At 42.6% G+C, this 115,343-nt stretch carries 110 protein-coding genes, 2 tRNA genes and 2 pseudogenes (1 of these 114 running past the window's edge); 103 read left to right on the top strand and 11 right to left on the bottom strand.

From position 1 onward, the window contains the following. The 24 genes and pseudogenes from rpoB to DXB54_RS10655 all read left to right on the top strand — a co-directional run. Window positions 1–3,025, top strand: the 3' portion of a protein-coding gene (rpoB, locus tag DXB54_RS10770; RefSeq protein ID WP_118695178.1) for a DNA-directed RNA polymerase subunit beta. It extends 821 nt beyond the left edge of the window; 3,025 of the gene's 3,846 nt are visible here — the last part of the coding sequence; its start codon lies off the left edge, out of view; it ends in the stop codon at window positions 3,023–3,025. An 18-nt stretch (window positions 3,026–3,043) separates the two neighbouring features. Next, a complete protein-coding gene (gene rpoC, locus DXB54_RS10765; protein WP_021937985.1) occupies window positions 3,044–6,811 on the top strand; it encodes a DNA-directed RNA polymerase subunit beta' in 3,768 nt (1,255 codons plus the stop codon). A gap of 202 nt (window positions 6,812–7,013) precedes the next feature. Next, on the top strand, window positions 7,014–7,436 hold the full coding sequence (gene rpsL, locus DXB54_RS10760) for a 30S ribosomal protein S12 (protein ID WP_118695177.1): 423 nt from the start codon (window positions 7,014–7,016) through the stop codon (window positions 7,434–7,436). 214 nt (window positions 7,437–7,650) lie between these two features. After that, window positions 7,651–8,121 (top strand): 30S ribosomal protein S7, encoded by a 471-nt coding sequence (gene rpsG / locus DXB54_RS10755; RefSeq protein ID WP_118695176.1) that lies wholly within the window; start codon window positions 7,651–7,653, stop codon window positions 8,119–8,121. A 39-nt stretch (window positions 8,122–8,160) separates the two neighbouring features. Continuing rightward, window positions 8,161–10,281 (top strand): elongation factor G, encoded by a 2,121-nt coding sequence (gene fusA / locus DXB54_RS10750; RefSeq protein WP_118695175.1) that lies wholly within the window; start codon window positions 8,161–8,163, stop codon window positions 10,279–10,281. A 238-nt stretch (window positions 10,282–10,519) separates the two neighbouring features. Beyond that, on the top strand, window positions 10,520–11,707 hold the full coding sequence (tuf, locus tag DXB54_RS10745) for an elongation factor Tu (protein WP_118695174.1): 1,188 nt from the start codon (window positions 10,520–10,522) through the stop codon (window positions 11,705–11,707). A gap of 204 nt (window positions 11,708–11,911) precedes the next feature. Continuing rightward, complete coding sequence (locus DXB54_RS10740; RefSeq protein WP_021938607.1) at window positions 11,912–12,532, top strand: NUDIX hydrolase N-terminal domain-containing protein; 621 nt, start codon at window positions 11,912–11,914, stop codon at window positions 12,530–12,532. A 106-nt stretch (window positions 12,533–12,638) separates the two neighbouring features. Then, a complete protein-coding gene (locus tag DXB54_RS10735; RefSeq protein ID WP_021938608.1) occupies window positions 12,639–13,463 on the top strand; it encodes a pyridoxamine kinase in 825 nt (274 codons plus the stop codon). Then, window positions 13,463–13,726, top strand: a complete 264-nt coding sequence (locus DXB54_RS10730; protein ID WP_118695173.1) for a TIGR04076 family protein — start codon at window positions 13,463–13,465, stop codon at window positions 13,724–13,726. The genes DXB54_RS10735 and DXB54_RS10730 overlap by 1 nt, the downstream gene beginning before the upstream one ends. 35 nt (window positions 13,727–13,761) lie before the next feature. Further along, window positions 13,762–14,736, top strand: a complete 975-nt coding sequence (bsh, locus tag DXB54_RS10725; protein WP_118695172.1) for a choloylglycine hydrolase — start codon at window positions 13,762–13,764, stop codon at window positions 14,734–14,736. A gap of 297 nt (window positions 14,737–15,033) precedes the next feature. Further along, window positions 15,034–15,384, top strand: a pseudogene (locus DXB54_RS10720) (CidA/LrgA family protein); the annotation flags it as partial. Window positions 15,385–15,540: 156 nt separating this feature from the next. Continuing rightward, complete coding sequence (locus DXB54_RS10715; protein ID WP_021938612.1) at window positions 15,541–16,233, top strand: LrgB family protein; 693 nt, start codon at window positions 15,541–15,543, stop codon at window positions 16,231–16,233. A gap of 221 nt (window positions 16,234–16,454) precedes the next feature. After that, window positions 16,455–17,150, top strand: coding sequence for a FadR/GntR family transcriptional regulator (locus tag DXB54_RS10710; protein WP_118695171.1), 696 nt, complete (start codon window positions 16,455–16,457; stop codon window positions 17,148–17,150). 102 nt (window positions 17,151–17,252) lie between these two features. Then, window positions 17,253–17,816, top strand: a complete 564-nt coding sequence (locus DXB54_RS10705; RefSeq protein ID WP_021938614.1) for a cytidylate kinase-like family protein — start codon at window positions 17,253–17,255, stop codon at window positions 17,814–17,816. Window positions 17,817–17,984: 168 nt separating this feature from the next. Next, window positions 17,985–18,650 (top strand): response regulator transcription factor, encoded by a 666-nt coding sequence (locus DXB54_RS10700; protein WP_021938615.1) that lies wholly within the window; start codon window positions 17,985–17,987, stop codon window positions 18,648–18,650. Between the two features lie 18 nt (window positions 18,651–18,668). Continuing rightward, window positions 18,669–20,018: a sensor histidine kinase gene (locus tag DXB54_RS10695; RefSeq protein ID WP_021938616.1), complete on the top strand. Its 1,350-nt coding sequence runs from the start codon at window positions 18,669–18,671 to the stop codon at window positions 20,016–20,018. A 244-nt stretch (window positions 20,019–20,262) separates the two neighbouring features. Further along, entirely contained in the window at window positions 20,263–21,891 is a 1,629-nt protein-coding gene (locus tag DXB54_RS10690; RefSeq protein WP_021938617.1) for a DUF6034 family protein, read from the top strand. Between the two features lie 63 nt (window positions 21,892–21,954). Further along, window positions 21,955–23,517, top strand: a complete 1,563-nt coding sequence (locus DXB54_RS10685) for a DUF6034 family protein (RefSeq protein WP_118695169.1) — start codon at window positions 21,955–21,957, stop codon at window positions 23,515–23,517. A 2-nt stretch (window positions 23,518–23,519) separates the two neighbouring features. Further along, complete coding sequence (locus DXB54_RS10680; protein ID WP_118695168.1) at window positions 23,520–25,208, top strand: DUF6034 family protein; 1,689 nt, start codon at window positions 23,520–23,522, stop codon at window positions 25,206–25,208. Between the two features lie 63 nt (window positions 25,209–25,271). After that, window positions 25,272–26,156 carry a hypothetical protein gene (locus DXB54_RS10675; protein ID WP_021938620.1) on the top strand — a complete coding sequence of 295 codons (885 nt, stop codon included), beginning with the start codon at window positions 25,272–25,274 and terminating at the stop codon, window positions 26,154–26,156. A 4-nt stretch (window positions 26,157–26,160) separates the two neighbouring features. Then, window positions 26,161–26,790 carry a hypothetical protein gene (locus tag DXB54_RS10670; RefSeq protein WP_118695167.1) on the top strand — a complete coding sequence of 210 codons (630 nt, stop codon included), beginning with the start codon at window positions 26,161–26,163 and terminating at the stop codon, window positions 26,788–26,790. Beyond that, entirely contained in the window at window positions 26,780–27,487 is a 708-nt protein-coding gene (locus tag DXB54_RS10665; protein WP_118695166.1) for an ATP-binding cassette domain-containing protein, read from the top strand. Before DXB54_RS10670 ends, DXB54_RS10665 begins: the two co-directional genes overlap by 11 nt. Before the next feature lie 15 nt (window positions 27,488–27,502). Continuing rightward, window positions 27,503–29,104, top strand: a complete 1,602-nt coding sequence (locus DXB54_RS10660; protein WP_118695165.1) for a hypothetical protein — start codon at window positions 27,503–27,505, stop codon at window positions 29,102–29,104. Further along, window positions 29,070–29,858, top strand: coding sequence for a hypothetical protein (locus tag DXB54_RS10655; RefSeq protein WP_118695164.1), 789 nt, complete (start codon window positions 29,070–29,072; stop codon window positions 29,856–29,858). The genes DXB54_RS10660 and DXB54_RS10655 overlap by 35 nt, the downstream gene beginning before the upstream one ends. Here DXB54_RS10655 and tsaA read toward each other — a convergent pair. Beyond that, a complete protein-coding gene (gene tsaA, locus DXB54_RS10650; protein WP_021938625.1) occupies window positions 29,808–30,539 on the bottom strand; it encodes a tRNA (N6-threonylcarbamoyladenosine(37)-N6)-methyltransferase TrmO in 732 nt (243 codons plus the stop codon). The two genes, DXB54_RS10655 and tsaA, sit on opposite strands and share 51 nt — an antisense overlap. A gap of 323 nt (window positions 30,540–30,862) precedes the next feature. Between tsaA and DXB54_RS10645 the strand changes: the two genes are divergently transcribed. From DXB54_RS10645 to DXB54_RS10635, 3 genes are all read left to right on the top strand, one after another. Next, window positions 30,863–32,581 carry an alanine/glycine:cation symporter family protein gene (locus DXB54_RS10645; RefSeq protein ID WP_118695163.1) on the top strand — a complete coding sequence of 573 codons (1,719 nt, stop codon included), beginning with the start codon at window positions 30,863–30,865 and terminating at the stop codon, window positions 32,579–32,581. A gap of 313 nt (window positions 32,582–32,894) precedes the next feature. Next, complete coding sequence (locus DXB54_RS10640) at window positions 32,895–33,452, top strand: Hsp20 family protein (RefSeq protein ID WP_021938627.1); 558 nt, start codon at window positions 32,895–32,897, stop codon at window positions 33,450–33,452. Window positions 33,453–33,734: 282 nt separating this feature from the next. Then, window positions 33,735–34,691: a DnaJ C-terminal domain-containing protein gene (locus DXB54_RS10635; RefSeq protein WP_021938628.1), complete on the top strand. Its 957-nt coding sequence runs from the start codon at window positions 33,735–33,737 to the stop codon at window positions 34,689–34,691. 71 nt (window positions 34,692–34,762) lie between these two features. On the opposite strand, the gene DXB54_RS10630 is transcribed toward DXB54_RS10635, so the two are convergent. From DXB54_RS10630 to DXB54_RS10620, 3 genes are all read right to left on the bottom strand, one after another. Next, the gene (locus DXB54_RS10630; protein ID WP_021938629.1) at window positions 34,763–35,557 is read right to left on the bottom strand and encodes a putative ABC transporter permease; all 795 of its coding nucleotides are present in this window, start codon (window positions 35,555–35,557) and stop codon (window positions 34,763–34,765) included. Between the two features lie 63 nt (window positions 35,558–35,620). Then, entirely contained in the window at window positions 35,621–37,135 is a 1,515-nt protein-coding gene (locus DXB54_RS10625; protein WP_021938630.1) for a hypothetical protein, read from the bottom strand. Between the two features lies 1 nt (window position 37,136). Next, window positions 37,137–38,252, bottom strand: a complete 1,116-nt coding sequence (locus DXB54_RS10620) for a hypothetical protein (protein ID WP_118695162.1) — start codon at window positions 38,250–38,252, stop codon at window positions 37,137–37,139. Between the two features lie 566 nt (window positions 38,253–38,818). On the opposite strand from DXB54_RS10620, the gene DXB54_RS10615 reads away from it, so the two are divergent. From DXB54_RS10615 to DXB54_RS10605, 3 genes are all read left to right on the top strand, one after another. Then, window positions 38,819–40,795, top strand: a complete 1,977-nt coding sequence (locus tag DXB54_RS10615) for a BMP family ABC transporter substrate-binding protein (protein ID WP_021938632.1) — start codon at window positions 38,819–38,821, stop codon at window positions 40,793–40,795. A gap of 49 nt (window positions 40,796–40,844) precedes the next feature. Beyond that, window positions 40,845–41,441, top strand: a complete 597-nt coding sequence (locus tag DXB54_RS10610; RefSeq protein WP_118695161.1) for a metallophosphoesterase family protein — start codon at window positions 40,845–40,847, stop codon at window positions 41,439–41,441. A gap of 179 nt (window positions 41,442–41,620) precedes the next feature. Next, window positions 41,621–42,979, top strand: a complete 1,359-nt coding sequence (locus DXB54_RS10605) for a citrate/2-methylcitrate synthase (protein ID WP_021938634.1) — start codon at window positions 41,621–41,623, stop codon at window positions 42,977–42,979. Window positions 42,980–43,092: 113 nt separating this feature from the next. Here the strand turns inward: DXB54_RS10605 and DXB54_RS10600 are convergent, their stop codons facing one another. Beyond that, on the bottom strand, window positions 43,093–43,956 hold the full coding sequence (locus tag DXB54_RS10600; protein WP_118695160.1) for a class I SAM-dependent methyltransferase: 864 nt from the start codon (window positions 43,954–43,956) through the stop codon (window positions 43,093–43,095). Between the two features lie 813 nt (window positions 43,957–44,769). On the opposite strand from DXB54_RS10600, the pseudogene DXB54_RS12255 reads away from it, so the two are divergent. The 38 genes and pseudogenes from DXB54_RS12255 (at window position 44,770) to rpsI (ending at window position 67,940) form a co-directional block, all read left to right on the top strand. Next, a pseudogene (locus DXB54_RS12255) lies at window positions 44,770–45,942 on the top strand (class I SAM-dependent methyltransferase). Then, entirely contained in the window at window positions 45,926–46,849 is a 924-nt protein-coding gene (locus DXB54_RS10590) for an OST-HTH/LOTUS domain-containing protein (RefSeq protein ID WP_118695159.1), read from the top strand. Before DXB54_RS12255 ends, DXB54_RS10590 begins: the two are co-directional and overlap by 17 nt. A gap of 306 nt (window positions 46,850–47,155) precedes the next feature. After that, on the top strand, window positions 47,156–47,467 hold the full coding sequence (gene rpsJ, locus DXB54_RS10585; protein WP_021937692.1) for a 30S ribosomal protein S10: 312 nt from the start codon (window positions 47,156–47,158) through the stop codon (window positions 47,465–47,467). Between the two features lie 169 nt (window positions 47,468–47,636). Next, on the top strand, window positions 47,637–48,320 hold the full coding sequence (gene rplC / locus DXB54_RS10580; RefSeq protein WP_118695158.1) for a 50S ribosomal protein L3: 684 nt from the start codon (window positions 47,637–47,639) through the stop codon (window positions 48,318–48,320). Window positions 48,321–48,343: 23 nt separating this feature from the next. Next, window positions 48,344–48,964 carry a 50S ribosomal protein L4 gene (gene rplD / locus DXB54_RS10575; protein WP_118695157.1) on the top strand — a complete coding sequence of 207 codons (621 nt, stop codon included), beginning with the start codon at window positions 48,344–48,346 and terminating at the stop codon, window positions 48,962–48,964. Beyond that, entirely contained in the window at window positions 48,964–49,263 is a 300-nt protein-coding gene (gene rplW, locus DXB54_RS10570; protein WP_021937689.1) for a 50S ribosomal protein L23, read from the top strand. The genes rplD and rplW overlap by 1 nt, the downstream gene beginning before the upstream one ends. A gap of 60 nt (window positions 49,264–49,323) precedes the next feature. Next, window positions 49,324–50,169 carry a 50S ribosomal protein L2 gene (gene rplB / locus DXB54_RS10565; RefSeq protein WP_118695156.1) on the top strand — a complete coding sequence of 282 codons (846 nt, stop codon included), beginning with the start codon at window positions 49,324–49,326 and terminating at the stop codon, window positions 50,167–50,169. Window positions 50,170–50,185: 16 nt separating this feature from the next. Then, window positions 50,186–50,464, top strand: coding sequence for a 30S ribosomal protein S19 (gene rpsS, locus DXB54_RS10560; protein WP_021937687.1), 279 nt, complete (start codon window positions 50,186–50,188; stop codon window positions 50,462–50,464). Between the two features lie 30 nt (window positions 50,465–50,494). Next, a complete protein-coding gene (gene rplV / locus DXB54_RS10555) occupies window positions 50,495–50,881 on the top strand; it encodes a 50S ribosomal protein L22 (protein WP_021937686.1) in 387 nt (128 codons plus the stop codon). Window positions 50,882–50,891: 10 nt separating this feature from the next. Further along, window positions 50,892–51,557, top strand: coding sequence for a 30S ribosomal protein S3 (gene rpsC, locus DXB54_RS10550; RefSeq protein WP_118695155.1), 666 nt, complete (start codon window positions 50,892–50,894; stop codon window positions 51,555–51,557). After that, the gene (rplP, locus tag DXB54_RS10545) at window positions 51,557–51,994 is read left to right on the top strand and encodes a 50S ribosomal protein L16 (RefSeq protein WP_021937683.1); all 438 of its coding nucleotides are present in this window, start codon (window positions 51,557–51,559) and stop codon (window positions 51,992–51,994) included. The genes rpsC and rplP overlap by 1 nt, the downstream gene beginning before the upstream one ends. Next, window positions 51,984–52,187 carry a 50S ribosomal protein L29 gene (rpmC, locus tag DXB54_RS10540; RefSeq protein WP_021937682.1) on the top strand — a complete coding sequence of 68 codons (204 nt, stop codon included), beginning with the start codon at window positions 51,984–51,986 and terminating at the stop codon, window positions 52,185–52,187. The genes rplP and rpmC overlap by 11 nt, the downstream gene beginning before the upstream one ends. Before the next feature lie 23 nt (window positions 52,188–52,210). After that, the gene (gene rpsQ / locus DXB54_RS10535; RefSeq protein ID WP_021937681.1) at window positions 52,211–52,465 is read left to right on the top strand and encodes a 30S ribosomal protein S17; all 255 of its coding nucleotides are present in this window, start codon (window positions 52,211–52,213) and stop codon (window positions 52,463–52,465) included. Between the two features lie 12 nt (window positions 52,466–52,477). After that, window positions 52,478–52,846 (top strand): 50S ribosomal protein L14, encoded by a 369-nt coding sequence (gene rplN, locus DXB54_RS10530; protein WP_021937680.1) that lies wholly within the window; start codon window positions 52,478–52,480, stop codon window positions 52,844–52,846. Window positions 52,847–52,861: 15 nt separating this feature from the next. Continuing rightward, on the top strand, window positions 52,862–53,179 hold the full coding sequence (rplX, locus tag DXB54_RS10525; RefSeq protein WP_021937679.1) for a 50S ribosomal protein L24: 318 nt from the start codon (window positions 52,862–52,864) through the stop codon (window positions 53,177–53,179). 20 nt (window positions 53,180–53,199) lie between these two features. Beyond that, on the top strand, window positions 53,200–53,739 hold the full coding sequence (gene rplE / locus DXB54_RS10520) for a 50S ribosomal protein L5 (protein WP_021937678.1): 540 nt from the start codon (window positions 53,200–53,202) through the stop codon (window positions 53,737–53,739). An 18-nt stretch (window positions 53,740–53,757) separates the two neighbouring features. Further along, a complete protein-coding gene (locus tag DXB54_RS10515) occupies window positions 53,758–53,943 on the top strand; it encodes a type Z 30S ribosomal protein S14 (RefSeq protein ID WP_021937677.1) in 186 nt (61 codons plus the stop codon). Window positions 53,944–53,965: 22 nt separating this feature from the next. Beyond that, on the top strand, window positions 53,966–54,367 hold the full coding sequence (rpsH, locus tag DXB54_RS10510; RefSeq protein WP_021937676.1) for a 30S ribosomal protein S8: 402 nt from the start codon (window positions 53,966–53,968) through the stop codon (window positions 54,365–54,367). Window positions 54,368–54,440: 73 nt separating this feature from the next. Then, on the top strand, window positions 54,441–54,980 hold the full coding sequence (gene rplF / locus DXB54_RS10505) for a 50S ribosomal protein L6 (RefSeq protein WP_021937675.1): 540 nt from the start codon (window positions 54,441–54,443) through the stop codon (window positions 54,978–54,980). 17 nt (window positions 54,981–54,997) lie between these two features. Beyond that, window positions 54,998–55,366, top strand: coding sequence for a 50S ribosomal protein L18 (gene rplR, locus DXB54_RS10500; RefSeq protein ID WP_021937674.1), 369 nt, complete (start codon window positions 54,998–55,000; stop codon window positions 55,364–55,366). 20 nt (window positions 55,367–55,386) lie between these two features. Beyond that, a complete protein-coding gene (rpsE, locus tag DXB54_RS10495) occupies window positions 55,387–55,896 on the top strand; it encodes a 30S ribosomal protein S5 (protein ID WP_021937673.1) in 510 nt (169 codons plus the stop codon). 14 nt (window positions 55,897–55,910) lie between these two features. Further along, entirely contained in the window at window positions 55,911–56,093 is a 183-nt protein-coding gene (rpmD, locus tag DXB54_RS10490; protein ID WP_021937672.1) for a 50S ribosomal protein L30, read from the top strand. Window positions 56,094–56,111: 18 nt separating this feature from the next. Next, window positions 56,112–56,552, top strand: a complete 441-nt coding sequence (gene rplO / locus DXB54_RS10485) for a 50S ribosomal protein L15 (protein ID WP_021937671.1) — start codon at window positions 56,112–56,114, stop codon at window positions 56,550–56,552. A gap of 2 nt (window positions 56,553–56,554) precedes the next feature. Next, on the top strand, window positions 56,555–57,883 hold the full coding sequence (secY, locus tag DXB54_RS10480; RefSeq protein WP_021937670.1) for a preprotein translocase subunit SecY: 1,329 nt from the start codon (window positions 56,555–56,557) through the stop codon (window positions 57,881–57,883). A 156-nt stretch (window positions 57,884–58,039) separates the two neighbouring features. Further along, window positions 58,040–58,684: an adenylate kinase gene (locus DXB54_RS10475; RefSeq protein ID WP_021937669.1), complete on the top strand. Its 645-nt coding sequence runs from the start codon at window positions 58,040–58,042 to the stop codon at window positions 58,682–58,684. Between the two features lie 3 nt (window positions 58,685–58,687). Then, window positions 58,688–59,455 (top strand): type I methionyl aminopeptidase, encoded by a 768-nt coding sequence (gene map, locus DXB54_RS10470; protein ID WP_118695154.1) that lies wholly within the window; start codon window positions 58,688–58,690, stop codon window positions 59,453–59,455. Window positions 59,456–59,506: 51 nt separating this feature from the next. Next, a complete protein-coding gene (gene infA / locus DXB54_RS10465) occupies window positions 59,507–59,725 on the top strand; it encodes a translation initiation factor IF-1 (protein WP_021937667.1) in 219 nt (72 codons plus the stop codon). Between the two features lie 125 nt (window positions 59,726–59,850). After that, entirely contained in the window at window positions 59,851–59,964 is a 114-nt protein-coding gene (rpmJ, locus tag DXB54_RS10460; RefSeq protein ID WP_015533797.1) for a 50S ribosomal protein L36, read from the top strand. 249 nt (window positions 59,965–60,213) lie between these two features. Next, window positions 60,214–60,582: a 30S ribosomal protein S13 gene (rpsM, locus tag DXB54_RS10455; protein ID WP_021937666.1), complete on the top strand. Its 369-nt coding sequence runs from the start codon at window positions 60,214–60,216 to the stop codon at window positions 60,580–60,582. A 44-nt stretch (window positions 60,583–60,626) separates the two neighbouring features. Next, window positions 60,627–61,022, top strand: a complete 396-nt coding sequence (rpsK, locus tag DXB54_RS10450; protein ID WP_021937665.1) for a 30S ribosomal protein S11 — start codon at window positions 60,627–60,629, stop codon at window positions 61,020–61,022. 18 nt (window positions 61,023–61,040) lie between these two features. After that, a complete protein-coding gene (gene rpsD, locus DXB54_RS10445) occupies window positions 61,041–61,634 on the top strand; it encodes a 30S ribosomal protein S4 (RefSeq protein ID WP_118695153.1) in 594 nt (197 codons plus the stop codon). Between the two features lie 54 nt (window positions 61,635–61,688). Further along, a complete protein-coding gene (locus tag DXB54_RS10440; RefSeq protein WP_021937663.1) occupies window positions 61,689–62,645 on the top strand; it encodes a DNA-directed RNA polymerase subunit alpha in 957 nt (318 codons plus the stop codon). Window positions 62,646–62,731: 86 nt separating this feature from the next. Next, window positions 62,732–63,268: a bL17 family ribosomal protein gene (locus DXB54_RS10435; protein WP_118695152.1), complete on the top strand. Its 537-nt coding sequence runs from the start codon at window positions 62,732–62,734 to the stop codon at window positions 63,266–63,268. 100 nt (window positions 63,269–63,368) lie between these two features. Continuing rightward, entirely contained in the window at window positions 63,369–65,204 is a 1,836-nt protein-coding gene (locus DXB54_RS10430; RefSeq protein WP_118695151.1) for an ABC transporter ATP-binding protein, read from the top strand. Window positions 65,205–65,264: 60 nt separating this feature from the next. Then, the gene (locus tag DXB54_RS10425) at window positions 65,265–66,068 is read left to right on the top strand and encodes an energy-coupling factor transporter transmembrane component T family protein (RefSeq protein ID WP_021937660.1); all 804 of its coding nucleotides are present in this window, start codon (window positions 65,265–65,267) and stop codon (window positions 66,066–66,068) included. Between the two features lie 41 nt (window positions 66,069–66,109). Continuing rightward, window positions 66,110–66,847, top strand: coding sequence for a tRNA pseudouridine(38-40) synthase TruA (gene truA / locus DXB54_RS10420; protein ID WP_021937659.1), 738 nt, complete (start codon window positions 66,110–66,112; stop codon window positions 66,845–66,847). Between the two features lie 242 nt (window positions 66,848–67,089). After that, entirely contained in the window at window positions 67,090–67,524 is a 435-nt protein-coding gene (rplM, locus tag DXB54_RS10415; protein ID WP_021937658.1) for a 50S ribosomal protein L13, read from the top strand. Between the two features lie 17 nt (window positions 67,525–67,541). Next, window positions 67,542–67,940 (top strand): 30S ribosomal protein S9, encoded by a 399-nt coding sequence (rpsI, locus tag DXB54_RS10410; RefSeq protein ID WP_021937657.1) that lies wholly within the window; start codon window positions 67,542–67,544, stop codon window positions 67,938–67,940. A gap of 154 nt (window positions 67,941–68,094) precedes the next feature. On the opposite strand, the gene mgtE is transcribed toward rpsI, so the two are convergent. Continuing rightward, window positions 68,095–69,492 (bottom strand): magnesium transporter, encoded by a 1,398-nt coding sequence (mgtE, locus tag DXB54_RS10405; protein WP_118695209.1) that lies wholly within the window; start codon window positions 69,490–69,492, stop codon window positions 68,095–68,097. A gap of 476 nt (window positions 69,493–69,968) precedes the next feature. Here mgtE and DXB54_RS10400 point away from each other — a divergent pair, with 476 nt between their 5' ends. Continuing rightward, window positions 69,969–71,858 carry an RNA polymerase sigma factor gene (locus DXB54_RS10400; RefSeq protein ID WP_118695150.1) on the top strand — a complete coding sequence of 630 codons (1,890 nt, stop codon included), beginning with the start codon at window positions 69,969–69,971 and terminating at the stop codon, window positions 71,856–71,858. 171 nt (window positions 71,859–72,029) lie between these two features. Here the strand turns inward: DXB54_RS10400 and pdxT are convergent, their stop codons facing one another. Both pdxT and pdxS read right to left on the bottom strand, forming a co-directional pair. After that, the gene (gene pdxT, locus DXB54_RS10395) at window positions 72,030–72,593 is read right to left on the bottom strand and encodes a pyridoxal 5'-phosphate synthase glutaminase subunit PdxT (RefSeq protein WP_118695149.1); all 564 of its coding nucleotides are present in this window, start codon (window positions 72,591–72,593) and stop codon (window positions 72,030–72,032) included. Between the two features lies 1 nt (window position 72,594). Further along, window positions 72,595–73,470, bottom strand: a complete 876-nt coding sequence (gene pdxS, locus DXB54_RS10390; RefSeq protein ID WP_021937653.1) for a pyridoxal 5'-phosphate synthase lyase subunit PdxS — start codon at window positions 73,468–73,470, stop codon at window positions 72,595–72,597. Between the two features lie 153 nt (window positions 73,471–73,623). On the opposite strand from pdxS, the gene pdxR reads away from it, so the two are divergent. The 12 genes from pdxR to DXB54_RS10330 all read left to right on the top strand — a co-directional run bounded on the left by pdxR (window position 73,624) and on the right by DXB54_RS10330 (window position 88,938). After that, window positions 73,624–75,027 carry a MocR-like pyridoxine biosynthesis transcription factor PdxR gene (pdxR, locus tag DXB54_RS10385; RefSeq protein ID WP_118695148.1) on the top strand — a complete coding sequence of 468 codons (1,404 nt, stop codon included), beginning with the start codon at window positions 73,624–73,626 and terminating at the stop codon, window positions 75,025–75,027. Between the two features lie 263 nt (window positions 75,028–75,290). Beyond that, window positions 75,291–76,904: a phosphoenolpyruvate carboxykinase (ATP) gene (gene pckA, locus DXB54_RS10380; RefSeq protein WP_118695147.1), complete on the top strand. Its 1,614-nt coding sequence runs from the start codon at window positions 75,291–75,293 to the stop codon at window positions 76,902–76,904. Window positions 76,905–77,366: 462 nt separating this feature from the next. Then, window positions 77,367–78,221, top strand: a complete 855-nt coding sequence (locus tag DXB54_RS10375; RefSeq protein WP_118695146.1) for a putative manganese transporter — start codon at window positions 77,367–77,369, stop codon at window positions 78,219–78,221. Window positions 78,222–78,275: 54 nt separating this feature from the next. Beyond that, a complete protein-coding gene (locus DXB54_RS10370; protein WP_021938668.1) occupies window positions 78,276–78,734 on the top strand; it encodes a Fur family transcriptional regulator in 459 nt (152 codons plus the stop codon). Window positions 78,735–78,785: 51 nt separating this feature from the next. Further along, entirely contained in the window at window positions 78,786–80,096 is a 1,311-nt protein-coding gene (gene thiC / locus DXB54_RS10365; RefSeq protein WP_021938666.1) for a phosphomethylpyrimidine synthase ThiC, read from the top strand. A 56-nt stretch (window positions 80,097–80,152) separates the two neighbouring features. Continuing rightward, the gene (locus tag DXB54_RS10360; protein ID WP_021938665.1) at window positions 80,153–80,998 is read left to right on the top strand and encodes a PHP-associated domain-containing protein; all 846 of its coding nucleotides are present in this window, start codon (window positions 80,153–80,155) and stop codon (window positions 80,996–80,998) included. A 241-nt stretch (window positions 80,999–81,239) separates the two neighbouring features. After that, entirely contained in the window at window positions 81,240–82,166 is a 927-nt protein-coding gene (locus DXB54_RS10355; RefSeq protein WP_021938664.1) for an AAA family ATPase, read from the top strand. 88 nt (window positions 82,167–82,254) lie between these two features. Then, window positions 82,255–83,316: a DUF58 domain-containing protein gene (locus tag DXB54_RS10350; RefSeq protein WP_021938663.1), complete on the top strand. Its 1,062-nt coding sequence runs from the start codon at window positions 82,255–82,257 to the stop codon at window positions 83,314–83,316. A 13-nt stretch (window positions 83,317–83,329) separates the two neighbouring features. Then, a complete protein-coding gene (locus tag DXB54_RS10345; RefSeq protein WP_021938662.1) occupies window positions 83,330–85,855 on the top strand; it encodes a transglutaminase-like domain-containing protein in 2,526 nt (841 codons plus the stop codon). Window positions 85,856–86,225: 370 nt separating this feature from the next. Continuing rightward, on the top strand, window positions 86,226–86,441 hold the full coding sequence (locus DXB54_RS10340) for a cation transporter (RefSeq protein ID WP_021938661.1): 216 nt from the start codon (window positions 86,226–86,228) through the stop codon (window positions 86,439–86,441). 109 nt (window positions 86,442–86,550) lie between these two features. Then, a complete protein-coding gene (locus DXB54_RS10335; protein ID WP_118695143.1) occupies window positions 86,551–88,434 on the top strand; it encodes a heavy metal translocating P-type ATPase in 1,884 nt (627 codons plus the stop codon). 144 nt (window positions 88,435–88,578) lie between these two features. Further along, complete coding sequence (locus DXB54_RS10330) at window positions 88,579–88,938, top strand: ArsR/SmtB family transcription factor (protein WP_021938659.1); 360 nt, start codon at window positions 88,579–88,581, stop codon at window positions 88,936–88,938. A 118-nt stretch (window positions 88,939–89,056) separates the two neighbouring features. Here DXB54_RS10330 and DXB54_RS10325 read toward each other — a convergent pair whose 3' ends face one another. Beyond that, window positions 89,057–89,953: an AIM24 family protein gene (locus tag DXB54_RS10325; protein WP_118695142.1), complete on the bottom strand. Its 897-nt coding sequence runs from the start codon at window positions 89,951–89,953 to the stop codon at window positions 89,057–89,059. Window positions 89,954–89,969: 16 nt separating this feature from the next. Beyond that, entirely contained in the window at window positions 89,970–90,722 is a 753-nt protein-coding gene (locus tag DXB54_RS10320; protein WP_118695141.1) for an AIM24 family protein, read from the bottom strand. Window positions 90,723–91,106: 384 nt separating this feature from the next. Here DXB54_RS10320 and DXB54_RS10315 point away from each other — a divergent pair, with 384 nt between their 5' ends. The 5 genes from DXB54_RS10315 (at window position 91,107) to DXB54_RS10295 (ending at window position 95,347) form a co-directional block, all read left to right on the top strand. Beyond that, window positions 91,107–91,673: an NUDIX hydrolase gene (locus DXB54_RS10315; protein WP_021938656.1), complete on the top strand. Its 567-nt coding sequence runs from the start codon at window positions 91,107–91,109 to the stop codon at window positions 91,671–91,673. 346 nt (window positions 91,674–92,019) lie between these two features. Beyond that, window positions 92,020–92,619 (top strand): bifunctional phosphoserine phosphatase/homoserine phosphotransferase ThrH, encoded by a 600-nt coding sequence (thrH, locus tag DXB54_RS10310; RefSeq protein WP_118695207.1) that lies wholly within the window; start codon window positions 92,020–92,022, stop codon window positions 92,617–92,619. A 34-nt stretch (window positions 92,620–92,653) separates the two neighbouring features. Further along, window positions 92,654–94,168, top strand: coding sequence for a UDP-N-acetylmuramoyl-L-alanyl-D-glutamate--2,6-diaminopimelate ligase (locus tag DXB54_RS10305; protein ID WP_118695140.1), 1,515 nt, complete (start codon window positions 92,654–92,656; stop codon window positions 94,166–94,168). A 41-nt stretch (window positions 94,169–94,209) separates the two neighbouring features. Continuing rightward, the gene (locus DXB54_RS10300) at window positions 94,210–94,797 is read left to right on the top strand and encodes a hypothetical protein (protein WP_118695139.1); all 588 of its coding nucleotides are present in this window, start codon (window positions 94,210–94,212) and stop codon (window positions 94,795–94,797) included. A 61-nt stretch (window positions 94,798–94,858) separates the two neighbouring features. Beyond that, complete coding sequence (locus tag DXB54_RS10295; RefSeq protein WP_118695138.1) at window positions 94,859–95,347, top strand: hypothetical protein; 489 nt, start codon at window positions 94,859–94,861, stop codon at window positions 95,345–95,347. Window positions 95,348–95,504: 157 nt separating this feature from the next. On the opposite strand, the gene DXB54_RS10290 is transcribed toward DXB54_RS10295, so the two are convergent. Continuing rightward, window positions 95,505–97,928, bottom strand: coding sequence for a GH25 family lysozyme (locus DXB54_RS10290; protein WP_118695137.1), 2,424 nt, complete (start codon window positions 97,926–97,928; stop codon window positions 95,505–95,507). A 375-nt stretch (window positions 97,929–98,303) separates the two neighbouring features. Between DXB54_RS10290 and DXB54_RS10285 the strand changes: the two genes are divergently transcribed. From DXB54_RS10285 to DXB54_RS10205, 17 genes are all read left to right on the top strand, one after another. Beyond that, window positions 98,304–99,170: a DUF1189 family protein gene (locus tag DXB54_RS10285; protein WP_118695136.1), complete on the top strand. Its 867-nt coding sequence runs from the start codon at window positions 98,304–98,306 to the stop codon at window positions 99,168–99,170. Between the two features lies 1 nt (window position 99,171). After that, window positions 99,172–100,911: a pyruvate kinase gene (pyk, locus tag DXB54_RS10280; RefSeq protein WP_021938649.1), complete on the top strand. Its 1,740-nt coding sequence runs from the start codon at window positions 99,172–99,174 to the stop codon at window positions 100,909–100,911. 451 nt (window positions 100,912–101,362) lie between these two features. Next, complete coding sequence (locus DXB54_RS10275; protein ID WP_158578235.1) at window positions 101,363–102,700, top strand: C40 family peptidase; 1,338 nt, start codon at window positions 101,363–101,365, stop codon at window positions 102,698–102,700. Between the two features lie 284 nt (window positions 102,701–102,984). Then, entirely contained in the window at window positions 102,985–103,512 is a 528-nt protein-coding gene (hpf, locus tag DXB54_RS10270) for a ribosome hibernation-promoting factor, HPF/YfiA family (RefSeq protein ID WP_021938647.1), read from the top strand. Between the two features lie 538 nt (window positions 103,513–104,050). Beyond that, on the top strand, window positions 104,051–106,621 hold the full coding sequence (gene secA, locus DXB54_RS10265; protein ID WP_118695134.1) for a preprotein translocase subunit SecA: 2,571 nt from the start codon (window positions 104,051–104,053) through the stop codon (window positions 106,619–106,621). Window positions 106,622–106,689: 68 nt separating this feature from the next. Next, a protein-coding gene (gene prfB, locus DXB54_RS10260; protein WP_118695133.1) for a peptide chain release factor 2 occupies window positions 106,690–107,800 on the top strand; the annotation gives its coding sequence in 2 pieces (ribosomal slippage) (window positions 106,690–106,764 and window positions 106,766–107,800; 1,110 coding nt in all). 45 nt (window positions 107,801–107,845) lie between these two features. Next, window positions 107,846–109,051, top strand: coding sequence for a homoserine dehydrogenase (locus DXB54_RS10255; RefSeq protein WP_118695132.1), 1,206 nt, complete (start codon window positions 107,846–107,848; stop codon window positions 109,049–109,051). A 213-nt stretch (window positions 109,052–109,264) separates the two neighbouring features. Then, window positions 109,265–109,744: a deoxycytidylate deaminase gene (locus DXB54_RS10250; RefSeq protein ID WP_021938643.1), complete on the top strand. Its 480-nt coding sequence runs from the start codon at window positions 109,265–109,267 to the stop codon at window positions 109,742–109,744. A gap of 144 nt (window positions 109,745–109,888) precedes the next feature. Then, a complete protein-coding gene (gene tsaE / locus DXB54_RS10245; protein ID WP_021938642.1) occupies window positions 109,889–110,323 on the top strand; it encodes a tRNA (adenosine(37)-N6)-threonylcarbamoyltransferase complex ATPase subunit type 1 TsaE in 435 nt (144 codons plus the stop codon). Window positions 110,324–110,351: 28 nt separating this feature from the next. Then, on the top strand, window positions 110,352–111,047 hold the full coding sequence (gene tsaB / locus DXB54_RS10240; RefSeq protein WP_118695131.1) for a tRNA (adenosine(37)-N6)-threonylcarbamoyltransferase complex dimerization subunit type 1 TsaB: 696 nt from the start codon (window positions 110,352–110,354) through the stop codon (window positions 111,045–111,047). Window positions 111,048–111,166: 119 nt separating this feature from the next. Then, the gene (rimI, locus tag DXB54_RS10235; protein ID WP_118695130.1) at window positions 111,167–111,655 is read left to right on the top strand and encodes a ribosomal protein S18-alanine N-acetyltransferase; all 489 of its coding nucleotides are present in this window, start codon (window positions 111,167–111,169) and stop codon (window positions 111,653–111,655) included. A 129-nt stretch (window positions 111,656–111,784) separates the two neighbouring features. Beyond that, entirely contained in the window at window positions 111,785–112,012 is a 228-nt protein-coding gene (locus tag DXB54_RS10230) for a hypothetical protein (RefSeq protein ID WP_118695205.1), read from the top strand. Between the two features lie 119 nt (window positions 112,013–112,131). Beyond that, complete coding sequence (locus tag DXB54_RS10225; protein WP_118695129.1) at window positions 112,132–113,043, top strand: ribonuclease Z; 912 nt, start codon at window positions 112,132–112,134, stop codon at window positions 113,041–113,043. Window positions 113,044–113,117: 74 nt separating this feature from the next. Continuing rightward, window positions 113,118–114,146, top strand: a complete 1,029-nt coding sequence (gene tsaD, locus DXB54_RS10220) for a tRNA (adenosine(37)-N6)-threonylcarbamoyltransferase complex transferase subunit TsaD (protein WP_118695128.1) — start codon at window positions 113,118–113,120, stop codon at window positions 114,144–114,146. Between the two features lie 5 nt (window positions 114,147–114,151). Beyond that, window positions 114,152–114,847 (top strand): 2-C-methyl-D-erythritol 4-phosphate cytidylyltransferase, encoded by a 696-nt coding sequence (gene ispD, locus DXB54_RS10215; protein WP_118695127.1) that lies wholly within the window; start codon window positions 114,152–114,154, stop codon window positions 114,845–114,847. Between the two features lie 196 nt (window positions 114,848–115,043). After that, window positions 115,044–115,129: transfer RNA gene (locus tag DXB54_RS10210), tRNA-Ser, on the top strand. A 45-nt stretch (window positions 115,130–115,174) separates the two neighbouring features. Further along, window positions 115,175–115,263 (top strand) — tRNA-Ser (locus DXB54_RS10205). Window positions 115,264–115,343: the final 80 nt, after the last annotated feature.

The following is a 115,343-nucleotide window of genomic DNA, read 5'->3' as shown; positions in this document are numbered from 1 at the left end:
CGGACGTTACAAGTTTAATAAGAAACTTTCATTTAAGAGCAGACTTGCAGGACAGGTGCTTGCAGAGGACGCTATCGATCCTTCCACAGGTGAGATTATCGCTCCGGCAGGTGAGACTCTTACAAAGGAAGTTGCGGAGGAGATCCAGGATGCTGCTGTTCCATATGTTATGGTGCAGACAGAGGAGAGAAATGTTAAGGTTCTTTCAAATATGGCGGTAGACGCATCAAAGTATGTTGGATTTGATCCTAAGGAAATAGGAATTTCAGAGGATGTATATTATCCTGAGCTTGTAAAACTTCTTGAGGAGTATGATGACGAAGAAGAACTCAAGAAGGCAATGGAGAGAGATATTAACAATCTTGTTCCAAAGCATATTACAAAAGAAGACATTATTGCTTCTATAAACTATAACATTCACCTTGAATATGGTATCGGAACAAAGGATGATATCGATCACCTTGGAAACAGACGTATAAGAGCTGTTGGAGAGCTTCTCCAGAACCAGTACAGAATCGGTCTTTCAAGACTTGAGAGAGTGGTAAGAGAGAGAATGACAACTCAGGATATTGAGTCAATAACTCCACAGTCACTTATAAATATCAAGCCTGTAACAGCAGCTATCAAGGAGTTCTTTGGCAGTTCACAGCTGTCACAGTTCATGGACCAGAACAACCCGCTGTCAGAGCTTACACATAAGAGAAGACTTTCAGCCCTTGGTCCTGGCGGTCTTTCACGAGACAGAGCCGGATTCGAGGTTCGAGATGTTCACTATACACATTATGGTAGAATGTGTCCTATCGAGACACCTGAAGGTCCTAACATCGGACTTATTAACTCTCTTGCTACATATGCAAGGATTAATGAGTATGGTTTCGTAGAAGCTCCATACAGAAAGCTTGACAAGACAGATCCTTCAAATCCTGTCGTTACTGATGAGGTTATCTACCTTACAGCAGACGAGGAGGATAATTACAGAGTAGTACAGGCTAACGAACAGATAGATGAGGACGGACACTTTGTTAAAAACACAGTATCCGGTCGTTTCAGAGAGGATACAACTGAGTTCCCTAAGTCAAAGGTTGATCTTATGGATGTATCACCTAAGATGGTATTCTCAGTTGCTACATCAATGATCCCATTCCTTCAGAACGATGATGCTAACCGTGCCCTCATGGGTTCTAACATGCAGCGTCAGGCGGTTCCTCTTATGCTTACAGAGTCAGCAGTTGTAGGAACAGGAATGGAAGCAAAGGCTGCCGTAGACTCAGGTGTCTGTGTAGTGGCTAAGAGAGATGGTGTGGTTGAGTATTCAACAAGCACAGAGATATGTATTAAGGCAGACGATGGAAATAAGGATGTATACCATATAATCAAGTTCGCAAGAAGTAACCAGGGTAACTGTATGAACCAGAGACCTATCGTATTCAAGGGTGATCGTGTTAAGGCAGGTCAGGTTATTGCTGATGGACCTTCAACATCCGGTGGTGAGATCGCACTTGGTAAGAACCCACTTATCGGTTTCATGACATGGGAAGGATACAACTACGAGGATGCGGTTCTTCTCAGTGAGAGACTTGTAAGAGATGATGTATATACATCTATTCACATTGAAGAGTATGAGTGCGAAGCGAGAGACACGAAGCTTGGACAGGAAGAGATTACAAGAGATCTTGCAGGACTTTCCAATGATGCACTTAAGGATCTTGATGAGAATGGTATCATCAGAATAGGTGCTGAGGTCCGTGCCGGAGATATCCTTGTAGGTAAGGTTACTCCTAAGGGAGAGACAGAGCTTACAGCAGAGGAGAGACTTCTTCGTGCAATCTTCGGTGAAAAGGCAAGAGAAGTAAGAGATACATCACTTAAGGTTCCACACGGAGCTTTCGGTGTTGTTATGGATACAAAGATATTTACCAGGGAGAACGGAGACGAGCTTCCACCTGGAGTAAATAAGTCAGTACGAGTTTATATAGCACAGAAGAGAAAGATCCAGGTGGGAGATAAGATGGCCGGCCGACATGGTAACAAGGGTGTAATTTCCCGTGTGCTTCCTGTAGAAGATATGCCATTCCTTCCAAATGGACGTCCTCTTGATATCGTGCTTAACCCACTGGGCGTTCCTTCCCGAATGAACATCGGACAGGTTCTTGAGATCCATCTTGGACTTGCTTCCCAGGTTCTCGGATTTAAGGTATCAACTCCTGTATTTAACGGTGCAGACGAGTACGATATTATGGACACTCTTGAGATGGCAAATGATTATGCAAATTCAGAATGGGATGAGTTCCATGACAAGTATGTGGATAAGATCTCAGATGAGGTTATGAATTACCTCTGGGAGAACAGAGACCACAGAGAAGAGTGGAAGGGCGTTCCAATAGACAGAACCGGTAAGGTACAGCTTAGAGATGGTAGAACAGGTGAGGAATTTGACAGTCCTGTAACTATTGGTTACATGCATTACCTGAAGCTCCACCATCTGGTTGATGATAAGATCCATGCCCGTTCAACAGGTCCATACTCACTGGTAACACAGCAGCCACTTGGTGGTAAGGCTCAGTTCGGTGGACAGAGATTTGGTGAGATGGAGGTTTGGGCTCTTGAGGCGTATGGTGCTTCATACACACTTCAGGAGATCCTTACAGTTAAGTCTGATGATGTTATCGGACGTGTTAAGACCTACGAGGCTATCATCAAGGGTGAGAATATCCCTACACCTGGTATACCGGAGTCATTCAAGGTACTTCTTAAGGAGTTCCAGTCACTTGGTCTTGATGTAAGAGTGGTTAAGGAAGATATGACAGAGGTTGATCTCGGTGAGACAATAGAGAGCTATGATGAGAATGTTAAGAGAATGATCGATGTAGAGCGTTCTGACGTAGACGGTTCAGAGTTCGAGCAGGCAGGCTTCTCAGGAACAGATGAGAATGATGAACTTACATCTCTCACAGAAGATGAGTACACAGATGACAGCTACACAGATGAAACATTTGAAGATAGCTATGATGATGATAATTTTTAAAGAAGGGAGATCGTAAAAATGCCAGAGAATAATTATGATGCTGCTGAACAGGAACAGGCATTAAGCTTTGATGCAATTAGAATTGGACTTGCATCTCCTGACAAGATTAGAGAGTGGTCTCATGGTGAGGTAAAGAAGCCGGAGACTATTAACTACAGAACACTTAAGCCTGAGAAAGACGGTTTGTTCTGCGAGAGAATATTTGGACCAAGCAAGGACTGGGAATGTCATTGCGGTAAGTACAAGAAGATCAGATATAAAGGTATCATCTGTGACAGATGTGGCGTTGAGGTTACAAAGTCTAACGTGCGTAGAGAGCGTATGGGACATATTGAGCTTGCAGCCCCTGTATCACATATTTGGTATTTCAAGGGAATCCCTAGCAGAATGGGTCTTATTCTTGATATATCACCAAGGGTACTTGAGAAGGTCCTGTACTTCGCTTCATATATAGTACTTGATCCTGGAAATACAAGCCTTATGTACAAGCAGGTCTTAACTGAGCAGGAGTTCAGAAAGGCTGAGGAAGACTTCGGATATTCGGCATTCCGTGCAGGCATGGGTGCAGAATCTGTTAAGGAACTTCTCCAGAATGTAGACCTTGATAAGGAAAGCGAAGAGTTAAAGGCTGAGCTTGCTAACTCAAGCGGACAGAAGAGAGCAAGGATCATTAAGAGACTTGAGGCTGTAGAAGCCTTCAGAAATTCAGAGAACAGACCTGAATGGATGATAATGGATGTTATTCCTGTAATACCACCTGATATCAGACCTATGGTACAGCTTGATGGTGGAAGATTTGCTACATCAGATCTTAATGATCTCTACAGAAGAATTATAAACAGAAATAACAGACTTAAGAGATTACTTGAGCTTGGAGCACCTGACATCATCGTAAGAAATGAGAAGAGAATGCTTCAGGAAGCAGTAGATGCTCTTATAGATAACGGCAGAAGAGGCCGTGCAGTAACAGGTCCTGGTAACAGAGCTCTGAAGTCACTTTCAGATATGTTAAAGGGTAAGCAGGGACGTTTCCGTCAGAACCTTCTCGGTAAGCGAGTTGACTACTCAGGACGTTCGGTTATCGTCGTAGGACCGGAACTTAAGATCTATCAGTGTGGACTTCCTAAGGAGATGGCTATTGAGCTGTTCAAGCCATTTGTTATGAAGGAACTCACAGCCAGCGGTATTGCAAATAATATCAAGGCAGCAAAGAAGATGGTGGAGAAGCTTGAACCGGAAGTTTGGGATGTGCTTGAGGATGTTATCAAAGAGCATCCGGTTATGTTAAACCGTGCTCCTACACTCCACAGACTTGGTATACAGGCATTCGAGCCAATACTTGTAGAGGGTAAGGCTATTAAGCTTCATCCACTTGTATGTACAGCTTTCAATGCGGACTTCGATGGAGACCAGATGGCTGTCCACCTTCCGCTTACAGTTGAGGCACAGGCCGAGTGCAGATTCCTTCTGCTTTCACCTAACAACCTTCTTAAGCCTTCAGACGGTGCACCTGTAGCAGTTCCTTCACAGGATATGGTACTTGGTATGTACTATCTTACAATGGAGAAGGATGGCGAGATCGGAGAAGGTAAGTACTTTAAGTCAAAGAATGAAGCTATCCTTGCGTATGAGAACAAGGAGATCACACTTCACTCAAAGATACATGTAAGAAGAAGTGTTACAAGAGATAACGGAGAAGTTATAACAGGTGTTATTGATACAACACTTGGACGTCTTCTCTTCAATGAGATCATTCCACAGGATCTCGGCTATGTAGACAGAGAGAATCCTGAAAATGCATTAAAGCTTGAGATTGATTTCCATGTTGGTAAGAAGCAGCTTAAGCCAATACTTGATAAGTGTATCAACATACATGGTGCTACAAAGACCGCAGAGGTTCTTGACCATGTAAAGGCTATAGGTTACAAGTACTCAACAGTTGGAGCTATATCAGTTTCAATTTCAGATATGAAGGTGCCTGAGTCAAAGAAGCAGATTCTTTCAGAAGCTCAGGACAAGGTTGATGGAATTACAAAGAAGTACAGAAGGGGTCTTCTTACTGATGAAGAGAGATATCTGTCAGTAGTAGGTGTCTGGGAAGCAGCAGATAAGGAACTTACAAAGGCACTTCTTGGCGGCCTTGACAAGTACAACAATATATTCATGATGGCTGATTCCGGTGCCCGTGGTTCTAACCAGCAGATCAAGCAGCTTGCAGGTATGCGAGGACTTATGGCAGATACAACAGGACGTACTATCGAGCTTCCTATCAAGTCTAACTTCCGTGAAGGTCTTGACGTTCTGGAGTACTTTATTTCAGCTCATGGTGCTCGTAAGGGTCTGTCAGATACAGCTCTTCGTACAGCCGATTCAGGATACCTTACAAGAAGACTTGTAGATGTATCACAGGATCTTATAATCAGAGAGCCTGATTGTTGTGCAGGAAAAGATTTCATTCCTGGCATGGAAGTAGAAGCTTTCATGGAAGGAAAGGAAGTTATAGAGGACTTCAAGGAAAGAATCACAGGAAGATACCTTGCTGAGCCGGTTTATGACGCAGAGGGTAATCTCCTTGTTAAGCAGAATCACATGGTATATCCAAAGAGAGCTGAGCTTATTCTCAAGAAGGGTGTTGACAGGAATGGAGTTCCATTCCTTGACCCGGAGACAGGATCGGCAAGACGTGATGCAAAGCTTAAGATCAGAACTATCCTTACATGTAAATCACACATCGGTGTATGTGCTAAGTGTTATGGCGCTAACATGGCAACAGGTCAGCCTGTTCAGGTTGGTGAGGCTGCAGGTATCATTGCTGCCCAGTCAATCGGTGAGCCTGGTACACAGCTTACAATGAGAACCTTCCATACTGGTGGTGTTGCCGGTGATGATATTACACAGGGTCTTCCTAGAGTAGAGGAGTTATTCGAGGCAAGAAAGCCAAAGGGACTTGCAATCATCGCAGAGTTCGGCGGTAAGGTTCAGCTTCGTGATAACAAGAAGAAGAGAGAAGTAGTTATCACAAATGACGAAACAGGCGAGTCAAAGGCATACCTTATACCTTATGGTTCACGTATCAAGGTTATGGATGATCAGGTTCTTGAAGCCGGTGATGAGCTTACAGAGGGTTCAGTAAATCCACATGATATCCTTAAGATCAAGGGTGTTCGTGCAGTTCAGGATTACATGCTCCGTGAGGTTCAGAGAGTTTACAGACTTCAGGGTGTTGATATCAACGATAAGCATATCGAGATCATAGTAAGACAGATGCTTAAGAAGATAAGGATCGAAGACAACGGAGATTCCAATTATCTTCCTGGCACACTTGTTGATATTCTTGATTTTGAGGATACAAATGAGAGACTTGTAGCAGAGGGCAAGACTCCTGCAGAAGGAAGCCGGGTAATGCTTGGTATTACAAAGGCGTCACTTGCAACAGATTCGTTCATGTCAGCAGCTTCATTCCAGGAGACAACTAAGGTTCTTACTGACGCTGCTATCAAGAGCAAAGTTGATCCGCTTATCGGTCTCAAGGAGAACGTTATCATTGGTAAGCTGATTCCGGCAGGTACAGGTATGAAGAGATATCGTTCAGTAAAGCTTGATACAGAGATGGATGAGATTAATTTCCAGGATGACGACGAGATCAACTTTGATGATCTTGGCGAAATCGAGGATGTGAATGAAGAGACTCAGACAGAGGAAGCGGTTGATGAGGTGGCAGAGGCAGACACTGAAGCCGAGACAGATGCGGAAGCCGAGACTGTTGAGACAGGCGTTACTGAGTAAGTTTCATTTTAATAAAGACTTATATGTGTGACGGGTTTTGTGTCGGATTATGAAGAAAATGCACAAATATTTGACTGCAATTTCTGAAGATTTTAGTCATAAGACTACTTGACATACCATAAACGCAAATATATAATAGTAGGGCATGCGTAGAAATCGCATGTTCTACTATTTTTTTAATTTATATACAGGAGGTGAAAACATGCCTACATTTAACCAGTTAGTTAGAAAAGGAAGACAGACAGTTGAGAAGAAGTCAACTGCACCAGCTCTTCAGAGAAGTTTCAACTCTCTCAAGAAGAAGCCTATCGAGACAAGCTCACCACAGAAGAGAGGAGTTTGTACAGCAGTTAAGACAGCTACTCCTAAGAAGCCTAACTCAGCTCTTAGAAAGATTGCCAGAGTTCGTTTATCAAACGGTATCGAAGTAACAAGTTATATTCCAGGTGAAGGACATAACCTTCAGGAGCATAGCGTAGTTCTTATCCGTGGTGGTAGAGTAAAGGACTTACCTGGTACAAGATACCATATCATCAGAGGTACTCTTGATACAGCAGGTGTAGCAAAGAGACGTCAGGCTCGTTCTAAGTATGGTGCTAAGCGTCCAAAAGATGCTAAGAAGTAATTCATACTGAGAGTTAGAATTTTCAAAAAATCAGTGTGCTGGTAAAGGTTTTGTTTTTACTATTTAATTATAGAAGAATTAAGCAATAAACAGCACGAAACGCATATTTGCAGACAGGTTAGTATTTCCGTGGCGTGTTACATGGAGAGAAGGATATCTGCCCGTGAAATATGTGAGTACCTAAGAATTAATAAATATTAAGGAGGGAAGAACCGTGCCACGTAAAGGACATATCGCAAAGAGAGACGTATTAGCGGATCCAATTTACAATAACAAGGTGGTTACAAAGCTTATCAACAACATCATGTTAGATGGTAAGAAGGGTGTAGCCCAGAAGATTGTTTACGGTGCATTTGACCGTATTGCAAATGAGACTGGTAAGGATGCTTTAGAGGTTTTCGACGAGGCTATGAACAATATCATGCCATTACTCGAGGTTAAGGCAAGACGTATCGGTGGTGCAACATATCAGGTACCTATCGATGTAAGACCAGACAGAAGACAGGCTCTCGGACTTCGTTGGTTAACAACTTTCTCACGTGCCAGAAGTGAGAAGACAATGGAAGAGAGACTTGCTAAGGAGATTATGGATGCTGCAAACAACACAGGTGCATCTGTAAAGAGAAAAGAAGATATGCACAAGATGGCAGAGGCAAACAAGGCGTTTGCTCACTACAGATTCTAATCTGGGCTATCTGCAGAATAATAAAAGGAGGACAATCCGTTGGCTGGAAGAGAATATCCATTGGACAGAACAAGAAACATTGGTATTATGGCTCATATCGATGCTGGTAAGACTACTCTTACAGAGAGAATTCTTTACTATACCGGTGTTAACTATAAAATTGGTGATACTCATGATGGTACAGCAACTATGGACTGGATGGAGCAGGAGCAGGAGAGAGGTATCACAATCACTTCCGCTGCTACAACATGTCACTGGACATTAGAGGATCATCACAAACCAAAGGCTGGAGCTTTAGAGCACAGAATCAACATCATTGATACTCCGGGACACGTTGACTTCACTGTTGAGGTTGAGCGTTCACTCCGTGTACTTGATGGTGCTGTTGGTGTATTCGATGCTAAGGCTGGTGTAGAGCCACAGTCAGAGAATGTATGGCGTCAGGCTGACACATATAATGTTCCACGTATGGCATTCATCAACAAGATGGATAAAATGGGTGCTGATTTCTTCTATTCAGTACAGACAATTATCGATCGTCTTGGAAAGAATGCAATTCCAGTACAGATTCCTATCGGAAAAGAGTCAGACTTCATCGGTCTTATCGACTTATTTGAGATGGAAGCTTACTATTACAAAGATGACAAGGGCGAAGACATCGAGATTACAACAATCCCTGATGACTTAAAGGCTGATGCCGATAAGTGGCATGAGAACCTTGTTGAGAAGATCTGCGAGTTAGATGATGATTTAATGATGCAGTATCTTGAGGGTGAAGAGCCTTCAATAGAGGATATGAAGAAAGTTCTTCGTAGAGCTACTATTGCTTGTGAGGCAGTTCCGGTATTCCTTGGTTCAGCTTACAAGAATAAGGGCGTTCAGAAGATGCTTGATGGTGTAATCGAGTACATGCCAGCTCCTACAGATATTCCTGATATCACAGGAGTTGATCCTGAGGGAAATGCTGTTGTTCGTCATTCATCAGATGAGGAGCCATTCTCAGCGTTAGCATTCAAGATCATGACAGACCCATTCGTTGGTAAGTTAGCATTCTTCAGAGTTTACTCAGGTACATTGAATTCAGGTTCATATGTACTCAACGCTACAAAGGATAAGAAAGAGCGTGTAGGACGTATCGTACAGATGCATGCGAATGCTCGTAAGGAAATTGATAAGGTTTACGCCGGTGATATCGCTGCTGCTGTAGGTTTCAAGCTTACAACAACAGGTGATACAATCTGTGATGAGCAGCACCCGGTAATCCTCGAGTCAATGGAATTCCCAGAGCCAGTTATCGAGCTTGCTATCGAGCCTAAGACAAAGAATGATCAGGGTAAGATGGGCGAGGCTCTTGCAAAGCTTGCTGAGGAGGATCCTACATTCAGAGCACATACAGATAAAGAAACAGGACAGACAATCATCGCTGGTATGGGTGAGCTTCACCTTGAGGTTATTGTTGACCGTCTTCTTCGTGAGTTCAAGGTTGAGGCTAACGTAGGTGCACCTCAGGTTGCTTACAAAGAGACATTTACCAAGGCAGTTGACGTTGATAGCAAGTATGCTAAGCAGTCAGGTGGTCGTGGTCAGTATGGTCACTGTAAGGTTAAGTTCGAGCCTATGGATCCAAATGGTGAGGAGACATTCAAGTTCGAGTCAACAGTTGTTGGTGGTGCTATTCCTAAGGAATATATCCCAGCAGTTGGTGAAGGTATCGAGGAGGCTGCTAAGGCAGGTATCCTTGGTGGATATCCGGTACTTGGTGTACATGCAAATGTATACGATGGTTCATACCATGAAGTCGATTCATCAGAAATGGCATTCCACATTGCAGGTTCTATGGCATTCAAGGATGCTATGGCTAAGGCAAACCCAGTTCTTCTTGAGCCTATCATGAAGGTTGAAGTTACAATGCCTGAGGAGTACTTAGGTGATGTAATCGGAAGCTTAAATGCTAAGAGAGGACAGATCGATGGTATGGATGATATCGGCGGTGGTAAGATCGTCAGAGCATTCGTTCCACTTGCAGAGATGTTCGGTTACTCAACAGAGCTTCGTTCATCAACACAGGGTCGTGGTAACTACTCAATGTTCTTCGAGAGATACGCACAGTGTCCAAAGAGCGTTCAGGAGAAGGTTATCGCAGCTAAGGCTGGTAAGTAATCAGATGCAGCAAAAATGCCGTGAACAGATGACCGTGAGGTCATTTGCGATGGTGATAATATAAAAAAGTATAAATTATGCCTGGCATTTGTCTGAAAAATGGCAAATGCCGGTATAATTATCCCTATAACAACTAAAAAATAGTTGAAAATATATTATATTTTTAATATAATAATTTTTAGCCAGGTCACCCAAGCACAGGGTTTTGGGGACATAATTATAAGGAGGATTTTAAATCATGGCAAAGGAAAAGTTTAATAGAAGTAAGCCACATTGTAACATTGGTACAATCGGACACGTTGACCACGGTAAAACAACTTTAACAGCAGCTATTACAAAGGTTCTTTCAGAGAGAGTAGCTGGTAACGCAGCTGTTGATTTCGCAAACATTGATAAGGCTCCAGAAGAGAGAGAAAGAGGTATCACTATCTCTACAGCTCACGTTGAGTACGAGACAGAGAAGAGACATTACGCACACGTTGACTGTCCAGGACATGCTGACTACGTTAAGAACATGATCACTGGTGCAGCTCAGATGGATGGTGCTATCCTCGTTGTTGCAGCTACAGATGGTGTTATGGCTCAGACAAAGGAGCATATCCTTCTTTCACGTCAGGTTGGTGTTCCTTACATCGTTGTATTCATGAACAAGTGTGATATGGTTGATGATGAAGAACTTCTTGAGTTAGTTGAGATGGAGATCACAGAGCAGCTTGAAGAGTACGGATTCAAAGATTGCCCAATCGTTAAGGGTTCAGCTCTTAAGGCTCTTGAAGATCCAATGGGACCTTGGGGAGACAAGATCATGGAGCTTATGGACACAATTGATTCATACATTCCAGATCCACAGAGAGCTACAGATAAGCCATTCGTTATGCCTGTAGAAGATGTATTCACAATCACAGGTCGTGGTACAGTTGCTACTGGTAGAGTAGAGGCTGGTACACTTCACCTCAATGAGGAAGTTGAAATCGTTGGTATTAAGCCAGAGATCCAGAAGACAACAGTTACTGGTATCGAGATGTTCAGAAAGCTTCTTGATGAGGCTCAGGCTGGTGATAACATCGGTGCTCTTCTTCGTGGTATCAAGAGAGAGGACATCGTAAGAGGTCAGGTTCTTTGTAAGCCAGGTTCAATCACATGTCATACAAAGTTCACAGCTCAGGTTTACGTTCTTACAAAGGACGAGGGTGGTCGTCATACACCATTCTTCAACAACTACCGTCCACAGTTCTACTTCAGAACAACTGACGTAACAGGTGTTTGTAACCTTCCAGCTGGCACAGAGATGTGCATGCCTGGTGATAACGTAGAGATGACAATCGAGCTCATCCACCCAATCGCTATGAGCCAGGGTCTTACATTCGCTATCAGAGAGGGCGGACGTACAGTAGGTTCAGGTAGAGTTGCTTCTATCATTGAGTAATCTTTACTTGAGTGATAGTTCAATAATATAAGACTTTTCAAGGGTTTCGGAGATTTATCTCCGGAACCCTTTTTTAGGTTTAAATCTAAAATTGATAAATCCTAAATTCTGTATTATTATGTTGGTAGTATAGCTTAGACGTTAATTGGAGGGGGACATTATTCGCAGTATTATGGTTCACGTTAATGATAGGCAGGTGCGGAAATGGATAAAAACGAACAATGGTTGAAATGGGCTGTGGAGCTGCAGGCATTGGCACAGAGCGGTCTGTATTATGGAAAAGATAAATTTGATATTGAGAGATACCAGCGTATAAGGGATATTGCAGCGGAGATGATATCCTATAAGACGGAGATTTCTACCGAGAAGGTGAAGGAACTGTTCTGCGGTGATGTGGGTTATCAGACTCCGAAGATTGATACAAGAGCAGCGATATTCAAGGATGGCAAGATATTGTTAGTGCATGAGGCAAACGGAACCTGGTCTTTGCCGGGGGGCTGGTGTGATGTGGATATATCCGTAGAAGAAAATACAATAAAGGAAGTTAAGGAAGAGGCTGGGCTTGACGTGAAGGTTAAGCGAGTCATAGCGGTGCAGGATCGTGAAAAGCATAATCTTCCTGTATACGCATATAAGGTGTGCAAGATATTTATGGAGTGCGAAGTGCTTGGCGGTGAATTTGCAGAGAATACAGAAACAACAGGATCTGACTATTTCGGATTAGAGGAACTGCCGGAGCTTGCCACGGAAAAGAATAACAGAGAACAGATAGAGATGTGTTTTAAGGCTGCAAAGGCAGACGTGTGGGAAGCATTGTATGATTAATAAAAATTGTGCCCATGCGTTTAAAATGCATGAACGAGGTACAAAACAGGAACATTTTTAATGGGCTGATGTTCAAAAAGAAGAGAAGTAAGAAAGAGGAGAAAACATGAGCAAAAAATTACTATTGATAAATGATATTGCAGGATACGGAAAGGTGGCACTTTCGGCAATGATCCCGGTGCTGTCACATATGAAATATGAAACCTATAATCTGCCTACAGCAGTTGTCTCAAATACATTGGACTATGGCAAATTTGATATTCTTGATACCACAGAATACATGAAGAATACCCTTAAGGTATGGGGAGAACTGGGCTTTGATTTTGACGCAGTGTCCACAGGTTTCATTGTGTCAAAGGAGCAGACAGAGCTGGTGACAGAGTTCTGTCGGGAGAAAGCGAAAAACGGAGCAGTGATATTTACAGATCCCATAATGGGGGATGATGGCAGTCTGTATAACGGAATTACTGAGGCTACGGTTGCACTTATGAGAGAACTGATTGGTGTGGCGGACTACATAGTTCCTAACTACACAGAGGCAGTGTATTTGGCAGAAAAGGAATACCAACAGGACGGGGCAACAGAAGAAGCGTTCCACGAGATCATAGACATACTAAGAGGACTTGGAGCTAAATCTGTAGTTATTACAAGTGCGAAGATCAAGGGAAATGACAGGAAGTGCGTTATAGGCTATGATCACAAGGCGGAGGAGTACTTTAAGATAGAATTTGACGAGATACCGGTAAGATTTCCGGGAACAGGGGATATATTCTCAGCAGTATTTATGGGCAGGATCATGGATGGAGAAAGCTTATGCCATGCCACTGAGACAGCCATGAATGTGGTCAGGTATATGATAGAAAAGAATGCAGATAATGTAGATAAATACAAAGGTATTCCCATCGAAACCTGTCTGGAGGTTATAGGATAATGAAGAGACCAAAGATAAGGATAACATTGATAGATCAGAAGGGAACCATGGGCTGTCATAGAGGACATAAGATCGGTGATTCCTACGATTTTGATACTGAACGAGGGATGTTGTGTCCAATGGCAATGCATGTGGCATTTCCCTATGTGGATATATTAAGGTATGGCGGAGAGATACCCGGTCAGGAAAAGGGAACGGCGGTATTTTCGTGCCCTGATGTGGACACTTTAAATATATTTAAGATAGAAGTTGTTGAAGAGTGAGAATGTGAAATGAGCATGACTAACGGAGGTAGAGTATGTGTACAGCGGCAACCTATAAGACAAAAGATTTTTATATGGGACGGACTCTTGATTACGAGTTCTCATATGGTGAGGAGATAATTATCACACCGAGAAATTATCCTTTCAAATTCAGATATACAGGGGAGGATAGCAGCCATTATGCCATCATAGGAATGGCTCATGTGACAGATGACTATCCACTTTATTATGACGCGGTAAATGAAAAGGGTCTTGGAATGGCAGGCCTTAATTTCGTGGGAAATGCAGTCTATGGGGAGCCGGTGGACGGAAGCAAAAATGTTGCTCAGTTTGAATTTATCCCATGGATACTAAGCAAATGTGGAAACCTTGATGAGGCAAGAAAGGCACTTTCTACTTTAAATCTTGTGGGAACACCATACAGCGACAATTTCCCTGCAGCGAAGCTGCACTGGATCATAGCAGATAAAAGCGGAGCCATAACGGTAGAATCAGTGGCAGAGGGACTTAAGATATACGACAATCCGGTGGGGGTTCTTACCAACAATCCACCATTTGACCGGCAGATGTTCATGTTGAACAATTATATGCATCTGTCACCGAAGCAGCCGGAAAATATGTTCCCTGAGAATGTGGGACTTGAGACCTATAGCCGTGGCATGGGGGCACTGGGGCTTCCGGGAGATCTGTCATCAGCTTCAAGATTTGTGAGAACAGCATTTGTAAAGACAAATTCAATCTCAGGAGAAGGAGAGAATGACAGCGTTGGACAGTTCTTCCATATACTCGGCTCGGTGGATCAGCAGAGGGGCTGCTGTGAGGTGGCAGAGGGAAAATACGAGATCACCATATACACCTCATGCTGTAACGCAGATAAGGGGATTTACTATTACACCACTTATACAAATCATCAGATAACTGCGGTAGATATGCATAGGGAGAACCTGGACGGGACAAGCCTTGTGCGTTACAGAATGATCCAGGAGGAGAATATCCTAAGCCAGAATTAGGATGTGGGGATCGGAACATTCCTTATGATGAACGCAAAAATAGGGTGTGGTCACTCATAATAAAAGAATAAATGGAAAATATGCCAAATTTCGTTGACAACAGCATATGATAAGGAATAATATTGGTAGTACTGAATTGGTGCTACCAATATTTGCGTAATAAGCCTACATACAGAAATTATGCTTGCACGATAACATTTGATGACCGCCAATCAGCAGATAAAACTTGCGGGGCATGTTTTTATCGCTGTTATAAGGCGAATTTTTTGCAGGCTCAAAAGAGGAGAGAAAGAAAATATGAAATACGTAAGACAATTTTTACTGATCCTGGCGATTTCCTTTATTGGGGAATTGCTTAAATATGTACTGCCGTTACCTATACCTGCCAGTATATATGGCATGGCTATTTTATTTGCAGGGTTGATGACAGGGCTTATAAAGCTTGAGGCAGTGAAGGATACAGGCAAATTCCTTATAGAGATCATGCCGCTCATGTTTATTCCGGCAGGAGTCGGACTTATGGTGAGCTGGGGCCGGCTTAAGCCGGTGCTTGTTCCAGTGTGCGTTGTTACGGTGGTGACCATAATTACAGTAATGGCAGTGACAGGAAGAGTATCCCAGTTTGTAATAAGAAGAGACAGAAAAAGAAGAATAGCAGGAGCGGATAAGACTTCAGAAGACTTAGATGAGGCGTCAGACGAAGAGATAGGAGACATTTTGGAAGATTTGGAAGATTTGGATGATTTGGAAGACTTGGAAGGTTTAGAAAATGTCTCAGAAAATAATATGAAGGAGGGAAAATAAATGCATGAATTTTTTGAAACATCCATGTTTGCAGGGGTAACCTTAAGCCTGTTGGCATATCTGGCCGGTTCTTTATTAAAGAAAAAGTTTAAGCTTGGAATATTTAACCCTCTTTTGATTTCGATAGTATTAACGATCATCGTGCTTGTGGTAAGCAAGGTGGATTATAATACATACAATGAGGGAGCGAAGTATTTGAGCTGGCTTCTTACTCCGTCAACAGTGTGTCTTGCAATTCCCCTTTATGAACAGTGGGAGTTACTTAAGAAGAATTTCAAGGCAGTGGTGCTTGGACTGGTTGCGGGTACCATCACGAGTCTTGGAACAGTGCTGGTGCTGTCGGCGATAATGGGATTAACCCATGAGGAGTATGTGACCTTACTTCCAAAATCCATAACAACAGCTATTGGAATGGCTGTGTCCGAGGAACTTGGAGGTTATGTGACCATAACAGTTGCAGTTATTATAGTCACAGGTGTTCTTGGAAATATAATGGGCGAGCTGATATGTAAGATATTTGCCATAAGGGAGCCGATATCAAAGGGACTGGCATTTGGCTCAGCGTCCCATGCTATTGGAACTGCCAAGGCAATAGAGATCGGAGAGATAGAGGGCGCCATGAGCAGCCTTGCCATAGCTGTGTCGGGTATACTTACGGTGGTGTTGGCCACATTATTTGCAAATTTTTATTAAGACATGTCACACCAATTATTAGAAATTGTCGAATGACATATTTAGAATGACGTTAGAAAAAGCCGTTTGGTATTAACGATGGGTGATACCAGACAGGCAAACTTTAAATGGACTGATGTAAAGATTGTGTCAAGTTTTATATGAAAACTTGACATGCAGCGTCAGCCCTTTGCCGAAGGCAAATTTTAAATGGGCTGATGTTCAAAAAAAGGAAGTTGAAAATGGGAGAAGAAAAAAAGCTTACAGGGGTAAATCAGGAATACGAAAAGGTAATACAATATATATACGGACGTATGCAGGATGGTAGTCTCATGATTGGAAGCAAGCTTCCTACGGAGCGGGCTATTGCAGAGGAACTTGACATTGGACGTAATTCCATAAGAGAGGCATTGTCTACATTAAGTGGTATGGGGATCATAAGACGTGTCCAGGGGTCGGGCAATTATATTTCCGGTGATGTGGGATCTGCTATACAGCAGATAATTCAGATGATGTTGGCACTTGGCAGTATAACAAAGAAGGATATATGCGAGTTTCGTCGTGTAATTGACAAATCAATATGCAGTATATTGCTTAACAAGGGACTTTCAGAGGATTACAGGGATACCATTGAAAGGATACTGGCCAATATGAAGGTGGAGCAGGAGCTTCCTGTGGAGCCGGATAAGAGTTTTCATGAAATACTTGTGAGGGCAACGGAGAATAATATATTTATCACTATTATGCAGTCCTTGACGAAGATCTACAGAGAGTGGATAGACAGAGCCTTGGTGAAGACAGACGCAGGGCAGAAGGATATGCTGTATGAAGTGCATTTTAACATGTATAAGGGACTGGTGGATAAGAACAAGGATCAGGTAATGAATGCCATAGACAGGCACTATGATTTTATAGACGGGCTTGTGGAGGATAACTAAAAATTTAAACATGTTGATGTTCATGACCTGTGTCAAGTTTTATAAAAACTTGATATGTGGTGTCAGGTTAAATTATCAATGTTTAAGAAAGCAGGTGGGAAAATGATCATTACAATTGGAAGACAATGCGGATGTTCGGGTGACGAGGTTGGAAGAAAGCTGTCAAAGCTGCTTAACATACCTTTTTATACCAAGAAGGATCTTATAGGATTGGCAAAGGAAAAAAAGATATACGAGAAGTATCCATTTTATTTTGGTGAGGAGCCGGTTAACGCCATGGTAAGCTCTGTGGCAGATGATTTCTGTGCATCAAAGGCTTATGATATTCCCCATAAGGCGCTTAAGGTTCTGCTTGGGGACAGGGACGCTATAGTAATTGGAAGGGCATCAAATTATGCCTATAGGAATGAGCCCGGTACAGCAAGGATATTTCTCTGTGGAGACAGGGCAGAAAGAGTGAAAAATATTGCAAATAAGCATGGTGTCTCAGAGCGGAAGGCAAGGCTTATGGTAGATAAGACAGATGAGAAGAGACGTGGATATCATAAGTATTATACCGGTGAAGAGTGGGGAAGCGCCGGGAACTACGACCTCTGCATAGATGCAGTGAAGCTTGGAGTTGACAAGACTGCCAGACTGATCGCCGACTACACTAAGATAATGTAATTTATTTGTAAAAAGATAAGATAACTACTGATATTCTCTGAAAAAAGTGTTAGCATATGGGTAGTGTTATATTATGAAAGATGTGACGACAATAAATGCATGTGCAAAAATTGTGCTGTACTGTATTGAAGATGTTAAGAATGCCAATGCGTAATACTTGGAGGGAATATGAGAAAGAACAGGATTCTCATTGTAGAGGATGATGAAGCCATAGCCAGAATGATAGCGATGAACCTTAAGGTGGCCGGCTATGATACAAGGATTTTTTTAGATGGGCTGGAGGCATACGAAGCTCTTCCGGAGGACAATAATTACGATCTGGCACTGCTTGATGTAATGGTTCCGGGAATGAATGGATTTGAGCTTATGCCGGAGGTGGCTAAGTATGATATACCGGTTATATATGTAAGTGCCAGAGACGATCTTAATTCTAAGCTCACGGGACTTACAGGGGGTGCGGAGGATTATATAACCAAGCCCTTTGAAATCCTTGAGCTTCTTGTAAGGGTAGAGAAGGTCCTGGTAAGGAACCACAAGATAGACAGCACCATAGAGGTGGCAGGGCTGGTGATAAATGCTGACGAGCACACGGTTAAGAAAAACGGCAGGGAGATATCCCTGAAGCCTATGGAATTTGAACTGCTGTTGGTGCTTGTCAAGAACAAGAATATTGCCATATCAAGAGAGAAGCTTTTGTCTATGGTATGGGGAATTGATTTCGCCGGTGAGACAAGAACTGTGGATGTGCATATCGGACAACTGAGGAAGAAGCTTGACCTGTATGACAACATAAAGACCGTATCCAAGCTTGGATACAGATTTGAAGATAATTAGCAGGACATGAGGTAGGCTGTGTTAAAGAAACGAATAATATTGATAAATGTCATATCCATGCTTATTGCTTTTGTTCTGTGTGATATGGTCACGATCCTTCTTGTGTACAGAAACAATGTTGCTGATGTAAGTGAGAGGTATCAGAGGGATCTTGACGAGACCGCCACGGGTCTGGGCAGCAAATATGCAGCAAATGGTGATCTGGAGACTCTGAAATTCTATCTGAAGAGGCAGGAGGATTACTATCTTGTCTGCTATAAGACCAGTGGAACAGATGAGGACTATGGAGAAAAGGTCTATAACCACACCTTATACGGATATGATTTTTATGGCTCTGTAAATTATAAAAAGAATAATGTGTATCTCAGATTTGGCGATAAGGTGTATGCACCTATAACTGCAAAGTATATGGATCTGAGGTTTTATTATCTTTGCGATGTGACGACAGCTTTTAATAAGACCTGGAGAACGGCATTGGTGATAGTTGGCGTTACTGTTACAGTATTTGCAATAATGCTGTTCATCCTAATAAGACTTACGAAAAGAATACTTGACCCTGTTGCCAGTTTAAAGGAAAGAGCCATAAAGCTGTCTGAGGGAATATATGATACGGGTATAGAGATAACCTCAAAGGATGAGATCGGAGATCTGTCCAGAACTTTTGACACCATGGCAGAAAAGATAAAGCTTCGTGAGGAGGAGCTGTCGGAGTCCGAGCGCAGAAAAACCCTTCTGATGGCGAATCTCTCCCATGAGCTTAGGACACCTATGACATCCATGTCAGGGTATGCAGAGCTTCTGCTTAATGCCAAGCTTTCTGAGGAGGACAGGGAGACTGCCCTCATGTATATGCAGTCGGAGTGTGGAAGATTAAGCAGGTTATCCGGCAAGATGATGAAGCTGTTGTCTCTTGATCAGGATCAGGAGCTGGTGCGAAAGAAGGTGTCTGCGTCAAAGCTTTTTGCAAATGTATGCAGAATCTGTGGTGGTGTTGCTGATGATAGGAATATCCGGCTCATATGCAGTGAAAATGGTGAGGATTTCACGGTTGACGAGGATCTCATGACGGAGGTGCTTGTTAATCTTGTGGACAATGCCATAAAGGCCAGCCCTGAAGGTGCGGAGATAACTATCACAGCCAGAGATAAAAGCATAAGCGTGACAGATAAGGGCAGAGGAATACCCGGGGATGAGATCCACAAGATACTTGAACCATTTTATATGGTGGACAAATCAAGAAGCAGAAAAAGCGGAGGCGCAGGACTGGGGCTTGCGATAGTTAAGCTTATCCTGGACAAACACAATGCCACTCTTGAAATAAACAGTACTCTGGGACAGGGTACATCCATGAATTTACATTTTGTTTAAATTTTGATGAATACTTGATGAAAGACCACATGCTAGAATAAACCTAGCATGTGGTCTTTGTGTTTGCACAGATTTCTATGTGACATTAATTGCATGTCAAGTAGCTGTCAGCCCACTGGATTTTATAAATGGGCTGGTGTTTAGTAGATTGTGTCAAGTTTTCTATGAAAACTTGACATGTAGCGTCAGCCCTCGCCGCAGGCGATTTATTATGAGCTGATGTTCAATATGAAAAGAGGAAAATATGAAAAAGACGAAGATGTTATATATACTTGCAGCGGCATCCCTCGTGCTTGCCGGCTGTAATAAGAAGCCGGACAGTCCTGTGGCCGGAAATATGGATAATCTGGTAAATGAAGTGGTGGAGACCAGTACAGACAGCAGTTCTGAGACCAGTACCGAGACTGCCGGTGAGACAGTAGATGAGGCTGTTGGTGGCAATGCTGAGTATGTAAGAACCATAAAAGATGATAAGAATAAGGTGAATGTTGAAGTGCGTGCACAGGTGGAGATTCCTGAAGCGGATAAGCTGTCGGTGGTGAGGGTCAGCCAGAAGGAGTTTGATGATGATTTCCTAAATAGATTTCTTGATATCTGCGAGCCGGACACGGTATTCACAACAGATATGATATATACAAAGGAATACTGTGAGACGAAGCTGGCAGCGATAGATGACGAGCTTAAGGCGGCACAGGAAGAGGCTGACGAGGAGGAGCGCAGCAAGGGAGAAGCATCAATAGAAATACGTGATAAGCTGTATTCACTGAATGAAGACCTTAAGACCTGGCAGAGGAATTATGATAGGGCAGCAGATGATATAAACAGGGAGGCTGTATTAAAGTATGCAGTAACACCGAAGCTTGTCAATGTGGCTGATGAGCTTGGCAATGATCCGGAAAATAGCTTTTATGAGTGGGAATATAGTCTTGGAACAAAGGAGGTGTTCACCGGTACGAACTGTGGTGTGGATGGCAGGTATGTTACAGTGTACATGCAGAACAGTGAGGACAATGGAAACATGTTTAAATACAGAGTGGCAGGAACCTGGGATATATATGTTAAGACAGTTCTAGGAAATACCTGTGGAATACAGAGGAAGGAGAAGGCAGATCTGAAGGATCTTCGCCCAGGAGCTGAGAACTATCCGGAGCTTCCTAATGAGGCAGATGCCACCTTGTCTGCCGATGAGGCAAAGGCGGAAGCCCAGGAACTGCTGGATAAGCTGGAGCTTACGGATTATGCGTGCAAGAGCGCAGAGCTGTGCTATGAAATCCCGGATTTCAGAGATTGTAATAATAAAGGTGACGGATACAGAATGGTATATGTCATGAAGTACGTCAGAGCCTTTGACGGCGTGTTCGTAGATAATGAGGGTGGTTATATGTTTCTGGATAATGATGATGAGCAAAAAATCTGGGAAGGAGAGCGGATAAATGTATATGTAAATGATGATGGCATAGTGGGTTTTGATTATATAGCACCTCTGGAACTGGGGGAAACGGTGAAGGATGACTGCAGCTTGAAAAGCTTTGACGAGATAAAGACGGTATTTGAAGATGGCATAACCACACTATATAACTCAGGCATGGAGAAATTATTGGATATGGACGGGAAGGAAGTGGAGTACACAGATATGGGTGACAAAGAGGATGTGAAGTATACAGATATCAAAGTGAACAAGATTATACTTCGTTATACACGATTAAGTGAGAGAAGTGATTTTCATACAGGACTTATGGTTCCGGTGTGGGATTTCATAGGTGACATAGACTATGGTGATACCTCAGGTCTTTCCGGACAGGAAAAGGACAAGGTGGTGTTTACAATAAATGCAGTAGATGGATCTATCGTGGACAGGGCGGCAGGATATTAAATTATCTGTATAAGACTGAAATCTGTTAGACGGGCATACAGAACCATCTGAAAGGAGATTAATATGAGAAAGATAAAAACATTATTTGTATTAACTGTGGCGGCTGTGATGCTTGCAGGATGTCAGAAGAGTCCGGAGACTCCTATAGTTCAGAATAAGGATCTGGATAATATGGTCAGTGAAGCAAGCGGAGATGGAACAGACAGCAAAAAAGCAGATGCTGTGATACAGGAAACAGCTGAGAATTACGAATCCTATGTTAAGGATATTTCAGATGAAACCTTTAAGGTAAATGTAAAGGTAAATGCCCAGGTTGAAGTCCCTAAGGTAGACAAGCTGTCGGTAGTGAGAGTGAAGCAGAAAGAATTAGACGATGAATTTCTGGCGAAGTTTCTCAGCGTATGTGAGCCGGATACTGTGTTCACTTCAGACAGAATATACAACAGATCAGAGTGTGAGGATAATATATCACAGATAAGGAGCCAGATAAATGATGTTGAAAATGGAAATACTGACATTTCTGATGAGGAGAAACAAACAGTGATAGAGGATCTCCAGAAAAACATTGATTCATGGCAGAGTATCTATGAAAATGCTCCGGAAGAAGTGACTGCAGAAGATGTTGAAGCAAAAAAGGAAGATACAAAGCTGGTCAGCGTGGCAGATAAGCTGTCCGATAATCCTGATGATGATTTCTATCAGTGGGAATCGGAGCTTGGTACAAGCAGACTTTTCTATGGAAGCAACAGTGGAGTAGGTGGAAGATATGTATCAGTATATCTTCAGAATAATGCTGATTATGGCAATCTGTTCAGGTACAGGGTGAGCAATACAGATGAAATATATGTGAAATCTGTTGTGGCAAGCGGACTTGAGGGACACGGAAAGACAAAGCAGGAGCTTGACAGTTATATGGATGGGGCCTCTGGGTTCTCTGAGCTCACGGGGGAAGCTGATGCCACCATATCTCTGGAGGATGCCAAGAGCAAGGCACAGGAGCTTATAGATGAACTGGGGCTTACTGATTTTGCATGCAGCGATGCAGATCTGTATTATGAAGTCCCTGAGTTCAGAGATACGGCAGCCACCCAGGGATATCGTAAGGTTTATGTTATTCAGTATCTCAGACAGTTTGATGGTGTGTTTGTAGATAATAACAGCGGGGATATGATGGTTGATGACTGGTCGGGTGATGACTACGTGAAGAAGGTGTGGTCTGGTGAGAATGTAAGGGTATATGTAAATGACGATGGAATAGTGGGATTTGACTATGAAATACCTCTTGAACTTATGGAAACCGTGGTTGAGGACAGCAGCATAAAGAGTTTTGATGATATAAAGAAGACCTTTGAAAGCATGATCGTTGCAAATTATGCATCAGATACCAGCAGTGATGATGATACTAATCTGAGTACGAATGTAACTGTAGATAAGGTGGTGCTCCGATACACAAGAGTCAGTGAACAGGACAGCTTTTCTACCGGACTTATGGTTCCGGTATGGGATTTTATCGGCAGTGTAAGCTATGAGGGAGATGCATCAAAGCTGGAGGCAGAAAAAAATTCAGTAGTCCTTACCATCAATGCCATAGACGGCACCATCATAGACCGTACTGTGGGATATTAAATTTGCAGATTGAATTTACGGATAATATTAGTGATACAGATACATGGGTTATGAAGAAGATATTTTATACAGCAAAGGCAAATTTTGGCGGCTGCTTTTTAAGGGGAAGGGCGAAGCACATGGGGAAAAGAATAAATAAGGTACTGGTAGCGATTATTGTGACTGCGATATTGGCAGGATGCCAGAAAAATCCGGATACACCAATAGTACAGAACAAAGATCTGGAAAATATGATAAGTAAAGCTGAGGAAACAGGTGAAGACAGTAGTAAGGCAGATGTAATAATACAGGATACTACACAGAAATATGAAAACTATATTACAACTATTACAGATGACAGTTTTAAGATAAATGTAAATGTTAATGCCAGGGTTGAGGTTCCGGACGTAGATAAGCTGTCAGTAGTAAGGGTAAGGCAGAAAACTTTGGGGGATGATTTCCTGAGCAGATTTTTAAATATCTGTGAACCAGATACTAAATTTGCTGCTGATACTATATATACGAAGGCTGATTACGAGAGATTGATCAGTGTAAAGAAGGAAGAAGTCGATTACCTGGAAGACAAGAAACAAAATGGTGGGGCAGAAACTGATGATATTGACAGCCGTATTGAACAGGCAAATGCTGATCTGAATTCTCTTAAGGAAGGATATGAAACAGCACCAGAGACAATAACAGCTGAAATTCTTGAGCCACATGTGGTCGAACTCAAAATGGTAGATGTGTCTGAAGAACTGGAAAATAATCCTGATGACAAATTTTATACATGGGAAAATGATCTGGGTACGACAAAGCTGTTCAGAGGGACTAACAGTGGCGTTGGTGGAAGATATGTAACAGTGTATATTCAGGAGAATGAGGAACGTGGTAATCTGTTCAGATATATGGTCAGCAATACAGGAGAAATACGGGTTAATTCGGTGATTGGTGATGTGTATGACGATTATAGCGTGACTGAGTCTTTGGCAGAGATGAAACAATATTTGGGCTTGGATGAAATCAAGGAACTGCCTAGGGAAGCTGGGGCAAATATCTCCGTTGATGAAGCAAAAAATATGGCGCAGGAGTTGATGGATAAGATGGAGATTGCTGATTTTTCCTGTGACAGTGCGAAGCTATGCTATAACAGACCAGAGGGACTTGATGGATACAGAATGGTATATGTGTTGGAGTATAACCGACAGTTTGATGGTGTTATGGTTGACAATAGCGGAGGCTATATGGAGAGCGATGGCTGGACAGGGGGAGAGTATAATCTTAAAACCTGGTCAGAGGAAAAAATAAGAGTTTATGTAAATGATGATGGGGTTGTGGGTTTTGAATATGAGTCGCCATTGGAACTGACAGATACAGTTGTCGAGGACAGCAGCATAAAGAGCTTTGATGAGATCAAAGGTATTTTTGAGAAGATGATAACTGTAAGCTGTGCACAGAATAATAATCCTATAGATGGAAATTCTCCTAAGGATGGGACATATACAAACTATAACATAAATAGGGTTGTTTTAAGGTATACAAGAGTCAGTGAACAGGACAGCTTTTCTACCGGACTTATGGTTCCGGTATGGGATTTCATAGGAGATGTAGAATATGGAGATTATTCATATAAGGTTGATCCTGAGAAAGATAAAGTAGTCCTCACCATCAATGCCATAGACGGCACCATCATAGACCGTACAGTGGGATATTAAATTTGCAGATTAAATTTACGGATTAAATTTACTGATAATATTAGTGATACAGATACATGGGTTATGAAGAAGATATTTTATACAGCAAAGGCAAATTACAAAAGGTGGGTATACAGCCCACAGATATATCTGGCATTTATGATAGGTTTTATATTCTGCTTTCTTTTGTCGGACAAGGTGGTGCAGTTTTCGAAGGAGCATGACACAGTGCTTCAGATGAATGAAGCATTTATCTGGACCTTTGGCGATGCCAAGTCCGTAATGGTGGTATCACTTATGCTGCTGTTGATATTTGCAGATATGCCCCATCTGGGAAATGACGTGCCATTCTTCCTGGTGAGGATAGACAGAAGGACATATATTCTGGGGCAGATATTTTACATGGTTTCAGCGACAGGTATATACACATTGTTCATAATGGTGTCCACCATGGTGCTTTCCATGTCCAGATCATATACGGCAAATATGTGGAGTGACACGGCTGCAATCCTTGGTTACTCAGATATAGGGCAGAAGATAGCTGTTCCTACATTTGTGAAGGTGCTTGAAAGATCATATCCATATCAGGTATCCCTTAATATATTTGCACTGCTTCTTGGTTACACCATGCTGTTATCCTCCATAATACTGTTCCTTAACCTGGTGAAGGATAACCTGGGAATGGTAGGGGGGATCATATACTGCCTGTTCGGATATCTTCTCACTCCGGACATAGTACAGGCATGGTTTAAGCTGTCGGATGAGCAGAGCCGGATCGCAAATATAATATTTGGCTGGATGTCACCTCTTAACCAGGCAACTTATTATATGCATAATTTCGGGTATGATAATCTGCCGAGACTTGGATTTTCATATGGATTTTTTGCAGTGACGAGCACCCTGTTTTTCGTGCTGTCAGCAATAAAGATAAAGAGATATACCTTTAATTTCACAGGTACATGGAAGTAGGAATATGAACAGTTTTATTATTGATATACGCAGGGCTGTGGGATCCATTGGATTTGCAGCGGTGGTCATAGTGGAATTTCTTATCTGTGTGTATTCCGGATACGGAACGGAGACATTTTACATGAGTGTCCCTGTGGCGGCGGCGATACCCTACAGTACAGCCTGGATCGTAGATTATCAGAGCGGATTTATAAAACAATATATCGGCAGGACCACAAAAATGGCATACATAACTGGCAAGTTCCTTGCCTGCGGAGTAAGTGGCGGCGGTGCCATCCTTATGGGGGCATGGCTCAGCAGCTTCTTTATAAAGGAAAGCAAGCAGGTAGAGTATCAATACTTGCCTATATTCGCAGCAGGATTTGTATTTGCAGTGCTGGCACAGCTTATAGCCACTGTATCCATGAGCAGGTACATCGCATACGGCGGAGGCTTTGTGATCTGCTATGCACTGGTCATTGTGTATGAGCGGTACGCCAGGAACCTGTATATGCTGTGCCCCTACGAATGGTCCAACCCCCAGAAGGAGTGGATGTTCGGGGAGACAGGGCTTGTAATGTTCCTTATAGGAATCTCGCTTGTGTTGCTTGAAGGATTTGCATTGGCAGTAGGGAGGAAGTTAAATGACATCTGATGATAACAAAAAAGAAGGGATAGTAGTGGAACATCTCTTTAAATCCTTTGGCAGGGACAGGGTGTTAAATGACGTGAACATAAATATTCCCCCGGGCTCCATACATGGGGTTGTGGGAAATAACGGAAGCGGCAAGACCGTGCTGATGAAATGTATATGCGGCTTCATGAGGCAGGATAAGGGAAAGGTATATGTGAATGGTGCTGAGATAGGAAAGGACGAGGATTTTCCGGAAAGCCTCGGCATGATAATTGAGACACCGGGCTTTCTGCCAAATGTAAGCGGTTATAAAAATCTCAAGATACTGGCAGACCTGAGATCCAGGGTAGGGCGTCAGGAGATAAGGGCATCCATCGCTAAGGTGGGACTTGATCCGGACATGAGAAAGCCCGTATCCAAATATTCTCTTGGTATGAGACAGAGACTTGGGATTGCCCAGGCAATCATGGAGAATCCGGATGTACTGATACTTGACGAGCCCTTTAACGGACTTGACAAGAATACAGTACTTAAGATGAGAAAGCTGATCCTTGATCTGAGAGATCAGGGAAAGGCAATACTTCTTGCCAGCCATAATGCAGTGGATATAGAAGAGCTGTGTGACAGGGTGTATGAGATGGAGATCGGGGTGCCTCCGGTATCTGTACCCGGAAAGAACAAAGCCGTACCATGCAGTGAAATGCATATTTTTCGATAAAAGGAAGAGATGGATATGAATAAGAATAAAAGAAAATACCTGATTTTATTATGCAGCATAATATGTATGCTTGTGGTAAATTCCCGCGGATTGTATGTACATGCCATAGGACTTGGTGCTCCATTAAATGAGACCGACAGCGAGGGAGACCAGATATCTCCGGATAATAACAAGGATAAGGCAGATACCACAGAGCCAACCACCGAACAGGCTAAGGAGCCGGACAAGGAACCTTCCACGGAGCCGGTAAAGGATCCGGAGTCTGTATCCGCAGTCGAGTTCAATATCGACAATGAAAATCTGTATCCCGGAATGAGCAAGACCTATTCGGAGGGCTATATGCCGGAATGTTCAGAGGGAAAGGCAAGTATTGTTATACCGGTTACAGCCACAGGAGACATAAAGGATAATAAGATAAGCACAGCGGTACAGCTTGGAGATACTGCCGGTTCCCCATTTGTCTATAAGAACTACAGAAAGGATGTAACCTTAAAGGACTGGAATATAAATAATTCCAACAAAAAGAACAAAGCATATCTGGTGCAGTATGATCTCAGTCTGAACAATGACAGGATAAACGGAACCTATCCGGTGGATGTGAAGGTGGCAGGATATGACAGCAAGGGCAATAAGGTTGAGGACACATACACACTTTATGTGGTAATAACAGACGGTAAGGAGCCTGACACAGGAAGCAGTGATGATGTGCCTGCAGACGAGCCTACTACAGAGATAACATTTGCCCCTAAGGTGCTGGTCAAGGAATATAAGACTGAGTCCACCGGGGAGAATAAGCTAAAGGTAAACATCACCATATACAACTCCAGCAAATCTGAAAATGTCAGAAATCTTACGGTTTCGGTAAGCGATACTGTTGAAGGATTGCAGCTTGAGAGCCCTTCTGATACGGTGTTCGTGGACAAGTTAAATGTTGGGGATACCTATGTTGTAACATATGAATATTCCTACAGTAAGAAGCTTGCCAGCGGCCAGTACAATCTGGCCCTTGCCATGGACTACGCTGATGACAAGGGCACTGCCTTCACCAGTGCAGGAAATGCCAAGATCAGTATAGAACAGCCCCTTGATGTAACATTTGACCCGGTTAATTTCCCGGCAGAGGTTGAGGTCGGGGATAAGGTTACCGTAAATCTCAATGCCATAAATCTGGGGAATACGCCTGTATACAACGTGAGGGCAATACTTGAAGCTGACGGTGTTGAACCGGCAGGAACCCTCTTTATAGGTGCCATTGAAGCCGGTGCCGTGGGAAATGGCAGTGTTGATGTGAGTATAGGAGGCCTTTCCACCGGCAATCTGTACGGTTACACCTCAGGCACCATAACCTGCTGTTATGAGGACACCAACGGAACAGAGTATACTTACGAAATGGAATTTGAGACAAATATAATGTCACCATTTACCCAGACAACGACAACCGCAGAAAAGCCTGCGGACACATCCCAGTGGTGGATCATAATGGTGATCATAATAGGCATATTCCTTGTATTGGGAGGCATTATCATCGGGAAATGCGTCATAAACAAAAAGGTTGCCGAGATAGAAAACAGAGAAGACAGCTATGAGAAGATATCTGAAGAAAATAAAACAGAATGATAGTGAGAAGATAAGGCTGATACTGATAGTTGTGATCGTTGTCTGTGCTGTAAGGATATGCATGTATGGGGGGAGTCTGGTGAAGATCCTGTCCCATAGCATGGAGTGTGTGGTGAGCGGTGATACCTCAAGAAACGGACTACAGAAGCTTTCGGAGCTTTCTGAGGTCACATGCTTTACCCTTTATAAGGAAGACCGGCTCTCAGTGACCGTAAGGCAGCATGATTTCAGCTTTCCTGTGAAGTATGTGTCAAGGGAATATATGAGAGACAGGTACAATATCAGTAACGGCAGTGCAATGACCGTGTACTATGCCAATGACAAGGCGGTGAAGGAGCTGGCGGAGTATTGCAGCATAGAGAATGGGCAGGTACGTATCACAACGAATAGCGACATAAAGATATTCGCCGAGTCATCCCTTCCTGATGAAGAGGCAGCCCTTTATGCGGTGTACGATTTCAGCGATGAAAGTACAGGTGATAAAAGTACCGGAAGTAGCAAATCTGCCGGTACATCAGATGACAATGCCGGCATGATGGATACGGGTGTTGACAGTTACAATATTCTTATTTACATAGATAAGCAGAATATCGACGGCAAGACAATGGACAGGATTTCGGCAGCAGGGTATGTGCCTGTGGACCGGACCGCCATTGACAGGGCAGTAGATAAAGAGAGGCTTATCATAATAAGAATAGAATACTTATTTCTTATTATCCTTGCTTCGGCAGCCGGCTGTATGTTCCGGAGATAGAATCTCTATGGATATGACTGTGAGCACTTTTTCCCTTACAGTGAAACGGAAGTTATACCCTGCAAATGCAACTCCGTACACCCTGTCCGGATCGTTCTGATATCCCGGTCTCGGGTCTCCTGCCAGAAGTGCTGTCAGGGCAGACTTTTTGTCAGCTCCCAGATGGGAAAGGATTTTTTGAAGCGATGGTTCATCTGCAAATATTACCTCAAGGGGAGTCTGGTCTATACTCTCCGTGAAGCCTCCTGTTGCGTCAGGGTGGCAGTCGCTGTAAGGGATGTAGGGCTTGATATCCAATATTGGAGTGCCATCCAACATATCTATCCCCGATACATAGAGCAATGGTCCATGCTCCTCAGTATACTCAATCCTTTCAAGTCGTACAGACGACAGACCTATATTGTTAGGCCTGAAAGGGGATCTGGTGGCGAATACTCCCATTCTTGTATTTCCCCCAAGCTTTGGCGGCTTAACCGTTGCACTCCAATGATCCTTTTTGGCTCTGTTAAATTCCCATAATATCCAGATGTGTGAGAAGTCCTGCAGTCCCTTGAAGGCTTCGGGCTGCCTGTATTCCGGCAGGAACTCAATAACTCCGGTAAGCTCCGGTATCAGACCACTCTGTCTTGGAATGCCAAACTTTTCAATAAAATCTGTATGTATAAATCCAATTATATCCATAATAAATGTACCGTTTCCTAAGTATTGTTTTAATGAAGAGCATACTTTGGGCAGTGCGTTCTTCATATAAAAGAATTATAACAGAAATAATGAAATCAGTGAAATACATGTTGGGGGAATCATAGCGTATGTATGTTCCTAGACATATGTTAATGTCAGGATGGCAATACTAACATATTAAATTAAGTGGTGTACTAACATATTAATATTAAGTGGCATATTGACAAAATGAGAAAAAATATATATTATAATGCCTATGAATGTCAATGGAGGCATACGCTTGTTGCGTGTGCCTCTATTTTTTTTTGAGAGGAGAGAATGATATGGAGAGACTCGGAGCAATTATTTCGGCAGTGGATGATTTCGTATGGGGTCCGGTAATGCTTATTCTTCTTGTGGGAACAGGTATATTCCTGACTATACGTCTTAAATTCCTGCCATGGAGAAACCTTGGCTATGCCATTAAGAGCACATTGTCAAAGGAAGCACGAAAGAAAGATAAAGGAACCGGTGATATATCACCATTTTCAGCACTTACAACAGCGCTGGCGGCAACAATAGGAACCGGTAATATAGTAGGTGTTGCCACAGCTATGGTATCAGGTGGTCCCGGTGCCCTGGTGTGGATGTGGATTTCGGCATTATTTGGACTTACATCAAAGTTCTCGGAGTGTATGCTTGCCATTAAGTATAGAGAGGTAAATGAAAAGGGCGAAATGTCCGGCGGTCCAATGTACACCATGAAGAAAGGTTTTAAGCATAAAAGGGTGGGAGCGGTTCTCGGCTGGCTCTTTGCTTTATTTGCAGTGATAGCGTCCTTCGGTATAGGTAATATGACCCAGGCAAATTCCATTGCAGAGTCATTAAATGATACCTTTGGAGCTTCAGTGAAGGCGGTTGGTATTGTATTGACAGTTCTTGCACTGCTTATCATAGTAGGCGGTATCAAGACCATATCAAAGGTTTCTTCAGTAGTTGTTCCTGTTATGGCAATCTTCTACGTTATTGCTGGTCTCGTGGTAATAATTATAAATTATAGAAATGTTCCTGATGGTGTTGCCATGATATTTAAGATGGCATTTAACGTCAAGGCAGTAGGCGGTGGTCTCTGTGGAACAATAACAGCAGCGCTCATGAATGCCATGAGGTTTGGTGTAGCCAGAGGAGTATTTTCAAATGAAGCAGGTATGGGTTCGGCAGCCATCACAGCGGCTGCAGCAAAAACGGATAATCCTGTACGTCAGGGATATATCAACATGACCGGTACCTTCTGGGATACAATAGTTGTGTGTACAATTACAGGTCTTTGCATTGCGTCATCAGGAATGCTTGGGGCAAATCAGAACGGCGTGGAAGGTACATATACGGTTACAGACAGCGTAATATCGGTTCAGGCAACGGACACCGATGATAAGGACTGCTCAGCGGAATATTCCTATGAATTTAATGAAGATGGCACGGTTCTTACCATAAAAGATACAAAGGCAGATACGGTCACAGAGCTTACCATGGTGCCGGAGAAGGATCTTAATATTACAGATTCAGTGGACGCCACAGAAAAGCTTAATGTCGGTGAATGCCTTGCTGTAGCAGGGGATGTGTCGGGAACATGGACAGACGGAGAAGGTAATCATTATACATTCAGTGATGATGGTGTATATGCTGCAACAACTGTTGTAAAGGGTGCAGCTCTTACAATACTATCTTTTGAGTCGGCTATAGGAAAGGCTGGCGGATGGTTGGTAAGTATCGGTATTGTGTTATTTGCATTTTCAACTATCCTGGGATGGGAGTACCATGGCGAAAAAGCCTTTGAGTATATATTCAAGACCCATAAATTCAATATGATATACAGAATAATATTCTCCCTTGTGGTCTATATCGGAGCAACCATGACACTTGATATAGTATGGAACTTCTCAGATGTGGCAAATGCTTTGATGGCGATACCTAATCTTATCTGTCTCCTTGCCTTAAGTGGTGTTATCGCAAAGGAGGTAAATGATTTCCAGCCTATATTGAAGGCGGAGAAGTCAAAATAAAAGCTGGCACCAACCAAAGCTGGTACTAAAGTACTAAAATAAAGTTAATATCAAAGCTGAAGTTTAACTTCAAGTTGAAATAAAAGGCACCATGACAGAATGGTGCCTTTTGTAGTTCACAGAATTTTCACAAAAATTATTAGCACTCACTATTGACGAGTGCTAATAGAAGTGCTATAACATAATTGTCAAAAGGAAAACAACATATCAGCAACATCAATGTATGATGGTTCCGTAGCTGATCTGCTTAATATATTGTATGTAACGTACCTTTGTGGGGCACGTTGCCTGTATGGAAAAGGAGAGATGACTTATGTTATTAACAACAAGAAACAATGATTTATTCGACACATTTTTTAATGATCCATTTTTTGAGGAGTCTTGGGCAGGATATCCATACTACCCTGAAAGAGAAGCAAAGAAGCCTGAGAAAAAGGCATACGGACATACATCTAAGAGTCTTATGAAGACAGATATTAAGGAAGATGAGAATGGCTATGAGCTTATGATGGATCTTCCCGGATATGAGAAGAACGAAATTGCTATCAAGCTGGACAAGGGCTACCTTACAGTAACAGCAACCAAGGAAACAGAGAGTAATAAGGAAAGCCAGGATGGTGAAAAGAAAGAAGCTTCCGGCGAGAAGGCGGTTGATGAGAAAACTGCAGAAAAGCCGGCACAGAAGCCTTCATTCAAATACATCTGCAAGGAAAGATTTTCAGGAAGCTGCCAGAGAACCTTCTATGTAGGTGAGGAAGTGGAGCAGGAGGATATCAAGGCTGCATTTAAGAACGGCGTCCTTGTTCTTAGCATTCCTAAGCCTGAGAAGAAGGAAAAGCCTGAGACTGACAAGTACATTGCTATTGAGTAATCATGATGAAAACAGTTATTTGATGGCTGCCCGGAGTCGGTGTATATAATTTGGATAATAAGTAAAGTGAATAAAATCATTGCTTATTTTTCAATAAGCTTTATAATATAAAGGATTGAACATGCTAAGGCGTGGGAATATCCGAAGATAGAAGGAGCTTCCGGCACTTGCAGGAGGCTCCTTTTAATATTTTTGCTGCAACAGGTCTGTGATAGTATGCAGTGGCTTTTTTGACAATAAAAATTTCAGTGATAGATTAATAAATAGTAGGAAGTGACGCAGATGGCAGAAAAAAAAGATTGCTATGAGGTTCTTGGGATTTCAAGAAATGCTTCCGAGGCAGAGATAAAGAAGGCATACAGAGTCCTTGCGAAGAAGTATCACCCGGACACCAATCCCGGTGATGCCCAGGCTGCAGAGAAGTTTAAGGAAGTTACCGAGGCTTACGAGATATTAAGTGATCCGGAGAAAAAGAAAGTATATGATCAGTATGGTCATGCAGCATTCGATGCAGGACAGGGAGGTGGCAATCCTTTCGGAGGCGGAAGCTTTCACTTTGAAGGTGGAGATATGGATGATATACTTGGAGGTATATTCGGTTCATTCTTCGGCGGCGGTGGAAGAGGTAGCGCAAGAGGCGGTTTTGATGGCGGCTTTGGCGGCTTCGGAGGAGGCTTTGGCGGTGGAAATTATCCTTCACAGGGAAGGAATATTGAGTCAGAGCTTACGATAGAATTTGAAGAGGCTGTTCTTGGCTGTGATAAGAACATAACCTTAAGCAGCTCCGGTAAAAATCAGACGCTTAATGTCCACATACCTGCCGGTATGGAGGAAGGCAAGTGTATACGTCTTGAGGGCAAAGGTTATCCCGGTGCGAATGGCGGTCCAAACGGAGACCTGATGCTAAGGATCCATATAAAGGATAAGCCCGGTTTTGAAAGAAAAGGAAATGACTTGTATACAACTGTGAGCATACCGTTTACCACAGCAGTTCTTGGCGGTGAGGCAATAGTAAGCACCCTTACAGGTAATGTAAAGTGTAAGATTGCCGCAGGTACCCAGTCGGGAAGCAAGATAAGGCTTAAGGGTAAGGGTGTTGCCAATATAAGAAACCACAACATCGTAGGTGACCAGTACGTTACGGTACAGATACAGGTTCCTAAGAAGCTGTCGAGAGACGCGGTTAAGGCACTTAAGGAATATGGAGTACTGTCAGGAGAACTGGAATCCGGCAAATAGGAGCAGCAACCATTAAACATCATTACATAAAATAAAAAAAGGAACATGATCGGTTGATCATGTTCCTTTTTTTACTGTATATCGTCTTTAAGCTTTTTTGCAACCTTCTTGATCTTCTTCTGTATGGAGAAGTTCTCACTGCTTTTCTCAAATGCTGTAGAAAGAGCATTTAAGCTATGGAGAGGATGTAGGAAACGACGTTTCTCTTTCTCCTCATCAAGGGCTGTAGCAATGTGGGCTTTGAGCTCCTCTATTCTTACAACTAAGTTGTAGTCGTCTGCGAATTTCTTGACTTTTGTCATTATCTTAAATGAATTTACCAGGTCAATCACGAATATTCCATAGAAGAAGCCTATGAAGAATGAGAAGGTAAGATGACCTGCAAGCCATATAAGTGAGTTGATAATGTGTGGGTGTATGAAGAAGTAATATATGGCAGCCACAACGCCCCAGAAGAAGGTGAACAGCGGACATATGATACCCTGTATATTGCCGGGACGGTCACTGTAATCCCACAGCTTGATGTTCATACCCTTTATGAATATGAGACCTGCGATGTACTCGATCACCGTCATGGCAGCGGTCATAATAAGAACTGTTACAATACTCTGTATCACGGGATGATCATCCAGGGCAGTAATGCGGATACTTGCAATGGAACATAGTATTACAAGACCTGTTCCATACAGCGGAAGCCATGGTCCCATCAAGAAACCGGGATTTATCCATTTGCGGTTAGGATTATTCGGGGAGAAAAATCTTCTGAAGAAGAACTCTATGACCCAGCCTATCATGCTTCCCATGCTGAACAGGAAGAGTATAACAAGCATATTGCTTAAATCGAAATCTCTAAAAATATTACTCATAAAATCACATCCAAATTCTAAAATTCCACCACTGCAGGTTAGCTTGCAGGGGTGGTATGATAATTAATTATCAGCTGTATAGCTGTAGATTATGCTCTTAACATCGTCGGCGTCGTTGATGTCGTATGAATAGAAGTATATCGAATTGGTACGATTGTTCATATAGTTTGACTCCTCATTCATTTCATCTATGGTCACGTCGTTGCCGTTTACTTTGTATCTTTCATCATTATAGTTGGCGTAGTAGGATTCCTTTTCTGTCCATGTCTTACCTGAAAGCTCGATCAATGAACGTCCCTCCCATCCGTCTGGAAGAGTCAGGAGATTTATTACGACAGAAAAAGAATTGTCACCTATACGATCCATGTAAAATACGCCGGTAAGGACAACCTTGTCGCTGTCATAGGTATATACAAATTCCAGATCATGGTCATAATCAATAGCTATAAGCTCAGGTATACCATTTCCATCAAAGTCATGAAGGGTAAATTCTGAAATATATACATAGTTTGAGTCCATTTTTGATGGATCGTTATAATCTCCGGTAGCAGGAGCAGAAGCCATATCATTCTTTACAGTATTGTTTATATTTGCAATATATTCCACATAAGGAGTCATCCATGCCTCGTGGGTTGATTCCCAGGCAGCGGCGGTGTTGACTGTTCCTTCATAGAACTCGTCGATCTTCTGAAGGATTTCCTTGGCATCGTCAAGTCTGCCTTCTGCTACGGCGGCATTTGCCTGGTCAAGGTAGTAGGTCTTGCCGGTGTCATATGCGTTATCCTTTAATGTTTCAAACTTCTGGGAGTAGCCGGTGGTGTCATCTTCATATGAGAAATAGTAGTCCAGCTCATCTACACAGTAATCGTAGCACTCGTAGTACTGATCATTATCGAAGTAGCCCTGAGCCTCCTGATAATGTGTCTCATACTTCTGGATGTTCTGAAGATCATTGGCGATCCTGGTGGACTTGTCATATGCAGAAGAGTAACCGTTAAACAGGTCTGCACCGGTATATGCATAGGCATTTAACTCGTCGGCAGTTATGGTATTATTCCTGAACTCCTCGTTTTTTTCGTCCAGGTATTCCACCATGGCATTGTCAAATTCTGTGTCGTCGGTGTAGTTGTTATATATATCAAGGAAACTGTTCCTTAACTTGATGTATTCATCTGACTGCTTGTTGTTTATGTATTCCTTTGCACAGTCCTCATAGAGGCTTGTCATCTGGTATCTGTCACCCTTCGCCTTGAAGTCTGTTACTTCTGTAGGTATTTTTTTAGTTACTGAGGTGGCAGCATCCATGCACTTTGAGAATTCCTTATATTTTATCTTGTCATTCTCGAGCTTATTTTCCTTGTCGTAGGCGAAGTCAATAAGCAGATCATTTGCCTTTGTTCTGCCGTTGTCGGACAGTTCTCTGTAGGCAGATTGGGCAGCTTTGCTGTCTCCGTCGTTAAGTGCCTTGAAGAGCTTGTTCATCTTCATTGCAGGTGACGCAAATACAAAGAAACCTACCAGATCCACAACCACGAGAACGGCGGCAATTATCAATAATACCTTATATTTTTTCTTCATATCATTGTTCCCCCTGTTCTGTAGAAGCGTTGTCTGTTCCGTCTGCTGAAGTATCATCGGAAGCTGAGGTGTCGCTTTCGTCAGTTGAACCGGCTTCTGTAGCAGCTTCCGTGGTGTTTTTGGAATCTTTGTAGCTTCCCTTGAAATCGCTTGTGGCTGAGAAGAAGGTGGATATCAGAGTAAGTATCGCCACGGCTATAAAGCCTGCTCCCGCAATGCCCAAGGCGGTGAGGGATAAAATTTTGTGAAGCTTATCCTTAGCTGCCTCGTCCATAGGCTTCTTAGGTTCCTTTGCAGGTGTTGGTGTCATATTCTGGTTAAAGCCTGTCTGACCGTAAGGGTTTCCGTAGTTGTTCTGTGATTGATTGTAACCGTTCTGGTTAAAGCCTGTCTGACCGTAAGCATTTCCGTAGCCGTTTTGCGGCTGACTGTAACCGCTCTGTGCTTGATTGTAACCATTCTGGTTAAAGCCTGTCTGACCATAGGCATTTCCGTAGCTGTTCTGTGGCTGGCTGTAACTATTCTGATTAAGGTTCTGCTGACCGTAGCCGTTTTGTGGCTGATTGTAACCGCTCTGGTTAAAGCCTGCCTGGCCATAGGCATTTCCGTAGCTGTTTTGTGGCTGGCTGTAACTATTCTGATTAAGGTTCTGCTGACCGTAGCCGTTTTGTGGCTGATTGTAACCGCTCTGGTTAAAGCCTGCCTGGCCATAGGCATTTCCGTAGCTGTTTTGTGGCTGGCTGTAACTATTCTGATTAAGGTTCTGCTGACCGTAGCCGTTTTGTGGCTGATTGTAACCGCTCTGGTTAAAGCCTGCCTGGCCATAGGCATTTCCGTAGCTGTTTTGTGGCTGGCTGTAACTATTCTGATTAAGGTTCTGCTGACCGTAGCCGTTTTGTGGCTGATTGTAACCGCTCTGGTTAAAACTCTGCTGGGCATATATGCTTTGACCCAGGCCTTGGCTGCTTTGATCATATGCAGTCTGGTTTTTTGAACCGCCATTGGGACTCTGAACCTGATCCTGATTCTGCTGAGATTGGTCAAAACCGTCCTGGGTAGTATCGTCTGCTACTAAAACGGTTGTTGAATCTTCATCGTTATAAAGTGAATCTCCCATTTTTCCCTCCATTTGTATGTATTAAAAATATAGTCTAAGTATAATAGAATCCCGGGAGTTGTGCAACAAATATATATATCACTTGGTAGTGGCAAAGTTCTATATAAAAAAAGGCACGCAGGTCGTGTCAATGAATAAGAGAGGATACGAAAAGAACCCGGAGGAGAGAAACTCCAGCCGGGTTCATATATATAAGTATTCACACACACCAAAGTTAATTTCGATTTGTGATAAATTGACTTATCTATATGTATATATTATACTATAAGCTAATAAATATCAAGAACAAATATATAAAATATATAAAACAAATTGTGAACTTTTTACAAACAAATATTAATGTCTATAGAAAAATATTGAAAATAGTATAATATAGATATGAGAACTTTTACCGGTATTTTATGTTTGCTCTTTACATTTTCAAAAAGTGTGATAGAATACCGAGTTTAGTAAGAGTAGATTAGTTTATTGACTGCGTTTTCGAAGTGATTGAATAACCTTGGTCTGCAAGGTTTTCTTCCCTCGGTCTGTGAGGGAGTGTTGTTCGAAAGATAGGAGTGATTTTTATGTCAGCAACGGAATATTTAGCTGCACAGAAGCTTGGCGAGAAAAGATATCAGGCTGATGTTGCCAGGGGCGTAGATCCATATTTGCCGGTACTAGATAAAATAATTACTGCGTCGGATGTGGTTGGGGAGATTAATTTAGGGTTACAGTATATAGCGCTTGGAAATGTTGTGGGAACAGCAACGGAGGGCAGGACTCACGCATTTGCGTCGAATTTCATGCCGATTCTTGATTATAATACAGAGTTTGGTGGCAAGTGGGCAAGTCTGTGTCAGTCACACCTTGAAGAGGGAATACACGATCCCATCAAGGTTTATGAGTACATGACCAAGTTCTATGTAATAGAGGGAAATAAACGAGTAAGTGTTCTTAAGTATTTCGGCGCAGAGTCAATCCCTGCCATGGTAATAAGAAAGATGCCGAAGAAGACCGACGAGCTTGAGAACAAGATATACTATGAATATGTAGACTTCCACAAGCAGACCGGAATCAATTATATGTGGTTCTCACAGCTTGGAAGCTATGATAAATTAAGGGAGCACCTGGGCATAAGTGACGGTGAACCCTTGTCGGATGACGCAAGACTTGACTTTAACTCGGCACATCTTGCATTTGAAAAGGCATTTCTTGCCAAGAAGGGCGCAGATAAGCTTAAGATAAATGTGAATGACGCAATGCTTATCTTCCTTAATATATATAGTTATGAAGAATTGAAGCACATGAGCCGGGACGAGGTCAAGGCAAATGTTGATAAGGTATGGGACGAGATAATCCTCAGTCACCAGAAAAAGGAGACTCCGGTAACGCCGGTCCTTGATCCTGTTGACAATTCAAAGCCTAAGCTTCTTAACATACTTCAGGCAAAGCCTAAGACCCTTAAGATCGCATTTGTATATGATAAGAGACCTCAGGACTCCATGTGGATATATTGTCATGAACTTGGAAGAAATGACATTAAGAATAAATTTGCAAATCAGGTGGAGACCACGGCGTTTCCGTTGGTTGATACCCCAGAGAAGCTGGTGGAATGTCTTAATAAAATAGTTGAAGAGAAATATGATCTGGTATTTACCACAAGTCCGGAGATGCTAAATGCGTCCCTTAAGGTGGCAGTTGCCCATCCGGAGATAAAGATACTTAACTGCTCACTTAACACCACCACAAGCCATGTAAGAACATATTACGCCCGCATGTATGAGGCTAAGTTCATTACAGGTATCATAGCCGGTTCTCTGTGTGAGAACAACAAGGTAGGATTCGTGGCAGATTATCCTATAAGCGGTACCGTTGCAAATATCAATGCATTTGCCCTGGGAGTACAGATGGTAAATCCTAACGCGAAGGTGTATCTGGAATGGTCCAAGGTTAAGGGCAGCAATCCTAAGAAGAGATTTGAGGAGCTGGATGTTCACTATATCTCATATATTGATATGATCGTCCCTGCAAATGCTTCAAGAGAGTTCGGACTGTTCTGTATAAGAGACGGTAAGATAAGAAATCTTGCGATGTCGGTGTATAACTGGGGTGCCTTTTACGAGAAGATCGTGTCAGCTATCCTGGCAGGAAACTGGAAGGAAGATGAGAAGCTTGATGAGAAGAAGGCGGTAAGCTACTGGTGGGGAATGTCAGCCGGAGTAGTGGATGTTATCTGCTCGGCACATCTGCCTAAGGGAACCATAAGACTGGCAGATCTTATGAAGGATCTTATCAAAAACGGCAAGGTTTCACCTTTCTACGGTAAGATAATTTCCCAGAAGGATGTGGTTGCCGACAACATGAACAGCGAGCTTGATATACAGGATATACTTAACATGACATGGCTTAATGACAATATAGTGGGAACCATTCCTAAGCCTGATGAGATACAGGATGACGCTCAGGATATCCTGGCAGTCCAGGGACTTGATCAGCCGGAGAACCTTGAGCTTAAAAAGCCGGTGGAGACGCTGGTGAATTCGGAGCAGGAACAGAGATAAAGATGTGTATAGCATCATAATAATGTGGGATCAGTGGAGAAGCGGTAAAATGAAGATAATGGTACTTGCGGATGAAGAGTCAAAGTATTTATGGGATTATTTTGATAAAAAAAAATTAGAAGGTATAGATTTAATTATCTCCTGTGGTGATCTGGCACCGCAATACCTGTCTTTTCTTGCAACATTTACCCATGCACCTGTTTATTATGTTCATGGTAATCATGATGTGTGTTATGAAGAGACTCCTCCTGATGGCTGTATATGTATAGACGGTCAGATTGTTGAATATCAAGGCGTGCGGATATTGGGACTTGGCGGCTCCATGGAATACAAGTTTGGCGGGGCGCCTCATCAGTATACCGACAAGGCAATGGAGAACAGGGTAAAGAAGCTTAAGAGAAAGATCAAGAAGTCCGGAGGCTTTGATATACTCATAGGTCATGCTCCCGCAAAGGGGATAAATGATTCGGAGGATCTTGCCCATAATGGTTTTTCGTGCTTTAGGACCCTCATAGAGGAGTATAAGCCGAAGTATTTTGTCCATGGGCATGTTCACGTCAATTACGGAAGAGATTTCGTGAGGGAATCTCATTACAGGGATACAACAATAATCAATGCCTATGAAAGGTATATAATAGAAATATAAAAGCAAAAAAGCAGTGCATATGAATGGGCTTATTTCTTTCGCCGGAAATATACATGGTATGCATTGCTTTTTCACATTTATAATTATTTTATTCATTTTCTTGCATGGCAGGTGATAATTTGATAAACTAATGTGAGATTAGTTAGAGTTTATACTAAGGATGGAAAGGGGATAGAGGTTTGGAAAGAGGTAGCGAAGAATATAACAGGATAATTGATCAGCTTGTGGATTACTGTAATGCGTCAGGAAGCATAGATCAAAACCTCTATGTTACCTATGATGTAAAAAGAGGATTAAGAGATTCAAACGGTAAGGGTGTCCTTACAGGTCTCACTGAGATCTCCGATGTTATCGGTTATGACGTGATCGATGGAGAAAGAGTTCCCGCAGACGGAAGTCTGTTCTTTCAGGGCTATAATGTGGAGAGCCTTGTAAAGGGCTTTCACGGAAGCAAGTTCGGATTTGAGGAGACTATATATCTGCTTATGTTTGGTTCATTGCCTAACAGGGAGCAGCTTGCAGGCTTTATCGAACTTATGGAGACCTTCAGGGAGCTTCCGAGCAAATTTACCAGAGACGTAATACTTAAGGCACCAAGTAAGAATATGATGAACGTACTCCAGAGGTGTGTTCTGACACTTTATTCATATGACGATAATCCGGATGATATCAGCATAAAGAATGTGCTGAGACAGAGCCTTGAGCTTATCGCCCAGTTCCCTCTGATAGCAGCCTACGGATATCAGGGTTACAGACATTATTACCTTGATAAGAGTCTTGTAATACATAATCCTAAGAAGGGACTTTCCACAGCAGAGAACTTCTTAAGGCTTATCAGAGCAGACAAGAAGTATACTGAGCTTGAAGCCCAGGTTCTTGATATCTGTCTGGTTATACATGCAGAGCATGGCGGTGGTAACAACTCAACATTTACAACCCATGTAATATCATCTACAGGAACAGATACATATTCAACAGTTGCAGGTTCTCTTGGTTCCCTTAAGGGACCTAAGCATGGTGGCGCAAATCTTAAGGTTCAGCAGATGTTCGACGATCTTAAGGAACATGTTAAGGACTGGGAGGATGAGGCTGCCATAACAGAGTACCTCACATCATTGCTTGACAAGAAGGGCTTCGACCATTCGGGGCTTATATATGGAATGGGACATGCTGTATATACCAAGTCAGACCCAAGAGCAAGGATACTCAAGGGGTATGCAGAGAAGCTTTCGGTTGAGAAGCACAAGGAGAAGGAATTTGCTTTGTACGCTACAGTTGAAAGAATCGCAGCCAGACTTCTCGGAGAGAGAAGGAACGGCAATAAGGCGATTTCTGCAAATGTAGACTTCTACAGCGGATTTGTATATACAATGCTTGACATACCTATTGAGCTGTTCACACCTATATTTGCCATTGCGAGAATATCAGGCTGGTGTGCCCACAGAATAGAGGAGCTTGTAAATGCAGGCAAGATCATCAGACCGGCATACAAGTATGTAGGAAGCCACAGAGAATATCTGGATATGGATGAAAGATAATAAAAATCGGCAGGAAATTATTTCCCTGCCGATTTTTCTATTATATGTTTTCTTTTCACCTGATCGCACTATCTTGCTGTTGCCTCACGTTTTTTTGAGGAGGCTGCCGTGTTTTATCTCTGCCATCTTCCGGCTGCTCCGCATGGGAGAGGAAGTCCGGATACTGTACATGGAAGTCCGATCTCGTCAGCCATAACTGTGCCGCCGAATTTACTCTTTACCTCGGTGCTTATCATATAGTTAAGAACAGCGGGCTGGAGCCCGGTGGTGTATGAGTTCACCAGGAAGAACAGTGGCTTATCACATAAAAGCTCAGAGCAGAGCTTGATAAATGGGTGGATCTTCTCCTCGATCTTCCATATCTCGCCCTTTGGACCTCTTCCATATGATGGAGGATCCATGATTATTGCGTCGTATTTATTTCCGCGTCGGATCTCCCTTTCTACGAATTTCACACAGTCATCAACTATCCATCTGATAGGTGCGTCTGCAAGTCCTGAGGATACGGCATTTTCCTTTGCCCATGTGACCATTCCCTTTGAGGCGTCAACGTGGGTTACCGCGGCACCTGCCTTGGCAGCGGCACAGGTTGCACCACCTGTATATGCAAATAAATTCAATACCTTTATATCCTTCTTTGGGGATTTCCTTATAAGCTCAGAAAACCAGTCCCAGTTGGCTGCCTGCTCCGGGAACAAGCCGGTATGCTTGAAGCTGAATGGCTTTAGATTAAAGGTGAGGTCTCTGTAATTGATGGTCCACTGCTCCGGGAGCTTGAAGAATTCCCATTCTCCGCCACCGCGGTTGCTTCTGTGATAGTGTCCGTTTAACTGCTTCCATCTCTTGTCGTTCTTTGGAGTGCTCCAGAGAACCTGAGGGTCCGGTCTTAGCAGGATGTATTTTCCCCAACGCTCTAACTTCTCGCCATCAGAGCAGTCTATAACTTCGTAATCTTTCCAATTATCTGCCAGCCACATATGATATTTCTCCTGTTTCTATATTAATGTTGTGTTGTTGCGTTTGCTATGGTTGTTTGCACTAACTTCAAGTATAGCATAGGAGGGAGGGCTTCTACAAGCCTTGCTGCGTTTTCTACTCAGTTCGGGCACGGCATTTCCGTTTTATGGTGGCTTTATGGCGGATGTCGCAGCGGCACATTATTCAATGAGTCTGACACGTTTGATATCTGTTGCATGCACGCAGCTATTATAAAACTCCGCAAATGAAGATGATGTCCCCACAAGCCTTGCTGCGTTTTCTACTCGGTTCGGGCACCTATGTGTCGGCAGTCGCCCAAACGCACCCTTGCGGGTTTGAACGTGGGCTTGGTGCCGACAGTTAGCCCAAACCTCGTAACGAAATACTCGCTATGGCTTTCTGGGACATTATCTTCATTCTATGGAGGTTCACTTAATGGCTTGCTCCGAAGAAAGCCTCATTACCAGCTTTTGGAGATTGGATGATTCTATGAAGGGACATTTGCTCCCCTCGTTACTTAATGAGTGCGTAGCACGAATTTAGTAACGTAAGGAGGAGCATACGAGCGAGAGCGGTCCCGGAATAGAACCATCGCACATCGGAAAAAGCGTCATGTTAAAAATCCAACGCATATCGAAAAAAGCGTCACATTAAAAACCATCGCGCATCGGAAAAAGCGTCAAGCTGAAAACGAAAGACTTGCACAAGCCGTGGCACCGTGATACTCTAAAAGCGTAGCGTGCATAGCAAAAAGTCGGACTATGTAAGTGCAACGCATAAAGCGACATTAAGAAAACAGAAAGAGCACAGAAATGATGACAGAGAAAACAGCAGAAATGCTAGATGAAATAATAGCCTCAAATCCCCACAAGATAGTGCTTGGCGGTGGCAAGGGCGAATACAGGAAGATAGTATGCGGTAAGAAGCAGATATCAGGAAAGCTTGTGTACCAGCTTGAGAAATATACAGACAAGCAGGTGTTTCACGAGAACATAGGTGAAGAGGGCCTTAAGGGCACTCTTGGAGGATATATAGGAGAGAATTTCAGACAGCTCAATTCATTTGCAGTGGGATACGATTACGAGCTGCGGGTAAGCAAAAAGGGCGAGCCTCATCTTACAAGAAAGAAATCCGACAAGAAACAGGTGACCATACAGGGAAACAACCGCAAGAAGAAATACATCCTCGAAGAGGGCATGGATATACCAGTGTTTAAAGAACTGGGTATATTCACAAAGGATGGCAAGGTTGCAAAGTCCATGTACGATAAGTTCAAACAGATAAACAGATTTGTGGAGATGGTTGATGACGTGCTTAAGGACTATGACAGGGACGAGATCTATATCATAGATTTCGGCTGCGGCAAATCCTATCTGACCTTCATCCTTTACTACTATCTTGTGGAGATAAGGAAGAAGCGGGCGTACATTACCGGTCTTGATCTTAAGGAGCAGGTTATAAAAAACTGTAACGCTCTGGCAGAGAAATTCGGATATAAGGATCTGAGATTTGAAATTTGAAATATCAACGGATACCATACAGACCACAGAGTTGACATGGTGGTAAGCCTACATGCCTGCGATACAGCCACGGACTTTGCCCTGTACAATGCCATAAGCTGGGGTGCAACCTATATAATGTCAGTGCCATGCTGCCAGCATGAGGCAAATAAGCAGATGAAGACAGAGGCACTTAAGGGTATTACCCATTATGGGCTCATAAAAGAGAGAACTGCCGCCCTTATGACGGACACCATAAGAGGCTTAATGCTTGAATACAGTGGCTATAAGACAGATGTAATGGAATTTATCGAGATAGAGCACTCCCCAAAGAACATACTTATAAGGGCAGTGAAGAAGAATATCTCCGAGGCAAAGCGAAAAGAAGCCTATAAACAGGCAGAGGAGATATGTCTTGCATTTGATCTGAAGCAGTGCCTTATGGAACTGTTAAAAACCGGAGAAGACAATGGATATAGGGGTTGAGTCAATGAACATAGCTTTATTTGTAGATTGTAACAGCATAAAAACAGAATATATAGATGCCATCACAAGGGAAGCCAGGAAGCAGGGGAATGTGATCCTGAAGAAGGCTTATGGCAATATAGATGACGAGGAACTTAGAGATACTCTTGAGAGAAATCTATATTATATAGAAGAAACAGGAACGGAATACGCAGACCGGATACCGGCGGAGCTTATTGCCGATTTCATGTTTTACCTTATGGAGGATGATCACAAGAACAGAAGAAGAGCCGATCAGGTGATAGTTGCCACCGGGGATGAGTATATCAGGCCGGTCCTTAACGCCCACCTGGCAAATGGGGCAAGAGTTACCATATACGGTACGAAGTCAGCCTCAAAGCAGTTCGTCTACAGCACCGGAAGCTTCAGATATGTGGAGATGTTAGCGGGAGAGGATGTATCGGAATATGTAACTCCAAAGGCTGACGTGGTGAAAAACATGCTGGAGATGATCACCATGGAAAAGGGCAGTGCAAGACTTATAGACGCCCGGGGGCTGTGCGAGGCACTCTTGAGAATGTATCCGGAATTTGATGTGAGAAATTATGGGTATACAAAATTTACTACATTTGTCACAGAAAATATAAGCAATATTAATATAGAAGAAACGGCATCGGGGATTGCCATAAGACAGATTGACGATGGTCAGGAGATACAGAAGTACATATACGAATTTCTTGGCAAGAGGGACAATAAGGTTGAGGACATGAGCGAGTTGTTTGCAGCTATAAAGCTTATGTATCCGTACTTTGATATAAAAAATTACGGATATACAAACGAGATCGCGTACATACTCAGCATACCTAAGCTTGAGATCTATGACAATAAGGGAGTAAAGCTGAAACAGACCTTTAAGATTAAAGCATAAAATTTACCAAAAAAAATTGTGGAAATTATGAATAAAAAAGCTTGCATAACTGGAAACACTGGTATATAATCATTCTTGCTGTGACATTGATAGCGTAGAAGCGGAGGTTGCTGTATATAATACAGGTTATTTCGTGGAGCGAATGTCAATTTACAAAACTGACGACAAGTCACTGTACAAAAGAACCGTCTGCCAGAGAGCAGAGACGACGTGTATGTTGTGATAATAAATACGACACACACGGGAGAGTGTACAGTCACCACTTGTTGTACTAATCAAAAGTGCGAAAAGGAGGCGGCTTTTTTTATGGCAAATCAGATTATGAGAATCACACTTAAGGCATATGACCACAAGCTTATCGATCAGGCTGCAAGCCAGATCATCGATACTGTTAAGAAGACAGGTGCTAAGGTTAGCGGACCAGTTCCAATGCCAACAAAGGTAGAAAAGGTGACAATCTTAAGAGCTGTTCATAAGTATAAGGATTCAAGAGAACAGTTCGAGCAGAGAACTCATAAGAGACTTATCGATGTAATTGCTCCAACACAGAAGACTGTTGACGCTTTACAGAAGATGGACTTATCTGCTGGTGTTTACATCGACGTTAAGATGAAATAATTAGAGTGGACTAATTCAAAATAAACCACAAACATTTACAATTTAATACAGTACCTAATGCATCGGAAGATGTAATTTAGTATGATCGGTAAAACGATCCGCTGTGAATTAAATTTAGTATGATTGCAACAAGCAATCCGCTGTGAATTAATTAGGAGGAAAACCAAAAATGAAGAAGGCTATTTTAGCAACAAAGGTCGGAATGACACAGATTTTCGACGAGGACGGTGTATTAACACCAGTTACAGTTTTACAGGCTGGTCCATGTGTTGTAACCCAGGTTAAAACAGTTGAGAATGACGGTTACGAGGCAATTCAGGTTGGATTCGGCGAAAAGAAGGAAAGAGTAACAAGCAAGGACGTTTCAGGAAAGAAAGTTATCAGAAATCCACATGGTGCTGGTAAGGCAGAAGTTGGACATGCAAAGAAGGCTAACACAACACCTAAGACTTTCTACAGAGAGTTCAGACTTGATGACTGCTCAGCTTACGAGCTCGGCGCAGAGATCAAGGCAGACGTATTTGCAGAGGGTGACAAGATTGATGTTACCGCTAAGACAAAGGGTAAGGGATATGCAGGCGGTCTTAAGAGACACGGCTTAAAGTCAGGTCCTTCAGCTCACGGTTCAAAGTATCACAGACATGCAGGTTCAAACGGCTCAGCAACTACTCCAGGCCGCGTATTCAAGGGTAAGAGAATGCCAGGTCACATGGGCAGCGTAAGAGTAACTATCCAGAACCTTGAGGTAGTTAAGATAGATGTTGAAAATGATGTTATTTTGGTAAAGGGCGCAGTTCCAGGACCAAAGAAATCATTAGTAATGATTAAGGATACAGTAAAGACTGGTAAGTAGTCTTTAGGAAAGGAGGAACGAAAATGGCATCAGTTAAAGTAGTAGACATCGAAGGAAATGAAGTTGAAACATTAGAGTTAAACGATTCAGTTTTCGGTGTAGAAATAAATGAACATTTAATGCATTTGGCTGTTGTAGGACAGCTTGCAAACAGCCGTCAGGGAACACAGAGTGCTAAGACACGTTCTGAGGTTTCTGGTGGTGGAAGAAAGCCTTGGAGACAGAAGGGAACAGGTAATGCAAGACAGGGTTCTACAAGATCTCCACAGTGGAAGGGCGGCGGAGTAGTATTCGCACCAAAGCCAAGAGATTATTCAGTTAAGATGAATAAGAAGGAAAAGCAGGCAGCTTTAAAGTCAGCACTTTCAACAAAGCTTGCTGAAGACAAGTTAGTAGTAGTTGACAAGCTTGAACTTGCAGAAGTTAAGACAAGCATCTTCGCTAAGATCCTTGCTAAGCTTCAGGCTCCTAAGTCATTAGTAGTAACAAAGGATAAGAACAACAACGTAGTTCTTTCAGCTAACAACATTCCAACAGTTAAGACAACAGTAGTAAACTCATTAAGCGTATATGATATTCTTAAGTATGAGAAGCTCGTTCTTACTAAGGAAGCTGTAGCAGCAATAGAGGAGGTGTACGCATAATGGCAGATATCAAGTATTATGACGTTATACTTAAGCCAGTAATCACAGAGAAGAGTATGAATGCAATGGCTGAGAAGAAATACACATTTCTTGTTCACCCAACAGCAAACAAGGCTCAGATCAAAGAGGCTGTAGAGAAGATGTTCGAAGGAACAAAGGTTGCAAAGGTTAACACAATGAACAACGATGGCAAGGAAAAGAGACGTGGCGCTACAGTTGGCAACACAGCTAAGTACAAGAAGGCTATCGTACAGTTAACAGCAGACAGCAAGGACATCGAGATTTTTGAAGGATTATAAAAAATCCGGGTATACGCAATAAAAGCGTGAGAATAAATTGAAACCGAAAGGAGAACAAAAATGGGAATTAAGACATATAACCCATATACACCTTCCAGAAGAAATATGACTGGCCTTGATTTTTCAGAGATCACAAAGACAACACCTGAGAAGTCACTTCTTGTATCAAAGAGTAAGACAGCTGGTCGTAACAATCAGGGAAAGATAACAGTTAGACATCACGGCGGTGGTGCTAAGCAGAAGTACAGAATTATAGATTTCAAGAGAAATGACAAAGATGGCATTAAAGCTACAGTAAATGCAATAGAGTATGATCCAAACAGATCAGCAAACATCGCATTACTGTTTTATGCAGATGGTGAGAAGAGATACATTATCGCTCCTTACAAGCTCGCAGTTGGTGATGTTCTTATGAACGGACCAGAGGCAGAGATTAAGATCGGTAACTGTCTTCCACTTCAGAATATTCCAGTTGGTACATTAGTACACAACATCGAGCTGTACCCAGGCAAGGGCGGACAGATGGTTCGTTCAGCCGGTAACTCAGCACAGCTTATGGCTAAGGAAGGAAAGTATGCAACACTTAGACTTCCATCAGGCGAAATGAGAATGGTTCCAATTATCTGTAGAGCAACAATCGGTCAGGTAGGAAACATCGAGCATGGCCTTGTTAACATTGGTAAAGCCGGACGTAAGCGTCACATGGGCGTAAGACCAACTGTTCGTGGTTCAGTCATGAACCCTAATGATCATCCACATGGTGGTGGTGAAGGTAGAGCACCTATCGGACGTCCAGGTCCATCTACACCATGGGGTAAGCCAGCAATGGGCTTAAAGACCAGAAAGAAGAACAAGCAGTCTAACAAGATGATCGTAAGACGTAGAGACGGCAAGAGTGTTAAATAGTTAAGGAGGTATGACGATGGCTCGTTCATTAAAAAAAGGACCATTTGCAGATGCATCTTTACTTAAGAAGGTTGATGCATTAAACGCAAGCAACAGCAAGGACGTTATCAAGACTTGGTCAAGACGTTCAACAATTTTCCCATCATTCGTTGGTCACACAATCGCAGTTCATGACGGAAGAAAGCATGTGCCTGTATATGTAACTGAGGATATGGTAGGACATAAGCTTGGTGAGTTCGTAGTTACCAGAACATACAGAGGACATGGTAAGGACGAAAAGAAGGGTAAGAGATAATAAAGGAATATTTGAAAGGAGGATTTATCAATGGCTAAAGGACATAGATCCCATGATAAGAGACTCAGAAATGAGAATAAAGACACTAGACCATCAGCAAAGGTATCATATGCCAGAGTATCTGTAACAAAGGCATGTTTCGTACTTGACGCTATCAGAGGTAAGGATGTACAGACTGCACTTGCAATCGTAGCATACAACCCAAGATATGGTTCATCAGTTATAGAGAAGTTATTAAAGTCAGCAATAGCAAATGCCGAGAACAACAACGGCTTAAAGGCAGAGAACCTTTACGTTGCTGAGTGCTTTGCAAACAAGGCTCCTACAATGAAGAGAGTTCACCCAAGAGCTCAGGGTAGAGCATATAGAATCGAGAAGAGAACAAGCCACATCACAATCGTGCTTGACGAAAGATAGGAGGTAAAAAATGGGACAGAAAGTTAATCCTCATGGTTTAAGAGTCGGCGTTATCAAAGATTGGGATTCAAGATGGTATGCTGACACTAAGAATGATGAATTCGCTGCAAATTTAGCAGAAGATCATAAGATCAGAACTTATTTAAAGAAGTCACTTTACAATGCAAACATCTCAAAGATCGAGATCGAGAGAGCTGCAGACAGAGTAAAGGTTGCATTATATACAGCTAAGCCTGGTGTTATCATCGGTAAGGGTGGTGCAGGAATCGAAAAGATCAAGGCTGAGGCACAGAAGTTAACAGATAAGAAGTTATTCATTGACGTTAAGGAGATCAAGAAGCCTGATGCTGATGCACAGTTAGTTGCTGAGAATATCGCAGCACAGCTTGAGAACCGTATCTCATTCAGAAAGGCTATGAAGTCTTGCATGGGTAGAACAATGAAGGCTGGAGCACAGGGTATCAAGTGTGCATGTTCAGGACGTCTCGGTGGAGCTGATATGGCTAGAACAGAGTTCTACAGCCAGGGAACAATTCCTCTTCAGACACTTCGTGCAAACATTGATTATGGATTTGCTGAAGCAGATACAACATTCGGTAAAGTTGGTGTTAAGACATGGGTTTACCATGGCGAAGTACTTCCAACAAAGACTAAAAAGGAAGGGAGCGATAAATAATGTTAATGCCTAAGAGAGTTAAGCGTCGTAAGCAGTTTAGAGGTACTATGGCTGGTAAGGCACTTAGAGGTAATAAGATTACAAACGGTCAGTATGGTCTTGTAGCAACAGAGCCAGCTTGGATCAAGTCAAACCAGATTGAAGCAGCCCGTATCGCAATGACAAGATACATGAAGCGTAGTGGTAAAGTATTTATAAAGATTTTCCCTGATAAGCCAGTTACAGCAAAGCCAGCTGAAACTCGTATGGGTTCAGGAAAGGGTGCACTTGAATATTGGGTAGCAGTAGTTAAGCCGGGCAGAGTATTATTTGAGATCGCTGATGTACCGGAAGATGTTGCAAGAGAGGCATTAAGACTTGCTATGCACAAGCTCCCACTTAAGTGTAAGATTGCAACAAAGGAAGAATTAGAGGAGGTAGCAGGCAGTGAAAACTAAGGATTTTATGACAGAGTTAAATGGCAAGTCAGTAGACGAGCTTCAGAACGATTTAGTAGCTGCTAAGAAGGAATTATTCAACCTTAGATTCCAGAACGCTACAAATCAGTTAGATAATACAAGCAGAATTAAAGAAGTAAGAAAGAATATTGCTAGAATACAGACAGTCATTGCCAAGAAGGCTAATGCTTAATTATCTTGGAAGGAGGAATTATTGTGGAAAGAAATCTGAGAAAAACACGTGTAGGTATAGTTACAAGTGACAAGATGAACAAGACAATTGTTGTTTCAATCGTAGATAATGTTAAGCATCCTCTTTATGGTAAGATTGTAAAGAGAACTTACAAGTTAAAGGCTCATGATGAGAACAACGAATGTAAGATTGGTGATAGAGTAAAAGTTATGGAGACAAGACCATTATCAAAGGACAAGAGATGGAGACTTGTTGAGATCATCGAGAAGGCAAAATAAGGAGGCAAAAAAATGGTTCAGCAGGAAACAAGACTTAAGGTTGCTGACAATACAGGTGCTAAAGAATTACTTTGCATCAGAGTATTAGGCGGATCAGTAAGAAGATATGCAAATATCGGCGATATCATCGTTGCCTCAGTTAAAGACGCAACACCAGGCGGAGTTGTAAAGAAGGGCGATGTTGTTAAGGCCGTTGTAGTAAGAACAAAGAAGGGCGCTCGTCGTAAGGATGGTTCATACATCAAGTTCGATGAGAACGCTGCCGTAATTATAAAGGACGACTTAAATCCAAAGGGAACACGTATCTTTGGACCAGTTGCAAGAGAGTTAAGAGATAAGAAGTTCATGAAGATCATCTCACTTGCACCTGAAGTATTATAAGGAGGTGTAGAGACTGTGGCAACAATGAAGATTAAGAAAGATGATATGGTACAGGTTATCGCCGGCAAGGATAAGGGCAAAGAAGGAAAGGTCCTTTCAGTTGACGCAAAGAAGGGTACTGTAGTAGTTGAAGGTATTAATAAAGTATACAAGCACAGCAAGCCAAGCATGGCTAATCAGGCTGGCGGAATTATTGAAATGGAAGCTCCGCTCTCAATCTCCAACGTAATGTATCTTTACAAGGGTAAGCCTGTAAGAATCGGTTTCGAAGGAACAGGCAAGGACAAGGTTCGTGTAGCTAAAGTTGACGGTAAGACAGAGAAGATAGATTAATTGGAAGGAGGTCGTCTTAGGTGAGTAGACTTAAAGAGAAGTATGACGCTGAAATAAAGAGCGCCATGACTGAGAAATTCGGATATAAAAATGTAATGCAGATTCCAAAGCTCGATAAGATCGTTATTAACATGGGCGTTGGTGAAGCTAGAGAAAATGCTAAGGTTTTAGATGCTGCTATTAAGGATCTTGAGACAATCACAGGACAGAAGGTAGTAGTTACCCGTGCAAAGAAGTCAGTTGCTAACTTCAAGTTAAGAGAGGGAATGCCTATCGGATGTAAGGTAACTCTCCGTGGCGAGAAGATGTATGAGTTCTTAGATCGTTTTGTAAATCTTGCACTTCCTCGTGTACGTGACTTCAGAGGTATCAATCCTAACGGATTTGATGGAAGAGGTAACTATGCTGTTGGTATTAAGGAACAGCTCATCTTCCCTGAGATCGAGTATGATAAGGTAGATAAGGTAAGAGGTATGGACGTAATAATGGTTACAACAGCACACACTGACGAAGAAGCTCGCGAGCTTTTAACATTATTCGGTATGCCTTTCAGCAAATAATTAAGGAGGAGATTCAAGATGGCTAAGACATCAATGAAAGTAAAGCAGCAGCGTCCACAGAAGTTCTCAACCAGAGAATATACACGTTGCAATATATGTGGTCGTCCACATTCAGTATTAAAGAAATACGGAATTTGCAGAATCTGCTTCCGTGAGTTAGCATATAAGGGCCAGATCCCTGGCGTTAAGAAGTCAAGCTGGTAAGAGTAGAAGGAGGAAATTTATTATGTCAATGAGCGATCCAATAGCAGATATGCTTACAAGAATTCGTAATGCTAATACAGCAAAGCATGATACAGTAGAAATCCCTGCTTCAAAGATGAAGAAAGCTATTGCCGACATCCTTTTATCAGAGGGATATGTTAAGGCTGTAGATATAATCACAGATGGTAAGTTTGAGACAATCAAAATCACATTGAAGTATGGTGCAGACAAGAATGAGAAGATCATCACAGGTCTTAAGAGAATATCAAAGCCTGGTCTTCGTGTTTACGCAAGTAAGGATGAGCTTCCAAAGGTACTTGGCGGTTTAGGAACAGCTATTATTTCAACAAATAAGGGCGTTTTAACTGACAAGGAAGCCAGAAAAGAAAACGTAGGTGGAGAGGTTCTCGCATTTATCTGGTAATCCGGGTAAATGTGAGTTTTAACACCGGATATAGCAAGTATATTCAGTATTAAAATATAAGGAGGAAGGCAAAATGTCACGTATCGGAAGAATGCCTATCGCGGTACCTGCAGGAGTTACTGTAGATATTGCAGAAAATAATAAAGTGACTGTTAAAGGACCAAAGGGAGAGCTTGTAAGAGTACTTCCAGAGGAGATGGAGATTAAGTTAGAGGCTGATGTTATTACAGTATCAAGACCAAATGACTTAAAGAAGATGAGATCATTACACGGTTTAACAAGAACTCTTATCAACAACATGATCATTGGTGTTACTCATGGTTATGAGAAGACTCTTGAAGTAAACGGTGTAGGTTACAGAGCTCAGAAGCAGGGCAACAAGCTTGTTCTTGCTCTTGGTTATTCACATCCAGTTGAAATGGTAGATCCAGCAGGCCTTGAGACAAAGGTTGACGGAAACAAGATCATCGTAAGCGGTATCGACAAGGAAAAGGTTGGTCAGTACGCTGCAGAGATCAGAGAGAAGAGAGCCCCAGAACCATATAAGGGCAAGGGTATCAAGTATATCGATGAAACTATCAGACGTAAAGTTGGTAAGACTGGTAAGAAATAATAAAGGAGTGAGATAAGATGATTAAAAAAGAATCAAGAAGCGAAATTCGTGTTAAGAAGCACATGCGTGTTCGTAACCGTTTATCCGGAACAGCAGAGAGACCACGTTTAGCAGTGTTCAGAAGTAATAATCATATGTACGCTCAGATTATTGATGATACAGTAGGCAACACATTAGTAGCAGCTTCAACAGCAGAGAAGGCTGTTAAGGCTGAGCTTGAGAAGACAAATGATGTTGCTGCAGCAGCTTACGTTGGTAAGGTTATTGCAGAGAGAGCATTAGAGAAGGGTATCAAGGCTGTTATCTTTGACAGAGGCGGTTTTGTTTACCATGGTAAGATACAGGCGTTAGCAGATGCAGCTAGAGAAGCTGGTCTGGAATTCTAATAAGGAGGAAAACAACATATATGAAGCGTGAAATTATAGATGCTAGTAAGCTTGAGTTAGAAGACAAAGTAGTAGACATCAAGCGTGTAACAAAGGTTGTTAAGGGTGGACGTAATTCCAGATTCGCATGTCTCGTTGTAGTTGGTGACAAGAATGGCCACGTTGGCGTAGGCGTTGGAAAGGCTGTTGAGATTCCTGAAGCTATCCGTAAGGGTAAAGAAGACGCAGCTAAGAACCTGGTAACAGTTCCATTTAATGAAAATAAAAGTGTTCCTTATGATTGGAACGGAAAGTTCGGTAGTGCTTCTGTATTACTTAAGGAAGCTCCGGAAGGTACTGGTATCATCGCCGGTGGTCCAGCACGTAGCGTACTTGAGCTTGCAGGATACAAGAATATCCGTACAAAGTCCTTAGGATCTAACAATAAGCAGAACGTAGTACTTGCAACAATCAAGGGTCTTTCAGAGATCAAGGCTCCAGAAGAGATTGCAAGACTTCGTGGAAAATCTGTTTCAGAGATACTTAACTAAGGAGGTATTTAAAAATGGCAGATAAGTTAAAAGTAACATTAGTAAAATCACCTATCGGTGCGGTGCCTAAGCACAGAAGAACAGTTGAAGCATTAGGCTTAAAGAAGGTCAACAAGTCAGTTGAGCTTCCTAACAACGCTGCAACTCTTGGTATGGTACAGCAGGTTAATTATTTAGTAAAGGTAGAAGAAGTATAATATTAAGGAGGTGCAGGAATGGATTTATCAACATTAAGACCAGCAGATGGTTCAAAGCATAGCGATAACTTCAGAGTTGGCCGTGGACATGGTTCAGGAAACGGTAAGACTGCAGGTAAGGGTCATAAAGGTCAGAAGGCACGTTCAGGATCACCTAGACCAGGTTTTGAAGGTGGCCAGATGCCATTATATAGAAGACTTCCTAAGAGAGGTTTCCAGTGCATCAATCACAAGGACATCGTAGCAATCAATGTTTCAGTTCTTGATAGATTTGAAGATGGCGCAGAAGTAACTGTTGACACACTTATCGAAGCTGGTATCGTTAAGAACTCTCGTGATGGCGTTAAGATTCTTGGTAACGGTGAGTTAACAAAGAAGCTCAATGTTAAGGCAAATGCTTTCTCTAAGTCCGCTGTAGAAAAGATCGAAGCAGCAGGCGGAAAAGCTGAGGTGATGTAATAATGTTCAAAACCTTAAGAAATGCTTTTAAGGTAAAGGAAACTAGATCAAAATTATTATATACACTTTTTGCACTGGTAGTGATCAGACTTGGTAGTCTGATCACAGTGCCGGGCATCCAGAAAGAGGCAATTCAGCAGTATCTTAAGAATTCCCTTGGTGATTCACTGAATATCTTCAGTTCATTCACCGGAGGATCATTCGACCAGATGTCAATATTTGCCCTTTCAGTAACTCCATATATTACAGCAACCATCATCATCCAGCTTCTTACCATTGCCATACCGGCACTGGAAGAAATGCAGAAGGATGGAGAAGACGGTAGAAAGAAGATAACGGCTATCACAAGATTTATGACAGTGGGTCTTGCAATCCTTGAGAGTGCCGGACTTGCAGTAAGTTTTGGACAGAAGGGTTATCTTAATAACTACAGCTTCATAACTGTAATAGAGATGATAGTGATCCTCACAGCCGGAAGTGCATTTGTAATGTGGCTGGGTGAGAGGATTACCGAGCGAGGCGTTGGAAACGGTATCTCCATCATACTTTTGATAAACATTGTTTCAACAATGCCAAACGACTTTAAGAACGTATTTACAACATATACTAAGAAGTATCTGGGTGAAGGCGATTACATCAGAATGACAGTTTCGGTAGTTACTGTTGTTGTTATCGTTGCATTGGTTGTTGCACTTGTATGTGCACTCCAGGGTGCTGAGAGAGAGATCCCTGTTCAGTATGCCAAGAGCGTGAGAGGAAGAAGAACCGTTGGAGGTCAGTCTTCATCAATTCCGCTTAAGGTAAATACAGCAGGCGTTATCCCTGTAATCTTTGCATCCTCAATACTTTCAATACCTGCTATAATCGTGAATCTTTTCGGTATCAAGTCATCAGGTGTTGGAGCTAAGATACTTAATGCATTAAGCCAGTCAAACTGGTTCAATAAGGCAAACTGGTGGCCGACATTAGGTCTTCTGGCATATGTATTACTTGTGTTCTTCTTCGCATATTTCTATACGGCAATCACATTCAATCCTATGGAAATTGCAAATAACATGAAGAAGGGCGGCGGCTTTATTCCGGGTATCAGACCGGGAAAGCCAACTCAGGATTATTTGAATAAGATCCTTAATTATATAATATTTATCGGAGCTGTTGGTCTTCTTATAGTAGCTGTAATCCCAATGTTCTTCAACGGATACTTCGGAATGACATTCTCATTCGGTGGTACATCTATCATCATCGTTGTAGGTGTTGTTATAGAGACAATGAAGGGTCTTGAATCACAGATGCTTCCAAGACATTATCAGGGCTTCCTGTTAGATAAATAATAATCGTACTTTGATTATAAATAAGAATGGGAGTGCACATTTTTGTGTACTTCCTATTCTTGTAATATGAAACAATCAAACAATAAAGTTAATGGGAGAAGTCATGATTCATGGGGGAGGAACCATGATATCAGAGCTCCGGAGAGGATTATATATATGAAGATAATTATGTTAGGCGCACCTGGTGCAGGAAAAGGAACACAGGCTAAGATGATAGCTGCCAAGTATGGCATTCCACACATTTCGACAGGTGATATATTCAGAGCAAATATTAAGAACGGTACAGAGCTTGGTGCTAAGGCAAAAGAGTACATGGATAAGGGATTACTTGTACCGGACGAGTTAGTTGTAGATTTAGTTATAGATAGATTTAAGGCAGATGATTGCAAGAATGGTTATGTGCTTGACGGATTTCCAAGAACAATACCACAGGCAGAGGCACTTGATAATGCCCTTACAGCAATCGGTGAGTCAGTAGACTACGCAATAAACGTAGAAGTTCCTGATGAGAATATAGTAAACAGAATGTCAGGAAGAAGAGCATGTGTAGGTTGTGGAGCAACATATCACATTGTTTACAATCCAACAAAGGTAGAGGGCAAGTGTGATACATGCGGTGCAGATCTTATATTAAGAGATGATGACAAGCCTGAGACAGTATTAAACAGATTAAAGGTTTATCATGAGCAGACACAGCCACTTATTAATTACTATGAAGGCAAAGGCATATTAAAAGAGGTTGATGGTACAGTAGATATGAACGAAGTATTTGCAGCTATCACAGCTATCTTAGGTGAATAATATATGTCCATTTCTATAAAGAACCCGGAAGAGATAGAACTCATGAAGGAGGCAGGAAGAATACTTGCCATAACCCATGAGGAGCTGAAGAAAGCTATAAAGCCAGGTATTACCACATATGATATAGATAAGCTGGGTGAAGAAGTGATAAGGAGTTACGGATGTACACCATCATTCCTTAATTATTGCGGGTATCCGGCTTCCATATGTGTATCCATAAATGAAGAGGTAGTACACGGGATACCTTCCAGAACCAGACATATAAAGGAAGGAGACATTGTAAGTCTTGACGCGGGAGTCATATATAAAGGATATCATTCCGATTCTGCCAGAACCTATGGCGTCGGAGAGATAAGTCCTGTGTGTACAGACCTTATAAAAGTTACAAAACAGAGCTTCTTTGAAGCACTTAAGGTAGCCCGGGCAGGCAATCATATAAAGGATATAGGGGTTGCAGTCGAGAGATATGTTCTGCAGCACGGATTTGATGTGGTTGTTGATCTGGTTGGTCACGGCGTAGGAAAAAATCTCCATGAGGAGCCTGATGTTCCGAACTTCGCCACAAGAAGAAGAGGACCGAAGCTAAAAGCAGGAATGACTATAGCAATAGAACCTATGGTCACTGTTGGAGATTATCATGTGAACTGGCTGGATGACGGATGGACAGTGGTTACAGCCGATGGACTTGCGGCGGCACATTATGAGAACACTATACTCATAACAGAAAGTGAACCGGTAATATTGTCCAGGGCAGAGGGCCTGGAGTTATAGAATGAAAAATAACTTCTATATAATATGATTTTAAAATCAGGAGGATTTGAAATGTCAAAAGCAGATGTAATTGAAGTAGAAGGAAAAGTTGTTGAGAAGCTTCCGAATGCCATGTTTCAGGTAGAGCTTGAGAATGGACATAAGGTACTTGCCCATATAAGCGGAAAGCTGAGAATGAATTATATCAAGATTCTTCCAGGGGATAAAGTTACTATTGAATTATCACCATATGATCTTACAAAGGGCAGGATCGTTTGGAGAGATAAATAAAAACAAATAAGTCGCAAAAAAACTAAAAAAGTGGCTTAAAATTTAAAAAAGTGTGCTTGCATTTTAAATCGAAAGATGTTAGAATGTCTATTCGTAGCGGACTTTTTTTGAAAGGAGAGTTTCTAATGAAGGTTAGAGCATCAGTAAAACCTATATGCGATAAGTGCAAAGTTATCAAGAGAAAGGGTATCGTTAGAGTTATCTGCGAGAATCCAAAGCACAAACAGCGTCAGGGTTAATCAAAAAAGGAACGAGGTATTTTGGATGATAGCCCATCTATGAGAATGCCTTGTTTTTGTGCGTCAACACGTATTGTGTTGAAAAAATGAAGCGGCTGGCGGCATAATCATTATATGCTGCATATTAATATAGTTTTATTATTGGAAAGTCATGAGACAGTGTATGCATTTCACCCCATTACATATGTTCTGGGATATGCTGGAGCTTGATTTACCACACAAGAAGATTTTATACGGAGGTTAATTAGAATGGCTCGTATTTCAGGTGTTGATTTACCAAGAGAGAAGCGTGTTGAAATTGGACTTACTTATATATATGGTATCGGTTTAGTATCATCACAGCGTATTCTTAAGGAAGCAAATGTAAACCCAGATACACGTTGCGCAGACTTAACTGATGATGAAGTAAGAAGAATCAGCGAAGTTATCAATGCAACACAGGTTGTAGAGGGTGATTTACGTAGAGAAGTAGCACTTAATATTAAGCGTTTACAGGAAATTGCATGTTATCGTGGAAAGCGTCACAGACAGGGTCTCCCAGTTCGTGGACAGAAGACAAAGACCAATGCAAGAACTCGTAAGGGTCCTAAGAAGACAGTTGCAAACAAGAAGAAGTAATTATTCTATATAATATTTGAAAAACCATAGGAGGTTTTAAGTTAATGGCTAAGCAAGTTACTAAAAAAGTGGCTAAGAAGCGTGTTAGAAAAAGCGTTCAGCATGGACAGGCTCATATCCAGTCATCTTTCAATAATACAATCGTTACATTAACAGACGCTGAGGGTAATGCACTTTCATGGGCAAGTGCAGGCGGATTAGGCTTCAAGGGTTCAAAGAAGTCAACTCCATATGCTGCTCAGATGGCTGCAGAGACAGCTGCTAAGGCTGCCGCACCATACGGTTTAAAGACTGTTGATGTTATGGTAAAGGGTCCGGGATCAGGTAGAGAGGCAGCAATTCGTGCACTTTCAGCTTGCGGAATCGATGTAGTTAGTATTCAGGATGTTACACCAGTACCACACAATGGTTGCCGTCCACCGAAGAGAAGAAGAGTATAATTAGGAGGTACAGATAAGATGGCAGTAGATAGAACCCCAGTTCTTAAGAGATGCAGATCTTTAGGCATGGAGCCAATGTATCTCGGAATAGATAAGAAATCAAACAGAAAGTCAGCAAGAGCAAACAAGAAGGTAAGCGAGTATGGACTTCAGCTTCGTGAAAAGCAGAAGGCTAAGTTCATCTATGGCGTATTAGAGAAGCCTTTCCGTAACCTTTTCGCTAAGGCAGAGCAGCAGAAGGGATTAACAGGTCCAAACTTAATGACATTACTTGAGTTAAGACTTGATAACATCATCTTCAGAATGGGATTTGCCAGAACAAGAAGAGAAGCAAGACAGATCGTTGATCACAAGCATGTACTTGTGAACGGTAAGAGCGTAAACATTCCTTCATATGAGGTAAAGGCTGGCGACAAGATCGAGATAAGAGAAAAGAGTAAGTCATTACAGAGATATAAGGATATCATGGAAGCTACTGAAGGACATTTAGTACCAGGATGGTTAAATGTTAACAGAGAGACACTTTCAGGTGAAGTTGTTGACAGACCAACAAGAGAGCAGATTGATGTTCCTGTAAACGAGACCCTTATTGTCGAGTTATATTCTAAGTAATTTCTATAATTATTTGGTATGTAGCAGTTATTTTCCCATAAAGGAGGGGCTTAAATGTTTGAATTTGAGAAACCAAATATCAGAGTGGTTGAGATTTCAGATGATAACAAGTATGGCAAGTTTGTAGTAGAACCTTTGGAGAGAGGCTATGGTACAACACTTGGTAATTCACTTAGAAGAATTATGCTTTCCTCATTACCTGGTACTGCTGTACGTCAGGTAAAGATCAAAGGTGTATTACATGAGTTCAGCTCAATCCCAGGCGTTAAGGAAGATGTTACAGAGATAATAATGAATATTAAGTCATTGGTTATCAAGAATAACTCACTTTCTAATGAGCCAAAGCAGGCATACATTGATGTGTCAGGCGAGAGAGTGGTAAGAGCATCTGATATTCATGTAGATGGAGATCTTGAGATTGTTAATCCGGATCTTGTAATTGCCAACTTGAGTGGTCCTGATGCAAAGCTCGAGATGGAACTCACTATTGCAAATGGTCGTGGTTATGTTGGTTCAGATAAGAATAAGGAACCGGAAGCTCCAATCGATGTAATTGCAATAGATTCAATCTACACACCAGTAGAAAGAGTAAATCTTACAGTACAGAATACTCGTGTAGGTCAGGTTACAGATTATGATAAGTTGACACTTGATGTATTCACAAACGGTGCCCTTGCTCCGGATGAGGCAGTAAGCCTTGCAGCAAGAGTATTAGTTGAACATTTGAATCTGTTTGTTGATCTCTCAGACAAGGCCGGAGCAATAGATGTGATGGTAGAAACAGAGTCAGATGAGAAGGAAAAGGTTCTTGAGATGAATATTGATGAGCTTGAATTATCAGTTCGTTCATACAACTGCTTAAAGAGAGCCGGTATCAATACAGTTGAAGAATTAATAAACAAGACTCCAGAGGATATGATGAAGGTTCGTAACCTCGGTCGTAAGTCATTGGATGAAGTTTTAGCTAAGCTTAGAGAGTTAGGTTTAAAGCTTAATGAGAGCGATGACTAAAGCTTATAAGGTGGCCGTGTTCCACTAAAGCCGAATAATAGTAAGCATAGTGAAGACCCGCAAAAGGGTAAGGAGGATAAAATAAAATGGCAATGTATAGAAAACTTGGAAAAGCTAGTGCACAGAGAAATGCATTACTTCGTAACCAGGTAACACAGTTATTATACCATGGAAAGATTAAGACAACTGAGGCTAGAGCTAAGGAAGTTGTTAAGATCGCAGAGAAGCTTATCACACTTGCAATCAAGGAAAAGGATAACTACGATGAAGTTACTGTAACAGCTAAGGTTGCTAAGAAGGATAAGGACGGCAAGAGAGTAAAGGAAGTTGTAGACGGCAAGAAGGTTACAGCTTACGATGAAGTAGAGAAGACAATCAAGAAGGATCAGCCTTCAAGACTTCATGCCAGAAGAGAGATGCTTAAGGTTTTATATCCTGTAGTTGAAGTTCCAACAGATGCAGCAGGTAAGAAGGCAGGCACAAAGAAGATTGATTTAACAGAGAAGTTATTCAACGAGTACGCTACAAAGTACGCTACACGTAACGGTGGTTACACAAGAATCATCAAGATCGGTCAGCGTAAGGGCGATCAGGCTTTAGAAGTAATTCTCGAGTTAATATAATATCTACTTAGATAAAAGGCCATCAGGTACATTCGGTTGTGCCTGGTGGTCTTTTGTTTTATCGCTGGAACATTGCTTTTTAGTGTTGAAGGAGGTAGCCATGTCCTACATATCTACGGAGGATCTCACCCATGAATTTAATATACGCGACGCGACAGGTAACATAATGGCGAAGAAGAGGGCCTGTGATGGAGTAAATGTCCATGTGGAGAAGGGGGCATTTGTTGCAATATTGGGCAGAAATGGTTCGGGTAAATCAACATTTGCAAGACACCTTAATGGACTGCTGATGGCTACAGAGGGAAGTGTCTATATAGCCGATGAGAAGGTGGAGGACAAAAACCTCATAGATATCCGTAGGAAGCTTGGAATGGTATTCCAAAATCCCGACAATCAGATAGTAGGAAACAGTGTCAAGGAAGATGTGGCATTCGGACTTGAGAATCTGGGACTTCCCAGCAAGGAAATATGGGCAAGGATATATGAAACCTTAAAGATCACAGGAATGGGGGCATATATAGACCGGAATGTGGCAAGGCTGTCCGGAGGACAGAAACAGAGGCTTGCAATAACCTCAGTGTGTGCCATGAAGCCGGAAACTATAGTGCTTGACGAAGCAACGTCTATGCTTGATCCCGAAGCCAGTAAAAACATACTTGATAGTGTTCTGGAGCTGAATAAAAAGTATGGTATTACCATAATCATGATAACCCACAGGATCGAAGAGGCAGTTCTTGCAGATTACATATATGTAATGGGAGCAGGAAAGGTGCGGCTTGAAGGGGTAACCGGACATGTCATAACCCGGGTGAAAGAGCTTGAGGCCCTTGGACTTGAGGCCCCACTATATGAAAAGATTAAGTATGAGCTGGGATTCACAGGGAATGATAAAGAGCTGATCTCATATATAAAGGAGAAAGCCGGAAGATCATCAAGTGAAGAAGCCGGTTCTTCAAGAAAGAATCAAATAGAAGATAATGATGGAAGAATAGTGAATTTATCATATGAAAGTGATGTAGATAAAGAAGATAATCTTATATCTGAAACGAATATAGATAGGAAAAATGATAAGCCCATATCTGAAAAGGATATAAGCAGAAAAGATGATATCCTCATATGGGCAAAGGATGTAAGATATATTTACAACAATGGGGACAGTACCCTGCAGGCAGTGAAGGGTGTAAGCTTTCAGATAAAGAAAGGTGAGATAGTTGCTATTGCGGGACATACCGGATCGGGGAAGACTACACTTATACAGATGTTTAATGGATTGTTGCGTCCTACATCAGGCGAACTTGTCGTTGCCGGAACAGATATAGCTAAGGTAAAAGACCTGAAACAGCTTAGAAAGGGCATAGGTTATGTATTTCAGTATCCGGAATATCAATTGTTCGAGGCAAGCGTTCTCAAGGATGTAAAATATGGACCTGTTAATTTCGGATTTTCCGAACAGGAAGCTGATGGGTTGGCAAGGGACGCCTTAAAGCTTGTGTCTATCGGTGAGGAAATGTACGAAATGTCACCATTTGACCTGTCGGGCGGGCAAAAGAAAAGAGTTGCTCTTGCGGGAATACTTGCTTATAAGCCTGAGCTTTTAATACTTGATGAGCCGGTGGCAGGACTTGACCCTGAAAGCAAAAGGGAGTTATTTGCCCTTATAAGAAGGCTCAACAGGGAAGAAGGAACCACAATAATATTTGTATCCCATGACATGAAGGATGTATACGAAATGGCTCCAAGAACCATAGTCCTTAATGAGGGAGAGATAGCCTACGATGGAGATACCGGAGAAATGTTCAGAAACGACAAACTTGTCCGGGCAAATCATCTGGCTGTGCCGGAGCTGGTGAGTTTTAAGCAGAAACTGGAACCGGAGATAGATATAAGAGAAAACACCATTGCAGGGGTTGTGGAGAAGCTAAAAGAGCATTTATAAGAACTGAAGTGACCGGAGCCATGTAAGAACGGAAAAATATATGAAAGAGACACTGTTGATATGATCAAGGATATGACCATAGGCCAGTACTATGAGGGGAATTCACCTGTCCATAGGCTGGATCCCAGGACCAAATTGATAATTACAATTATATATGCCATATTGGTATTTTTTTGCACCACACTGCCCCTTGTTATATGGGCCACTGTAGGACTTGTGGTGTATGTACTGATGTCCCGGGTGCCTTTAAGACATATTTTCAGAGGGCTGAAATTTGTATGGTTCTTTGTTATTGTGACGGCTGTTGTCAGCCTCTTTAACGGAGACGGAGAGGTGCTGTGGTCCTGGTGGAAGCTGTCTGTGACTACCGGCGGTCTGTATCGCACAGGGATACTCACCATGCGTTTATTCTACCTTATAGTAGGTTCTTCCATCATGACATATACCACAATGCCGTTAAGGCTCACGGACGGTCTGGAGAGGATTTTCTCATTCCTAAAGGTGTTCAGGGTGCCTGTATCGGAAATGGCTATGATGATATCCATTGCTCTGAGATTTATCCCAATTTTAATGGAGGAGTTAGATAAGATCATCAAGGCACAGACCTCAAGAGGTGCGGATTTCGAGGCGGGAAATGTATTTAAACGTATAAAAGCATATGTGCCGGTGCTGGTTCCTTTATTTGCCTCGTCCATAAGAAGGGCGACAGAACTGGCAGAGGCCATGGACGCCAGATGCTATCAGGGCGGCGAGGGCAGAACTAAGCTGGTGCCTCTTGAATACACCTACAGGGATGTGGTGGCGTATGGGTGCCTTGCGGTATTTGCAGTGGGAGTTATCCTTGGAAGGACAGTTTTTATGTAGGAAATTGACAAGCGAATATCATTATGTGAAAAGGGATAAGAATGAAGCGGATTAAATTGATAGTTGCCTACGATGGGACAAATTATTGTGGGTGGCAGACACAGATAAACGGAATAACAGTGGAGGAAGTCTTAAATAAGACCCTTTCCGGGCTTTTGAAGGAGGATATAAGGGTGATTGGTGCAAGCCGTACAGACTCAGGGGTACATGCCCTTGGTAATGTGGCTGTGTTTGATACGGAATCAAAGATCCCAGGGGACAAATTCTCATTTGCCCTTAATCAGAGGCTGCCGGAGGATATAAGGATACAGGAATCCTGCCAGGTTGCGGATGATTTCCATCCGAGATTTTGCGACACTATAAAGACCTACGAATACAAGATACTTAACAGGAAGTTTGCATTGCCTACAGAAAGGCTGTACTCGGCATTTGTATATTATCCTCTTGATGTGGAGAAAATGCAGATGGCGGCAGCTTATCTGGTGGGAGAGCATGATTTCAAGAGCTTCTGCTCATCGGGCTCCCAGGTTGAGAGCACTGTAAGGACAATAACAGACATCTCCGTTGAGAAGCATGGGGAAATGATCTCCATAAGAGTCAGCGGAAATGGCTTCTTATATAATATGGTAAGGATAATAGTGGGAACACTGATGAAGATCGGCCTTGGTGTATGGGAACCGGAGCGTATGGAAGAAATACTTAATGCCTGCGACAGAAATGCTGCAGGGCCTAAGGCGGAGGCAAGGGGACTGACCCTTGTGGAGATCAGATATCTGTAGATGATGTGGATAGATTTGCAGATGTTTTGGAAAATTGTGGAAAGATTATAAAAATCCGCTGATAAAAACCTGGAAAATTTGTGTAAAACCCACATAAAAAATTCGTTGACACACCTGGACGAGTATAATATAATGTATGAATGTGTGAAGATTATAAGTATGTTGCGAACCAATGCCCCGGTAAGCGACATATCATTATATATATCATATAAAACAATATGAATAAATTAGGAGGTACCACGATGAAGAGCTTTATGGCAAGCCCATCAACAATAGAGAGAAAGTGGTATGTAGTTGACGCTACAGGACATACTTTAGGACGTTTATCTTCAGAGATAGCAAGCATTTTAAGAGGAAAGAACAAACCAACATTTACACCTCACATTGATACAGGTGACTATGTAATAGTTGTAAACGCTGACAAGATCAAGGTTACAGGTAAGAAGATGGATCAGAAGATCTACTACAACCACTCAGATTATGTTGGTGGAATGAAAGAGACAACTTTAAAAGAGAAGATGGCTAAGAAGCCAGAGGATGTTATTCGTTTAGCAGTTAAGGGAATGCTTCCAAAGGGACCACTTGGAAGAAGCATGATCACAAAGCTTCACATATATGCAGGTCCAGAGCACAATCATCAGGCTCAGAAGCCAGAAGTTTTAGAGATTAAGTACTAAGAAGGAGGATAACGTAAATGGCTAAGACAACTAAGTTCTACGGAACAGGAAGAAGAAAAAGCAGCATTGCCAGAGTATATATCACTCCTGGTACTGGTAAGATCACAATCAACAAGAAGGATATGGACGAGTATTTCGGTCTTGATACATTAAAGGTTATCGTTAGACAGCCACTTGTTGCTACAGGCACAGACGGCAAGTTCGATGTATTAGTTAATGTAAAGGGTGGCGGATTCACAGGTCAGGCTGGTGCAATCAGACACGGTATTTCAAGAGCATTACTTCAGGCTGATTCAGATGAGTACAGACCAACTTTAAAGAAGGCTGGTTACCTCACAAGAGATCCAAGAATGAAGGAAAGAAAGAAGTACGGCTTAAAGGCAGCTCGTCGTGCTCCACAGTTCTCAAAGAGATAATTATTTATACAATTTGGAACGTCGCAGAACGATTCGAAGTATATTATACCCCAGGACTTATGTCCTGGGGTTTTTGATGTTATGGCAAGGAGTTATGTGCAAAACTCTTGATAAAACAGTAAAGAAGAGTAAAAATAATTAGTCCTTTTATATTTCATCCACCCATATTAAGCACATTAATAAGCAATATCCATACAAGACCATAGTAGGAGATGACTGCCACAAGGTCATTTACGGTGGTGATAAGGGGACCTGAAGCCACTGCCGGGTCGATCTTGATCTTGTTAAAGAAGATAGGGATAAGAGTTCCCACAAGGCTTGATATCACCATGGCAACCATCAGGGACAGCCCGACGCAGCCTGATATGAGGAAGGCGTAGTGGACAGGATTTTGCTTGAAGATGCAGATGTATCCACCGATAAACATAAATGCCATGATACCTAAGAACAGGCCGTTAAAGAAGCCGATACGTATTTCCTTGGTTACAAGACGAAGCTTATCGGCACCAGAAACCTGATCATCTGCCAGCACTCTTATGGTGACCGCCAGAGACTGGGTGCCTACATTTCCCGCCATATCAAGAATAAGGGACTGGAAACATATAACTATAGGAAGGATTGCCACCACAGTTTCAAATATTCCTACGATAGAGGATACGCCTATTCCCAGAAACAGAAGTATTATGAGCCATGGAAGTCTCTTCTTTACACTGACAAATGTAGATTCTTCCAGATCTTCCTGCTCGGAGAGACCACCAAGCTTTGCGTAATCCTCGCTCAGTTCTTCATCAGAAGCCTCCATGAGATCCTCGGCAGTTATGACACCGATAAGCCTCTTTGAACCGTCAATAACCGGAATAGAGTCCTCCGCATAATCCTTGAGTCGCTCAATGCACTCGTCAATCTTTGCATGGTCAGATACATAAGGATATGACAGCATTATTATATCTGAAAGAGGGGTATCAGCCCTGGCAATGATCAGATCCTTCAGATCAATGGCACCGAAGAATTTGTCGTGCTTATTTGTCACATAAACTGTGGAAATGTTGTCATTTTCACCTGCCTGGGAGATGAGCTCCTGCATAGCCTGTCTTACATTTAAGGTGTTCTTGATGACGATGTAGTTGGTGGTCATGAGACTGCCGATCTCGTCATTGCTGTAGGACATGATCAGCTTTACATCATGGCTTGAATTGTCGTCCATCAGGTCCACAAGACGTTTCCTCGTGGATAAATCCAGATCGTCCATGGCGTCAACAGCGTCGTCAGAGTCCATCAGTGAAAGAACCTGGGCAGCACCATCAATTCCCAGCTCCCGGAGATACTCGTCAGGATCCTCAATGTAGCTGAAGATCTCGGATATACGCTCCGCACCAAGCACCGGATACAGTGCCTTGCGCTCATTTTCATTTAATTGTTCAAATGCTTCCGCAATATCATTGTCATGGTAATCGGAAAGTCTGTCGTTAAGTGTCTTGGAATCTGCTCCTGAACGGAGAATAGTGAGAATTTCATTTAAGAAATTATTTTCATTCAAAATCTTTTTAAGCATTTTTGTCATTGTGTTGCCCTCCTTTTTGGATGTCGACTATCAATGAAAGCCGATATAATGTGTTTTATTGCTCACCCCCGGCAGCAATAAAAGACAACACAAAAACAAATGCAAATCAGCGTATACATACGACGAGTTGCACTGTCATGTTTAGTTTATCTGCATTGCCGCAGAGAACAAGTCTGTTGTAACTGTAACTGCCATTACTATCGCAACTGTCCATGTATATCACCTCCGTAAATTTCTGTATATTTCTTTTAAAGCAATTTTAGAGTAATCCCGTAAAGGAAAAAGGTCAACCTGTTAAATTATAAAATTTTCGGAAAATATGTAATTAAACATAAACCCCAATAAAACTGCTTCCCCTTTCGTCTATATATATGTAAAATGTAATTCGGAGATTATTTACGAATAAGACGTGAGAGAACTGCATTTAAGACATTTTGCAAATATATCACATAAGAACGGAGAGAAACATGGATAAGATAACAGAATTAGTGAGAAGAGTGCTGGAGGGAGACACCCAGGCATTTGAGATTATTTACCAGAACACATACAGACAGATATATTATACCTGCATGAGCTTTCTGAAGAATGAACAGAATGTTTATGATGTTATGCAGGATACATATATAACAGCACTTACGAGGCTGGGACAGCTGCAGAACCCTGACAGGCTCGTAGCATGGCTTAACCAGATAGCAGTAAACCGGTGCAGGGATTTCTTAAGAAAGAGACAGCCTGAGCAGCTTCCTGATGAGCTGACCGGTACAGAGCTTGTGGAGAACAATGATAATTTTCTTCCAGAGAGCTATGTGATAAATGAAGAAAAGAGAAAGCAGCTTTTAAATATCATGCAGGAAGAGCTCTCAGCAGTACAGTATCAGACTATAATATTGTATTACTTTGACGGCATGAGCATATCAGAGATCGCAGAATGCATGCAATGTCCGGAAGGAACAGTGACCTATAGATTAAGTACTGCCAGAGGCAGGATAAAGAAGGGGGTTCAGGCATATGAGAATCTGTCAGGCCAGAAGCTGTACTCGTCAGGCGGCATCACATTGCTTACTGCTGTGTTCTATGCGGAGACCCAGAATCTGGTGGTACCGAACGTTTTAACAAAGATATTTGCGGCAGTCATGGGAACCGGAGCAACGGCGGGAGCAGTTACAGCGACCGGCTCAGTAGCATCAGCAGTGGCAGGCACATCAGCCACTGCAACGTCAGCGGGCGTGACCTCAGCAGCCGGAACCGGGGCATCAGCTGCAGCCGGAACCGGTGCAAAGGTATTATTTGCCACAACCAAGGCCAAGGTCACTGCAGGGATAGTTACAGCAGCTGTGGTGGCTGGTGGAGCAGCAGGAGTGGTAGCTCTGACCCATAAGAATGATACAGACACATCGAAAGACGGAGGATATAAGGAAGTGAACATTCAGGTGGTAGATGACGAGTACCTGAATGTGACTATCACGAAGATATATGACAAGGGTTACATTCCGGACGAATGCCGTAATCTGAACAATCAGACATTGGATGAAAGCTACTGGAGTGCAAATGACTGCATAGTCGAATATCAGGTAGAGAACAAGACAGACGAGAATGTGTATCTCGATATCAGGTTTATGACAGGCAATAATGAAGCCTTTGACTATGACAGAGAGGTGGCTGTGACATGGCTGATCAATCCGGAGCAGAAAGCAGTGAACTATATGAACAACCATGGAATTCCTACAGAAATAAATGTGGGAAGGGATCCTATAGAGTGGGCAAAAACAGAAGCCATAGTTTATATAGAAGGAGATAATGGGGCAGATCTGGATGTGGTGGATTATGTGCTGGAGGATTTTGACTTCTATGGAAATGGTACAGATAAGACCTACAAGCGTACCGTGACTGATGACAGAGAGCAGGTCCTGGTTGACAATGACGATGTCAGGATAACCTTTATTGGCGCAGAAAGAAATACCAGACCAATATTCTATGCCGAGAATAAATCGGGCAGGGATCTGCGTGTGAAAATGCTAAGTGATTATGTGGGTGAGGATACCCTGGACATGCCTGCGGGAACTACAGGATATTTTACTATGAATTATATGAGAGACCGCGAATATGATGAGAATGCAGAAGCCACCAAAGCAGCCATGGCAGATGGAACACCGATTCCGATTAATATCATAATACAGGATTATTCGGAACTTGGCGGAAGCTATATTAATTTCAAATCATACTACCGGGAGCCGGATTATGACACCATGCCGGGAGATAATGGGCACAGGTACTTGATGGATGTACATGAAAAGATGCAGGACACTGAGAGAACATATACTGGAGAATTCACGTATTTTCTTATAGACGAGAAGTGAAAAAGGATATAGGGGTAATATATTCCCTGCTACATACAATAAAACATGTAATGAAAATATGATAAGAAAATATAAATAAGATCATATAATAAGAAGAGGCTGTCACTTCATCGAATATTGATTCGTGTGAGGTGACGGCCTCTTTCTCGTGATGGTTCAATAAGCCTATATTTATTTGTTTATCTTGCTAAGGAAATATTCATGGATCCTTGTATCATCTGTAAGCTCCGGATGGAATGCAAGACCGATCTGATTCTTGTACTCAACGGCCACAATGTGGTCGTCAATAGTGGCCAGAACATCAACTCCGTCGCTTATATCCGCAACATATGGAGCTCTGATGAACACAACAGGGTATGTTCCGATATTCTTAATGTCAGCGTCTGCGTTGAAGCTTGATAACTGTCTGCCGTATGCATTTCTCTTAACTGTGACAGGAAGAGTTGCAATGTGGCTTAAAGGATCATCTGCCAGCTTCTCGGCAAGCAGGATAAGACCTGCACATGTTGCGAGAACAGGAGTGCCGTTCTTTATCATTTCCCTGATGGTGTCTAACATGTCAAGCTTTCTTAAGAGCTGACCCTGAACGGTACTTTCACCGCCCGGAAGGACGATGCCGTCTATATCAACGAGATCAGATTTCTGTCTCAGTTCAACACAGGTGGCACCAAGCTTCTCAAGCATTTTCTCATGCTCGATAAATGCACCCTGTACAGCAAGTACACCGATTCTCATTTTACTTACCTCTTTCTTCCATGATTATCTTGATCTCATTTGCATTGATACCAACCATGGCCTCGCCAAGATCCTCTGAAAGCTCAGCGATAAGCTTAGCGTCTGTGAAGTTTGTAACAGCCTGAACGATAGCTGAAGCACGTTTTGCAGGATCGCCTGACTTGAAGATACCTGAACCAACGAATACACCCTCAGCACCTAACTGCATCATGAGAGCAGCGTCGGCAGGAGTTGCAACACCACCTGCAGCGAAGTTTACAACAGGAAGCTTGCCATTTTCATGTACATATAAAACAAGATCATAAGGAACCTGAAGCTGCTTAGCCTCCTCGAAGAGCTCATCCTTGCTCATTGAAGTGATCTTTCTGATCTCCTGGTTCATCTTTCTCATGTGACGTACAGCCTGAACAACATCACCTGTACCAGGCTCGCCCTTTGTTCTGATCATTGAAGCACCTTCATTAATTCTTCTTAATGCCTCTCCAAGATCCCTTGCACCACATACAAATGGTACCTTGAACTGTGTCTTGTCAATGTGGTATACATCATCAGCAGGTGAAAGAACCTCTGACTCGTCGATGTAGTCGATCTCTATAGCCTGAAGGATCTGAGCCTCAACGAAGTGACCGATACGGCACTTAGCCATAACAGGAATACTTACAGCCTCCTGGATACCCTTGATCATCTTAGGATCACTCATACGTGATACACCGCCGGCAGCTCTGATATCGGCAGGGATTCTCTCAAGTGCCATAACAGCACAAGCACCTGCAGCCTCAGCGATCTTAGCCTGCTCAGGAGTAGTAACATCCATGATAACTCCGCCCTTTAACATCTGGGCAAGACCCTTATTTAATTCATACTGTGATTTTTCCATTTTATAAAACCTCCTAAATCAATCTCAAAGTTAATAAAATAACCGGAAATCCAATAAATAGTTGTATTTCCCTGCCCATCATAATATAATAAGCTTGGTTATAAAAAAATACTCAAAATAATAAAAAAATACATGCCAGATAAAGGAGCCCAAATGCTGACATACGTCTTTAACGAAGTCGGAGTACCGCTTTATGAGCAGGTATACAAATCCATAAAAAACGACATAATAAAAGGAAGTCTGAAACCGGGAGAGAAGCTTCCCTCCAAAAGGACATTTGCAAATAACAATGGAATTAGTACCATTACGATACAGAATGCATATGACCAGTTGATAAGTGAGGGCTATATATATACCATCCCAAAGAAGGGCTATTACGTGTCGGCTATTGCGGGAATTGCAAATGTTCCCACGGAATCCCGCATAAGGCTTGACATCAGGCTGCCAAAACAGCCGGTAAGATACGACATGGATCTGTCAAATAATAAGATAGCTCCGGACAGCTTTCCATTCTCTATCTGGGCGAAGCTTACCAGAGAGGTTCTGGCAGGAAAGAGTGCAGAGCTTATGGAGACCCCGTTGGCCGCAGGCATAATCGAGCTTAGACAGGCGATAGCAGATCACCTGAAATCCTTCCGTGGTATGCTGGTTGATCCGAACCAGATAGTGGTTGGAGCGGGAACAGAGTATCTCTACGGACTTATTGTGCAGCTTCTGGGAAATGACAGAGAGTACTGCATTGAAAATCCCGGCTACAGGAAGCTTTCCCAGATATACAGCCAGTATCATATAAACTGCCGCTATGCCGACATGGATGACAGCGGCATTACCATAGAAGGCCTGAGAAGGTCCGGAGCAGACATAGCCCACATCAGCCCGAACCATCATTTCCCTACAGGTATAACCATGCCGGCCAACAGACGTTATGAGGTTCTCGCCTGGGCAAATGAGAAAAGGGGACGCTATATAATAGAGGATGATTATGACAGTGAGTTCCGTCCTAACGGTAAGCCGCTGCCTACTCTGTTCAGTATAGACGCATGCGAAAAGGTAATATATATGAATACATTTTCCAAGTCCCTGACACCTACCATCCGAATAAGCTACATGGTCCTTCCTGCCCACCTGGCAAATGAATTCTATGCAAGGCTTTCATTTTACTCCTGTACCGTCTCAAACTTTGAACAGTACACTCTGGCGGCATTTATAAATGAAGGATATTTTGAAAAGCACATTAACAGGATGAGGCTTTACTACCAGCGACAGCGTAAGAAACTCATAGACTGCATAGAAAAAAGCAGCCTTAAGGATAAGTGCACCATAATTGAAAATGATTCCGGTCTGCACTTCCTTATCAGGTTTTACACCGATCTGCCAGACGAAGAAGTGGAGAACCGCCTTAAAAAGTCGGGTATACAGATCAGGGCGCTGTCGGAATACTATTTCACCGATCACGCCGGTAAGGAGCACTACTTCATAATGAACTACTCCCATATCGATATAAGCCGCATGCCGGAAGCCTGCGAGGCGATCTATAACTCCCTGAGTACAAATTGATATTTGCTTAATTTGTAAGAAATGGGAATAGAAAAATGAACAGGGCCGGATAATATATTATTGTTTGGGCTATTTAACAGATGTAAAGCTCTGAAAATATAAATTATTGATAAAATAAACCAAATAAAGCGAAAATTTTTATAAAAGTAGTTGCCTTAAACCAGAAAATAGATTACACTTTTAAAGGATTACGGATATCCTATTTCTATAATTTAGATAGAGATATTTTTATACAAATAAAAAGAAAAGAGGTACATCGCAAAATGGCAAACATTGATTTAACAAAGTATGGCATTTCAGGAACAACAGAGATCGTTTACAATCCTTCTTATGAATTATTATTTGAAGAAGAGACAAAGTCAACAAACGAAGGATATGAAGTAGGACAGAACACAGAACTCGATACTGTAAATGTTATGACAGGTGTGTTCACAGGACGTTCACCTAAGGATAAGTACATCGTTATGGATGAGAACTCAAAGGACACTGTATGGTGGACATCAGACGCATACAAGAACGATAACCACCCAATGGCAGAGAGCACTTGGGCAGTTGTTAAGGATATCGCTAAGAAGGAGCTTTCAAACAAGAAGCTTTATGTAGTTGATGCATTCTGTGGTGCTAACGCTGATACACGTATGGCAGTTCGTTTCATCGTTGAGGTTGCTTGGCAGGCTCACTTTGTAACAAACATGTTCATCAGACCAACAGAGGAAGAGCTCAAGACATTTGAGCCAGACTTCGTAGTATACAACGCTTCAAAGGCTAAGGTTGAGAACTACGCAGAGTTAGGTCTTAACTCAGAGACATGTGTAGCATTCAACATCACAAGCAGAGAGCAGGTTATCATCAACACATGGTACGGCGGAGAGATGAAGAAGGGTATGTTCTCAATGATGAACTACTACCTCCCACTTAAGGGTATCGCTTCAATGCACTGCTCAGCTAACTGTGATATGGAAGGTAAGCACTCAGCTATCTTCTTCGGTCTTTCAGGAACAGGTAAGACAACACTTTCAACAGATCCTAAGAGACTTCTTATCGGTGATGATGAGCACGGTTGGGATGACAACGGAATATTCAACTTCGAGGGTGGATGCTACGCTAAGGTTATCGGTCTTGATAAGGAATCAGAGCCGGATATCTACAACGCTATCAGAAGAGATGCTCTTCTTGAGAACGTTACAGTTGATAAAGACGGAAAGATTGATTTTGATGATAAGAGCGTAACAGAGAATACTCGTGTATCATACCCAATCGATCACATTGAGAAGATCGCTTCAAAGGTAAATGGCGTTTCAGCAGGACCTGCTGCAGAGAACGTAATCTTCCTTTCAGCAGATGCATTCGGAGTACTTCCTCCAGTATCAATCCTTACACCAGAGCAGACTCAGTACTACTTCCTTTCAGGATTTACAGCTAAGCTTGCAGGTACAGAGAGAGGAATCACAGAGCCAACACCTACATTCTCAGCATGCTTCGGTCAGGCATTCCTTGAGCTTCACCCAACAAAGTACGGCGAGGAGCTCGTTAAGAAGATGAAGGCTAACAACGCTAAGGCATATCTTGTTAATACAGGATGGAACGGAACAGGTAAGAGAATCACAATCAAGGATACAAGAGGTATCATCGATGCTATCCTTAATGGTGACATCAAGACAGCTCCTACAAAGACAATTCCTATGTTCAACTTCGAAGTTCCAACAGAGCTTCCAGGAGTAGACTCAGGAATCCTTGATCCTCGTGACACATACGCTGATCCAACAGAGTGGGAGACAAAGGCTAAGGATCTTGCAGAGAGATTCCAGAAGAACTTCACAAAGTACACAACAAATGAAGCTGGCAAGGCTCTTGTTGCTGCTGGTCCACAGTTATAAGATTTTGAAAAATTCTAAAGATTTTTGATAAAATCTCATATATAAAGAAGCATTCCGGGAATGAAATATTCTTCGGGATGCTTTTTTATTGTAACGATTTTCGACAGAAAATCGTTATGTAGCGTCGGCCCATTTTTTCGAAGAAAAAATTTCAAATGGCCGATGTTCCCCCCTTATTGTAGGGATTTATATATATATCCCATAAACCCCTTGACAAGTATAAACAATAGGATATAATGGTACAAAAACGCGAATGATTTGCATATTGTAACGATACCGCAGGTATCGTTATGTAGCGTCGGCCCCATTTTTTCGAAGAAAAAATTTTAAATGGCCGATGTTCCCGTATTGTAACGATGCCGCAGGTATCGTTATGTAGCGTCGGCCCCATTTTTTCGAAGAAAAAATTTCAAATGGCCGATGTTCCCGTATTGTAACGATTTTCGCAAAAAAGGTGGTATTATGAGAGAGATTTTATTAGACACAACATTAGACAGCATAAAACTGCTTCCGTTTCTGCTACTGACGTATCTGGCCATGGAAGCATTAGAGCACAGTACCGGCGGAAAGACCGTTGGACTTATAAAAAAAGCAGATAAGACAGGTCCTGTGATAGGAGGACTTCTGGGGGTAATACCGCAGTGTGGCTTCTCGGCAGCAGCCTCAAGCCTTTATGCCGGAAGAGTGATATCCCTTGGAACCATATTTGCGGTATTTTTCTCAACATCGGATGAAATGCTGCCAATACTCATATCCGAGGATGTGCCGGTAAAAACCATAATAAAGATACTAGGAACAAAGGTTGTTATTGCTATAGTATCGGGATTTATTGTAGAATTAATATATTGGATGTTCATAAAAAAGAAGCATGACGATATGGATATTCATGTGGTCTGCGAGGAAGAACATTGCGATTGTCGTGATGGAGTGTTCAAGGCGGCATTTAAGCATACAGTAAAGATATTCGTATATATTTTTGTAATTTCTCTTATACTAAACGGAATTATAGCCTGGATAGGCGAGGACACCCTTGCACAGATATTTTCAGACATACCTGTGGTTTCGGAACTGGTGGCAGGCCTTGTGGGACTGATACCTAACTGTGCCTCCTCAGTTGTTATCACAGAGCTGTATCTCCAGAAGGTTATCGGAGCCGGAGCCATGATGACAGGACTTCTGGTAAACGCAGGTGTAGGCATGTTGGTGCTTTGGAGGCTGAACAGACATCCTAAGGAGAATATAGCCATAATGGCAGGCATGTATATAATGGCTGTGATCTGGGGAGTACTGATCGAGTATCTGGGAGTGATATTTTAAGCGTGATAACAGAAGCAGGTTAAATGGGCTTTATGAGAACAGGAGATGAAGAAGATGGCATATAACACGGCGAGCCGTAAGAGAATATTGGAATTCCTTAAGGCGAGCAGGGACAAGACAGTCAGCGCCGGGGATATTGAGAGATACCTGAAGGAGGGACACCACGAGGTGAACCTGAGTACTATTTACAGATATCTGGATCGGCTGTCCCAGGATGGCACACTGATCAAATACACCGATCAGGGAGCAAATCAGGCAGTATATCAGTATGTAGACGACAGCCATAAATGTATGGAGCACCTTCACCTGCAATGTGTGGAGTGTGGACGGATAATGCATCTGGAATGCGGATTTATGAAGGAGTTTACAGGGCATATACAGGAACATCATGGATTTACCATACAGTGCTGCAATTCCATAATCTACGGAGTATGCGATAAATGTAAGAAAAAATGCGGATGTGTGGATGAACATCACAAGGAAAAATGTGAATGTGGGTGCAACGATCACTAAGAGATTAGCTGCACCGGGTAAAATAAAGAAATATACGATCGGAGGAGCAATATGAGAGAATATACAACACAGATGGATGCTGCAAGAAAGGGAATAGTAACCCCAGAGATAGAGGCAGTAGCCAAGAAGGAAAGCATGACTACAGAGGCTCTTATGAAGCTGGTAGCAGAAGGAAAGGTTGCTATATGTGCCAATAAAAACCACAAGTGCCTTAACCCTGAGGGCGTGGGCAGCATGCTCAGAACAAAGATCAATGTAAATCTTGGAGTATCAAGAGACTGTAAGGATTACAACATAGAGATGGAAAAGGTAATGAGCGCAGTCAACATGGGAGCTGAGGCCATAATGGATCTTTCAAGCCATGGCAATACCCAGCCTTTCAGAAGAAAGCTCACCAGTGAGTGCCCTGCCATGATAGGAACAGTTCCTGTTTATGACAGCGTAATACACTATCAGAGAGATCTTGCAACCCTGACTGCCAAGGATTTCATAGACGTTGTCCGTATGCATGCAGAGGATGGTGTGGATTTTGTTACGCTCCACTGTGGAATAACAAGAAAGACCATAGACCAGATCAAGAAGCATAAGAGAAAGATGAACATAGTAAGCCGTGGAGGAAGTCTTGTATTTGCATGGATGAGTATGACAGGAGAGGAGAATCCATTCTACGAGTATTTTGATGAGATATTAGATATATGTGAGGAATACGATGTTACAATATCCCTTGGAGACGCATGCAGGCCGGGCTGTCTTGCAGATGCCACAGACGTATGTCAGATAGAAGAGCTTGTAAGACTTGGAGAGCTTACAAAGCGTGCGTGGGCGCATAATGTCCAGGTTATGGTAGAGGGACCGGGGCATGTACCGCTTGATCAGATCGCTGCAAATATGAAGGTACAGCAGACCATCTGTATGGGAGCACCATTCTATGTGCTGGGACCTCTTGTTACAGATATCGCACCTGGCTACGATCACATTACCAGTGCCATCGGCGGAGCAGTTGCAGCCATGAACGGAGCGGCATTCCTCTGCTACGTAACCCCTGCAGAGCACCTTGCACTTCCGAATGTTGATGATGTGAAGCAGGGAATAATAGCGTCAAAGATAGCAGCACATGCAGCAGATATAGCTAAGGGAATACCACATGCAAGGGATATAGATGATAAGATGGCAGATGCCAGAAGAGTACTTGACTGGGACGCACAGTATGCATGTGCCATAGATCCGGAGACTGCCAGGGCAATAAGGGACAGCAGGGCACCGGAGGACGATCACGGTGATACCTGCAGTATGTGCGGTAAGTTCTGTGCAGTAAGAAGTATGAACAAGGCTCTTGCCGGGGAGTATATAGATATACTTTAGAAGATTGGGAGCAGAGCACAAATCGACTATGCTTTGAGGTTGTCAAGGAGGACAAAATGGAATACGTGAAATTTGATATGCACTGCCATACATCAGAGGGTTCCGTAGACAGCGCAGTAAAGGTTAAAGAATTTGCAGCAGAATTAAAAAAGAAGGGATTCGGTGGCATGCTCATAACGGACCATGACAGCTATGGCGGATACAGGGCATATCGTGACGATCCGGATAAGATAAAAGATTTCGTGGTGCTTAGAGGTATAGAATATGACACCTTTGAATATGGACATTTTCTTGTGGTGCTTCCGGAGGATGCACCGGAATCAATGTTCAAGCTGTTGGAGCACAGAGGACTTTCGCTGTTTAACCTCATAAGACTCGTACATGGCTGCGGTGGTGTACTGGGACCGGCTCATCCTTGCGGAGAGAAGTTCCTGAGTTTTCTGTCCACCAGAAAGAGCTTTGTCACATTGTATAAATGGTATATAAAATTTCTGGATTTCCTGGAAGGTTATAATGCCTGTGAGGATGAACAGGACAATTATATTGCAAGACTGATTGCACATGAGCATGACCTGCCGGTTGTGGGAGGCAGTGACGCCCACAACATGGATTGCATAGGCATGGGATATACCCTGCTTCCGTCCTGTATCAAAACAGAGAAGGATTTCATTGCATTTATAAAGAACGGAAACAAACCTAAGGTGGGCGGACACAGATACTGCATGACCACCAAGGATAAGCTGGGAACAGCCAATTTGTCTCTGGTGTACGGCTTCTTTATGTATAACAAATGGGGTGCCTTTTGTAATATTACATCAAGAAGAAAATATAAAAAGCAGATCAGGCTCGATCTTATGAAGAAATTAAGAAAAGATGAGAATACATTTGAAAAAACTGAATGAAAATTCTTGTAAAAACAGAAAGAAATCTGAAAAATAGAAAATATTGATTTGATAAAAGAGGAAAACAATGTAATTTTGTCGAAAAACGACGAATTATGTATTTAAGTTACCTCTTGGATTACATCATTTTTAGTATACAATATGGGTAAAGGTATGGTATGCTTTTCAAAAGTGATGTTATCTGTAAAGCTACAAATGTTGATTGCAAGAAATATAACCTGATGCTATGAGGAGGAATCACATGACGTCTGCAGCAGATACCATAATCGCTGAAGTAGGAAAAGTAATAAAAGGAAAAGATGAGATAATAAAAAAAGTGTTGGCAACCATCATTGCCGGGGGACATATTCTTCTTGAGGATATTCCGGGAGTGGGAAAGACCACCATGGCAACGGCATTTGCAAAGGCCATGTCCATGGATTATAACCGTGTACAGTTTACACCTGACGTACTGCCAAGTGACATAATGGGATTCTCAATGTACAATGCCAAAACCGGCGATTTTGAGTATCGTGAAGGATCAGCCTTTTGTAACCTGTTTCTGGCAGATGAGATAAACAGAACATCACCAAAGACCCAGGCGGCATTGCTTGAGATGATGGAAGAGAAGCACGTTACGGTGGATGCAGTGACCAGAGATCTTCCGAAACCATTTACAGTAATAGCAACAGAAAACCCGATAGGCTCTGCAGGAACCCAGATGCTTCCTGAATCCCAGCTGGACAGATTCATGATTCGGCTTACTATGGGCTATCCTTCCCACGAGGCAGCGATAGCAATCCTTAAAGGACAGGAGTTCAATCCCATAAGCAGCGTTGGTCAGGTTATATCCAGAGAGGAACTGCTTGAGCTTCAGGATAAGGCAAACTGCCTTCCGGTACACGACTCCATAATAGAATATATTGTGGATATCGTCGAAGCCACAAGAAGCAGCGAGTATTTCAGCCTGGGTGCAAGTCCAAGAGGAGCCAATGCAATACTCAGACTGTCCAGGGCTGTGGCTGTTATTGAGGGCAGAAGATATGTTACGCCGGGAGATATTGCATTTATCCTTGACGACGTTTTGGGACATAGGGTTAAGCTTTCAACCAAAGCAAGGGCAAATGGCTTTGGAGTGCCTGAAGCACTCACAGAGATAAAGAAGAACATAAAAGTACCAAGAACATAGAAATGTTCTAAAGAACTTTAGAGGGACAGCTGTTTTAGTGGTCCGGTTCACCGGTGCTTATATAGTTTAGTGTGCCGGAGGAAGAACGATGATAAAAATCAGAAACATAATTAAATATATTATTATTTTCATTATGAACCTGCTTATGCTGCTCTTCCTTCACTCATATTTCAATATGGTGATACTGATATTGCTGTTGGTGCTTCCGGCAGTATCTATAATATCGGCGGCAGTAGCAATAAGAAATATAGACATTGCCATAGAAGGGACAAATGAGAAATTAAACATTAATGAACCCTTTCTTCTTCGGGTAAGGGTTACCAATAAAAGCTTTATTCCGGTTTTAAACGTATTTATGAATGTGGATGTTGAGAATGATTTTTTTATGTCCGCAGGAACCCATGTTCTTAATATTCCTGCTTTTATAAAAGGCGTAAATGAAGTTGAATACCGGTTATCAAGTGAATATATAGGCATAATAAAAGTCTCCATACCGGATATGGTCATAATGGACTGGTTTGGATTTGTAAGACTTAAAAAAAAGGTTGGTGTCAGCAAGGAATATACAATACTTCCGGATACGGCACTTCAGGTTATGCCCGACAATACGGCTATAAGTGCAGGAATGACAGAAGCGGAGGAAAGCCGTAAAAAGGGGAACGATTTTGCTGAGGTGTCTGACATAAGAGAGTATATTCCGGGGGATAAGCTCCAGAATATACACTGGAAGCTGTCAGCCAAAGAAAACAATATCATGGTAAAAGAAAGAGTGAATCTTTCTTCCGACGAACTGATGGTACTTGTGGAGCTTACAAATGATGTTGACATGATATTAAACGATATTTTGTGTGCAATGTATGGAATGGCTGATTACATGATCAGGCAGAATGTTCCGTTTAGTATATACTGGTGGAGTGTTGGTGACCAGGATATGAAGAGAACTGTTATAGATGGTATGGCAGATCTTGAAGAGACCATGGAGAATATATTTTACGAGCGTTATTATGCTGATGCAAAGCTTGGAACCACTATTATGAAGAGACTTATGAACGAAGGCTCAAGGTTTATGGTCATTGGAAGACGGGACGCAGGAAATGGTGTAACAGTATTTACTTATAAAGATACGGTTGAGGGCTGTATATGTGAGTAGAAACGGAAGAAAAATGGCAATATTTAAGAAAAAGAAAGACGAACAACAAAAAATCAATGTATGCCAGGGTATAACTCTTTCGGAAGCTGTACAGATGACCAGGATGGCAGGATATCAGGAGGTGTTGGTCAGAGGGATACTCGAAGTTCTGATAGTGTTTGGAAGTGTAGGCGGCATTCTGTCATGTGTGGGACTTAATTATCATATGCTGGTGCTTTTTTTGGCAGATGCTGTAATTGCGGCATATTTCAGCAATTTGTTCAGGACAGGAAAAATCTGGCTTAGGGATATAGGCTACGTTTCCTATTTCATAGTATTTATTCTTGCCATATTCCTGTTGAAGTCCTATGCAAATAGTGGATTTTATGCCATGGTAAACGAATTCCTGAATAAGATCACAGATTACTTTATGGTTGATGATGTTAAGGTGTTCTCTGAATCCATGGGTAACAGGGCAGTGACGGTGCCCATTGCGGCCATATTCGTAAGCAGCATAGAGATAATAGTATTGAATATATTCCTGTCAACTTATATGAGTATTGCGGCGGCGGTATTAATGGGTGTGCCGGTGTTTATACTTCCTCTTTTCTTCAGACTTGAGCCGGATGTTTTGTATGTGATACTTTTATGTGCAGGAATATTCGGCGTGATCGTTTTAAAAGGCAGCAGGCATTATAAGCTGGTCTTTGATGACAGACAGTTTGACACCATTGAAAAGAAGGGCAGACTTAAAACAATAGGATACACACAATCAGGAAAGATAGCCGCCCAGATAACCGGTGTACTCCTTGGGATAATATTGCTGGTGCTTGGCGTTGTGAACGTAGCTTATCCCCCTGATAATTTCACATACAGATTTAAGAACAGCACGGTAAAGGAAAAAATAGAGGAGCCTCTCGGAAACCTCATAATGTATGGCTTTGAGGCATTAAGAAACAGACCTAATACCGGTGGTATTGCCGAAGGACAGCTTGGCGGAGTTTCCTCAGTCATAACGGATGGCGAGACAGATCTTGAACTGATATTTACCCCATACAGTACAGATACTATTTATCTTAAAGCATTTGTAGGAGACAGATACAGTGTGGATCACTGGGAAAAGGATGAGGGCGGTATGTATCCACTGCCTCGCGTGACAGATAACAATACAAAGGATGAAAATAAAGTCGCCGAACCTGATGAGGCAGCCGGCGAAGCCAAATCCATAGAGTCCGGTAGAACAATAGATAAAAATGGAACTCCGGTGCTTGACAAAACAGATGACGCAGCTCATGGTAAGATGGATGTCGTGAATATATCTGCAAATCCTAACTATTACTACATGCCATATTACACTCTTTGGGACAGTGATATGGAAAGCGGATACAAGAACAAGACCGGTATTCAGAGAGGACAGACACAGACATATATTTACTATCCGGATTACAGCTATGAGGCTGACAACAATGGACAGATAAAGGAATCATATCTTGAGGTTCCTGAGGAGAACAGGGAAGTTATTGCAGAATTCTGCAGAGAAGCAGGATTTGGAGGAAGCGACGAAGAGATAGTACAACAGGTTACTGCATATTTTGAAGAGAACTTTCCGTATACAATACATCCGGGGGCAACCCCTTCCGGAGAGGATTACGTGAACTATTTCCTTACAAAGACAAAGAAGGGATTGTGTGCACATTTTGCATCGGCTGCAACCCTTATATTCCGCTATTATGGTATTCCTGCGAGATATTGTGAAGGATATGCGGTAGATTATAACGGAGTTCTTGACGGGAAGCTTTTTAATGAGTATCATGGAGACAAGGTCAATGGTAACCGGAAAGAATATGATGATTATTTTACCGGAGAGAACCTGCTTGGCAGAACAGATGTAATGGTGGTAGATGTTACAGATGAGTCTGCACATGCCTGGGTAGAGGTCTTTATTGACGGAAAATGGCAGGTGGCGGAGACAACTCCTCCTGCCGGTGAAGAGGAAGAACAGGATGATTTCTGGACAAGATTCGGTCAATATTTCTTTGGAGACGGAGAGGACGATACCCAGAATTATGGAGCTGTAGACACCTCAGCAATATTTTCCATGGAGAATGTCAGATGGGTAGTTATGATTCTTGTGGGAATTGTAGCTGTTGCGGTACTCATATTTGTAATAAAGCTCATGTCAAGGAAGATAAAGCGGATGCTAAGTTATCACACAGATTTTGTGGGTGATGATGTTATTGCATATTACAGCTATATGTGTGATTACATGCGGCTTGCCCGTGTTGGATTTGATGATGCTGATACTCATCTGAAGCAGTCAAAACTAATGCTCACCAGAAGAGGTGAGAGAGTGGAAGACATAAGCCCTGATCGTATGTCCAATGCACTGGCCATATCCGAAACTGTGGAAGAGCTTAGCTATGACAATGGCATTGATATGATGTCAGAGAGCCTGCTCGATGAGTCTGCCAGGATATTGGATATATTGAAAGGCGTTATGGTATTTATAAAGAAAAATACAGATAAGAAAAAGCGGATATATGCTTTCTTTAAACTTTAGACTATAAATACAGGCAATTATAATTTTTTTTTCATTTTGTACTCCTTTTTGGATCAGAAAGGATTCCTACTCCCTTTACATCTGATCCGGGTGCAGCATATGCAGAAATGTATATGCTGCATTTTTATTATGCAACGAGTCAAGTGTGACATGCTTTCATGATCGCATTTGTTGCACAGACCCGGCAGGCTGAGTCTGTGCAATTTATAGCCCGGGTTAAATAAATTTTCAGATTTATACGAAATATATGTTGACATACAATTAAATATATGTTTAAATGTTCATAGATTGAGGCGAACAAAATATTTAAGCCATATTATCTATATAGATATAATACAATAAAAGTATAAATTAAAAGGAGCGAAACAATATGAAAAAGTACAAGATCGAAGTTGATTGCGCAAACTGTGCAGCAAAGATGGAAGAGGCCACAAAGAAGGTAAGCGGTGTAAAGGACGCAACAGTAGCATTCATGGCACAGAAGATGAGCGTTGAATTTGAAGATGGCGTTGATGAAGCCAAGGTTATGAAGGATGTACTTAAGGCTTGCAGAAAGGTGGAGCCTGACTGCGAGATTTACCTGTAATACAGGACTTAACAGAAATACCCCTACCCTGCAGGCTCACCATCATGTGAGCCTGTATTACTATCAGGACAAGGCTGTTTTTTCTGTTAAATGGAAAGGAGTAAATATTATGACCAGAAAACAAAAAAAGGTTTTAATAAGAGTAATAATATCTGCAATCCTTGTTGTGGGCTTAAGAATCACATTCCAATTTGCAGATGTGAATAAATATATAGAGCTGGTATGCTACCTTGTTCCGTATTTCATCATTGGATATGATATATTAAAGAAAGCGGTGCTTGGTATATTCCATGGAGAAGTGTTCGATGAGAACTTCCTTATGGCGATAGCAACAGTTGGTGCCATTGCTCTTGGAGAGTATGTGGAAGGTACAGCGGTTATGCTGTTCTACCAGATCGGTGAGCTGTTCCAGAGCTACGCCGTTGGCAAGAGCCGTAGAAATATATCAGAGCTTATGGATATCAGACCTGACTATGCAAATATCTATGAGGGCGACGAACTGGTCCAGGTTGATCCTGATGATGTTGAGATTGGAACAGTGATTGTTGTTAAGCCCGGTGAGAAGGTGCCTATCGACGGTGAGGTCATAGAAGGAACCTCAACACTTAACACCAGTGCACTTACAGGTGAGAGCCTTCCTAGAGAGGCGAAGGCGGGAGACGAGGTTATCAGCGGCTGCGTCAACATGTCAGGCGTACTTAAGATAAAGACCACAAAGCCATTTGGAGATTCAACAGTGTCCAAGATCCTTGAGCTGGTGGAGAACTCCAGCATGAAGAAGTCCCATTCAGAGAACTTCATCACTAGATTTGCAAAGTATTACACACCGGCAGTATGTATTGGTGCCCTTGCACTGGCGGTACTTCCACCGGTTATAAATATCATCATAGGAAATCCTGCGGCATGGAGCAAATGGGTTATAAGAGCCCTCACAACTCTTGTAATAAGCTGTCCGTGTGCCCTTGTAATATCAATTCCGTTAAGCTTCTTCGGAGGTATCGGCGGGGCTTCGGCAAAGGGTATCCTTGTGAAGGGTTCCAACTACCTTGAGATCCTTTCCCAGACCAAGTATCTTGTATGCGACAAGACAGGTACTCTTACAAAGGGCGTGTTCCAGGTAACAGAGATCAAGCCTGCCGAGAAGTATACTGAGGCAGAGCTTTTAAAGCTTGCAGCGTGTGCCGAGAACTATTCTAACCACCCTATAAGCAAGAACCTTAAGGAAGCCTATGGCGGGGATATTGACCCTGCAGATGTTCCTGAGTCAGGCATTGAAGAGGTTGCCGGTCACGGCATTATCGCCCGTGTATCGGGAAAAGAGGTTGCCTGCGGTAATATCAAGCTTATGAAGAAGCTTGGAGTAAGCTATTTCACCCCTGATAAGACAGGAACTGAGGTTCATGTTGCGGTTGATGGTGTATATGCAGGTTACATCCTCATATCAGATATTGTTAAGCCTACAGCAGCCAAGATGGTTTCCGAGCTTAAGGCAAATGGTGTTGAGCATGTGGTAATGCTTACAGGTGACGCTAAGAAGGTTGCAGATTCCGTTGCTGATGAACTTGGCATAGATATTGTAAAGAGTGAGCTTCTTCCGGCAGATAAGGTTGCCGAGGTTGAAAAGCTTATTTCCGAGAAGGGTGAGAAGGAAAAGCTTGCCTTCGTAGGTGATGGAATAAATGACGCTCCGGTTCTTTCAAGAGCAGATATAGGAATTGCCATGGGTGGTCTCGGATCAGACGCAGCCATAGAGGCAGCAGATGTTGTCCTTATGGATGATGACCCGGCTAAGATCGCAACGGCCATGAAGATATCAAGAAAGACCTTAAGGATCGTTCATCAGAATATAGTATTTGCCCTGGTTGTCAAGTTCGCGTGTCTCGGATTTGGAGCTATAGGTTTCTTAAACATGTGGTGGGCAATATTTTCAGATGTAGGAGTTATGATCCTTGCAGTACTTAACGCCACAAGGGCACTGAAGTTTAAAGAGTGATAAAAACGACAGATGATGAGAGATTAAAGTTAGGAACAGAACTTGAAACGACAATAGAAGTCTGAGTGACAGAATAAGAATTGAAACACCGGATAGAAGGTTTGGTGCCATATTAAGATCTGAAACAATAAAAGAGAGGTGCGTATGACATATACACATATATTGGCCCATGGTAACGACAGTGAAGCAGTGAAGAAGGCTATGCCGTCTGTTGATGACTGTGCCGCCGTGGCAGAGGTATTTAAGCTTATAAGCGATGGCAGCAGGTTGAGGATATTATGGCTGCTGTGCCACAGAGAAGTGAGCGTAGGGGACATAGCAGAGATGATGGACATGAGCAATCCCGCTGTGTCACATCATCTGAAGCTTCTTAAGCAGAGTGGTCTTGTGGACAGTCGCAGGGAAGGAAAAGAAGTATTCTACAGACTGGCTGATACCGAACAGGCAGAACTTATCCACAGAGCCTGCGAAACCATGTTCCACATAACCTGCCCGACAGAATAAAACTATATAATATTGCATATCGACAGCAGGTATTAAATGATTAAGGAGCTGCATAAAAAGCCCGGAGAAATGAAATTATCTTTTCTCCGGGTTTAAAATTCATTTTATTCCGTGGTGATCATGAGAAAAGATCAAGTATCTTTCCTACGGTTTCCGCCTTGCCCATGACATTGCTCTTTCCTGCTGCGGTTCCGGTCTGACCTCCTGAGGCAGTTTCGTTTGCATTGGCTTCTGAGCTTACGCCGGCTGATCCGCCGCTCATAAGAACCGGTGCCATCCATACACGGCCTGTTCCGCGGTATACATTTACAAAGCCCTCTTTGGAGATGGCTGATCCAATGAGGCTCTTGGTGGATTTCTCCACAGAGAAATTAAGACTTCCTGACCAGCATATCGCCATATTTCCATCGATCTTGAGGACATCATCCTGAAGATCTATCTGGATCAGTTCCTCAAGAGGAACAATACTTTCAAGGGCACATACTCCGTTGCCACGGAGACCCAGGTTGAAGAGACCTTCGCCGCCAAGGACTGCAGATGAAATATTTGTCCTTGATACAACCTTCTGTTCAAGCTGGCTGTCGCAGGCAAGAAACAGACCGTCATCAAGAACGATCTGACCGCCCCAGTCAGCAACATTTGTCAGGAGCAAATGTCTGTAGGTTGGTTCAAGCATAACCTGACCATAACCTGAATACACAGGCTTTACGGCACTTTCCTTTGTGACTGCTGATGAAACCATCTTTCCTATGAAATTGCCCATGCCCTTAACATCTGATGTCGTCTGAACCTTGCCGCTTATCCACTGCATGGCACCTGCCTGTATGGTGTAGCTGTTTCCGTTAAGATTAAGAAGAAGCTGGCGGCGGTTTACGTTCATTTTCGCCATGAAGTATTCGGTTTTTGATGTGAGGGGATTTACTGACATATCCTTTGCATATTCAATTACCTGCATACCGCCAAGCTGGGATTTTACTACTGCATTTTCAGTGCTTAATAAGTTCTGCTGTACCATTATCTATCCCTCCCGTTTATGCTGTAGGTGCCATGAGAATGGTACCTGTTCCGCGATATACATTTACGAAGCCTTCCTTGGAAATAGCAGATCCAATGAGACTCTTGGTGGATTTTTCAACAGTGAAGTTAAGGCTTGCTGACCAGGCGATCGCCATATTTCCATCAATCTTAACCTCATCATCCTGAAGGTTAAACTGGATAAGCTCCTGCTGTGGAACCGGGCTTTCAAGGGCTGCAATACCATTGCCTATAAGGCTTAAGTTAAAGAGACCTTCGCCGCCGAGAACAGCAGATGAAAGATTTTTTCTTGATACGGTTTTGTACTGGAGTGTACTGTCACATGCCAGGAACAAGCCATCGTCAAGGACAATCTGTCCCCATTTTGAAACATCAAGAAGAATGATATGCTTGTATGTAGGCTCTAACATAAGGTAACCCTGACCTGTATATTCAGGCTTCGCAATGGTTTCCTTTGTTACCATGGCACTGGCTGCCTTGCCAAGGAAATTACCTGCAGTGACATTGGTCTTCATATTTACATTGCCAAGCATCCACTGCATGGCACCTGCCTGAATAAAACATCCGGTATTGTTGAGCTGGACTAATACCTGTCGTCTCTTTACATTCATTTCCGACGAGAAATAAGCCGTCTCTGCGTTGTATGGTGAAACAGAAAGATCCTTCTGGTGTTCACATACAAAGAACTGTCCCATCTGGGATACACACTGAATATTCTTGTTGTTAAATAAATTGTTGATCTGAAACATTTTTCCCTCCTGCATCTTTAGAACGTCAGCCTGTTGATGAAATCAAAGGCTGACACAAACTTTATATAGTTTGACTGCAATTACACTACTATTTTATCATGAATCAGGACATAGTAAAAGCAGTATATTGATACATAATATTAAACTAAACATAAAGATTTGAGAGATAATTAAAATATACCAAAAACAAAAGGCTAAGGGGAAGGCCGCGGCGGCATAGCGTCCGTAAACAACAAAATATGTCATATACAAAAATGTTATGCAAAATAAATGGTAGAAAAAAATCCTGATTTAAGATATCCTAGATGTAGGTCGTTGGAGTGTTTATTGACTATATACCAAAAAGTTTTTTGCCAATAATCAAAAACAGAAAGGAACATAAACGTGGAGTTTAAAGGCGTAAAAAAGATCGACGAGGGCAAATTCATTGCCAGATACGATCTGGAATATGAAACAGTTGACGGACAACAGAAAATATATGAAATAATAAGCAGGAACAAGAATATCACAGATTTTGAAGGCGTTCATGGCAGGAAGGCCGACGCCGTGGTCATAATTGCCACCGATGAAAAGAATGAGAAGATCCTCATAGACAGGGAGTTCCGCCTTGCGGTTGGGGAGTGGGTCTATAATTTCCCGGCTGGGCTTATCGATCCCGGCGAGACTCCGGAGCAGAGTGCAGTAAGAGAGCTGAGGGAGGAGACCGGCCTTGAGCTTTACGAGATAAATGACTTCATAAATACCAGTTACAGTGCGGTGGGATTTTCAAATGAGACAAATGTGTGCGTGGTGGGAAAAGCCCGCGGAACCTTCAAGCCAAGCACATCCACACTGGAAGAGATCGAAGCCGGCTGGTATACAAGGGGGCAGGTCAGGGAACTCTTAAAGACAGAGAAATTCGCAGCAAGAACCCAGGCATTTTGTTATAACTGGTGCCGCACAAAAAATTAGCAATACTCGGAAGATTAACAATATATTCTCAAATGCCAGAAAATACGCAGAAACCAGCCTTTCAATATCATTGAAACAGGCAGACCCGGAGGATGAAAATAATACATCTTAAACATAAATTTATACCGGAAAACAGCGGGCATTATAATATGTATCCCAGAGACCATAGCGAATGCGTGTCTCCAGATACATGATTATAATGCCCGCGTCCATTATACATCCCTTATGCATTAATGAAAAACAAGCATTGAGTGAAACCTGCAAGTCTGCTATAATCAAGATAAGTGTGCAGAGACGTAATAAAACACATAAATATTAACAACAAATGGAGGAAACAAAGATGGCAATGAATATTGTATGTTTAGATTTAGAGGGAGTTCTCGTTCCTGAGATTTGGATAGCATTTTCAAAGGCAACAGGAATACCGGAGCTTATGAAGACCACAAGAGACGAGCCGGACTACGATAAGCTCATGAAGTATAGAATAGCAATCCTCAAGGAGCATGGACTTGGACTTAAGGAGATCCAGGATACCATCGCAACTATAGATCCTATGCCGGGTGCAAAGGAATTTCTTGATGAACTTCGTTCAATAACACAGACCATCATTATAAGTGATACATTTACACAGTTCGCAGCACCGCTTATGAAGAAGCTGGGATATCCTACAATCTTCTGTAATACACTTGAAGTAGCAGAAAACGGCGAGATCACAGGCTTCAAAATGCGTTGCGAACAGAGCAAATTAACAACAGTAAAGGCACTCCAGTCCATCGGCTTTGAGACAATAGCTTCAGGAGACAGCCACAATGACCTTGGCATGATCCAGGCAAGTAAGGCAGGCTTCCTCTTTAAGAGCACAGACCAGATCAAGGCTGACTACCCACAGATCCCTGCTTTCGAGACCTACGACGAGCTCATGGCAGCCATAAAGAGCGCACTCTAATCTATAGTATAAGTTTATTGAGGAGATGATCAATATGATACTTAAGGAATTAATAGAAAAATTAGATTACGAGTTAGTCTGCGGTGACATTGACACAGACATCAGCTCCATCACATCCGACTCCAGAAAAGTCGTCGACGGAACAGCATTTATCTGTATCAAGGGCTATCAGTCAGATGGTCATGCATACATAGGCAAGGCTATTGAGAATGGTGCAACAGCCCTTATAGTAATGGATGTTCCTGACTTTGAAGCAATGGAGATAGAGCCCCATGTGGCAGCAAGGCTTACCATAATCCAGGTTGCCGACACAAGGCTTGCCCTTGCGTATATGTCAGCAGCATATTTCGGATACCCTGCAAAGGATATGGAGATGATCGCATTAACAGGCACAAAGGGTAAGACCACTACAGCCCACATGATAAAGAGTATCCTTGAAGCAGCAGGCAACAAGGTGGGAATGATCGGAACCGTAGGTGCGTTTGTGGGGGATGTAAAATATCCTACAAATAACACCACACCGGAGTCCTACGAGCTTCATTCGCTGTTCAGACAGATGAAGGATGCAGGATGTACCCATGTAGTAATGGAGGTTTCATCCCAGGCACTTAAGCTTCACAGAACAGCCGGAATACATTACGATTATGCATTGTTCCTGAACCTTTCACCTGATCATATAGGACCAAATGAACATGCAGATTTCAACGAATACAGAGATTGCAAGAAGATGTTGTTCTCCCAGACCGACAAGGCCATCGTAAATTACGATGATGAGAACTGGCAGTATATGACGGAGAATGTGAAGGACGTGGCAACAACCTCAAGCCAGGGCAACAGTGAGGCTGACTACTACTCAACAGATATAAAGAACATATGGAGACCGGGCTTTCTGGGTGTTGATTTCAAGCTTCACGGAAAGCTTGAAGAGAGCATGGAGCTTAATATTCCGGGAGCGTTTAACGTGGAAAATGCACTGCTTGCCATAGCATTTGCCCATGAGAGTGGGATAGCATATAAAGATATATCAGAGGGCTTAAGGACCGTATACGTTAAGGGTAGAAGCCAGCTTGTAAAGGGTACCGAGGATATCTCAACCTTCATAATCGATTATGCCCATAACGCTCTCAGCATGGAGAACATCCTTACAACCTTAAGGACATACAATCCTAAGAGACTTATATGTATGTTCGGAGCCGGCGGCTGCAGAGCCAGAGACAGAAGATTTGGAATGGGAAGAGTATCGGGAAAGCTGTCCGACCTTTCCGTTGTAACAATGGACAATCCAAGAACCGAACCTGTGGCAGATATAAATGCCGACATAGTAAAGGGTATCGAAGAGGTCGGCGGCAAGTATATTGTCATTGAGGACAGAAGAGAAGCCATCCATTATCTTATTGAAAATGCAAATAAGGACGATATCGTTGTATTTGCAGGTAAGGGACACGAGGAGTACATAGAGATAAACAACCAGAAGTTTGACTTCTCAGAGGAGCAGGTTGTTAAGGAATATGTAGAAAAGAAACGTCAGGAGAACGCAGAGCAGGCATAGCTCCTGTAGTTGATCCTGTTAAGTTAGGGAAGGAAACAAATATGAATACATATGACAGAATAATGGGGATAGGAACAAAGATGACAGACATGGACGCGTCCACATATCAGGGGGCGTTCATCGGTAAGATATCCTACACCACAACAAAGGAAGCCGCAGAGGCTTTACATATCACATACGAGTATGGAGATGTAAAGGAAAATGCATTTATGTACATCCTTTCCATCCTTGGCAAGGTGGACGGAGTAGAGGCTCCTGTGGAGAAGATGACCATTACTCTTGTAAAGGCTCAGGCAGCAGGAGATAAGAGTACGGAGACTGAGATAAAGAGAACTCCAAAGGCAGAATATGAAAATGAAGAGCCCTTTCATACATTTTCAAAGGAAGAGGTATACAGCTTCAGCAGGGAGACCGGAGATGAGAACAAGATCCATCTTACAGATCATCCGGTAGTTCAGGGAATGTTACTTGTGAGAACAGCAGCCTGCAAGCAGGAGGGGCTTGCAAGACTTGATGTGAAATTCACAGAGCCATGCTATGCAGAGGAAGAGCTGTACTGGGGCTTTAACGGCAGAGAGAATGTTCTCTATGCAGATGGATATATAAAGGCGTCCTTCAAGATCAAATAGAGATGACATATAAAATAATGCAAGTCTTAGGCAGATGATGTATTGTTTTTCGGGAGGTGCCATGAAGAAAAGAACATTAATATACCTTTTGGGCAACATAGCCATACTGGTTTCACTGTTTCTGCCTTACATCAGGTATAAATTCACCTACAATGAGGACCGGGTTGAAGCAAGCTTCACATTGTGGAACATAAAAAAGCTTAATACCGTGCCGGGGCTTCCGGAACTGGCGGTGGCAAGGTTTGTGCCGTATATATTACTGGTGCTTGTGCTGGTGGCATTTGTAGTAGGATTTTTTGTTATGACAGGCAAGGACGACCTGAGACTGGCGACAGTGGTCATAACAGTGCTGCAGGCAGCTGCCTTCTTACAGATGCGTCTGTGCGGTGCCATTAAGACCTATTATGCCATGTTTGGTACCATAGAAGAAAATGCCAGGACGGCAGGCTACACCGGAAGTGCAGGCTTTGGAACAGGGTACATGCTGCTTATAGCAGGTATAATAATAAGTGTTGTAGGTTCAGTACTCTGTATCACAGAGGAATCATGATAAGCACTGGTCAAATGCAAATATATAGGCGTGTTGCAACCGACTCGGTGCTATAACAAAAAGAGAATGTGGAGTTTAGTTTCCACATTCTCTTTTTTAATATGCTTATATATAAATTGTTCTGGCTTTTTTTCCTAGGCTCTTCATGGCTTTGCAATTACTGTTTCAGCTTTATATACTGGGATGAACAGTAACCTACGAAGCTCGAGCTGTTCTTGGTGTATGAAACCTTATACCAGATAACGCCGTTTGTTCTTGTGGCACCGGTGATGGTCACTGTGCTGCCGTTTGAAAGGCTTCCGATTATGACAGCACTTGTGTCGCCGGACTTTCTGACGTTAAGGCTTGAAGCGGTGACCGTACCTGTAAGGTTGCCTGAGTAATAGGAGGTTCCGTAGGATACCCTTGAATTATAGGTATTTTTGCCGTAGGTCTTGTAGGCTACCACATGGTACCTGTAAGGTGAGGTAAGTGCCGTGCCGAGGTAGGTAGTGCTGTTAACACCTTCAAGGGTGGTTACAAGAGTATATTTATTGGTTGTAGTATTGTATATATACAGCTTGTAGCCCGTGGTACCTGCCTGCCTATCCCAGAAGAGGAACTGGTATCCGCCGAATAACTTGTATTTAAAATTGGATACCTGTGATGGGCATGTAGTAGTATTAAGCTCCGTATTATCTGAAACATAGTCAACGGAATTTATGGTCTTGTATGCCTGGATCATGAATTTGTAGCCCTTACATGCCAACAGCCCCGGAACTGTATAGCTCCTTGTTCCGCTTCCTACCTTCTTGATAAGATCATATTGATTGGTATTGTAATTGTAGTAATATAACATGTAGCCGTTGGCTCCGGATACTGCACTCCAGGAGAGGCTTATGCTTTCGTCGGTATAGGATGTAAGTTTCAGTGATGACACCCTGGCAGGTCCTGTTCCCGCATATATCTTATCCGAGTATGGGTAGGCATTCGTAACCTTGCCACCGCTCATTTTGTAGGAACGTACACAGTACTGGTAGCTTACTCCGCTTGGAAGCTTGTTGTGTATATAGAAGTTAGAGTAGTTATTTGCTGTGTCTCCAAGAACCTTCCAGGTGGTAGTAGGAGAGGTCTTAACATATACACGGTAGGCATTGACACCCTTCTGCATATCCCACATAAGCTTTACCTGATTTGAACCGGATGAAACAACATGAAGGTTTTTAACCTTGCCCGGGGACTGGAGATCCCCCATGGTTGCTGATGTCATTTTATTTGAAAATGCACCATAGTAGCTTCCCGAGTGAAGGTAATGGATAGCTCTTACTGCATAGGTGTAAGCTGTACCTTCTAACAGATTATTGTCGGTATAAGTAAGGGTTGAAGCACCTCGAAGGAGGGCAACCTGCTTGTAAGTATTCGTATCGTTGTCAAGTCGGAATACCTGGTAGCCGTAGCAGCCAACAACCTTGGACCATTTAAGTGAGATGGCACTGTCACTCTGAGGGGTAAGGGTAAGACTTGCAACCTTATCAGGAGCCTTCATGTATCCGTAGTTTAAGTCGGTAGCGTGATTGATACCCGGTACCTGACCGCTGTCTGAGTACTGCCAGTAATTGTAATCACCTTTGTAATTTGCTGTGTCATTATATATGGCAAGCCACAGTGGATAATATTTGGTGATGTTATCCGGGTTGAGATTACTGTTTAACAGAGATTTATATGAGTACATCATAGCCGTGTAGCCGCTATTTTCTATGGTGGCACAGAATGCATTACAGATAGCGGTTGCTGTTGCCCTTGAAAGCTTGGCGTTCTGCAGTCTGCCGTTAGGATAGAACTCGTAATCATATATTATAGGAAGATTTATATTGTATCCTTTGATAAGGTCGATGACAAATCTGGCCTCCTGCTGGGCCTCTGCGACAGTTATTGACTGGGTGTATGTGTACACGCCTACATCAAGTCCGGCAGCGATAGCCCCCTCCAGGTTAGTTTTGTATCTGTCATCAGTATATAACCCACCGCCTGAAGCACCTCTTCCCGACACACGGATGAATACGAAGCTGTATCCCGCATTCTTAACCTGTGTCCAGTTGATGACTCCGTTCCACTGGGATACGTCGATACCGTTTAACACATCGTAGCCTGAGAATCTCGAATCGTGATAGTAGGTCTTAAATATTTCACTTGACTGGGGATCCACAATGAGGGCATTAGGAGATGCCTTATCCTTAAGGCTTTCCTCAGAAGCGTCCTCGGTTGTATCTTCATAAGCCTTCTCAGTGATATCTTCAGAAGCGTCCTCAGTTGTATCTTCATAAGCCTTCTCAGTGATATCTTCAGAAGTGTCCTCAGTTGTAACCTGGGAAGAGTCCTCGGTAACATCTTCAGCATATCCTGTATCCCCGGTATCCTCATAGGAAGTGTCCGGATTTTCAGAGATATTTTCAGAAGCGGTCTCAGTAGAAGCCTCATAGACTTCCTTTGTAACTGCTTCATTTGCAGCCTGACTATTTAGCGGGGCAAATCCCGTAAGCAAAAGAAATGCACTGACCAAAGACAGACTTATCAACGGTTTCAATCGTTTTTTCCTGATCATTTTGTCCTCCTTTATTGAACGCCAGCGAAACCATGGAACTACATTCAGTTAAAATTCTGACGTATTTTGGGTCGATTTGTCATTATGGTGGAAGGGCATATGACCTTCCGGAGGCATTCCCACAGGGGGGTAAAAAAGCCTTTACTTAACATAATATAAATAATATGGTTAAAAGTCAACAATTAAGCTTGAATTTATGCCCTTAAAATCGACAAAATCAATAAAAATCACTATATAAATTTAATGCTGTAAAGTAAAAAAATATATAGAAAATAAAAATTCCTATGGTATAATGTAGGCGTGTTGTGTAGTATATACATTATTATATGTACTGTTTGTATATATTCTGAATAATAAAAAGAGGTATGTTTATATATGGATACAGGTATGGAGACAAGGATCGGACCTTTAGGAGCCATTAAAGGGATATTTAAAGGAATCATAAATCCGGTAGAGTATGTAGACAGCACTGTGAGATCCGGCTGGGGAACCACACTGCTTATAATGTTTATAGTCAGTCTTCTGGTTCCGTTCCTTACCTTTTTTCTTCCTGCCGACACATTGTTCGGGGGAGACAGGCTGGGTACAGAGCTGGAGCAGATCCTTCCGGAGTTTGAACTTTCCGAAAAGGGACTTAAGAGTGGTCTTAAGTTTGAGAAAGCTTATGATAAGAATTTTTATATAAATATAGATACAGAGACAGGAGTACTTGATGAGAAGGAGCTTGCCACGGAGCTTAAGGGAACGGTATTCCCAACGGCCATATATGTGTCATCGAAGAATATCTATGTTTATTATGACGGCCAGGGAACCATGCTTGACTGCAGCGCATTGTACAGAGGCTTAAGTGTGTTTATGGGTGGTGACGTCATAACCAGGGAGGATGTAGTTTCCTATATAAATAAGACAGATATGCCGGTGATCATTACTGTATATGTTGTTATGGCGGTGCTGGCATTTGCAGGCTTCTATGGTTCATCCCTTATATGGGCAGGCCTTGGAACCGCATTTTCAAATACCTTTGAGGCAAATCTTTCATACGGAGAGCTTATGAGAGCTGCCATACATGTAAGGGTTGTATGGTATATATTAAAGAAGTTGCTTAAAGCATACCTGCTTCCGTCATTTGGAGCACTGCTGTGGATTGGGGCATTGGTAGCTATATTCGTCTATTACTTTAAGGGTATAAAGGCCTTTGGAGAAAATAATAAAAATAATTTATTTACAGGAGGATGCAGATAATATGCGTAAAACAAAGATAATATGTACATTAGGTCCTGCAACAGATGATGATAATGTCCTTAAACAGTTAATGCTGGCCGGAATGGATGCGGCGAGATTTAACTTCTCTCATGGCACCCATGAACAGCACAAGGCAAATAAAGAAAGAGTTGTTAAGTTCAGGGAAGAGCTCGGACTTCCTATTGCCACCATTCTTGATACAAAGGGCCCTGAGATCCGTGTGAGAGATTTCAAGGACGGCAAGGTAGAGCTTAAGGCCGGCAATAAATTCATCCTTACAACAGAAGATATTCTGGGTGACGAGACGAAGGCTTCCATAACATACAAGTACCTGGTAAATGATGTTAAGCCGGGCAATACCATCCTTATAGATGACGGCCTTATTGAGCTCAGTGTAGAGAGCGTAACAGAAAAGGACGTTGTCTGCCGTGTTGAAAATGGCGGAATTGTTTCAAACCACAAGGGTGTAAATGTTCCTCGCGTAGACCTTTCCATTCCATATATAAGCGAGCAGGATCGTTCAGATATAATCTTTGGTATAAAGAACGATTTTGACTTCATTGCTGCGTCGTTTGTAAGATGTGCAGACGACGTGCTCCAGATCAGAAAGATATTTGACGAGTATCACTGTGATAATATCAACATTATCTCAAAAATCGAGAATATGCAGGGCGTTGAGAATATAGATGAGATCATAAGAGTATCCGATGGTATCATGGTTGCCAGAGGCGACATGGGTGTTGAGATACCTCTTGAGGATGTTCCTGTAATCCAGAAGATGATCATTAAGAAGGTTTACAATGCCGACAAGCAGGTTATCACAGCAACCCAGATGCTTGATTCCATGATGAAGAACCCTAGACCTACAAGAGCTGAGGCTACCGACGTTGCAAATGCTATCTACGACGGAACCAGTGCCATAATGCTTTCAGGTGAGACGGCCGCAGGCAAGTACCCTGTAGAGGCACTTTCAACCATGATCAAGATCGCAGAGAGAGCAGAGCAGGATATTGATTATACCAAGAAATTTCAGAACAGAGACAGCGAGAAGAACTCGGATATTACCAGTGCTATCTCCCATGCAACCTGTACAACAGCCCTTGACCTTGACGCCGCAGCCATTGTAACTGTTACAAAGTCAGGTAAGACTGCAAGAATGATCTCAAAGTACAGACCGGCATGTCCTATAATCGGCTGTACACCTATAGAGAAGGTAAGCAGACAGCTTAATCTATCCTGGGGCGTTAGTCCTTTGGTTATTCCTGAGTGTGACAACACAGATGATCTCTTCGAGAATGCGGTAGAAGCAGCCAAGAAAGCGGGATTTGTAAAGGATGGCGAGGTTGTGGTTATAACAGCCGGCGTACCTCTTGGGGTGGCAGGAACCACAAACCTTGTTAAGGTTCATGTGGCAGGTCATATCCTTGTTAAGGGAACCTCTGTAAATGATAAGTCTGTATGTGCACCACTGTGTGTATGCAAGGATGAGGCTGAGCTTAAGAAAAACTATAAGAACGGAGATATTATCGTAATACATGAGACCAGCAATAATATCATGAACGAGTTGAAGACCGCTTCAGCTATCATCTGCGAGAAGGACGGCAAGAATTCCCACGCAGGAGTAGTTGGCTTAAGCCTTGATATTCCTGTTATACTTGGCGCTGCAAATGCTACCGAGATATTAAAGACAGGTTCCATCGTCACCGTAAAGGGCAAGGAAGGCGTGGTAACCTCCAATTAACATCTAACATATATAATTAACATCTAACATATGTAGCAGTCGTAAAATATAGAAGGAGATATCGGGGGTTCCCCGGTATCTCCTTTTCTTTATGCCATGGCAGCGAGTCAAGTGCAACATGCTTGCAAAATTGCACTTGACAACTACTGATCAGCGGATAAAATCCGCAAAGAATGCTTTATCGCTGTAATGATGTCATATACTCAAATATTACAAAAATATTAAACTGCTTCAAACCATAAGATCCCTCAAAACCTATAAAATCAAGGGGATGTCAAAAAAAGTCAGAAATATTATGTTGACAAAGTATATATGCGTTGATATAATACAAAAGAAATGTAACAAATTTGTAATAAAATATGATACATTTGAAACAAATGAAACATTTATGACAAATAATTGTTGCGCATAAGTAATAAACGCAACGAGCGATATTATAGGAGGTATGATGATGTTCAGAACATCTATAAAGGCTGCCACCACAATAGTAGCGGCTGGGTTAGTTGTAACAACAGTATTTGCGAATTTAGGCATGAATACTAATGCTGATGAAGTCATGAACGACTCATCAATCGGTATTTCATCTGCAATAGACAGATATGTGGAAGCTGCCGGTAGTGACGCGGCAGACAGCACAGAGCTTGCAAATGCCGATGCCACAACAGAGGAAGCAACAGATGGCACAACTGAAACAACAGAAGACACAACAAAGGTTGCAGAGACATGCAAGTATCCCCAGTTTGAGAACAGATGTCTTACAACTACAACAGGAAATGTAAACATCAGAAGCGAAGCGAGTGCTGAGTCAGAAAAGGTTGGTACACTTCCATCAGGAGGTATCGCCCTTGTAAAGGAAAAGGGTGATGAGTGGACATACATAGCGTCAGGAAATTGCGAAGGATACATAAAGAATGAGTTCATTGCATTCGGTGATGACGCAGGTGCTTATGCAGAGACACATCTTGATAAGGTTGCAAAGGTTACAGCAACAACTCTTAGCGTAAGAGAAGAGGGAAATGCAGACAGTACATGTATCACACTTGTTCCTCAGGGCGGAACATACACCATCTTAAGTGATGATGGCGACTGGCTTCAGGTAGCAGTAGATGACAACACAACGGGCTACATCAGCTCAGAATACGCTGAGAAGGAGTTCAAGGTAGTAAGAGCTACAACGGTAGCTGAAGAAGAGGCAGCAGAGCAGGCAGAAAAGGAAGCTCAGGAAAAGGCTCAGGCAGAGAAGGAAGCTAAGGAGAAGGCGGATCAGCAGGCTGGCGGTCAGACAGAGGCACCTTCAAATGATAACGGATCAGGCAGTGACAATGGTTCGGGAAGCGAATCAGGTTCCGGTTCAGATAACGGATCAGGTTCAGGATCAGGCAGCGAAGCTCCTGCAGCACCTGTAGACACAAGTGCAGATGGTGTACAGAAGGGGGCAGACCTTGCGGCATATGCTCAGCAGTTCGTTGGAAACCCATATGTATACGGTGGTACAAGCCTTACAAACGGTGCTGACTGTTCAGGATTTACACTTGCACTTTACGCACTCTGGGGTATCAACTTACCACATTCAGCAAACTCACAGTCATACATGGGAACAGCCGTAGATTTCTCAGAGCTTATCCCTGGTGACCTTGTCTTCTATGCAGATCCTGACGGCACAATGGGTCACGTAGGAATTTACATCGGTAACGGACAGATCGTACATGCCAGCTCAAGAAGAACCGGTATCAAGATCTCAAATTACAATTATAGAACACCTGTTAAGGCACGTAGATTATTCAGCTAATATCTTTACAGGAACCGCACAAAACACCGGCAGCAATGTCGGTGTTTTTTTAACTTAATGTAATGATGTCTGTGACATCGTTACATTAAGCAACTATTTATAAAGCAATCATATACAGACATAGGAGAACAGGATACGGGAGGTATTGTTTATGGTGAAAAATGCATAAAAAAATTATGCAAAATGCCACCTCATAGTGCAAAATGTATTGAAAAAAGTACAGTTTGTGGTATAATAAGAACATCAATTTGGATGTGAATCCAAAAAAGAAGGAGTTGGGCATCATGAATTACATAATAAGTGGTAAGAACATTGAGGTTACAGAGGGTTTGAAGAGTGCTGTACAGGATAAGCTTTCAAAGCTTGAAAAGTACTTTACAGAAGATACCGTTGCTCAGGTAACATTTAGTGTAGAAAAAGACAGACAGAAGATAGAAGTTACAATACCTATGAAGGGACATATCATCCGTGCAGAGCAGGTAAGCGATGATATGTATGTATCTATTGATCTTGTACTTGAAGTTATTGAGCGTCAGGTAACAAGACATAAGAAGAAGCTGGTAGACAAGGCTCAGAACGCAGCTTACTTCCAGAACGCATTCATCGAAGAAGAAGATGAGGAAGATGACGAGATTAAGATCGTCAGAACAAAGAAGTTTGACGTTAAGCCAATGTATCCTGAAGACGCATGTATCCAGATGGATCTTCTCGGACATAGCTTCTTCGTATTCAGAAACGCAGATACAGACGAGGTGAATGTAGTTTACAAGAGAAAGGGCAACACATACGGTCTCATCGAACCGGAAGTATAATCAATTAAATATATGGAATATCACCATTCCCCGTGCTCCACATGGAACACATGGAAACCAGTGATAACCCAAGGAAGAGACTGCCATAGCAACATGTGGCGGTCTTTTCTTTTGTATGTTGACGATATGACATGCATTTACAAGATTATTGTTGCATGTTGAAATTTTGTAATCCTATGCATGACATAGACAGCCGCATGGGTGGAAAGATACAGTATTGAAGTGACGGTAGCGAGGCTTTCGTAATGACGAGCACGCTAACAGCGACAGTGGTTGCATGTTTGAGAGCAAGAATGCAATATGCGATGCATATTTTAAATGCATTCTTGCGACTTGTCATAAGGTGCCACGGAGTGGCGGATACCTTGTGACATACATATTCCTCGTAGAGGCGAGTTTGCAAGGAACTGGAGCGGAAAAGTGCGTGCGGTTATTTACATACATCGTTCACCTACGGCATACATAAAAAATGCCTTGATATACAGCCAGGATAATGTTATCATGTACCCTGAATAACAATAAGCAGGAGTGTGTAAAAATGGGATTATTTGAAAAAGTATTTGGAACACATAGCGAAAAAGAACTGAAAAAGATTAAACCTCTTATAGATAAGATAGAAGCATTAGATTCAGATATGCAGGCTTTATCCGATGAAGAACTTAAAGCTAAGACACAGGAATTTAAAGACAGACTGGCTAAGGGCGAGACCCTGGACGATCTGCTGGTAGAAGCATTTGCAGTAGTAAGAGAAGCAGCATACAGAGTGCTGGGAATGAAGCACTACAGAGTACAGCTCATCGGTGGTGTAATATTACATCAGGGCCGTATCGCCGAGATGAGAACCGGTGAAGGTAAGACACTTGTATCAACACTTCCTGCATACCTCAATGCCCTTGAAGGAAAAGGTGTCCATGTGGTAACGGTAAACGATTACCTGGCAAAGCGTGACGCCGAGTGGATGGGAAAAGTTCATGAATTTCTTGGACTTACAGTTGGTATAATTTTAAACAGCTCAACGCCGGAAGAAAGAAAAGCAGCTTATAACTGCGATATTACATATGTAACAAATAACGAATTAGGTTTCGATTACCTGAGGGACAACATGGTAATCTATAAGGAGAAGCTGGTATTAAGAGGACTTCACTACTGCGTAATCGATGAGGTTGACTCAGTACTTATCGATGAGGCAAGAACCCCGCTTATTATCTCGGGCCAGAGCGGCAAGTCCACAGAACTCTACAGAATGTGTGATTACCTTGCAAGACGTATGAAGCGTGGCGAGGGCGACGGCGAGATATCCAAGATGGATATGCTCATGAACAATGTGGCGGAAGAAGACGGAGATTTCCTTGTAAATGAAAAGGACAAGTACGTAATGCTCACTGCAAATGGTGTAAAGGAAGTAGAGCAGTTCTTCCATATAGATAACCTTTCAGATCCTGACAACATGGAGATCCAGCATAACATTATCCTTGCTCTCCGTGCCCACAACCTTATGTTCAGGGACAGGGATTACGTTGTAAAGGATGACGAAGTACTTATCGTTGATGAGTTCACAGGACGTATAATGCCGGGTAGAAGATTCTCAGATGGTCTCCACCAGGCAATAGAGGCTAAGGAAGGCGTAAAGGTTAAGAGAGAGAGTAAGACCCTCGCAACCATTACATTCCAGAACTTCTTCAATATGTTTGAGAAGAAGGCAGGTATGACAGGTACAGCTCTTACAGAGGAGCAGGAGTTCAGAGAAATCTACGGAATGGACGTAGTAGTTATCCCTACAAACCTCCCTGTACAGAGAATTGACTACCCTGACTCAATATTCAAGACAAGAAAAGAAAAATTAAATGCAATAATAGAGCAGATCTGCAAATGTTATGAGACAGGCCAGCCTGTACTGGTCGGTACCATCAACATTGATGCGTCAGAGGAGATCAGCCACCTCTTAAGCAAGAGGAGAATACCGCATAAGGTACTTAATGCCAAGTTCCATGAGCTTGAGGCTGAGATCGTTGCAGATGCAGGCCAGAAGGGGGCGGTTACCATTGCAACCAACATGGCAGGCCGAGGAACCGATATTAAGCTTGGCGAGGGTGTGTCAGAGCTTGGTGGTTTAAGGATCATCGGTACAGAGAGACACGAGTCAAGACGTATAGATAACCAGCTCCGTGGTAGATCAGGACGTCAGGGTGACAGAGGTGAATCAAAGTTCTACCTTTCACTTGAGGACGATCTTATGAGACTCTTCGGATCAGAGAGAGTAATGGGACTCTATGACGCCCTTAAGATACCTGAGGGTGAAGAGATCCAGCACAGGACCATCTCCAACTTCGTAGAAAAGGCACAGATGAAGATAGAGAGCAACAACTTCGCTATCAGAAAGAGCCTTCTTGAGTACGACCAGGTAAATAACGAGCAGAGAGAGATCATTTACAAGGAGCGTAGAAGAGTTCTTGACGGTGAGGATATGCATGAGGTTATCCTTAAGATGATAAAGGATGATGTGAATTCATGCGTAGACCAGGTATGCTCAGGGGAGTCACATCCTGAGAACTGGAACATTACCGAGCTTGACGACATGCTCAGAAACATAATCCCATATCCTGAGCACATCCAGTTAAAGGATAATGAGAAGGATGGAGATATAGCAGCTCTTAAGGAGAGACTTACAGATGAAGCCCTTGACCTTTACAAGAAGAAGGAAGAGGAAATCGGTGATGAGCAGCAGATGAGAGAGATCGAGCGTATCATGCTCCTTAAGGTCATAGACAGAAAGTGGACAGACCATATCGACGATATGGACAGACTTAAGCAGGGAATAGGACTCCAGTCACTGGGACAGAGAGATCCTGTTGTAGAGTATAAATTTGCAGGCTATGACATGTTCAATGCCATGACAGCCTCTATCCAGGAGGATACAGTTAAGCTCATAATGAGAGTTAAGGTTGAGCAGAAGGTTGAACGTGAGGAAGTAAATAAGGTTACAGGAACCAACAAGGATGATACAGTAACCAAGGGACCTGTTAAGAAGGCAAAGAAGATCGGAAGAAACGATCCATGTCCATGTGGCAGCGGCAAGAAGTATAAGAACTGCTGCGGCAGAGACCAGTAAAGAAATACCCCATACATCTTAAGATGTATAATGAATTGAAAATAAATCAGAAAAGCAGGTGATTATAGGTGTTAGAAACAGACCAGATAAAATACACTCTGGGCACACTGAAGCAGCCTCTAATGGAAGTAAGGGATTCACTTTGACATCCCTGGCAAATTAGACGGAATAGGCAAGCTCCACTATGAAATGGAGCAGCCGGGATTTTGGGATGATATAAAACATTCAACAGAAGTATCCAGGGAGCTTAAGTTGCTGGAGGATCAGGTGGATGGCTTTAACAAGCTGTCTTCAGATTTTGATGACATGCAGGAACTGGTAGAGATGGCAGAAGAGGAAAATGACGCTTCCATGGTTGAAGAGATCCAGAACATGTTAGAGGTATTTACAAAGGAGTTTGACGACTACAGAGTAAAGCTTCTGTTGTCGGATGAATTTGACAACCATGACGCAGTGCTCACATTACATGCAGGCGCCGGTGGAACCGAGGCGTGTGACTGGGTATCAATGCTATACAGAATGTATACCAGATGGGCAGAGAAGAAGGGCTATAAGGTTGAACTTCTTGATTACCTTGAGGGTGATGAGGCAGGCATAAAATCAGTAACTATACAGGTATGCGGAGAGAATGCCTACGGCTATCTCAAGTCCGAGAAGGGCGTCCACAGACTGGTTAGGATATCGCCATTTAATGCGGCGGGCAAGAGACAGACGTCATTTGCCTCCTGCGATGTGATCCCTGAGATCGAGGAAGATCTCGAGATCGAGATAAATGACGATGACCTCCGTATAGATACATACAGATCCTCAGGCGCAGGCGGACAGCATATAAATAAGACCTCCTCTGCTGTCAGGATAACACATCTTCCAACGGGCATAGTAGTTCAGTGCCAGAATGAGCGTTCACAGCACATGAACAAGGATAAGGCAATGCAGATGTTGAAATCAAAGCTGTACCTTATCAAAAAGCAGGAAAATCTTGATAAAATATCTGATATAAGAGGCGAGCTGCTGGACAACGGCTTCGGAAGTCAGATAAGATCATACGTTATGCAGCCATACAAACTTGTTAAGGACAACCGGACCGGCGAGGAAACAGGAAATGTTGCTGCTGTCTTAGACGGCGAACTTGACAATTTTATGAATGCGTATTTAAAATGGAACAGTTGCAGAGAATAACTAATTAAGAAACATCAAATGTAAGGATAAAGGAGAAAGAGAACAATGGTGAATATAGCGGTTTTAGGCTACGGCACAGTTGGATCAGGAGTTGTTGAGGTTATAAATACCAACGGCAGTATCATAAACAGGAAAGCAGGCGAGGAGATCAACATTAAATATGTTCTCGACCTGAGAGATTTCCCGGGAGATCCCGTTGAGAAGATTCTTGTTCACGACTTTGAAACTATACTCAATGACGAAGATGTAAAGGTAGTTGTTGAAGTTATGGGTGGTGTAGAACCGGCATACACATTTGTTAAGAAGTGTCTTCTTGCAGGTAAGAGTGTTGCCACATCTAACAAGGAGCTTGTGGCTACCCACGGTGTTGAGCTTCTTAAGATCGCAGCCGACAAGAGCGTTAATTTCTTCTTCGAGGCTTCAGCAGGCGGCGGAATACCTATAGTTCGCCCTCTTATCTCATCACTTACAGCAGATAAGATCACAGAGATCACAGGTATACTTAACGGAACAACCAACTATATTCTTACAAAGATGGCGAATGAAGGTGCTGACTACGCAACAGTACTTAAGCAGGCTCAGGAGCTTGGCTATGCAGAGAGAAATCCTGAGGCGGATGTTGAGGGCGGTGACGCATGTCGTAAGATAGCAATCCTCACATCACTGGCATATGGCAAGAACCTTGATTATAACCGTATCCATACAGAGGGAATAACAAAGATAACAACAGAAGATTTCCGGTATGCAAAGGTTATGGATGCAGCAATAAAGCTTGTGGGAACCACAAAGGAGATAGAGGGAACACTTTATACATTTGTTGCCCCTATGCTCATAGGCAAGGAACATCCACTGGCAGGAATAGATGATGTATTTAATGGCGTATTTGTCCATGGAAATGTTCTTGATGACGCGATGTTCTATGGAAGAGGCGCAGGAAAGCTTCCTACAGCCTCGGCGGTTGTTGCGGATGTTGTGGATGCAGTGAAGAACCTTGGGCGCAATGTCCTTACTATCTGGGATGAGGAACCTCTTGAGCTTGGAGATTTTAAGGACGCAGAGAATAAATTCTTTGTAAGAGTATCAGACAAGGTTGAGGATGCGGCTATAGAGGCTGAGTTTGGCGAGGTTTCATATATCACTGCAGGCATAGCAGGTGAGAAAGCCTTCATCACAAAGCCTGTTAAGGAATCTCTTTATGAAGATGCGTGCGGTAAGTTTGATATTATAAGCGGCATACGTGTTGACTTTTAATTATTTGCAGGGATAAATATATGCCGGTGGAAGACTGTTTTAAGGCAAAGATCTTTCACCGGCTTTTGTGGCGTCAGACCTTTGCCGGGTGAGTGTCCAAGTGTCGGCAACACACTTGGAACGGTGCTTAGGAAATGCCCCTGAACAGATGAGAGGGCGACACCAACAGGCGAATTTTAAATGGGCTGAAGTTTAAGGAGGAGGGGCAAACATATGAAGAGAACAGATTACATAAGTTGGGATCAGTATTTCATGGGAATAGCGATGCTGTCGGCAGAGCGAAGCAAGGATCCCTCTACCCAGGTGGGAGCATGTATCGTAGATGAAAACAACAGGATAATGTCCGTAGGCTATAACGGTATGCCGGCAGGCTGCAATGATGACACAATGCCATGGGGTAAGGTCGGTGCCCCTCTGGACAACAAATATTTCTTTGTGTGCCATGCGGAGCTTAATGCGATACTTAATTACAGGGGCGGAAGCCTTAAGGATGCAAGAATCTATTCAACCCTGTTTCCTTGCAATGAGTGTGCTAAGGCTATAATCCAGTGCGGCATAAAGGAGGTTATATACTGTTCGGACAAATATTCCAACACCGACAGCACCATTGCTTCAAAGAGAATGTTTGACATGGCGGGAATAACCTACAGACCGTTCGAGGTAAAGGGACGAAAGATAACCTTTGACCTGTAGACTTGATAAGAACGCAAAGCGGATGTGAGCAGAACTGAATGCTGAAAATTAAACACAGAAGCGGGACAGCGGTGTTTAAGTGGGATTACAAAGGTTGAATACAGAGTGAAGCAAAAATAAAAAAGATCGGAAAATATTGAGAACATGGAAGATATAATAAGAGAGAGCTTTAGCGAGGAAGACACCTATAACATAGGCAGAGAGTTTGGTGAGGCTGCAGAGAAGGGCGATGTATATTGCTTTTACGGAGATCTGGGCGTGGGAAAAACAATTTTCTCCAAAGGCTTTGCCAAAGGGCTTGGTATCAATGAAGTGGTGAACAGCCCTACATTTACAATAGTTAAGATATATGATGAGGGCAGGCTGCCCCTGTATCACTTTGACGTGTATCGCATCGGCGACGTTGACGAAATGGACGAGATCGGCTATAACGATATGATCTACGGCGATGGGGTGTGCCTCATAGAATGGGCGAACTTAATAGAAGATATACTTCCTGACCATTACAGGAAGCTTACCATAGAGAAAGATCTTACGAAGGGAACAGATTACAGACGCATAAGCCTTGTATCTGTGTAGATTGAAATAAACAGGAGGTGCAGACGGTATGAAGATACTGGCTTTTGACAGCTCGGGCATGGTGGCATCAGTTGCCCTGACTGAGGATGATATTTTACTTGGAGAATACACAACCAATCATAAGAAGACCCATTCACAGACCCTGTTGCCTATGCTGGATGAGCTGATGAAGATGCTCAGTATGGACGTTAAGGATGTGGATGTCCTTGCCCTTGCAAATGGTCCGGGTTCATTTACAGGCTTAAGGATCGGCGCGGCAACAGTGAAGGGATTGTCACTGGCTCTTGATAAGCCGGTGGTTACGGTTCCTACACTTCTTGGACTGGCGTACAATATGTGGGGCAGCGACCATGTGATCTGTCCACTTATGGATGCAAGAAGAAATCAGGTATATACAGGAATCTACAGATATACTGATGAAGAAGGCATAACAACAGTCCTTGACCAGACCCCTCTTGACATAGCTGATATTATTGATAGGGTAAATAAAATCGGTGAGCCTGTGGTTTATCTTGGAGACGGAACCGTTCCATATGCTGAACAGATAAAAGAGAAGACTAAGGTGGGTTATACATTTGCACCTGCCCATATGAACAGACAGAGCGCCGGAACTGTAGCGGTTGCGGCGTATGAGCTGTATAAGCAGGGACATGTTTCAAATGGCGATGATTTCGCGCCGGATTACCTGAGAAAATCCCAGGCAGAGAGAGAATCCGGCAGGTAAAGATAAAAAGGCAAGAACAAAAAGATAAGAATAAAGAGAAAGTGCCGGATGGCGCATAAACATAAAAAGAAAGCACGCATTGATCTGTAAGCCGTGCTAAGAAATAAGGAGCAGTAAAAATGAGTTTTGATGACGGTGGGGCGGCCCCCATTATTACCATAACTATAAAAGAAGCAGAGGAATGTCAGGCTATTGACATAGTTGAACTTGGAGAGAAAATATTTTCAAATCCATGGAATGAGGAAAATGTAATGGCTTCCATATTCGGAACCTATGATAAGGTGATGGTTGCCATGGAAGGAGACGGCGACGGACAGGCACTGGTGGGATATATAATATATTCTGCACCGTGCGAGGACTGTGACCTGTTAAGGATTGCAGTTCGTGAGGACGTCAGAGGCAGAGGCGTTGCCACACAGCTAATGCAGTATATGGTGTATGATCTCAAGAAAAACGGACACGAATCCATAATGCTTGAGGTGAGAGAAAGTAACGAAAAAGCAATAGCCCTGTATGAAAAGTTTGACTTTGATGAGATATCAAGGCGGAAGGATTATTACAGAGATCCCAAGGAGGATGCTGTAGTAATGAAGAAATATTTAGAGTAGAAAGTTTAAATCAAAAATGAAAAAATACTCGATATAAAGAAGATGATATCCATAAATTACCGGTATAAAATTAAGAACAAGTATATTAGTATAGACTTATATTATTTTTACAGCGAGGTACGGAAGAATATGATGTGCAATGGATGTGGAAAAAACATAAATACCGGAAGTGATAAGGACAAGGATATAATATATCTTGAGGATTTTGTAAAGATCAGAAAGGAATGGGGATATTTCTCAAAAAAAGACGGAGAGACCCATGAGCTGATACTGTGCGAAGAGTGTTATGACAGATTATGCAAAAACCTCACAATACCTGTAAACGTAAAAGAGACGGCAGAACTTCTGGGAAATTGATTCCGGAGCTGGCCGGAGATATGAAAAGAAAAAAGATGATCCTGAAATGACCCGGATATAAGGCTTTGCAAAAAAAGCTATTATCTGGGGAAAGATATAGAAGATGGAGGAAGGATATAATGCTTGATGTGTGTTTGCTTGGAACCGGAGGAATGATGCCCCTGCCTCACAGGGCACTGACGTCACTTATGGTGAGATATAATGGCAGTTCCATACTTATAGACTGCGGTGAGGGAACTCAGGTTGCCATCAAACAACAAGGCTGGAGTTTTAAGCCTATAGATGTTATATGCTTCACCCATTATCATGCAGATCACATAAGCGGGCTTCCGGGACTTTTGCTTACCATAGGCAATACAGACAGAAAGGAACCTTTGCTGCTGGTTGGACCTAAGAGACTTGAAAAGGTGGTAAACTCCCTTAGGGTTATAGCACCTGAACTTCCTTTTGAGATCAAATTCAAGGAACTTAATGAAGCTGAGGAACATTTTGAGGTGTGTGGGATAAATTTTGATGCCTACAGAGTGTGCCATAATATAACCTGCTACGGATACTCCATGAGCCTTAACAGAACAGGCAGATTTGACGCGGATAGAGCCAGAAGCCAGGACATACCTCTTCCGTATTGGAACAGACTCCAGAAGGGGGAGACCATAGAGGCGGACGGAAAGATATTTACCCCTGATATGGTGCTTGGACCTGCCAGAAAGGGTCTTAAGGTCACATACTGTACGGACACCAGACCGACTCCTGCCATAGAAAAGTATGCAGCCGGATCGGATCTGTTTATCTGCGAGGGCATGTACGGCGAGGAGGATAAGATTCAGAAAGCTATAGACCATAAGCATATGACCATGTATGAAGCTGCGGAGATCGCAGCAAAGGCGGATGTGGGAGAGATGTGGCTTACCCATTACAGCCCATCCCTTGTGAAGCCTGCCCAGTATATTGACAAGGTACGGGAGGTGTTCCCAAGGGCATATGCGGCAAAAGACAGAACAGAAAGAACCCTGGTTTTTGAAGAAGAGTAAATAATAAACGACGAAGGTGTATTTTAAACGGTGCCAATTTTATATGGCAGACGTTCAATAGAGAGGAACATATTATGAGCGACGAAAGAGAAGTTAAGATACTTGCCATAGAGTCATCTTGCGATGAAACCTCAGCAGCAGTAGTTGTAAATGGAAGAAAAGTATTGTCAAATATCATATACTCCCAGATAGATATACATACTCTGTATGGAGGTGTTGTGCCGGAGATAGCTTCAAGAAAACACATAGAAAAGGTTAATCAGGTAATAAAGGCGGCCCTCAAAGAGGCAGACTGTACATTGGATGACATAGATGCGGTGGCAGTTACCTACGGACCGGGGCTTGTAGGTGCATTACTTGTGGGCGTGGGTGCGGCTAAGGCCATAAGCTATGCCAAGAAGCTTCCACTGGTGGGAGTACATCATATAGAAGGACACATAGCAGCGAATTTCATTGAGTCTCCGGATCTTGAACCACCGTTTATGTGTCTGGTTGTTTCCGGTGGACATACACATCTTGTAAAGGTTACAGGCTACGGCGAATTTGAGATCCTTGGAGTTACAAGAGATGATGCCGCAGGAGAAGCATTTGACAAGGTGGCAAGAGCCATAGGACTTGGATATCCGGGAGGACCTAAGGTTGATAAGCTGGCGAAGGAGGGGAATCCTGACGCCATATCATTCCCAAGGGCGAAGATAAGCGATAATGAATATGATTTCAGCTTCTCGGGACTTAAGTCAGCGGTGCTTAATTACATTAATTCCGCAGAAATGAAGCATGAAGAGATAAACAGAGCAGATGTGGCTGCCTCATTCCAGAAGTCTGTAACTGATGTCCTGTCAGAGCATGCAGTGAATGCTGCGAAGAAATACGGAATGAAGAAGCTGGCGCTGGCAGGCGGAGTTGCGTCAAATTCAGGGCTTAGGGCAGCTATGAAAGAGCTGTGTGACAAAAATGGCATAGAATTATACTATCCGAAGCCTGTATTGTGTACCGATAATGCGGCGATGATCGGAGCTGCCGGATACTATGAGTATATAAAAGGTACAAGACACGGATGGGATCTTAATGCTATCCCGAACCTTAAGCTTGGGGAAAGATAAAACAGATGAAGAAAAAAATAACAGCCATAGTCCTTGCGGCAGGAAGCGGCAGGCGCATGGGCGGAGATATACCAAAACAATATATGGAGCTTTCGGGAAAACCTGTAATATATTATTCCTTGAAAGTATTCCAGGATAGCGTTGTAGACGACATAGTCCTGGTGGTTTCGGATGAATATATAGAGTACTGCAGAAAAGAGATCGTGGAAAGGTATGGATTTTCCAAGGTTACCGACATCATAAGCGGTGGAAGGGAAAGATATGATTCTGTACGCAATGGGCTTGAAGTCTGTGAGAGCGCAGATTATGTGCTGATACATGACGGAGCAAGACCGCTGATAACCGGTGACATGGTAAAACGATCTATTGCAACCCTGGAAGAAGAAACAGGCTGCTCTGTGGCTGTGAAGGCTAAGGATACCATCAAGATAAGTGATGAAAATGACTATGGCGTAGATACTCCGGATCGCAGATATGTGTGGCAGGTGCAGACACCTCAGAGCTTTCGCAGGAGAGAGCTTGTGGCAGCATATGAGAAGCTCGTTGCCAGTGGGGATACAGCTATAACCGATGATACCATGATCATGGAGCGGTACGGTGGTGTGAAGATCAAGCTTATAGATGGCTCCTATGCGAATATCAAGATAACCACCCCTGAAGATCTGGCACTGGCAGAGGTATTGCTGGAACACAGATCATAAAATCATGCATGCACATTGTGAAAAACATATAGCCGCCGCTGGAAAAAATGCACTGCGGAGGTGGAGGATAAGATCACTTTCACCATGTGCAAAAAAAATACAAATTTTTTAAAAAAATAGTTGACACCATGTGGCTTGGGTGATATTATATACAAGTCGCTGGCGAACAGCGATAACAAAATAGCATAAAAGCTATGGAGAGATATCGAAGCGGTCATAACGAGGCGGTCTTGAAAACCGTTTGTCCGAAAGGGCGCGAGGGTTCGAATCCCTCTCTCTCCGCTGAACTTCATGAGGAAGTTCTGACCAGGATATCGCTTGATACTGGGAGAAGTACCCAAGCGGTTGAAGGGGCTCCCCTGGAAAGGGAGTAGGCCGTTAATAGCGGCGCGAGGGTTCAAATCCCTCCTTCTCCGTTAATTCAAAAACGATGTCCGACAAATGAACCATGAAAATTTAACAACATGACAACCCTGAAATTTCTTATAAAATTTCA

The organism is Coprococcus sp. OM04-5BH (genome assembly GCF_003482105.1).
In the GTDB taxonomy this organism is placed as follows: domain Bacteria; phylum Bacillota; class Clostridia; order Lachnospirales; family Lachnospiraceae; genus Coprococcus.
Note: the sequence above shows the minus strand (reverse complement) of the source record. Positions and strands in the feature narration are given on the sequence as shown.

Excerpts from the sequence above, each read along its gene's own strand:
- DXB54_RS10660 (WP_118695165.1), top strand. The coding sequence starts at position 27,503 with ATGAATAAGAATAAAAGAAAATACCTGATTTTATTATGCAGCATAATA.
- DXB54_RS10290 (WP_118695137.1), bottom strand. The coding sequence starts at position 97,928 with ATGATCAGGAAAAAACGATTGAAACCGTTGATAAGTCTGTCTTTGGTC.
- DXB54_RS10275 (WP_158578235.1), top strand. The coding sequence starts at position 101,363 with ATGTTCAGAACATCTATAAAGGCTGCCACCACAATAGTAGCGGCTGGG.
- DXB54_RS10425 (WP_021937660.1), top strand. The coding sequence starts at position 65,265 with ATGATCAAGGATATGACCATAGGCCAGTACTATGAGGGGAATTCACCT.
- DXB54_RS10630 (WP_021938629.1), bottom strand. The coding sequence starts at position 35,557 with ATGAGTAATATTTTTAGAGATTTCGATTTAAGCAATATGCTTGTTATA.
- DXB54_RS10320 (WP_118695141.1), bottom strand. The coding sequence starts at position 90,722 with ATGTTTCAGATCAACAATTTATTTAACAACAAGAATATTCAGTGTGTA.
- tsaA (WP_021938625.1), bottom strand. The coding sequence starts at position 30,539 with ATGGATATAATTGGATTTATACATACAGATTTTATTGAAAAGTTTGGC.
- rpsD (WP_118695153.1), top strand. The coding sequence starts at position 61,041 with ATGGCAGTAGATAGAACCCCAGTTCTTAAGAGATGCAGATCTTTAGGC.
- rpsM (WP_021937666.1), top strand. The coding sequence starts at position 60,214 with ATGGCTCGTATTTCAGGTGTTGATTTACCAAGAGAGAAGCGTGTTGAA.
- pdxT (WP_118695149.1), bottom strand. The coding sequence starts at position 72,593 with ATGAGAATCGGTGTACTTGCTGTACAGGGTGCATTTATCGAGCATGAG.
- rimI (WP_118695130.1), top strand. The coding sequence starts at position 111,167 with ATGAGTTTTGATGACGGTGGGGCGGCCCCCATTATTACCATAACTATA.
- DXB54_RS10355 (WP_021938664.1), top strand. The coding sequence starts at position 81,240 with ATGACGTCTGCAGCAGATACCATAATCGCTGAAGTAGGAAAAGTAATA.
- DXB54_RS10690 (WP_021938617.1), top strand. The coding sequence starts at position 20,263 with ATGAAAAAGACGAAGATGTTATATATACTTGCAGCGGCATCCCTCGTG.
- DXB54_RS10640 (WP_021938627.1), top strand. The coding sequence starts at position 32,895 with ATGTTATTAACAACAAGAAACAATGATTTATTCGACACATTTTTTAAT.
- rpsI (WP_021937657.1), top strand. The coding sequence starts at position 67,542 with ATGGCTAAGACAACTAAGTTCTACGGAACAGGAAGAAGAAAAAGCAGC.
- DXB54_RS10340 (WP_021938661.1), top strand. The coding sequence starts at position 86,226 with ATGAAAAAGTACAAGATCGAAGTTGATTGCGCAAACTGTGCAGCAAAG.
- DXB54_RS10625 (WP_021938630.1), bottom strand. The coding sequence starts at position 37,135 with ATGAAGAAAAAATATAAGGTATTATTGATAATTGCCGCCGTTCTCGTG.
- secA (WP_118695134.1), top strand. The coding sequence starts at position 104,051 with ATGGGATTATTTGAAAAAGTATTTGGAACACATAGCGAAAAAGAACTG.
- pckA (WP_118695147.1), top strand. The coding sequence starts at position 75,291 with ATGGCAAACATTGATTTAACAAAGTATGGCATTTCAGGAACAACAGAG.
- DXB54_RS10305 (WP_118695140.1), top strand. The coding sequence starts at position 92,654 with ATGATACTTAAGGAATTAATAGAAAAATTAGATTACGAGTTAGTCTGC.
- pdxR (WP_118695148.1), top strand. The coding sequence starts at position 73,624 with ATGCTGACATACGTCTTTAACGAAGTCGGAGTACCGCTTTATGAGCAG.
- rplR (WP_021937674.1), top strand. The coding sequence starts at position 54,998 with ATGATTAAAAAAGAATCAAGAAGCGAAATTCGTGTTAAGAAGCACATG.
- DXB54_RS10705 (WP_021938614.1), top strand. The coding sequence starts at position 17,253 with ATGATCATTACAATTGGAAGACAATGCGGATGTTCGGGTGACGAGGTT.
- DXB54_RS10590 (WP_118695159.1), top strand. The coding sequence starts at position 45,926 with ATGGATATAGGGGTTGAGTCAATGAACATAGCTTTATTTGTAGATTGT.
- DXB54_RS10225 (WP_118695129.1), top strand. The coding sequence starts at position 112,132 with ATGCTTGATGTGTGTTTGCTTGGAACCGGAGGAATGATGCCCCTGCCT.
- DXB54_RS10230 (WP_118695205.1), top strand. The coding sequence starts at position 111,785 with ATGATGTGCAATGGATGTGGAAAAAACATAAATACCGGAAGTGATAAG.
- DXB54_RS10645 (WP_118695163.1), top strand. The coding sequence starts at position 30,863 with ATGGAGAGACTCGGAGCAATTATTTCGGCAGTGGATGATTTCGTATGG.
- rpsE (WP_021937673.1), top strand. The coding sequence starts at position 55,387 with ATGAAGCGTGAAATTATAGATGCTAGTAAGCTTGAGTTAGAAGACAAA.
- rplC (WP_118695158.1), top strand. The coding sequence starts at position 47,637 with ATGAAGAAGGCTATTTTAGCAACAAAGGTCGGAATGACACAGATTTTC.
- DXB54_RS10400 (WP_118695150.1), top strand. The coding sequence starts at position 69,969 with ATGGATAAGATAACAGAATTAGTGAGAAGAGTGCTGGAGGGAGACACC.
- rplW (WP_021937689.1), top strand. The coding sequence starts at position 48,964 with ATGGCAGATATCAAGTATTATGACGTTATACTTAAGCCAGTAATCACA.
- rpmJ (WP_015533797.1), top strand. The coding sequence starts at position 59,851 with ATGAAGGTTAGAGCATCAGTAAAACCTATATGCGATAAGTGCAAAGTT.
- DXB54_RS10610 (WP_118695161.1), top strand. The coding sequence starts at position 40,845 with ATGAAGATAATGGTACTTGCGGATGAAGAGTCAAAGTATTTATGGGAT.
- ispD (WP_118695127.1), top strand. The coding sequence starts at position 114,152 with ATGAAGAAAAAAATAACAGCCATAGTCCTTGCGGCAGGAAGCGGCAGG.
- DXB54_RS10375 (WP_118695146.1), top strand. The coding sequence starts at position 77,367 with ATGAGAGAGATTTTATTAGACACAACATTAGACAGCATAAAACTGCTT.
- DXB54_RS10370 (WP_021938668.1), top strand. The coding sequence starts at position 78,276 with ATGGCATATAACACGGCGAGCCGTAAGAGAATATTGGAATTCCTTAAG.
- DXB54_RS10255 (WP_118695132.1), top strand. The coding sequence starts at position 107,846 with ATGGTGAATATAGCGGTTTTAGGCTACGGCACAGTTGGATCAGGAGTT.
- DXB54_RS10330 (WP_021938659.1), top strand. The coding sequence starts at position 88,579 with ATGACATATACACATATATTGGCCCATGGTAACGACAGTGAAGCAGTG.
- DXB54_RS10285 (WP_118695136.1), top strand. The coding sequence starts at position 98,304 with ATGGATACAGGTATGGAGACAAGGATCGGACCTTTAGGAGCCATTAAA.
- DXB54_RS10600 (WP_118695160.1), bottom strand. The coding sequence starts at position 43,956 with ATGTGGCTGGCAGATAATTGGAAAGATTACGAAGTTATAGACTGCTCT.
- DXB54_RS10345 (WP_021938662.1), top strand. The coding sequence starts at position 83,330 with ATGGCAATATTTAAGAAAAAGAAAGACGAACAACAAAAAATCAATGTA.
- DXB54_RS10440 (WP_021937663.1), top strand. The coding sequence starts at position 61,689 with ATGTTTGAATTTGAGAAACCAAATATCAGAGTGGTTGAGATTTCAGAT.
- DXB54_RS10655 (WP_118695164.1), top strand. The coding sequence starts at position 29,070 with ATGAGAAGATATCTGAAGAAAATAAAACAGAATGATAGTGAGAAGATA.
- DXB54_RS10300 (WP_118695139.1), top strand. The coding sequence starts at position 94,210 with ATGAATACATATGACAGAATAATGGGGATAGGAACAAAGATGACAGAC.
- rplP (WP_021937683.1), top strand. The coding sequence starts at position 51,557 with ATGTTAATGCCTAAGAGAGTTAAGCGTCGTAAGCAGTTTAGAGGTACT.
- rplM (WP_021937658.1), top strand. The coding sequence starts at position 67,090 with ATGAAGAGCTTTATGGCAAGCCCATCAACAATAGAGAGAAAGTGGTAT.
- rpsC (WP_118695155.1), top strand. The coding sequence starts at position 50,892 with ATGGGACAGAAAGTTAATCCTCATGGTTTAAGAGTCGGCGTTATCAAA.
- thrH (WP_118695207.1), top strand. The coding sequence starts at position 92,020 with ATGAATATTGTATGTTTAGATTTAGAGGGAGTTCTCGTTCCTGAGATT.
- DXB54_RS10740 (WP_021938607.1), top strand. The coding sequence starts at position 11,912 with ATGGATAAAAACGAACAATGGTTGAAATGGGCTGTGGAGCTGCAGGCA.
- rpsJ (WP_021937692.1), top strand. The coding sequence starts at position 47,156 with ATGGCAAATCAGATTATGAGAATCACACTTAAGGCATATGACCACAAG.
- pyk (WP_021938649.1), top strand. The coding sequence starts at position 99,172 with ATGCGTAAAACAAAGATAATATGTACATTAGGTCCTGCAACAGATGAT.
- DXB54_RS10615 (WP_021938632.1), top strand. The coding sequence starts at position 38,819 with ATGTCAGCAACGGAATATTTAGCTGCACAGAAGCTTGGCGAGAAAAGA.
- rpsK (WP_021937665.1), top strand. The coding sequence starts at position 60,627 with ATGGCTAAGCAAGTTACTAAAAAAGTGGCTAAGAAGCGTGTTAGAAAA.
- DXB54_RS10700 (WP_021938615.1), top strand. The coding sequence starts at position 17,985 with ATGAGAAAGAACAGGATTCTCATTGTAGAGGATGATGAAGCCATAGCC.
- truA (WP_021937659.1), top strand. The coding sequence starts at position 66,110 with ATGAAGCGGATTAAATTGATAGTTGCCTACGATGGGACAAATTATTGT.
- bsh (WP_118695172.1), top strand. The coding sequence starts at position 13,762 with ATGTGTACAGCGGCAACCTATAAGACAAAAGATTTTTATATGGGACGG.
- DXB54_RS10475 (WP_021937669.1), top strand. The coding sequence starts at position 58,040 with ATGAAGATAATTATGTTAGGCGCACCTGGTGCAGGAAAAGGAACACAG.
- tsaD (WP_118695128.1), top strand. The coding sequence starts at position 113,118 with ATGAGCGACGAAAGAGAAGTTAAGATACTTGCCATAGAGTCATCTTGC.
- DXB54_RS10710 (WP_118695171.1), top strand. The coding sequence starts at position 16,455 with ATGGGAGAAGAAAAAAAGCTTACAGGGGTAAATCAGGAATACGAAAAG.
- DXB54_RS10515 (WP_021937677.1), top strand. The coding sequence starts at position 53,758 with ATGGCTAAGACATCAATGAAAGTAAAGCAGCAGCGTCCACAGAAGTTC.
- DXB54_RS10430 (WP_118695151.1), top strand. The coding sequence starts at position 63,369 with ATGTCCTACATATCTACGGAGGATCTCACCCATGAATTTAATATACGC.
- rplB (WP_118695156.1), top strand. The coding sequence starts at position 49,324 with ATGGGAATTAAGACATATAACCCATATACACCTTCCAGAAGAAATATG.
- infA (WP_021937667.1), top strand. The coding sequence starts at position 59,507 with ATGTCAAAAGCAGATGTAATTGAAGTAGAAGGAAAAGTTGTTGAGAAG.
- DXB54_RS10325 (WP_118695142.1), bottom strand. The coding sequence starts at position 89,953 with ATGGTACAGCAGAACTTATTAAGCACTGAAAATGCAGTAGTAAAATCC.
- DXB54_RS10350 (WP_021938663.1), top strand. The coding sequence starts at position 82,255 with ATGATAAAAATCAGAAACATAATTAAATATATTATTATTTTCATTATG.
- DXB54_RS10665 (WP_118695166.1), top strand. The coding sequence starts at position 26,780 with ATGACATCTGATGATAACAAAAAAGAAGGGATAGTAGTGGAACATCTC.
- rplV (WP_021937686.1), top strand. The coding sequence starts at position 50,495 with ATGGCTAAAGGACATAGATCCCATGATAAGAGACTCAGAAATGAGAAT.
- DXB54_RS10435 (WP_118695152.1), top strand. The coding sequence starts at position 62,732 with ATGGCAATGTATAGAAAACTTGGAAAAGCTAGTGCACAGAGAAATGCA.
- rplN (WP_021937680.1), top strand. The coding sequence starts at position 52,478 with ATGGTTCAGCAGGAAACAAGACTTAAGGTTGCTGACAATACAGGTGCT.
- DXB54_RS10635 (WP_021938628.1), top strand. The coding sequence starts at position 33,735 with ATGGCAGAAAAAAAAGATTGCTATGAGGTTCTTGGGATTTCAAGAAAT.
- hpf (WP_021938647.1), top strand. The coding sequence starts at position 102,985 with ATGAATTACATAATAAGTGGTAAGAACATTGAGGTTACAGAGGGTTTG.
- DXB54_RS10730 (WP_118695173.1), top strand. The coding sequence starts at position 13,463 with ATGAAGAGACCAAAGATAAGGATAACATTGATAGATCAGAAGGGAACC.
- tsaB (WP_118695131.1), top strand. The coding sequence starts at position 110,352 with ATGAAGATACTGGCTTTTGACAGCTCGGGCATGGTGGCATCAGTTGCC.
- DXB54_RS10670 (WP_118695167.1), top strand. The coding sequence starts at position 26,161 with ATGAACAGTTTTATTATTGATATACGCAGGGCTGTGGGATCCATTGGA.
- DXB54_RS10715 (WP_021938612.1), top strand. The coding sequence starts at position 15,541 with ATGCATGAATTTTTTGAAACATCCATGTTTGCAGGGGTAACCTTAAGC.
- secY (WP_021937670.1), top strand. The coding sequence starts at position 56,555 with ATGTTCAAAACCTTAAGAAATGCTTTTAAGGTAAAGGAAACTAGATCA.
- rpsL (WP_118695177.1), top strand. The coding sequence starts at position 7,014 with ATGCCTACATTTAACCAGTTAGTTAGAAAAGGAAGACAGACAGTTGAG.
- rpsH (WP_021937676.1), top strand. The coding sequence starts at position 53,966 with ATGTCAATGAGCGATCCAATAGCAGATATGCTTACAAGAATTCGTAAT.
- DXB54_RS10250 (WP_021938643.1), top strand. The coding sequence starts at position 109,265 with ATGAAGAGAACAGATTACATAAGTTGGGATCAGTATTTCATGGGAATA.
- rpsS (WP_021937687.1), top strand. The coding sequence starts at position 50,186 with ATGGCTCGTTCATTAAAAAAAGGACCATTTGCAGATGCATCTTTACTT.
- DXB54_RS10360 (WP_021938665.1), top strand. The coding sequence starts at position 80,153 with ATGGAATACGTGAAATTTGATATGCACTGCCATACATCAGAGGGTTCC.
- rplD (WP_118695157.1), top strand. The coding sequence starts at position 48,344 with ATGGCATCAGTTAAAGTAGTAGACATCGAAGGAAATGAAGTTGAAACA.
- DXB54_RS10295 (WP_118695138.1), top strand. The coding sequence starts at position 94,859 with ATGAAGAAAAGAACATTAATATACCTTTTGGGCAACATAGCCATACTG.
- pdxS (WP_021937653.1), bottom strand. The coding sequence starts at position 73,470 with ATGGAAAAATCACAGTATGAATTAAATAAGGGTCTTGCCCAGATGTTA.
- map (WP_118695154.1), top strand. The coding sequence starts at position 58,688 with ATGTCCATTTCTATAAAGAACCCGGAAGAGATAGAACTCATGAAGGAG.
- DXB54_RS10735 (WP_021938608.1), top strand. The coding sequence starts at position 12,639 with ATGAGCAAAAAATTACTATTGATAAATGATATTGCAGGATACGGAAAG.
- thiC (WP_021938666.1), top strand. The coding sequence starts at position 78,786 with ATGAGAGAATATACAACACAGATGGATGCTGCAAGAAAGGGAATAGTA.
- rpoC (WP_021937985.1), top strand. The coding sequence starts at position 3,044 with ATGCCAGAGAATAATTATGATGCTGCTGAACAGGAACAGGCATTAAGC.
- DXB54_RS10675 (WP_021938620.1), top strand. The coding sequence starts at position 25,272 with ATGAAGAAGATATTTTATACAGCAAAGGCAAATTACAAAAGGTGGGTA.
- DXB54_RS10620 (WP_118695162.1), bottom strand. The coding sequence starts at position 38,252 with ATGGGAGATTCACTTTATAACGATGAAGATTCAACAACCGTTTTAGTA.
- tsaE (WP_021938642.1), top strand. The coding sequence starts at position 109,889 with ATGGAAGATATAATAAGAGAGAGCTTTAGCGAGGAAGACACCTATAAC.
- tuf (WP_118695174.1), top strand. The coding sequence starts at position 10,520 with ATGGCAAAGGAAAAGTTTAATAGAAGTAAGCCACATTGTAACATTGGT.
- DXB54_RS10335 (WP_118695143.1), top strand. The coding sequence starts at position 86,551 with ATGACCAGAAAACAAAAAAAGGTTTTAATAAGAGTAATAATATCTGCA.
- rplO (WP_021937671.1), top strand. The coding sequence starts at position 56,112 with ATGGATTTATCAACATTAAGACCAGCAGATGGTTCAAAGCATAGCGAT.
- mgtE (WP_118695209.1), bottom strand. The coding sequence starts at position 69,492 with ATGCTTAAAAAGATTTTGAATGAAAATAATTTCTTAAATGAAATTCTC.
- DXB54_RS10685 (WP_118695169.1), top strand. The coding sequence starts at position 21,955 with ATGAGAAAGATAAAAACATTATTTGTATTAACTGTGGCGGCTGTGATG.
- rpmD (WP_021937672.1), top strand. The coding sequence starts at position 55,911 with ATGGCAGATAAGTTAAAAGTAACATTAGTAAAATCACCTATCGGTGCG.
- rplF (WP_021937675.1), top strand. The coding sequence starts at position 54,441 with ATGTCACGTATCGGAAGAATGCCTATCGCGGTACCTGCAGGAGTTACT.